Here is a 115343-nt window from a genome sequence, read left to right as displayed (position 1 = left end):
ACAGGGTGAAGGTTTATCACCGCGGCGACAGGGATAATTACCGCAGACATCCCCATGGCATGCCTCCGGGACAACGCAAAAAACACAAAAGGGACAATCATTGGCACCATAACCGGAGTAACGACCGGTATTACGGGCACAGAAACTAAATTGTTCTGACCGGCCCCCGGCCATTTACGCCGGGGGCTTTCTTTTTGGTCTACTTATAACTTAGCACTACTTACAACTTATAACTTACAAATAACACTACCTTTGCATCGTTACACACAAATACTCAATACATCATGAAATTTAGCAGGAAAACCTTCGGAGGCCTTGCCCTCGTTGCATTGTTGGTTGGCGTCTCTGCCTACCGTCCATTCGACGAAGGCATGTTTCCCCTGAGTGAGTTGAATAAAATTGACTTAAATAAGGCGGGACTAAAGATCAGCCAGAAAGAAATTTACAATCCCGACAGCATAAGCCTGATCGATGCATTAGTAAATGTCGGCGGATGTACCGGCTCGTTCATATCGAATGAAGGCTTGATCATTACTAATCATCATTGTGCCTTTAGTGCTGTCCAGCAGGCAAGTTCTCCGGAAAACGACTACCTTGAAAATGGCTTTGTAGCCGGTTCCAAACAAAAGGAAATCTCCGCTAAAGGCCTCACCTGCCGCATCACCGACAGCTATGAAGACGTTTCTGCGCAGGTCCTCGGTGCCGTAACAGGCATCACTGACCCTGCGGCTCGTATACGCATCATCAATGATAAGATGAAGGATATTGCCCGGCAGGCAGAAAGCAGCGATAAAACCATCAGGGCTGAGGTGTCTGAGATGTTTATTGGGAAAACCTATGTATTATTCAGGTACAAAACTATTCAGGACGTAAGGTTGGTTTATGTACCCAGACGCGACATCGGTGAATTCGGAGGTGAAACAGATAACTGGGTATGGCCCAGGCATACCGGCGACTTTGCATTCATGAGGGCCTATGTAGCACCCGACGGAAGTTCAGCTCAATACTCCAAAGACAACGTACCCTACACCCCGAAGAAGTTCTTGAAGGTGAACGCAAATGGCGTAAGTGAAGAAGACTTTGTTTTCATCCTTGGCTATCCCGGCAGGACTTTTAGAAACCGGCCATCTCAATTCATCCGTTACCAGCAGGAATACCTGCTTCCCTACACCGCCAATCTGTATGATTATCAGAACAAAGTACTGGAAGAAACCGGGAAGAAGAACCGTGCTACCGAATTAAAGCTCTCAACAAGGATCAAACGCAATGCAAATGTATTGAAAAACTACCGCGGTAAGCTTAAAGGACTAAAGGGCCTCAACCTTGTTGAGCAAAAAGCTAAAGAGGACGCAGAACTAGCTGCCTTCATCAATTCGGATATTGAACTAAAAAAGAATTATGGTAACCTGATGAGCGACATCGACCAGCTTTATAAAGTGATCTATAGTAGCGTTTACCGCGATATGTGGCTGGCACAGATCTATAGCAGCACCAGCTTATTGAGTGTAGCCCGGCAGATCAATTCTTTTAAAATGAGAATGGCGGCGAAACCTGGGGCCCTGAAAGAAAAATTTTATACCGACAGCGTCAAGTTCCTCTCAGCTAATTTAAAACAGATATACGATAGTTATGACCTGGATGCCGACAGGACAATCTTCACAAAAATGCTATTAGACGCTTCACAGCTTCCCAAAAATCAACGCATCCAGATCGTAGACAAGATGATCACTAAAGGCTTTAGTAACCAGGAACAGATCGACAAATTTATAGGCAGCACCCTGGAATACACCAGACTGAAGGATGAAAATTATGTACTGAACACGCTATTGAAATCGTCCACTACGCTAAGCTCTTATAATGATGCCCTGCTAAACTTCGAAATAGGTTTAAGCAAGCAGATCTTTGAAAGCAAACATGAAAGAGACCGCACTGAAGGCTTATTGAACAAACTAATGGGCGATTATGTAGCGATGAAAGAACTGCATAAGAAACAGCTATTCATTCCGGATGCCAACAGTACCTTAAGGCTAACCTACGGTTATGTGAGAGGCTACTCCCCTTCTGATGCTACTTATATGAAGCCTTTTACCACCATTAAGGGCCTGTTGGAAAAAGGCAGTACCGATAACCCGGATTACCGTTATCCGCCGGTTATTAAGAACCTGTGGCAGGCAAAAGATTTTGGACCCTTCGCAAAGAATGATCTGAACGATGTACCTGTAGCCTTCCTCTACAATATGGACACTACGGGCGGCAACTCGGGCTCCCCAATAATGAACGCCTATGGCGAGCTGGTTGGAGTGAATTTCGACAGGGCTTACGAAGCAACAATTAATGATTATGCCTGGAACGAGAATTATAGCAGGTCTATTGGTGTGGATATCCGGTATGTGTTGTGGGTAGCATCAAAGGTTGATAAAGCAGGGTTTCTGCTAAAAGAAATTGGCATTAAGAATAATTAGATAGTCTAAGCTATTACAAACAAGGCTGTCTTAAGTCTTTTAAGACAGCCTTGTTTTTTAATCTGTTAATTGCTTTTTTTCGGCTTTGAGAAGTGCTGCTTTCCTCTATTTGAGTGGCGTATTCATTAAGCTCGATACGTAGCAAACTAAGCCTTTTCGGATCTCAGCAAAGGAATCACTTTCGAACCGATCAGTTCGATCGAACGCATCAGCTGCTGGTGTGTCAATCCCGCATTATCCATCTGGAAAGTAAACCGGGAAATTCCACCAAGCGACTCGCTGTGTGCCAGCAGTTTCTCGGCCACCCTTTCCGGCCCTCCCACAAGCAAAACGCCTTTCGGCCCGATCAGCTGATCGAACTGTTGCCTGGTAACCGGTGGCCAGCCGCGCTCCCTCCCTAATTTCGTCCACAACTCAGCATAGCCTGGATAGTATTCAGTTATTGCGGCATCATTATCAGTACCTACATATCCGGGCGAATGTAATCCAACCTTCAGTTGGTCTTGCCCAAATCCGGCGCGTGCACCTGCATCTTTATACAGATCAATAAGTGGCCTGAAGCGATGTGTATTTCCGCCGATGATAGCTACCATAAGCGGCAAGCCTAACGCTCCGGCACGGGCGAAGGATTCGGGGGTACCACCTACCCCAAGCCATACGGGTATCTTTTCCTGGTAAGGTCTCGGGTAAACCGGCTGATTATCAAGTGCAGGGCGAAAGCGCCCGGACCAGCTAACAAATTCCTGCTCACGGATTTGCAGTAGAAGCTCAAGCTTTTCCCGGAACAAGGCATCATAATCATTAAGGTTGAAGCCAAAAAGCGGGTAAGCTTCTATTGATGAACCGCGCCCCACAACTATTTCAGCGCGTCCCTTTGAGATCAGGTCCAGCGTAGCGAAGCTTTGAAAGACCCTAACCGGATCAGCTGCGCTCAGGACAGTCACTGCGCTCGTCAAGCGAATCCGGCGGGTTTGCGCAGCCGCTGCAGCAAGGATCACCGCAGTAGCTGAATCCAGAAACTCTTTTTTATGGTGTTCTCCGATTCCAAAAACATCCAGACCGACCTCATCTGCCAACTTGATGCGTTCCAGCAATTGCTCCATAGCTATGACCGGTGTCAAGGTATTTGATCCGTATAATGCCGAAGCGAAGCTATCTATTCCTATTTCCATTCTTACCTGGTTATACGGGCCAAGTTCAGAATTTTTCGCATCACATTAAGCAATCCTTTTGTAATTTCCCCAACGCCTTCTAAACACAATTTTTCTTAAAACAATTTGCGAAACCGATCAGTTGCATTTATATTTGCAACCGTTTAGTTTCATAAAACCACTGAAACATGAGAAGAGATATTTTCCAGGCAGTTGCTGACCCAACCAGACGGGCAATCATTACCCTGATAGCCCTGCAAGCAATGACACCAAATGCCATTGCCGAACAGTTTAATACATCACGACAAGCAGTTTCAAAACATCTACGCATTTTGACAGAGTGCGAACTGGTAAAAGGCGAACAGAAAGGCAGGGAGATTTATTACCGGCTTGAAGTGGAGAGAATGAAAGAAATAGACAAATGGCTGGAACAGTTCCGTAAAATCTGGGAAACTCGTTTCAGTCAACTAGATGAACTATTATCAACAATCAAAAAACCAAAAACATGAAAACAGTACTATTATTTGACTTTGCTGTCGACAAAGAAAACAACACCGTAAATGTAAAAAGAGAATTTGACGCAAACCTTGACCTGGTTTGGAGTGCCTGGACCGAGCCAGAACTCCTCGATCAATGGTGGGCTCCCAAACCCTATCAGACAGTAACTAAATCAATGGATTTCAGAGAAGGCGGAATGTGGTTGTATCATATGCTTAGCCCGGAAGGTCAGAAACATTGGTGTAAAAATGACTACCAAAAAATCGATCCTAAAAAGAGCTACACGGGATTAGACGCATTCTGCGATGAAAACGGAAGCGTTGATCAAACTATGCCAAGGACACTCTGGACGAATAATTTCAGTGAAAGAGACCATAAAACCACAGTAACAATTACAGCAAAATATCAAAGTCTTGCTGATCTTGAAAAGGTAATTGAACTTGGATTCAAGGAAGGCTTTACAATGGCCTTAGGCAACTTAGACGAATTGCTATTGACATTAAACAAATCCTAAGCCAGAAAACATTCCCTTATTTTCGCTATTTTTGCAGCACAAGCCGTTCTATCGCTGTTCGCTTGCGAAGAGAGGAAAGTCCGGGCAACACAGAGCATCCTGCTTCCTAACGGGAAGGGTCCTGTTACGGGATACGGAAAGTGCCACAGAAAATAAACCGCCATGATTCGTTGTGGTAAGGGTGAAAACGCGAGGTAAGAGCTCACGGCTTTGTATGGCGACATGCATCGCGGTAAACCCCAGGAGTTGAAAGACCAAATAAGCTAACGTTTGAGGGTTGCTCGCCCGAGTTAGCGGGTAGGTCGTTAGATCCTGTCAGTGATGGCAGGGCTAGATAAATGATAGAATTTCTGCCTGGCAGGAAACAGAACCCGGCTTACAGGCTTGCAAATTATTATCCCCCCAGGGTTCCCGGGGGGATTTTTTTGAGGGATAATGCATAACCTTGAAGCCCATCGTGGATCAAGCGGAAAAGTTGGAGGTTGTTCTTTTCCTTCGTCATCCTGAACTTGTTTCAGGACCTCTTGCTTAAGCAGGTCCTTTATAGTCCAAGAGTTGCCGAATCCTGAACTTGATTCAGGATCGGCATGACGACCGTTTTAAAAAGTTTGGCACTAATGCGCTTAGCCGCCCCCAACTTTTCTACTTGATCCCCCCCATCGTCCAAAGGATTTACATTGATTTATGAAAAAGCTTTGGCGCACGCGTGTCGCGTGTGCCTAAAAACCACCTACCACCCAAAGAACACAAAAAACTTTCCCTAAAAAATTGAGCTCATGACCTTAATAATTAGCTTTTCAATTAATACTGTATATATTTGTATACAACGTACAAACAATTACATCAGCCCTGCGTTTCCAAGAACATAGCATTATGGCAAAAATTCTTATTGTAGACGACGAACGTGCAATACGCAACACATTAAGGGAAATCCTTGAATATGAAGACTACCTCGTAGAGGATGTAGACAATGGCATCGACGGCCTGGAATTGATAAAGAACAAAGATTTCGATCTGGTTCTTTGTGATATCAAAATGAACAAGATGGACGGTATGGAAGTTCTTGGAGAAGGACTTGCACTTAAACCCGACCTCCCCTTCATTATGATATCCGGCCACGGGACTATCGAAACAGCTGTTGAAGCAAGCAAAAAAGGGGCTTACGATTTTATTTCGAAACCACCTGATCTCAACAGGCTTCTCATCACCGTACGAAACGCTCTCGAGCGTGGAAACCTGGTCACCGAAACCAAAGTTTTAAAACGAAAGGTAAGCAAGGTAAGGGAGATCTTAGGAAACTCACCAGCTATCGGTAAGATCAAAGATACGATCAGCAGAGTTGCCCCTACCGACGCCAGGGTACTTGTTACGGGAGCTAACGGAAGTGGTAAAGAACTTGTAGCCCGCTGGCTGCATGAAAAATCGAACCGCTCGAATGCACCCCTTATTGAGGTGAACTGTGCAGCTATCCCATCTGAGCTTATCGAAAGTGAACTGTTCGGACACGAGAAAGGATCATTTACGTCAGCTGTTAAACAGCGGATAGGTAAATTCGAGCAGGCTACCGGCGGAACGTTGTTCCTGGATGAGATTGGCGACATGAGCCACTCGGCACAGGCGAAAGTTCTGAGAGCCTTACAGGAAAACAAGATCACCCGGGTGGGCGGCGAAAAAGAGATTGAGGTTGATGTGCGCGTTATAGCTGCAACAAACAAAGATCTGCTCAAAGAAATTGAAAATGGCAACTTCCGGATGGACTTGTATCACCGGCTAAGTGTGATCTTGATCCATGTACCGCCTTTAACTGAACGTAAGGATGATATCCCGATCATTGCCCAGAGCTTCTGCGAGGAAATCTGTAATGAATACGGTATGCCCGTAAAGAAGTTCAGTGACGGCGCTATTGAGGCCCTTAAGTCGCTACCCTGGACAGGAAATATTCGGGAGCTGCGTAATATGGTTGAACGACTGATCATTCTTAGTGATAAGGTGATCACAGAAGGTGACGTACGCACCTTTGCTAATCCTTCCGGCCCTGAAACTCCGGTGACATTTAACGGCAGCCCTTCCCACAGTTCTCCTCAGCTGCAAACACCCAACTTCGATCAGTTTGCCAGTTTCCAGGAGTATAAGGACAACGCCGAAAAGGAGTACATTAAATACAAGCTGGAAAAGAATAACTGGAATGTTTCTAAAACTGCAGATGACATTGATATTCAGAGAAGTCATCTTTACAGTAAAATTGAGAAGTATGGTTTAAAACGTACCAGCGAATAAACAAATAAATAAATAAGCTAATAGATATCAATTTTTCTGTCATAAAGAAATGGCTGGATCCTGCAAATTATTGCGATCCGGCCATTCTTATTTAAAGATTTATTTCCTTTGTACATGCTTCAGATTAAAAATGAACTCCACCTGTATTGTCTGAATTATGCCGAAGAACGCATAAGATCTGCAGAACAGGCAATCTTATCTGCGCAGGAAGCCTCAGCTGACGATACAAAAAGCAGTGCTGGCGATAAATACGAAACCACCCGCGAAATGATGCAGCAGGAGATCTCCCGCAACCAGACACAATTACATGAGGCGCGCAAACTTAAACACGCATTAAGCGCTATAAATCCCGATAAAGGCCATGAAATCGTGCAGGCTGGCAGCGTAGTTCTTACCAGCCAGGGCAACTTCTTTATAGCTATCAGCGCCGGACAGGTAAAAATTGCAGACCGTTCCTATTTCGCCGTGTCGCCAATTTCACCAATGGGCAGAGCCCTGATGGGTTCCACCAAAGGAGCCACTGTAATGTTTAACCATAAAGAGTTTACTATTTTAGACGTGATCTGAACTTAATGCAAAGCCCTCCCCCAATCACTCCGCAAACTTCTATCTATACCCTCTCCTTTGCATTGCTTTGTCTAAGCTCCCTTTTGTTTTCAGCCAGTTTCAACATGCTGATCCCCGAGCTACCGGCATACCTCAGCAGCCTGGGCGGTGCAGAACATAAAGGATTGATCATAGCGCTGTTTACGGTTACCGCCGGAATCTCAAGACCTTTCAGCGGTAAACTAACAGACACTATCGGGCGTGTTCCTGTAATGGCCATTGGCTCTATAGTTTGTTTTGTTTGCGGTTTCTTATACCCCATACTTAGTTCTGTGTCGGGCTTTCTTTTCTTAAGATTACTGCACGGTTTTTCAACGGGTTTCAAACCTACAGCTACCTCAGCTTACGTTGCCGATATTATTCCCGTTAACCGCTGGGGAGAAGCATTGGGCATACACGGCTTGTGTTTCAGTACAGGTATGGCCATAGGGCCTGCTATAGGCAGCTTTCTCAGCGAATACTATTCTATAAACGTTCTATTCTATACCTCGTCGGCATTTGCATTACTTTCCATTCTCATAGTGATGAATATGAAAGAAACGGTTAAACAAAAGCAAAAGTTCCGTTTCGCCTTGCTCCGGATATCCCGGAACGAAATTATCGAGAAGCAAGTTCTGCCGGCAGCCATAGTAACCTTACTGTCGTACATGAGTTACGGTGTGATACTGACCCTGGTGCCGGATTGGGGCGAATTTCTAGGAGTTGCCAATAAAGGATTGTTTTTCATGACCTTCACGATCTCGTCCTTATTAATAAGGTTCATTGCCGGCAAACTGTCTGACAAGCACGGAAGAGTGCTGGTGATAAAAACGGCGCTGATTCTGCTTTGTATCTCTATGATACTCGTTGGAATGGCAGATTCGGCATTAAGCCTATTGCTTGCTTCAGCCCTTTACGGGGTTGCTACCGGCATTTTGTCACCCGCCAACAATGCCTGGACCATTGATCTGAGCCGCCCAGATCATCGGGGGAAGGCTATTGCAACCATGTATATCGCACTGGAGGCCGGCATCGGCATTGGGGCATACCTGGCAGGATTGGCATTTCAGGAACATTCTGAAAGGATTCCCTACATCTTTTATGGATCAGCGGGCCTGGCATTCCTGGCCTTTTTATACCTTTTTATACCTAATGTTTCACAACAGCAAGTCGAGAAACTTGATTAATCCTAATTAACCATGATAATTTAACTATGATAAAGAACCATGACTATACCAGATCATTCCGTTTCAAGCTATAGTATCTTTGCAATTATTGTTCTTGGCGGAATGATTGCCAGCTACAGAACCGGAAAGCTCTCGTTATGGGCAAGTTTCATTGGTGGAATCCTAACCTTATGTATTTTTTTAGGCGCAGGTTTTACCGGACTATCTATACTGATCACCTTTTTCGTTTTAGGGACCGGTGCTACATTCTGGAAAAGAAAGAACAAGATTTCGTTGGGACTTGAAGAGGCTAACCAAGGCAAAAGAGATGCCTGGCAGGTGCTGGCTAATGCAGGCTTTGCAGCCATTTTGGGAGTTTCATGCTTGCTATTCCCGGATCATTCAGGTCTTTTTTCAGTAATGATAGCAGCAGCCTTTGCATCCGCAACTTCCGATACCCTGTCGTCCGAATTGGGAAATATTTATGGGCGCCGTTATTACAACATTTTAACGTTAAAAAAAGACTTAAGGGGTTTAAATGGGGTGGTTAGTATGGAGGGAACCCTGTTCGGAACTGTGGGCGCCACCCTTATCGCATCAATATACTGTGCTGGCGCATCAGACTGGACTCCGTTCTTAATTATCATCATTAGCGGTTGTATCGGCAATATTGTTGATTCAATACTTGGTGCCAGTTTAGAAAGACACGGGCAACTCAATAATAATGCAGTTAACTTCATGAATACGGTATCAGGGGCAATGACCGCCTTAATTTTTTGTTAGTCCTTTAATTCATCCAATTTTCAGGGATTTGTTCATGCAGGTTTTAATGTCTAAAAAGGATTTATTAATTTAGGGTTCCTGCTTTCCAGAGGTTCGCGGGAGACTATATAACCCGTTTTATGAAGAAAGACATTCCTGTAAAAGTAGTTGAAGATATAGCGATAGCTGTTGTGTTAGAAAAGGAAACGCCCGAAGCAAAGGTTTGGAATGTTTACCTCATCAATCTGAAAAATGAACCGATAGAAACGGTGCTGGTAACGTCTAAAGGGTATGGCTTAAAGGATGGTGAAGAAGTTAAGACCTCTATCCTGCGACATTCAATTGGAGACGTTGGAGGAAAAGATTACGCTAAAATTGAAGCAATCGATGAGCAGGTTTTTGGCCTCACGAATGAATACTGGTTGAGCTATTATATTGACGGCCATATTTATGATAAGAAATTCATCTTTCTTCCGGAGAGTATAATTGATTCAAACTTTATCCGGATTCCGGTAGTGAATAAGCCAGGGGTGATGATTGCCTAGTCTAATGCCCCCTCGAGGCATTCTTATGATGTCATTTCAGTGTTATCTGGTGGTACCGCTGATGAGTGTGGTCATCCAGAGTGATTTAACGGCTAACGACCATAATTCTTCAGACGGATCGCCCCGGCTAAGCGCATTAATGCCAACTTTTAAAACGGTCGTCATGCCGAACTCATTTCATTTCGGCATCTCTTGGGCTATAAAGGAAATGCTTAAGCAGGAGGTCCTGAAACAAGTTCAGGATGACGAAGCAAGGAAGGCCCCCAACTTTTAAGCTTGATCCCTGAAAACTTTGAAAATCTAAAATTTATCGCTTAAAAAAAGAGAGTGCCTCTTTGGGCACCCTCTTTTGTACTCGGGGCGGGAATCGAACCCGCACTCGCTTTAAGGCGAACAGGATTTTAAGTCCTGCGTGTCTACCAGTTCCACCACCCGAGCAGGTATTGAAAACCTTTTAAAAATTAAATCCCTTCCGTTATGGAAGGGATTCGAGCGAAAGACGAGGTTCGAACTCGCGACCTCAACCTTGGCAAGGTTGCGCTCTACCAACTGAGCTACTTTCGCAAAATCTCTTAGATCTTCGATGATCTTAGAGATTCATTATTACCACCAGTACTCGGGGCGGGAATCGAACCCGCACTCGCTTTAAGGCGAACAGGATTTTAAGTCCTGCGTGTCTACCAGTTCCACCACCCGAGCAAACTTAAAAGAACTCTTTTAAATTTTAAATCCCTTCCTTTAGAGAAGGGATCTGAGCGAAAGACGAGGTTCGAACTCGCGACCTCAACCTTGGCAAGGTTGCGCTCTACCAACTGAGCTACTTTCGCATTTGCTAAGCGTACTGCTATTGCGTTTTGGTGATGCAAATATAGACAGAAAAGCATTCCTGTCAATATATTTGTTATCTTTTTTTTAACTTAAAAATAATTAACTGATTGTCAGCGCATCTAAAATAAGATCTCTTTCATAGCCTTTTGTTAAAGCATACGAAATCAATTTCTGCTTCCTTTTCCAGTCGTCATTTTCTTTAAGCTGGGCGTCTTTTTTGTCTAAGATCTCCTTTAATTTCCTGGCATACTCCTCTCCGTCTATCTGCTTTAATGACTTTTCTATCATTTTCGGAGGCACTCTTTTTTGCTTTAATGCCATTTTGATCTTCAGCTTCCCCCAGCCTTTTATCCTGAACTTACCTAAAGTATAGGCCAGGGCAAAACGTTCCTCATTCAAGAAGTTGTTTTCTATCAGCTCCGCAATCACCTCTTCCACTTCTGATGACAGTAGACCGTATTCGTACAGCTTGTCTCTTAATTCCTGTTGCGATCGTTCCTGGTAGGCACAATAATGTTCTGCCTTAGCCAATGCCGACTTTTTATCAAGAGGAGCTGTATCGGGACGCTTCATCGTAAAATTTATTCGATCTCAAAAATATCGTTCAATATCTAAAAAATCCGAAAAAATTCACTTTAATCCAGTTGTTATTAAATTAGCAAATATTCAGCAGGGTTCTGAACCTTACTTTTCAGGAAATTTAATATCTCCTTTGGGCGGCCCGCCACCTGTATCTGTCTTGACTTTACTCTTAGGTTTTAACCATAATGTTTTGTCCGGTCGTTTTTTGGCCGTCGCCTCAGCTTTTTCGCGCAAGCTGGCAATTTCTTTCAATATGTTATTTCCAGGATAATACAGAGGAATTATCCGATACGTTTTACCATTATCACTGTTTTCTGTTTCTGTTTCTGTTTCGGCCTCAATGTGCCATGCCCCTATCAACTCGGAAGGACTCCAGGCTTTTGAGTTGAATGTTTGTGCTCCTCCAAAACCGTCACTTGCATAGGCATGAATGGACATGCTCAGCATCACTAACCTGCCTTTAATCACTTCATCATCCAAACGGATCACTCCGCCTTCAAAGCTTTCCTTGTATCCGATCTTTATTTCCTTGACGCTGTTATAGCAAAAAACCTCCTTTTTAAAGTCGAAGGCAATGGCTACAAAGCGAAGAACATAATTATGAACATTAACGCTCGGGGCTTGAATGTCCTTTCGGGTGATCGCCGGAAGCTCAATACAGATCTTGTTTTCAGCATCAAGGCAGGTTTGAGGCCTTGCCCGCAGCACCTTAGGTAAAGGTGAATTGTTATTAAACTGGAATCCATTCAGGAAACCCAGATCGGCATCATGCATATCTCTTTCGCCCCGTGCCTTTTGACTGGCCGTGACGCCGTTCCGGACAGCCGAATTCATGCGATTGATCATTCGCCCATCATAACCGCCGTAAGTATAGCCAAATGCATGCCTGATCACTCGGGCCGTAGTGCTGCATAAACCGAACTCCAGGCTGCTTTCCTTGCTTGCCAGGGTTTGTTTGAACTTTTTGGGCTTCATTTGTGCTACTTGCTTATCAAAGTAGCCCCTGTAAACAATGTTGTATACAGAACCGTGAAGAACTCCCTTTTTATCTATTGTTGCCATCGTTTTATTTTTTGTTACGTATATAAATTTTATATATTTGAACATAAAACTAAGTAAGGACCATGTGTCAATCAATGACTTAGGTCACTTATTGTAAAAAAAATCCCACCACAACAATTACAGTATATTTCAAGGTTTAGTAAACGGCCAGGCTCCTGACCAACTTAAGGACGGGTTATCCCCATCTTCAATATATTGCTGCGTATATGCTAGCTAAATAGCTCTAAAAGTCCGCCTATTGCAAATAAAGGCGGACTCACTGCGGTACTTACGAAGATTGTAGGCAGCAATATATAAAACCTGTTCAGGACTTGGCAAGAAGTATTAACGAAGATAGCTCAAAGTTGAATTTTTACTGGGAAGGGCTCTTCCCTGCTTTGCTTGTTGAATTATTTACCGTCATTCCGGAGGCTATTCAATAATGTATAAATCTAGAAAAAACATCCGTGATAAAAAAATATCTTCGATGATGTCCTGGTCCAAATATCCTTCCCTGCAGGTCTAATAAGTGACAGCCTGGCCTACTCTCCATCGCAAATAAATTCAATCGCAAAAACATAGCTTAATATCTAAAAATTTCAGGAAATTTACCCGGCATGTATCACAAAGCATATTCCGTTAAAGAGGTAGAACAAATCATTCAGGCTAAGACTTTTATTAAAGATCCTGCCGGCAGCATCCGTACGCTTGCATACGACAGTCGCAAGCTGAGCGATATGGAAAACACTCTTTTTTTCGCTTTACATGGACGGCGGAATGGTCATGAATTTATAAATGAAGTATATCTGGCCGGGGTTAGGAACTTTGTAATCACAGAAAAAGGCAGTTTGGCCGATAAATATTCGGACGCCAATTTCTATCTTGTTGAGGACAGCTTAAAAGCTTTGCAGAAGCTAACGGCCTGGCATCGCAGTCAATTTAATTACCCGGTGATCGGCATTACCGGAAGCAATGGCAAAACCATTGTTAAAGAGTGGCTATACCTGCTGCTTGCACCCGAAAAGAACATTGTGCGAAGTCCGAAAAGTTATAATTCAAAGATCGGCGTCCCGCTTTCCGTATGGCGAATGACCGAAGAACATTCACTGGCTATTTTTGAAGCGGGTATTTCCCGTAAGGGCGAAATGGAAAGTCTGAAGAACATTATCCAGCCAACCATAGGCATCCTCACTAATATCGGGGAAGCGCATAATGAAGGTTTCGCATCGAGGGAAGAAAAGATAGCCGAAAAACTAGCATTGTTCAGGGATACTGATCTCCTTATTTATTCGCCTAAATACCTGAAAGATTATCCAGGCGAAATTCCTGGAAAAAAGAAATTTACCTGGGGCTGGAACAACAAGAACGCAGATCTGATGCTTTTTGATGATGAAAGTGCCAATACCAGCAGTAAAAACTCTACCATTATCAGGGGCAGATACCTTAATGAGAATGTAGAATGTGCGGTCCCTTTTACGGATGCTGCCTCTATTGAAAACGCTATTTGCTGCTGGGCTACCATACTTGCTCTGGGTTATAAGCAGCCGGATACTGATCTGCAGCTTAATATGCTGCATCCTGTAAGTATGAGGCTGGAGTTGAAAGGCGGTATAAACAATTGTTCAATCATTGACGATTCCTATAGTACAGATATTTCTTCCCTGGCAATCGCCCTTGATTTTTTAAAGCAACAAAATCAGCATCCTAAACGAACACTTATATTATCTGATATTCCGCAAGCCGGACTTGATGCTGAACTGCTTTATCAGCAGGTTGCAGACTTGCTGGATATTAAGGAAGTGGACCGTCTAATTGGTGTTGGGGAAGGGATCAGCAAGTTCCGCGACAAGTTTAGACAGGAGAAGTTCTTCTTCAAAGATACCAGGTCCTTACTGCGGGGTCTGGCAGAGGTAAAATTTGAGGACGAAACTATTCTCCTGAAAGGCGCCAGGTCATTCGAGTTCGAGCAGATCAGCAAGTTGTTAACTCAGAAGGTGCATGACACGGTACTGGAGATTAATCTTAATGCCGTTGAAAACAACTTAAACTATTACAAATCTCAGCTGAAACCCGGCGTCAAACTGATGGTAATGGTTAAAGCTTTCTCTTATGGAAGTGGCAGTTATGAAATAGCTAACTTACTTCAATTCAACAAGGTTGATTACCTCGCGGTAGCTTATGCCGATGAAGGTGTGACTTTGAGAAAGGCTGGAATAAGCTTGCCTATAATGGTGATGAACCCTGACGTTGTAGCTTTTGATACCATGATCGAGCATGCACTGGAGCCCGAGATCTATAGTTCCAGGATATTAAAGGATTTCACTGAAGCGCTAAAAAGAAAAAACCGGGAGAATTATCCGGTTCACCTGAAACTGGATACTGGTATGCACCGCCTGGGATTCTTAGAAAGCGATCTCAAGGCGCTTCTGAATGAGCTAAAAGAAAACACCTGTATTAGGATCGTCAGTGCATTTTCGCACCTGGTAGCCAGCGAAGACCCGGACTCCGACGATTTTACCAGGCATCAAATGAACCTTTTTAATGAAATGACCGGGCAGATAGAGCTGGTTTTAGGGTATTCATTTTTAAGGCATGTATCGAATACCTCTGCTATAAGTCGTTTGCCAGAAGCCCAACTAAACATGGTAAGGTTGGGTATTGGCTTATATGGATTCGATGGCTCTTTTAAAAACAAGAAATCGCCACTTGAAACGGTCACCGTACTAAAAACGGCTATTTCGCAGATCAAAGAGCTTGATCCGGGTGATACGGTTGGGTATAACAGGAAAGGAGTGCTCCCTTCGGGAGGCAGGATCGCTACGGTCAAAATTGGCTATGCCGATGGTTACTCGCGTAAGCTGGGTAATGGTAAGGGGAAGATGTTATTAAACGGGCACCCGGTACCTACCATCGGAAATATCTGTATGGATATGTGCATGCTGGATATCACGGGCGTAGATGCGGCCGAAGGAGATGAAGTGATCGTATTTAATGAGGTGATCCGCGTGGAGGATATTGCATTTCAACTGGAAACTATCCCTTATGAAGTTTTGACTGGCATCTCCGGAAGGGTAAAAAGAGTGTACTACTTTGAATAAATAATATATCTTGCAGGTTAAGTTAACACCACTTAAATATTACTATTTTTGGTCTTTCTTTATTTGCCGATGAACAGAATCTTAAGGTCTTTATTTAACTATTTTATTAAAGGTGTATTAATTGTTGTACCAATTGCAGCTGCCTTTTACCTGATTTTCTGGGCGGTATCTACTGCTGACAGCTCACTAAATCTGAGTCCGTTGTGGACCGACCGCAAAACTGGGCAACCCTTGTATATCCCCGGATTGGGGATACTTACCATTGTTGTCATCCTGATATTCGCAGGCATAGTAGTTACTAACTTCATTACCGAACCTATTAAAATATGGTTCAATAAGTGGCTTAAAAAGCTGCCCCTCTTTAACTTTCTATATTCGTCTATTAAGGATCTTACAGAAGCTTTTGTGGGCGATGAAAAGAAGTTCAGTGAACCTGTTCTGGTGGAGCTGAACGAAAGCGGCTTAAAACAAATAGGTTTTGTTACCAACAAAGATCTTAGTAAAATCGGTTTGCCGGGGCAGGTTGCTGTTTATTTCCCCTTCTCCTATTCATTTGCAGGCCAGCTATATATTGTTAAAACAGAAAAAGTTGAACCACTTAACATGAGTGCCAGCGCCGCCATGAAAATGGTGGTTTCCGGCGGGGTAAGCGGACTAGACTAAAAGTCTGATTTGCTATTGCTGAGGCTGAAAATGATACAAACCTAATTTCTACCTATATGAAAGTACAGCAGTTTGAAAACAAGTATTTAGCCCAATACAGTTATGCTATTCTGAGTGAAAATGAAAAGCAGATCGTATTAATTGACCCTTCACGCGATCCGGAGCCATATTTTCGTTTTGCTGATGACAATGCAGCGGAAATTATTGGTGTGATTGAAACACATCCACATGCGGATTTCGTCAGCAGCCACCTGGAGATACAAAACAGGAAGGGTGCAAAGATCTATGCAAGCAAGTTGACGAAAGCAATTTATGCGTTTTACCCATTCGATGAGGGCGATGTGATTGAATTTGGAAAGATCAGGCTAAGGGCATTAAATACCCCCGGACATTCTCCAGATAGTCTTTCAGTGGTTCTGGAACATCAGGGAATAGATAAAGCGGTTTTTACCGGGGATACGTTATTTGTAGGAGACTGCGGTCGGCCGGATCTTAGGGAGGCTGGAGGTGATCAGGAAGCTTTAAGGGGGCACCTGGCTAAACAGATGTATTTTTCTTTGCGGGGAAAGCTCGCAAGCCTGGCAGATAATGTGGTTGTCTACCCTGCTCATGGTGCAGGATCTTTATGCGGCAAAGCTCTTAGCGAGGCGAGCAGTAGCACTATCGGCGCCGAAAAGAAACATAACTGGTCGCTGCAGGAAATGCAGGAACATCAATTTGTGGAAAAGTTAACTTCTGACCTGCCTTTTATTCCGGCTTATTTTCCTTATAATGTTGACCTGAATAAAAAAGGGGCACCTGGATTTTCTTCAAGCGTTGAAAATGTAAACCGAAAGATCGTAAACACCCAGGCTGAGGCTTCTACGCTGGAAGAAGGGTTATGGATAGTGGATGTTAGGGATGATAAAGATTTCAAAAAAGGACATCTCTCCCACTCGGTCAATATTATGGATGGGGATAAATTTGAGACCTGGCTTGGCAGCATTATCAGACCGGGAGAGAGCTTTTATCTTGCAGCCAGGGACGAAGATCAATTAATGGATATGCTTAAAAGAAGTGCTTCTATTGGTTATGAAGCTATAGTAAAAGAAGCCTTTGTTGTGAATTATGCCGATCAGAAAAATCCACCTTTTGACCTGGAGCACTTCAGGCGCAATCCTCAAAGTTATACCATCGTTGATGTCCGGAATGCGACTGAAGTAAAAGAAAAGAAAATATTTCCTAGCAGTATAGCAATTCCATTAGGCGAATTACGGGAACGGATAAAGGAAATACCTGCTGATAAACCTGTTGCCGTCCATTGTGCTGGCGGATACCGGAGTGCTGCAGCAAGTTCACTGCTTTCAGCAGAATTATTGGGGCGCACCGAGGTTTATGATATCGGGGAAGCGATCAGGAGTTTCAATTAAGGTTTGATTTAAGGTTTTAAAAGGGTTAGGCACACGCGGGCACGCTTGCGCCAGCAGTGTCGCGTGTGCCTCATAAACTATTTCTTTATCTTCGATAAAAGCCAGGAAGTCATCTTATTTCTTTGCTCAGGGACTGTATTATGCCCGGTTTCTTTATATATCACTAATTCTTTTGGAGATGAGATTGAATTGTACGCAGCATGCATTGATGTCGGCGGACAAGTAAGATCATTAAAGCCCCAGCTATAAAAACCCGGTACTTTAACTTGTTTAGCGAAATTTACAACATCATAATACTTACAGGTTTCCAGCTTTTCCGGTTTATTGTTATTTGCAGCATTATTACCGGCAAAAAGGTGCGGCCAGCCGCCAGCACGGTTATGCAAATAACCGGTTACGTCGCATAAGGCAGGATAATAAACTCCCAGAAACTTAACCCTTGAATCTAAAGCCGTGGTGATGATCGACAGTGCGCCGCCCTGGCTTCCTCCGTAAACTGCCAGATTCTCTCCGTCATAAGCAGGCTGTGAAACAAGAAAATCCAGGGCTCTTACACAACCCAGGTAAACCCGTTTATAATAATAATTATCCCTGTTGTCTAAATTGGTTGATGGGTAGGAAAATAACGGACCGGTACTCAGGTTCTTATAAACCTCAGTATCCAGGTTTACCGGAACCCCATGAATCCCTATTTCTAAAGTTATAACTCCGTTTGCAGCGAGAGCAACGTCTCCTTTATACGGCCTTACTCCGGCACCAGGAACCTTTAATACGGCAGGATACTTCCCTTCTTTTTTCGGCACGCTAAGCATTCCATAAATCCTCGATTGATTAATGTTCTGGAAGCTCACCTGGTAAACGTTCACCGCATCCGTAGAATACTCTTTGATAAGCTCCATCTTCGCGTCCACCGGAACCTTAGCTAAGGAGCGCTTAGCGTTTTGCCAAAACAGGTTGAAATCCTGCGGCAATTCAATGGTGGGCTTAATACTTTCAGGTGAAAATGCCGCCGTTATCATACTTTTTACCTCGGCACCATTCACCTGGGCGGTCACTGTATACCTCAGAAAACCTGGTGCGTCCATCGTGTACGATGGTAATACAAAGGAATTCTTTTTAAGGGTAACAGAGTCGGATTTTATCAGTTGCATTTTCTCTGGTCCCACCTGGTATTTAAGCTTCAGGTTGTTAACGGGCTTACCATTGTTAAATACAGTCACTGTAAAGACTGGTTTTTCGCCCGTCTTATAGATCCAATCCTTATGGTCGGCTTTAAAAACGATAGAAAGGCTATCAGTTTTACTATAAGCACTGGTGATACTAAAACTGATGAATAAAATTGAAAGCAGTTTTCGGCAGGGAAAGCTATTGATCTTAAAGAATTGTGTCATAATTTAAAATTGATTGCACTAAGATAGAATCTCAATATTAATTGAGGGAAAAGAATTAAATATTATTTAAAAAATGCATTTCGCAATTTTCGGGTATTTTTTCAATAAAATATTGCCAATTTCAAAAACATTCGTACATTTAGGCGTTCAACTAACCAAATGTAACGATACAAAGCCCTTGTCTTTCAGACAAGGGCTTATTGTTTAGAGCTATTTCAGAGGATTCTTCGTTATACTTAGATCGGATTGGCGCACGCGTGCAGCAAGCTTCCAAATATTATCAAATTGTTAAATCTTGTTAAAAGACTGCTGGTTTGTGGCAAAACCTCTATGTTTGTAGTGGTTTATAATTGGTTAGCAAAAGTCTTCATTCTCCCCGTTTGAAGACTTTTCTTTTACAACATCTCGACGATCTGGATATTATTTCCGCAGGTATCATTGAAAACAGCAATTTTAACAGTTCCCATTTCGGCCGGCTTCATGCTAAATTTCACGTCGAGCGCTAATAGTCGCTCATATTCCTTTTGAACATCATCAACATGGAAAAGAGTGTAGGGAATTCCAGCATCAAGCAGTGCCTTCTGGTAGATTTTGGCCGGCTCGAAATGAATTGGGGATGGCTCCAACAGAACTTCCGTTCCATCCTGTTCTTCTTTGCTCACAACCGTTAACCACCTGTTATCGCCTAGTGGAAGGTCAATTTTTTTGACAAAACCTAAAATCTTCGAATAAAATGTTAATGCTTTTTCCTGATCTAAAACAGGGATGCTTACTACTTTTACTTTCATATTTGAATCTTCTTGAATAATAACGAAGTTCCATCTTAAGCATGAAAGTCACTTTGTTAAAATTGCTCTTTTTGAAATTCACTTGGCGTACGTCCAAACCTGCGTTTAAACAAAGTACTGAATGAACTCGGACTTTCAAATCCAATAGAATAACAAGTTTCGGTTACAGACATCCCTTTCTTCAGATACTCTTTCGACTTTCCAATCCTGATGTCGGTCAGGTATTGTATGGGTGTCTGTCCATAGTATTTTTTGAACAGTCGTAATAAGTGGAATTTGGAGGTAAAGCCGGTGTCGGAAAGCATGTCGAGGTTCAGTTCTTTATCTAAATTACTAATGATGTAATTCCGCGTACGAATAACGGTTTCGATCTGCTTGCTATTTGAATAACAAGTATTTTTTATCCGGTTAATTTCGTGCAGATAAAAGCTCACTCCTTTCAATTATTATCTCATCACTATCTCTTGGATTTGATCCAAGACCATACTTTTTTTCCAGCAGTTAATACTATCACCACAAGTAAGCCGGCAATTGTACCAAGCGCAAACTCCTTGATTGTGGTTGGAACTTCCGTAAAGACATGATGAAAATAGTCGATATTATGGACAAAGATACCGCCTGAAACGAGTAATAAAGCGATAGTTCCAACTATGGCCAGGATCCTGATAATTACGGGTAGCGACTTAACCAGCAGAGTTCCCAGCATTGATAAAAAACCCTTTTCATTGGAATATTTGATAAGCCTGAAACCTGCATCATCCATTCTCACAATAAGCGCCACTATGCCATATACACCTATAGTAGCCAATAAGGCTACAGCTATAACGGTGAGGATCTGAGTGGTGAGCGCTTGTTCAGTAACGCTTCCTAAGGCGATAATTACAATTTCTACCGACAAGATGAAGTCAGTAGTAATTGCTGATTTTATTTTTGCTTTTTCCGCGGCAGTCCCATCTTGTTCTACCTCTTCAATTACCTCATGCCCCTCTTTCGAACGATGAAAAAAATATTCAATTATTTTTTCGACGCCCTCATATGCAAGATATAATCCTCCAAGGATTAAAACAATATTAATGGCTGCCGGAAAGAATGCATTCAGCAATAACGCAATGGGAACAATGATCACTTTATTCAGCAGAGAACCCTTCGTAATAGCCCATAATACAGGAAGTTCCCTCGAAGAGAGAAAGCCGGTGGCTTTTTCCGCGTTTACCGCTAAATCGTCTCCCAGAATGCCCGCCGTTTTGCGAGTTGCTATTTTCGCTGCCACCGAAACGTCGTCCATCAATGCAGCTATATCATCTAAAATTGCAAAAATACCTGATGCCATATGTTATTAGGGATGGTACTGTCCGGATAGCACCATAATTTGGGCCAATAATACAGAAAGGAATCGAATAAAGAACCATCAGAGTGATAAAAGCCCGCTTAGTTTTGAGTTAAGATGGACTTAAATGTGCATACAATCGCGATTACGTATTTTTACTGCTTCCCGGGTTTAAATACGTGTTTTTAAAAAAAATTCATCCACTTGTCTTATCTTGTTGTTAATATAAGAATTACTCTATCTTAAAGACGATATACTAAACCAGAAAGACAGACATCTTGGTAGAAGAGCCATTGTACCAGGTGCTTAGTAAGCTAAATACGGGTCGGAATAAGTTCCGGCCTTTATTACTTTTATGAACGATGGTAATCCGGCATCTTCTCTGTCAAATATTTCCAGTATCGTTTAGGCATATGTTTCATTTGTAAGCGCAGATTTTTGCGGGCTTCTATATTTACCGCGCCGAAATAGCGACACCAGAGGTTCTGAAAATGTTCTTCGCGTTCGTCGCAGAGCTCTGCTTTTATTTGCGCTGAGCCGAGCTTATCGCTGAATTGGACCTCCACGGTATTCAGCATTTCTAAATCATAATAGATACCGTACTTTCGCTTCAGATCATAAATCAACCAGCGCTGGTCTGCATAGCGGTTTTTAAAATGATCGCTAATAAGAGGTAAAACATCACATTGTGGTTCGATAACAGCATAATACAATGGATCATACAAATCATCTTTTGTAAGTTTAAAGCGTACAAAAGCTTCCATTCGGTGCGCTTCCTTTCTAACCCGCCGGGCAGCCTCCCATACTTCCCACACTAGGCGGTTGGCTAAATCCTGCTCTACATTTACGCCACTGCTGAATGCATAGCGAACAAAACGCAGCATGATATCTTCGGAATAGTCAATTTCCGACAAAAACGTTAAGTTTATATTCTTTAGTGCAGTTGATGATAATCGTTGCTGTAAGCCTTTTAGTACGCGCTTTGCTTTTCGATCTTCTGTCGTCACTTCATGCCTTGTTCCGAAAAGAAATGCTGCAGCTTGTTCTCCTTTAGCAAAAACCACATCATCCAACTTATATTCATAGATATCAAAGACTGCTGTCAGCCATCCTTCATAGGTTCCGTCGTAAACAACTGATGTCATCTGCTTAAAATTAAAACAGGGTTAACTGCGGAGAAAAATCACTTTTGTATTTACTATTCTGCAAATTCTGAATCCGTTCTTTGATCTGAATTGCAGTATAATCTTTATGTGCTGAAAAAGGATTACTTACACTTAAGAAATATTTTGCCCGGTTGTAGACGATGCCCATTTGCTTTAAGTCTTCGGGCTTAAGCGTTTTGAACTTACGGGCAGCCACAATTTTTTTAGCACCTAAGAATCCGATTCCGGGGACACGGTTTATGAGTTCTATGTCAGCTATGTTTATATCTAGCGGAAATTGATGTAAATTCCTCAATGCCCAGCTTAGCTTTGGATCGATATCAAGTTCGAGGTTAGGTTGATCAAAGCCTACTAATTCATTGACATGAAAACCATAATAGCGCACAAGCCAGTCAGCCTGATAGAGCCTGTTTTCCCGGATCATCGGAACCGGGGTGCCAATTGCTGGAAGCCGGCCATCATAACTTATCGGCACATAACCTGAATAATATACCCGTTTAAGTTTCATTTGCTGATAGAAGTAGTCAGCCATTCCGAGGATTTCCAGGTCACTTTCTTTGGTCGCACCGATCACCATCTGGGTACTTTGACCTGCTGGTGCAAAAACCGGTGCCCTTTTATTCAATTTCGTTTCCTCCTTATGACCGGCAATTTCATTTTTAAGATACTCCATTGGTTTGATCACATCCTGATGATTTTTATCAGGTGCCAGGAGCTTTAAACTCTGCTCGGTTGGCATTTCTACGTTCACACTTAAACGGTCTGCATAGAGTCCAGCTTCTTTAATTAATTCCTCACTAGCGCCCGGAATAGCTTTTAAATGGATATAACCATTGAAGTTTTGCTCTTTGCGTAGTTTTTTGACGATTTTAACCAGTCGCTCCATGGTATAATCGGGGCTGTAGAAAATTCCTGAACTTAGAAATAATCCTTCAATGTAATTCCTGCGGTAAAAACTAATGGTGAGATCAACAACCTCGTCTACGGTAAAGGCAGCGCGTTTTACGTCATTACTTTTACGGCTTACACAGTAAGCACAATCAAAAATACAATGGTTAGTTAATAAGATCTTGAGCAGGGCTACGCATCGCCCATCTTCGGTAAAGGAATGACAGATGCCGTTTGCTTTAGAATCTCCAAGTCCTTTATTTTTATTCTCACGATTGCCTTGTCCCGAAGAGCAGGAAACATCATATTTTGCCGCTCCAGCCAATATCTCAAGCTTCTGCGTCACGCGGTCATTCACCATATCTTCCCCATTTACCCCGCAAAAATACTAATTATTTTAGCAATTCAAAACTCGTTAGCGTACTAAACTTTCAATTCTTAATTATTTTCTTGCTGATCACCTCGCCGCTATACTTAACAATATTAAGAAGATATGTCCCCGGGATTAAAGATGAAACATTTATCTCCAAAATATTTCCTGATTTTATAACCGGCAGATTATAAACAGTTCCTCTCATATCCGATAAATAGATCCGGCTTAATAACATCTTATTCACCTCAATAGAAATTTTATTCTCTGCAGGGTTGGGATAAACAACTAATCCAGGATCTGTATCAGTAATCGTTTTTCTGGTTTCGCCAGATTCAGGAGCTAAACTTAAAACAGTGGTACTTCCATCCGGATACGACCAAGTGAAAATCTCAGCTGGACCGATAGTAGTTTTATCACAACGCATTTTTGAAGTGCCATTATTTGAACTTACATACTTACCGTTGTTCCCCTTAAGAGCGATCGAGTTATAACCCAAAAACACAACGGTGAATTTTTCCCAGCTGCCGACAGTGGTTTTATCACAGAGCATGTCAGAAAGGCCATCTTTTGAACATACATATCTCCCGTTGGAGCCCTTTATGGAAACAAGGCCGGTTCCTGCGTCTTCAAGTGTAAAATGTTGCCAGGTTCCCAAAGTAGTGAAGGTGGCGGTCATTGGTGGTGAAGTGGATGTCAGTGTTCTATCTGCAGTAACATATTTTTCATTGTTCGCTTTTAAAACAACTACCTGTCCAAGCGGGGGCTGCCTTTTGGCTTTCACTTGTGCCTCATACAAGGATGCTGGCGTTAATCCGGGAGTATTGGGGTTTTCCCATTCACCATTGGGCCGTACAGGGGTGGGAAAATTAGGCACTCCGGGGTTGATATACTGGATGCCTATACCATAATTTTTTGCCGAAACCCAAGGCGATTGCAAAACAGTATTATTCACCTTACAGTTCCAGAAAACTATATTCGCTCCAATCCAGCCATGACCTGTGCCATAGTTAGCATTATCCTGCACACTCAGTTCACCATCTGTATCAATCATATCGTATAAATAGCCTGTGCTCCAGCGATGGTGAGGGCCAGCAGCTTCGTAAGTAACCCTGGCTTTACAATTGGTAAATACATGCGGACCGCAATTTTGATTCCCGGAAACAAAATCATGCCTGCCATCTGTGGTTTCCAGGTTTTTAAATAAGCATAGATGAGCCTGTCCGGTATTAAAAGAATATCTTCTGCTTCCTGTTATATTTGATTGCGCATTGATGCATTTACTGTCTATTACGGTCACGCACTTAGCTAAATAATCTACAGTAACTGCAGAAAAACCAAAATATTGAGCTGTAATATTTTTTACCCATGCATTTTCGGTCCTTTGTATATACACGGCGTGCCATCCATGTTGTTCATCGTAGGTATAATGAGCTGGGTTATTGGGATCACCCCAGGATTTAAGTACAGCCGGACGGTAAGCAGATTGCAGGTACATATCTTCGATCCCAATCTCTTTAATCCTGTTTGACGTAAATTTATAGATCTGCCCTCCTCCATAATTGGTTTCCATTGCCATTACTATCGGATTTTCAATAGTAATTTTGTTGCCCTCAATCTTTTCAATTTTTCGTTCGAATGACAGATGGTATTCTGCTGTTGTCCATTGCAGGGTGCTCCCATCGGGATTGGGCGGGATCTGATCCATTTTTAAATCGTGTATCCAATTGGCTGTCGCTGGCCGGTACACTATAATATCATCTCCAACATTATAGTTTGAGGCGTCGGCAACGGTAAATGTAGTAGCTCCTACCGGAACGTAAGCATCAGTTATATTTACCCGGGTTCCTGCCACTTCCGTTCTCGAGGAGGTGCCATCGCCTATTTCAATAAAACGATGCTGAGAATTTAAGTCGGTATCTATTAGAACCGTTCCGGATGTAGAATTACCTTCACCTCGTAAAACAATGCCGCTAACTTTTATCTGAATTTTTCCGTTAATACGATAAGTACCTGCTTTAAATAAGATAGCTCCACGGAAGCCGTCAGCTCCAATTGGCATATTGCTGACTTCAGTGATTGCGTCTTTTACGAGTTGAGTAGCGTCTGCATTTGCCCCCGGAGAAGTTATCGTTTTAACAACCCTTACTGCAGGAATAGGTATATCTCCGCGATGGTAGCCCACCCTACTAAAATCAGGGATGATATTTCCCTTTGCATCAGGAACGTAGGTTAGCTTTCCGTCATCATCAATCTTAACAAATTTCGATTGCCAGGGCGTTTGTGCTAAAGAAAAGTTATAAAGCAGAAGCAATAGCCCCAGGGATATTAATGGTAAGCTTAATTTCATACAGTTTATCAATTGGTTAATAATTAATTTATGATCAGGACAAGGCTCTATAGGAACGCTCGTTTATCCTGTTTCCAAACTTAGTAGGGTTGAAAAATATTAAGGGGCGAAAAATTCAAGATTATATGGGGAATAATTAAAACAACAACCCCCACCCATCAAAACTGAGGCAAAAATTAATTTATTCATATTTTTAAATTACTAATAGTTTTAGTAATAGATTTGTATTCTCAAGAATTAGGAAGAAGATTATGCGAGCCGATAAACAAAATATCATCAATCAACTGCGGAAAAAAATTCTGCTTCTTGAGGGTTTTAAACCAGTTAATACAGATGGAAATCGTGTTTCAGGTCTCAAGGCAATTGAAGCTGCATTTCCAAACCAAACCTTCCCTACAGGAACTATCCACGAATTTGTAGCAGCCGGAGAACAATCCTCTGCTTGCCTGGGATTTATGAGCGCTCTCTTAGGCTCATTAGTAAAAGATAATGGAATTTGCTTATGGATCAGTACCTCCAGGCAAGTTTTCCCCCCATCACTATTGTCAACAGGGCTGGCACCTGACCGTATACTAGTTATCGATGTAAACCGGGAAAAGGATGTACTCTGGGCAACAGAAGAAGCTTTGAAATGCGAAGGATTAACTACATTTGTAATCCAATAAATAAATTCGGGCACCGCAAAAATTTGGCTGATTTCAGATACATAAAAAAATATCATAGTTTCCTTAGGTTCAAAAAGGATTTTACCCGGTATGGAGTAAGTACTGCGAAAAGTTATGAAATTGTGCTGCACTGGCTTAAAAGTAAGCTTTCCAGGAACCAGTTCCTTATTCTCTCTGGTATTCTTGTTGGCATAACCGCTGGTCTGGCAGGAGTTATTCTGAAATCACTTGTTTCTTACATCCATCATCTCATTACCCGAGAGGTCCATTTTGAATACCAGATACTCTTTTATATAGTGTTTCCTTTTCTAGGGATAACCCTTACAACCTTGCTGGTAGTCGTTTTCTTTAAAGGACAAGACAGAAAAGGTATTCCTGCGATCTTGTATGAGATAGCACAGAATTCAAGCCTGGTATCTAAGGTAAAGATGTATTCACAGATCATTCAGAGTGCAGTAACAGTTGGCCTTGGCGGATCGGCAGGACTGGAAAGTCCGATAGCCGTTACGGGGTCTGCTATCGGATCGAATTATGCACAGCGTTACGGCTTGCCTTACAAGGACCGCACTCTATTATTGGCCGCAGGAGCCACTGCCGGAATTGCCTCCGCTTTTAATGCCCCGATAGCCGGTATGATGTTCGCATTTGAAATATTGCTTACCGGAGTGGTCTTTACGGATTTCATTCCCCTGGTAATAGCTGCTGTCTGCGGTAGCCTCTTGTCAAGGATAATCCTGCAGGAAGACATCCTTTTTCATTTTACTGCCCGTACAGCGTTCAATTATTATAACGTTCCATTTTATATCATGCTCGGAGTTGCCTGTGGGTTCTATGCCCGCTATTTCGTAGTTGTAACCCATTCAGTCGAACGATTTTTCAAGAAGCTTACTATTTCAAAAATGCAGAAGGCGATGCTTGGCGGCATGTTACTTTCCATATTCTGCGTTTTGCTGCCTCCTCTTTTCGGAGAAGGCTATCAAACAATAAAGGACATTACTAACGGGCAAGGAGAAAAAATCATTGCGAACAGCTTTTTCCGGTATTTTGAATACGAACCCGTGATGATGCTGGGATTTCTGGGGTTAACTTGTCTGGCTAAAGCATTTGCCACCTCTATAACTATTCAATCTGGAGGAAATGGCGGAAACTTCGCTCCGTCTCTTTTTGCCGGAGGCACACTTGGCTGCTTTTTTGCCACACTATGCAACCTTCTGGGCTTCGAAAATGTTCCCTTCGTAAATCTGGTGATCGTAGGCATGGCTGGTGTTATGAGCGGCGTTTTGTACGCTCCGCTCACCGCAATATTTCTGATTGCAGAGTCCAGCGCCGGATATGACCTTTTCATTCCCCTGATGATCGTTTCGGTGATCTCCTACCTGATGGCCAGAGCCTTTTCGCCAGTCTCACCTGATCTGCAGGAACTTACTGAAGAGGGAAAGATATTCACACGCGAACACGATAAAAATCTACTATCACTGCTCAACACAGAAGATCTTATAGAAAAGGATGTACAAAAAATCTTAGTCACAGCAACGTTTGATGAGCTGCTCAACCTGGTCAAAAACGGAAAGAAGAACCATATAGCAGTTGTTGACGGCGATATGGTGTTTCAGGGAATTATTACTCTTGATGATCTCAGGCCTTACATGTTCAGCTCTGGTACCAGTATAAGTATAGCTAAGCTCCTGCGGGTGCCAAGCGCTGTGGTATTTGCTGACAGTAATGTAAATCACATTGTTAAGAAGTTTGATGAGTCGGATTTGTGGCGTCTGCCAGTGGTGGATAAAGACGGACGCTTCACTGGTTTTATTTCAAAATCAACCATACTTGATCGATATCGCCAGCTGCTACAGGAATATTCCCAGACCTGATTTTCAAAACATATTGTTCTGTCGGCTCAGTGAAGTCGCTCTAAGCTTGATGTTATTACATAATAGTTTTGTAAGTTTAAGAGAAAATTCAGGTCAAACAGTACCATATATAAAACCATGAAAACTACAGCTCATCACGATGCACGAATAGCAAATATGACATTTGCCTCGGTATACCCTATGTATGTCCAAAAAGTAGAGAAGAAAGGAAGAACAAAAGAAGAACTTCATGAAGTGATTGAGTGGCTAACCGGTTTTGATAAAAAGAAACAACAGGAACTTATTGAGGAAAAAGTAACTTTTGAAGTTTTTTTTCAGAGAGCCACACTGCATCCGAATGCTCATCTTATTACCGGTCTGATCTGCGGCTATCGTATCGAAGAAATTGAAAATCCCTTAACACAGCAATTAAGGTATTTAGACAAGTTGGTGGACGAGCTTGCCAAGGGGCGAAAGATGGAGAAGATCTTAAGATAAAAGAGAGATAGAGTCGATCAACATTCGCTCAAACTCATTGGAATATTAATAGCTAAACCACCTTCCGAAGTTTCTTTATAATGTGCATGCATGTCCTGAGCTGTGTCCCACATTGTTTTAACCACTTTATCCAGACTTACCCGGGCTTGAGTTGGATCTGATGCCAAGGCTAGCTGACTAGCCGTTATTGCCTTGATCGCTCCCATAGTATTACGCTCAATACAGGGGATCTGAACGAGTCCTCCAACAGGGTCGCATGTTAAACCGAGATGGTGTTCCATCGCTATTTCGGCAGCCATTAAACATTGCTGAACTGAGCCGCCACTTATTTCGGTTAATCCTGCTGCAGCCATCGCGGAAGAAACACCGATCTCTGCCTGGCAGCCACCCATGGCAGCCGAAATAGTTGCTCCTTTTTTAAAAATACTACCTATCTCACCAGCTGTTAATAAAAAACGAATGACATCATCATCCACAGCGTTGTGAAAAAGCACGGCGTAAAGTAAAACTGCCGGGATCACCCCCGCCGAACCGTTTGTAGGTGCTGTTACGACGCGGCCAAAAGCAGCATTTTCTTCATTTATGGCAAGCGCGAAACAGCTTACCCATGCAATTATGTCCTGAAATTCTTTATTGCCGGTGGTTATTTTTTTCGCCCAGTCCTCATAACTGCTGTGGTGTTTTCCACCTAAAAATCTGGCGCTCATATTTGCTGCTCTCCGTACAACATGAAGTCCTCCTGGCAGTACACCTTCCGTTGTACAACCCCGGTATATACATGTTTTCATCACCTGCCAGATATGCAGCAGATCCATCCTCACCTCCTCCTCACATCTCCATTGTCTTTCATTTTCCAGCACTACATCTGAAATCGTTCCTTCCTTTTTTTCACACCATTCAAGCAAGTCAGCGGCCGTAGATACCGGATATGGCGGCACTTTAGGCATATCTTCCACCTTCTCATCGTTCTCCTGCACCACAAAACCACCTCCAATGGAAAAATATGTCCTTTCAATGATAAGCTTATCTGTTTCAAACGCCTCAAATTTCAACCCGTTTGAATGAAATGGAAGCACCTCCCCTAAATGAAATAAAATGGATTCTTTCTCATCGCAAACAAGCTGCTGTTGACCTTTAAGAGATAAGCTTTTTTCAGTTCTTACTCTTTTCAGGATTTCCGGGATCTTATCTGGATCAATCTGTACAGGATCATAGCCAGATAAACCTAAAAGAAGTGCTATATCTGTCCCATGTCCTATTCCCGTTTTCGCGAGTGATCCATAGAGATGCACACGGAGGCTACTCACTTTATGTAAAAGCTGATTTTGCTCAAGTTCATTTAGAAAATACAAAGCTGCCTTCCACGGTCCCAGGGTATGCGAACTCGAGGGCCCGACCCCTATCTTAAATATATCGAATATCGAAATGTACTCGTATGCCATCCCTTTACTTATTGGATTCTGATATAGAATTACTATTACTGTGGTTACCAGTGAAAGGCATAAAGCTTTACATCAGGTAAATTGTTTCGCCATTTTTCAACCGGCTTTCAAAGGCACTGTCTATAAATTTACAAATTGCCAGGGTTTCATCTTTTTCTACGGGTGAGACTCCACTGTCAAAAAAAGTCACTATTTCTTTTAACAAGGGCGCATAGCCCTGATATGCTCCCAGCGTTATCGTTTTGTTCTCTGTAAATACGGTGCCGCCAAAACCATCAACTCCTTTTCTGGTTCCCCTAAGCGTTCCAATTCTGCCATCAGACCATTTCCCTACATACATATCAAAATCGTTTGTATGAGTTGTCTGCACGCTGATACAATTGATCCCTAAAAGTGAAAAAAGCATCTCAACTCCATGGATACCATACCAATACAGATCTTTATGAGATGGTTCTAAATGAGCGGGGCTAAACACATCAGCTCCTAAAACAGTCTTCTTTTCTATATTCTGTAAACCCTTGATATATCTTAGAGAACTCGTGGAGAAAACGGGAGTTTGATATCGTTCAGCAAAAGAAAAGATCGTCGAGGCATCGTTATAAGAATTAGCAATTGGTTTATCAATAAACAATGGTTTTCCAGCCCTCAGAATAGTTTCGGCTTGGCTCAAGTGTAAATTACCATCATTCGTTTCCAGCAAGACCGCATCTACACTTTGAAGTAGTTCCTCTAAACTTTGCACAACCCTAACCCCTAACTTTTCGATTTCTTCAGTGAAAAGGGGGATACGTTTCCGGTTAAGTGGGATACCAGGACTTCCGAAAGGATAAGCGGCGATAACACGGTAACCCTTATAACTGTCATTGGAGTGGTTTGCATTTAATTCTTTAGTAAACGCTATCGAATGAGAAGAATCGAGACCTACGATCCCTATTCTTTTTCCTGAAGATCCTAACGAGAAAGCCTTAGATCCATAAAGTATGGACGTGAGACCTAGAATGCTTGTTGATGTTAAAAACTTTCTTCTACTTACATTCATTACCGAGAAATCTAAGACAAGCTAGTGTCAGTGCCTGCATTGAATTTAAAAACGCTTTTTCGTCTAAATCAAACTTAGCGTTATGCAATCCATATTGAACCTCTGTAAGCGGGTTTTTTATGCCTACTAAAAAGAATAAGGATGGATACTTGTGTGAGTAATATGCAAAATCTTCTGCCGCCATCCATTCCGGAACGTTTCTAAAGCAATCCGGAGAAAAATAGTCCAGCATTAATGCTATAAACTGTTGGCTTAAGCTAACATCGTTTATTAAAACGGGATACCCGTTCCTGATTTCCAACTGTGCTTCTGCTCCCAACATTTCAGTTGTTTTAAAAACAATTTCTTCTACCTGCTGAAGTGCTTGTTTTCGCCAGGATTCATCCATTGTCCTAAAGGTTCCTTCTAACCATACATCGTCTGGTATAACATTGGCAGCGCCATTGCCGACAATCTTACCGAAAGTTAATACACTGGGAATGGAGGGATCTGCTTTTCTGCTGACCACTTGTTGCAGAGTAGAAAGCAATTGAGCTGTGATCATTATTGGGTCGATCGCCCTGTTGGGTTCGGCCGCATGACCGCCACGGCCCTTAATTTTGAGGTATATCTCGTCACTGGAAGCCATAAAACGACCGGGACATAAACCGATCTCGCCTGTTAGCAATCGCGGACTAACATGCAGGCCCAGTACCGCTGTTATATTTCCACCCAGTTTTTCCAGGCATCCTGAATCCAGCACAGCTCTCGCTCCGCCAGGGATCTTCTCTTCCGCAGGTTGAAAGAGCAACAATATTTTGCCCGAAAAGGAATTCTTTAATGTTTTGAGAATGGAGGCAACACCTAACAAGTTTGCAGTATGGAAATCGTGTCCGCAGGCATGCATCACACCTTCATTCCGGGAACGAAATCCGGATTGAATCTCTTCAAGAATAGGAAGTGCATCGATGTCGGCCCTTAAAACAACAGTTTTATCACTAACCTCCTTACCGCCTTCTATTACTCCCACAACTCCCGTACCGGCTACCTCTTCCCAGGCTATCTCCAATATATCAAGCTGTTTCCTGACAAACGCAGATGTCTCATACTCATGAAAAGACAGCTCCGGATGCTTATGAAGGTGACGCCTGTAAGCGACCACTTTCTCATATAAGTCCTGTGTTAGTTGAATAATCTCCTGGCTCGTTAACATGACAACATGCTTTAAAAATATCTGATATAAAAATACAACACTGCTATAGTAATAATTGACCACCACAGCGTTGGGTTTTTTAACCCTTTATAGGTTTCATTATAACTTAGCACACCATCATTTTTCCCATAACTAACAACCAGACCATCTAGTTGCGAATCTGGCGTAGGCTTATAAAATAAACTTACTCCGGCACACACCAGCATACATGTCCAGAACACGATTCCGGTGCGGTTAAAAAATGGCATATCCGGAAAAGCAAACTCCATCAACAAAGACAAAGGTATGGTTAAGATCCCGGCGGCAAAGGCACCTTGTGATTTGGTTCTTTTCCAGAAAACACCCATTAAAAACATGGTAGCGATGCCGGGCGTAAACAGACCATACAAGTTCATCAAATAAAGAAAGACCGGTTTATCCGAATAGCTTAATAATAATACTGCGCTACATATCCCAAAAAATATGATAACAACGCCCGCTTTTTTTCCAAATAATATGGCCTGCCTGTCTGATGCTTTTTTGTTAATGTACTGAGTATAAACATCTACGGTAAGGATGGTAGTACAAGAGTTTATGGCTCCTGAAATATGCGACATAATTGCAGAAATTAATCCCGCCATCACTAAACCTATTAAGCCATTAGGGAGCAAGGTTTTTACCAATGTGGAAAATAGCAGATCCGGCTGTTCCAATGGAGGTAAAAAGGCCGGTGCAACCAAGGCAGGGATAGTAATGATCAGTGGAACAAAAAACTTAAGATAGTCTCCAAAAATGACACCCATACGGCCGTGCCATTCGTTTTTGGCCGCCAACACACGTTGCACGATAAATTGATTTGTTGCACAGTAAAACACGCTGATACACAATAAGCCGCCAAGATACATGGTCCATGGAAAATCAGGATCGCTGGCAGGATAGAACATCTTCCAGTTTTTTGATGATTCGACGATCGACTCGAATCCTCCGGCCCTGTCGATCGTGGCAAAAGTCAAAACCGCGCCACCCAAAACCAGGATGGTCAGCTGTACCATTTCCGTCCATATCACTGCTTTCAGCCCCCCTAAAATAGTGTATAAGCCAGTCAGCAGCGCCATTCCAATGATGCTATAGAAGATTGGAATTTCAAAAAGTGCATGCAGGGTTAATCCTCCCAGATACAAAACCGCACCTATCTCTACAAAAATATAGGTGAACAAGATCAGAATGGCGTACAGTACCCGGGTGGAGGTGCCGAAGCGTTTCTCTAGGTATTCAGGAACAGTATAGAAACCGTTCCTGATGTAAAAGGGTAGAAAAACCCATAATAGCGCATTGAATCCGATCAGTATCGCTCCCCATTCAAGGGTAATGGCAACAAAGCCCCTGCTGTAAGCAGCACCCATAGCCCCTACCAGATGGTGGCTGCTGATATTGGCAGCGATAATACTGCCGCCGATCATCCACCAGGGTAGCTTGTCACCAGCCAGAAAATAATCCCTTTTCGAGTTGGAGCTTTGCCTGGACGCATATAATCCAAGGGCGACAATACCGACAATGTAAATGCCGAAAATTGCAATGTCAATGAATTCTAACTTCATCAGTTTTGTGTGTTTCTAGATTAATTTCTGAATCTTTGATATAATTGCTGCCATCAACAACTCTAATCCACCCTTCTCAAACGGAGTTTGCCAGACGGCATAGATATCCTTCCCATAAAGATCAGCAGGAGGCAAATAACCCTGGTAACCATTGGCGATATTAACGAAAGCAATAAACCGATCCTTGAAATGAAGCCTTATATATTCTTGACATACAGAATATACTTCGTTAGACTGTGCGATAATAAACGCATCGCCATATTGCCAGATCCATATAGGCAGGCTCGCGTGCGTCCTGTCGCCAATCGATTTACGGGTATTAAGCTTTCGCCACAAACGATCCTTCATTACCCGGTCCCGGCAGGCATTAAAATCGTCCTCAATCTCCTCAACAGAAGCAAGTTGTTTGTAAGGGATCTTTACTTCAAACTTAAGCTGTCTGAAAAACGAGCTTGCGACGATCTTATTTTCTTCAAAAATAGCCAGTGGCGCTCCCGACTGTAAAGCGGTATCGAATGTCCATTGCCGATCGTATGGGGAAGCATTTTCTAAGGTCGACAGAACTGCATAAGCTAGCTTACGGCCATTTGCATCTACAACCCCAGGCTCTTTAACGTACTGTTTTTTGGGTGCAAGATCACCCGATGCCCCTTGTAAGAACAGGCAGGGAACGTTTAGCTGAGATTTGATCGTTTCGCGCATAGCACCCACATAATCTGGAGAGATCAGGGTGTTTTCATGTGCAAACGTCGTGGGGTGACAGGCATAGTTGCAGATCAATGCTTTTAGTTGACCGTTGCCATCGTTCAATTTACCCACCAGCAACGTATTATCCGCTTTCGAGGAAGGATCATAACCAATTAAAAACTGCCCGTCCAAGTCCAGATCTCTTTTAGCCGCCAGATCACAGCAGCCGTATTCCCAGGAAAGGAAACCGTCAGTCAAATTTTGCCTGGCTTTTTTGATACTTTGTATAGCTGTATCTTTTAAGAATTCCAGGTATGGGATAATCAGATCGCCACCAACCTGCTCTTTGTCGTTAGAACATATACTCGGCCCCGCATGAGTGTGCGAGAGACAAAACAATAGCTGCTTTTCACTAAGCCCACACTCATGGAGAATTGTGGTACGCAGAGTTAGCTCGTCGGTATTGTTTTTCCACCAGCCAAGATCAGCGGCTATAATAACCCCTAACTCCCCGTCTGCACTTTCAGTGAGCAAACAAGACATATATAAGGGCTTATGAACGCCAGACGCTACATCCGATTTTGACGCACCCCAATTACGGACATGTATGCCTTTTGGTGGTGTAATATCTGCCTCAATAAGTTGGAATTTCAACCTGGCAGCGGCATGGGGTTCAGCCGGTGGTAAATTACTATTCATTAATATGATCTAATTAGGGTCTAAGTAAAGACAGTCCTCCGTCCATTAGAAAAGAGGACCCTGTGACGTGCTGGCATTGAGCAGATGTAAGCCAGGCAACCTGTACAGCCACATCTTCTGCTTCCATGATCTGTGCTAAAGGAACTTTGTTTTGGGCTACAGATCTTTGTTCAGGCAATTCGGCCCATACCGATTTACTTAAACCGGCGTTGACATACCCGGGGGCGATTTCATTTACCCGGATACCGAATTGTGCATATTCAAGGGCCATTGTCTGATTGATCATTCGTACTGCAGCTTTAGATACGCTATAGGCAGGAAGGCTCTGATGAACAGCATGAGCGGCCCAACTTCCGAGAAATATGATAGAACCTTTAACAGACTTACGCACCATGCTCTTTGCAGCAAAATTGGCAAAATAGAAGGCGCCATCCAGGTTTACACGCATTTCGAGCGACCATTCTTCGGCTGTTAAGGTCTGAAAATTTTTTATTGTAACCCGTGCTGCGTTAGCAATACAATAATCTATTTTCCCATACTTTTCTTCAACGTATTGCATCCAGCTTTCTACCTGCTTATGATCAGAAACATCCAGCTGTTTATATTCAGCGTTCGACTGATACTTTTCGAGATGAAGTAACTTGTTTCGGGCTGCATCTCCGGGCAGCAAATCTCCTAAAATGACGATAGCGCCAGCTTCCAGATAATTGGATGCAATAGCAAGACCGATATCGCCTAAAGCACCACTAATTACAACTACCTTATCTTTAAACTCCTGCATCTAATAAAAATCGATTTTACCAATCACCTACACTACCATCTTTGTAAAATGTTCTTTGCAGTACTTCCTGCTGAAACGGATGTTTCTTCACCTCCTCTTCATTAATCTCTATACCTAAACCAGGGCGGCCATTAGGCAGGACAATCCGGCCTTCTTTCTGAACGGTGAAACCTTCTGAAACCACGTCTTCCCGCCACTCTACGTCTTTATGAACACTTTCACAAATGATATAAGAAGGTGTAGCAAAACCTAGTTCTATGGAAGCGGCGGTACTCACCGGTCCCTGAGGGTTGTGAGGCGCAACCGAAACCCGGTAGGCATCTGCCAGTGCAGAAATCTTCCTTGCTTCGCTCAAGCCACCGCAGTGTGTGATATCCGGTTGAATTACACTCACAGCCCTTTTTTCTAATAGTTCCCGGAAAGCATGCACACCAACGAGACGCTCACCCGAAGCTATCGGTGTTTGCACAGCTCTTTGAATCAGAGCTATGTCTTCCATCGTCTCCGGCCAGCAGGGCTCTTCAAAAAAGTACAGGCCATAGGGTTCTAAAGCTTTAGCGAACAACATTCCCATCCTTGGACTAGGACGGGCGTGGCAATCTACCATAATGTCAATATCGTCGCCCACAGCTTCTCTCATGGCACGCACACATGCCTCAGCATATTTTACCGGCCGCAGCCCCTCCAGCGGCATTGTCTCTGGTACAGCCATAGACTTGAACGCGGTAAAACCCTCTTCAACAGCTTTTTGAGCCAGCTCACCAAAGCGGGAAGCGTCACCGGGTGCAGTTTCATAAAAATCTTCCATCTTACCGCCTCCAAGATGACAGTATAAACGGATATAGTCCCTTACCCTGCCTCCCCAGAGTTCATGACATGGAACTCCATGAACTTTACCTGCAATATCCCAAAGTGCAATATCGATACCGCTGATCGCGGTTCCTCTCACAATCCCATTGCCATGCCAGAAATGTTGGCGATACATCATCTGCCAGAGGTATTCTATTCTTCTGGGGTCTTCTCCCACTAACAACTGCGAAATATCTTTGATGGCACCAACCACACTCTGAGTATGCCACTCTAAGGTTGCCTCTCCCCAGCCCCATAAACCTGGCTGGTCGGTAAGTACTTTTACAAAAATCCAATTTCTCATACGGGCATTACACACGTACGTTTCAATTGCCGTAATCTTCATATACCCGATTATATTTGTTTTAAAACCAGCTCAGTTACCTCTAAAGTCTTTGTTATATCTTCAGCTGTATGCGCAAAAGATATGCTTCCCTGTTTTATAGGAGCAGGGAATTTATAAATACCGTGCTTTATCAATTCCTTACGATAACGGGAGTCAAAATCAAAATCGTGATTCACCAAAATATCATGGTAATCAACAGGCTCATGATCCATGAAATATACACAAAAGGCAGAGCCCTGTCTTGCTATATATACCGGTCTGTCTAATTTAGAAAATATTTTTTGATATCCCTGCTCTAAAGCTACCCCCAGATTTTCCACGTGCTCATATACCTTATGAAGCGGGGACCTTAGCTTTTCGAGCGTAGCTATAGCTGCAGCTGTGGTAAGCGGAAAAGCGTTATATGTTCCTGCAATCAGTACCCTGTTTTCTTTTTCGGGATGAATAAAATAGTCCATATATTTCTTCTTACCCGCGATAACGCCTAGTGGATAACCGTTCGCTACCGCCTTTCCAAAAGTAGAAAGATCCGGGATGACACCGCAAATAGACTGGTAGCCCCCCAAAGCATGCCTGAAACCTGTTTTAACTTCATCAAAAACTAACAAACAACCATTTTTATCTGCAAGATCCCTCAAACCTTGCAGGTAACCCGCCTGGGGCTTCACAATGCCAATATTTTGTAGCAAAGGCTCCAGCAAGATACAAGCGACATCATATTTTTCAAGCACAAAAGCAATGCTTTCCAGGTCATTATAGTTAACTACATGGATCAGATCTTTATGCGCAGATGGCACGCCCGCACTTAATGAATCGAAAGGATATTCTCCGGGACTGACATGAGGGCCAACATCTTCCAGGCTACTGATCACATTACAGGCAACGTCGTTATGCCAGCCATTATAACCGCCTTGCATAACAATGATATGATTACGCTTGGTGACCGCTCTGGATAACCTGATCGCATGATAAGTAGCTTCCGAACCTGTAGTCGTAATTTGTATACTTTCTGCCCCCGGCACGCTTTCGCAGAACATCTTAGCAAAAACTCCTTCTAAAAGTGTGGGACCAGCCCCCATTAATACTTGCCGTTCCTGAATTGTGTTCTGCACAGCCTGGTTGATGTCCTGATCATTGTGACCAAAAAAAGAAGCCGCGAAACCAGCCTGATAATCGATATACTCGTTTCCATCGGCGTCAACTACGCGGCTACCCTGCCCTTTCACAAAGCAAATGTTGGGGTCGGTTTTTCTGTTTAATGACACAACCCCTCCTGGTATCCATTGCTGGTTGCTCTCCAAAATTTCTGCAGACTTTAAGTTCTCTTGCATAGAATGTTATTCGTTGTTATATTATATTACGTAAATCATGAGGGAGACAGCTATAATCAGATCGCTGACCCCATCGAATAATGTATACTAAATTACATTTTTTATGTATACATTTACATTAAATTTTTATTTTTTTTATGAGAATTCTTTTGACTGGTTTGAACTTTCCGGAAGGCCCATGCTTCGACAGAAATGGAGACATCTGGCTTGTTGAAAAAGAAGCAGGGAACCTGATTCTGATCAGCAATTCCATAAGTCGCAGATACAAGGTTGATGGAGCTCCAAACGGGATAGCGATTGACCAAAATAACCTTATCTGGTTCTGCGATTCCCGGCAGAACAGCATAAGGACATTTGATCCCCTGTTAAATCTTAACACCACTATTGTCAACCAGATCGAGGGAAAATCGCTGAAAATGCCCAACGACCTTGCTTTTGACAAACTGGGCAATCTGCTTTTTACTTGCCCGGGAGACAGCCTGGATGACAATACAGGATACATATGCTGCTTAGGTCAGGACAGATCACTAGCAAAGATCTACGCGGGAATGCGTTACCCTAATGGATTAGCTTTCAACACTGACCAATCGAAGTTATTTGTAGCAGAAACAGGAACCCATAAAATATGGCAGTTTGATTGGGATACGGAAGAAAAAAAATTAAGCAACCAGATATTATTTGCAGAGACCGGTGGTCCGGTTGGGCCCGATGGTATTGCATTTGACGACGAGGAGAATCTCTATGTGGCCGTTTATGGCTCAGGACAAATTAAAATTTGGAACCCGGCTGGCCTGCAACAACCACCTATAGACGCCATTGGCGAAAATCCTACCAACTGTGCAATAGACCCATCAGGTTTAAAAGGCATAATCATTACAGAAGCGCGAAAAGGATTTCTTGTACAGCAGCCATTAACAAAAAAAGGGATCGTGTAAGATCCCTTTTTTTGTTAATGATGAAATGGAGTTAAACTAACTCCAGGGCTTCCTGCTCTCCCCTGTCTAACTGTCTCACCAAAGATGAGTAAGCAAGCTCCCAGTCACCGGTGGCTAAACCCTCAACTATCGCCCGATGCTCTTTATTAGTATCCTGGTAATCTTCCATCTGATCCATTGCAGCACCTAACCTCATGTGAAACAGCGGAATATTACTGTTCTTATACATCTGTATCAGCCTTGAATTACCAGAACCCTCAATCATTTTCTCGTGAAACTTAACATCGGCTTCGCAGGCTCCGCCGTAATATCCCTTCGCTGCCATATCAGAAAAATCATCACAGATCAACTCCAGTTCCTTAACAACCGCTTTGTCTTTCTTTGCAAAAAGAATTTTTAACGCACCTATTTCAAGTATCTCCCGCAACTCCCTGATCTCCTTAATATCATCAATCGTCATGCTTTTCACAAAACAGCCGCCTTTACCTCCAAACTCAACCAGGCTCTCTCCGGCCAATCTCATAAAAGCTTCTCTCACAGCCACCCTGCTAACAGATAACTTTTCGGCCCAAAAATTTTCTACTAAACGTGCGCCGCCAGCCAGTTGGCTGGAAAGTATCTTTTTCCTTACCTCTAAATACACCTTATGAGCCAACGAATCTTCTTTCATTTTGCATACATTTATCGCCAAAATTAAGAATACAATCTGATATACAAAAACTACTTACCTATATTGTCTAAAAGGTGACAATACATACCGGCCAGCCTCTCCTTCCCAGGATACAGAATGCTTATCTTTTAAGATATTTTCATTTGTTGAATGTCCTTTTTTCAGATCTTTAATAGTCCAAAATCCCGCCTTCAAACCCAAACAGATAATCTCGTATTTGCCTTCAGCCGGAATATTGAGTTCAATATCTTCGTCAAGAAAAACATCAGGCTTTGCAAGCACAATAACTTTATCTGCAATCTTTAATATAAAATAACCGGTCTTTTCCTCTATTATCACAGGCAGCTCCGCAGCTCCCTTTTCTGTCATCTGAAATATTGTTGCAAATTCAGTGAGTTTAGTATCAGCTTTGGGAGAGACCATTATACGGGAACCTTTTGCTTCTGGCCAGGGAGACTTTACAGTGTAATAATCTTCAAACACTTTAGTAGACGAATCGCCAGAAAACACTTCAAATGTCCTTTCAGACACTTTAGGTTTGATCATATTAACATAAGTCAATGCTTCTTTTCCCTCCATTGCACTGCTTAGAATGAATTTATCCTTCACATACTCAGGTTTTGTAAGGGTATTGATCTGCCAGTATTTCTTCATAGCGGCTTCATGCGAGGTTATACGATCAAGTAGTACTACAACAGCCGGAACGTCGTCCCTTTTAAGGTTCAGAAATAACATACTTTTGGTGTAAGCCGTCACTTTCTCCGAATAAGCCGCCGTGAGATCTACATTAAAGTAACTGAAAGACGGACGAAGAAGATCTGAACCCGTAGCTGAAGCTCTAACATATCCGGTTTGGAACCAATTGTCTGTCAGTACCTCTTTTACTGCCCGCGGAAAGCGCTGACTGAACCGGGTACCGCCATCATTCGTTTTTGTCCTGAATAATAAGGGCTCGGCGGGATCCCTTACCAATACCATGCTATGTGATATGGAACGTTTATTGAAATTAAAATCATAAGGAGATCCATAGGAAAGATAAAGGCCGAGATCCCCAACCTGGATTCCCCGATGATAAATCTGCAAAGCGCCTGCATCTGCATGCTGGTGGTTCCCGAAATGAAAGCCTCCTCCTTTGAACTCTACAATAACATTTCCGCTGGACTTATCCTCGTCCCAACCGGTCCGGGCGATCATACTATTTAAAACAGGACCAAAGTCTTTTGTTTGCGGCAACTGGCTGAGGTTAAAGTCGGGCTGAAGAGCAGGATCATCCAGAAGCAGGAATAAGACCGGATTATCTTTTAATCCCCCCTGCTTTACAAATTCCCCTTTGATCAATCTATTCCCCGAATATGCGTAGCATAAAAGCATCGTTTGAGGATTTTTCCAATAGAAATTTCCGCTGGCGTTATATTTCACATTAAACATATCGCCGTCTCTCAGCATCTTCCCATCGGGCGTGCGCATATAGAGCCAGTAATCTGGTAGATTTTTAATGTTGTCATCAAAAACAGCGTATCCCAACATCCTGTAGTATAGCCAGGCAGCATGCATTTCCCAGCCAAACCTGTAGCCTCCGTAGTCTATTCCCTGATTATGTCTTGGCGACTGGTATTCAAATTCCCGCATGGGCACTAATTGTTCCAGAACAGAATAGGACGTATATTTATAAGGCTCCGGATCTTCATCATAAATAGCAATACTCATGGCTAAAAGATCCCTGCAGATCTGCGATTCATTTCCATGACCGTTCACGATACTTTCCAGGCCATAAAACGGCGGCCAACCAACTTCCAGGTCCCGCGCCAGGCGCATTAGATCGGTTCTAAGCTGCCGGCGACTATCTGGATTCATTAGCGGGTAACACCAGTCATAAACCAGGGAGGCCGTATACATAGCACGTCCAACCTCTCTTGTAATGTCACCATAGGAAATATTACCAAACTCCAGAACAGAGAGATATTCCAAGGTAAGGCGTACAGCAGCTTCACCTGCAGTTTTCTCATTGGTCATGAGGTAATAAAAAGCTTTCGCTTCGATGATCTTTTCCAACGCTTCATTGTAAAAGATTTCCTTTTCAGGATTAAAACTAAAATCGGGCTCTGCGTTTGCGCGGTTTTTTATTTCAGCCCATGCTTCAGCATGAGAAGTATCTTTGAGACGCTCTCTGATGACCGGTAAAGATTCTTTATTGAGCCACAAGCGCGGATGTCCAGCCGGCGGAATTACTTTAGGCTTATAGTTTTCGGCTTCAACAGGAGCTTTAGGTGCCACATAGGGTCTTATAAATAAACGTTGCAGAACCAGATTCTCGGGAAGCCAGATCTTAAGGAGCTGCTTTGCGTATTTCAATTCGAATTTACCAAGTTCCTGGCGCCCACCTTTATAAACATCATATACGATGCGATAGGTTGGCCTGAAATCGCCATTGATGAGTTTTGCCCGCAAGGTTAACTTGCCCGACTGGTCTTCTTTTTTCAGCCGGGCAAGGTCAACAGGTGTGGTTTCTGCTTCTAAAATATACAATCCCGGCTTGCCTGCGTTGATAGAAACTTCAAGGTCGGGTATCTTGATTGAATCGAGATTGGACCTTAAGACTCCTTCCTTAAGATAAACTCCTGGTTTTCCATCAAACACGGTATTTACTATTTTTCGGTTGGGCTTAAATTTCGCGAACGCGATTTCCTTGCGGTCAATGATGCTGTCCTGCCCTGATGAACTTTGAAAGGCAAGCAGCAAAGTCAAGAAAGCTAGGAAAGTCTTAGGACTCTTAGAAACTGAAATGGTCATAATTTAAATTACACGGGAAATAATTATTTAAGCGCTAATCTTTTAATGCTTATTTTCATTTCTTTCGTGGTATTATTCACGCTATTTACAAAGATGTAAGCACTATATTTTCCATCTGCGGTTTGCACCCAGATACCTCCTTCGGCTTTCATGTTAATAGCAAAGTTAGGTGCATCAACATAATCTTTAGCAAACAGGTCGGCATCGTCTACGAAAACGCCATATTGCAACCTGGCCAGTTGCTGATCGCGCACCGTAAAGGCTTTTACTATTTTTGAATTATTAGTAAGCCCCGCAGGCAATGTGAAAGATGGCATATACATAGGATCTGCGGCCGGTGCAACCAGCGAATGCGCATAAGTTACATTGGTAAGCGCCCTGTATAAATATATCAGGTCGATTTTACCAGGATTAGCCGCTGCAAAGGCAGCATCGTATGTTTTCATATCGGCGATAGAGATGAAACAATTCGCGGCATCTTTAGCTATCAAATCCAACTGCATATCCATTTTCCTGATCTCATAAGCATCCGTCTGATATACCACCGATTCTCCGTTGCTGGCCTTAGCCGAAAACTTAAAACTTACGGTTTTGCCTCTGGCTTCCTCCGGAATTTTATAGTAATACCGCAGGGTAGTCGCAGAAACATCGGTATTAAATACAACCTCCGTTACCTTATCAGTTGTAACTGAAGGCTCTCCTATGGCTACACCAATATCAGCACCTGAACTGTTGGTAGTATATGTCTTATTGTCCATGTAAGTACCCGCAGCTCCCGCGATACTTGCTTCTACCGACATTGAAACCAGCTTTCCTTTTTCCGGAATAATACCCGACGCGTAAGCAAACTCAATAGTTCCCCCTACAATATTAGGACCGAGAGATCTCTTTATTAAGTCATTCTGGAGATCTTGTGATGCCGTAGGTATTTGAAATTCCTCGTCTTTGCATGCCGTTAATAGTGAAATACACACCAGGAACAGCAAATATTTTTTTAATTTTTTCATCATTTTGGTGGTTTTAGTTAAATGCGGCTTGATCTACTGTTTAACCGTTAAAAACACTTTATATGTCTTTCTGACTTTTCTATTTCCTGAGACTACAGTCCATTCTTTCGGCACGGATAAATCAGAGAAATCCACTTTTCCAACTATTTTCGGATCCAGGACAGCATCTGTAACCAGACTAAACTGAGGATAAAGGTTTTTTAAGTCTGTTCCATACCAGACCTCCACATTGATTGTCTGTGCTGTAGTGTCGATAGTTGCCACTTTACTTCTGACCGTTTGAAAATCGGCTCCTAACAATTCAAAGCTACTGACATAACAATCCGACCTACTAGTGATCAGCAGTCCATCCCCATCAACAGGGAAATCTTTTTTACAGGAAAGAATGCCGAGTATACAGAGCGCAACAAAGGCTATTTGAAGTGATATTATTTTTTTCATCAGAATATTCGTTTAAAATTAAAGACTATCTCCATGGGATGTTCTGGCTAAGATTTTTATTCCTCACCCGTTCTGTTTCAGGAATCTGGTAGATATAGCATCTTTGATAAGTTAGTTCAGGGGCATTGAAAAAGAATCTTTCCCAATTATTGCCATACGTATCCTGGAACCACTTTCCATCGCCATATGCAGGGCCGAACACACGTTCCAATGCACGCCATCTTCTTAAGTCAAAAGTGCGCTGCCCCTCGCCAAACAATTCCACAATCCGCTCTTGCTCAATGGCGTTAAAGAAATCAATTGGCGATCCGGTTTTGCTTGCTGCAAGCGGAGGAAGATTTCCTCTGTGCCTTACTTTGTTCACCAGTTCGATTGCATCAGGCAGCGGCCCATAAACCTCGTTTGAAGCTTCTGCATACATTAGATACACATCCGCCAAGCGCATTAAAGGCCAGTTGTAATCGCCGGAACTTCTATTTTGTCCGCCATAGTTACGAACGAACTTCCTTTCCTCAATCCCTGAAAGATTAGTGGTATTATCATTAAACGTGGTATAAGAGGTCCCATCTATAGTCACTCTAGCTCCCCATGACTTATAAATAAATGGCACAAAACCTGTTACTTCGGTAGTGCCTATACCCATAATTTTTTCGTAATCCCAAAGAAGCGTTGCTTTCATCCGGTAATCCCGGTTCCTGTATGACTCTGGGTTGACCGCTGAATTCGGCGTTGTGCGGGCAGCAGGGTTTGTTGCTGGGTTCATTTGGATCATTTTTGGTAGAAAATCCCCGGTGATAGTCGACTGATACCTGTCAGCAATTTCATACCGGGCAACCACCTGGTTCTGAGAAAGCCCTACCGATACACCTGTCCACACCCGCATGTATTCCTCACTCTGGTTACTTGCATTACCTCCATGGGTAAGCACCATTATCATTTCACTGCCTGGCTCTAGATTTCCTGTTGATGGAATAAACAGATAATAATAGTTGGGAAGGACGTCAGCTTTACCCATCTCCCCCCATTCTCCGGGCTCACCATTTCTAAATAACGTTAGTCCGAAATCATTAATGACTTTTTTAAAATCGGCTGCAGCTCCTTCAAATGCTGAAGTGGCTTCAGTTTGCGATTGCACGAACCCTTCAAGCTCCGGCCAGCCATGTTTCTTCCAGGAGCCCCAAAACAATTGAAGTTTACCCCTGAACGATAATGCAGCCGGTTTTCCTGCCCGCCCCTTTGCCTCGGCTACGTTCGGAAGCTTCTCATACGCATAAGTAAAATCCGCATAAATAGAATCTTTTACTCTGGCAATTGGCATCCTGGAAAGAGTATCAACCTCTATGGGTTCTTTAGCTATTTTATAGATGTAAGGAACGTCACCCCATAGAGAGATCAATCTGAAATACGCGATTCCTCTTAAAAGTTTTGCTTCCCCGATGATAGCTTCGAGATTCTTTTTTGAAGCATCGGTTTTAGCGTTAGGCAGCAACCTATTGCTTACGTTTTCAATTACATAATTTGAATTTACAATTGAGCCGTAAAGGGCTCTGTACAAGGCCGAGGCGCCACCTCCATAATTGCTTGGATTGTTCACTGCTATACTAATGGGCGCAGCTCCAACATTATAAACTTTCAAAAAGTCACCGTGCCCATCAAAATGATAATCCCTGTCAAAGCAGGGTCTGAAAACTGAGTAGTTACCCATCAGGGCAGCTAAAGCATCTCCCTCAGTTAACCAAAAAGTGCTGGTGCTAGGATATGCCGTTGGATTTCGCTCAAGCAGATCTTTTCGGCAACCTGCGGAGACAACCGTTAGCAAGGATAGAATTATGTATATTATTTTCTTCATGACGATCTTTCTTTAAAATTCAACATTAAGCCCAAAGACAATACTCTTAGTGATGGGATAAGAATCATTGGCATAGGTACTCTTCTCAGGGTCAAGTCCTTTAAATTTAGTAATGGTCAGCAAATTATCTCCGGACACATACCCTCTGATCTTACTCAAACCGACTTTTTGAAAGAGAGTATTTTTAAAGGTATAGCCTACCTGTACATTTTTTAACCTTACGTAAGACAGGTCCTGCAACCAGTGGGTGCTCAGATAATTATTGGTACTTGTTGACCCTAAGGTACTGGGCAGTAATCGCGGATATTCTGCATCCCGGTTATCTAAATTCCAGGTTTCGTATAATTGTTCATTAGTAACTGCCTGGTTTGCCGTACCCAAAAAGGTGCTGTTCACTCTATTCATCCAAAACTCTTTTCTGCCGTAAGCTCCCTGAAACATAAATGCCAGATCAAAGGCTTTCCACGAGGCTGAAGCCCTTAAAGCATAGTTAGATGTAGGCCGCCCTAGTTGATACTTAGAATAAGCGACCCGGTCATTAATATCGATTTTTCCATCGCCATTTACATCCTCCAGCAAAATATCTCCAGGGGCAGCGCCTTGAGGAGCAGCTTTATAGACATCCTCCCATGTTTGTGCAATACCTATCGATTTGAAGGCATAAACAAAATTATAAGGCATATCTACAAAGACAGAACCATTCGCAAGGGGCTCATTCCAGGACAATAACCTATTTCTGTTAGTAGAGTAATTCATATTAACCATATATCGTACTTCTCCTACACGATCATTCCAGGTTAGATTGGTTTCTATCCCCCTGTTCCTCATATCACCAATATTCCTTCGCGGAGGCGTATAAGCACCCAATAAGTGAATTGACAGATCCGAAGGTCTGTTCATACCTTTGGTTAACCTTTCATAATAATCCAGTTCAAGTAATAATTTATCACTGAACATGGACAAGTCCATACCCGTATTGAAAACATTAGTTTTTTCCCAGGAAAGATTATAATTAATAAACTTTTTATTGGTCAAACCTATCACCGGAGCTGCCCCCAGAAAATAGTGACTAGGCGTTAACCATTCCTGCTGTTCATATGGCCCCACCCCGGCATTGTTACCTAATGCTCCATAGCTAACCCTGAGTTTAGCAGAGTTCACCGCTATTTTCTCCAATAAAGGTTTAATAAATGATTCTTCAGAAAGTCGCCAGCCAACAGCCCCCGATGGAAAATACCCATACCTGTCTCCGTATAAGAACCTGGATGAGGCATCAGCTCTGAATGTTCCCCCAATAAGATATTTTCCTTTATAGGAGTAGTTTAAGCGACCGATATAAGATCGAAGACCTTCAGTTTCAGAGTTACCTCCGGTAGTCTGAACCTCATTCAATGCCCCATCAATTTCAGTCATATTCGGAGTTAGCCTGCTTGCTCGGCTCGCCGAAAGCGATCTGTCTTTCCAATACTCCTCGCTGTAAGCTGCCATAGCTGCAATACTATGATCCTTTGCAACAGTCACATCATAATTCAGCCGGGTAGTGAACTGTGTTTTAATCCCTTCCCTGTCTACGTTATAAATAGGCTCATTTGTCCCTACATAAATCCTTGGACCCCAATCCTCTGTTTGAAAGTTATAAGCCCGGGTTGGCATATCAGCCCTCCAGTCAAATCTGTTATTATAGTTTAATGTATAATCGATGTGTGCTACCAGGCCCTTTACCGGTTTCCAGTCTAAATAGCCGTTCAGATATGCCTGCTTCTGGTTCATATTATTCCTGTTTCTAACCATATAATCAGCATAAACATTGGTGGCTTGTGAGCTTTCGTTGTAAGCCATTGCACCGCCGTAGTATCCTGTAACAGGGTCGAAAGGCAAAATACCGGCAGGTGCCGAGAAAAGGTCTAATCCACTCGTACTGTTAGCCGTCATACCTTCGCTGTAGTTATACTTTAAGTCGGACCAGTTACCCGAAAATTTCACTCCCGAGCTGATGGATTCGATGATCTTTGTATCGAAATTAAAAGTGGCGTTATACCGTTTAAAGTCGTTCTCAATTTGAATTCCTGTTTCATCCAGGGCACCAAAAGACAAGTAATAATTATTATTCTGACTTCCGCCACTTACGGAGATATTGTAATTTTTGGAAACCCCATCTCTTAAGATCACATCCCACCAATCGGTACTGGGATACTTTTTAGGATCAATGAGACTTTGAGATAGCCATTGATCAATTGTACCGTTTTTAAAAGCAAAAGCAGATGGCAATGTGGTAGCAGATTGCCCAACCTGTGTTGCTGTTAATGCCTTTGCATAATTATTAACAAATTCCACATTTGCAGTAGGCCGTATAACTGACAGGTTACTTTGAAAACTAATACTTGGTTTCGTATTCCGCTTACCCGTTTTAGTAGTGATCAAAATAACTCCATTAGCCGCCCGGGTACCGTAAATTGCGGCAGAGGCCGCATCTTTTAACACCGAAACGCTTTCAATATCATTCACATTGATACGGTTCAGGCTCACATCAGGCATGTTATCTACAACGATCAGTGGGCTGGAACCATTTACTGTCCCTAAACCACGTATCATCAATTCCGCAGCATTATTTCCCGCCATACCGGAGTTCTGATTAACAGCCAGCCCCGGTAAAAGACCCTGCAAAGCTGAAGAGGCATTAGACAGCCCCCTGCTGGTAATATTCTCATCAAACTTCGCCGTAGAGATAGAACCTAATACATCCGCTTTTTTCTGTGTTCCATATCCCACTACCACCACTTCATTAAGCCCACTGGTTTGCGTTGCCAGCACAACATTGGATACATCTTTTGCCAGGATCACCTTCGTAGCAAAACCGATCATCCGGAATTGGATACGGTCATCATCTGCAGCTGATTTTAATTGAAACTTTCCTTCAGCATCAGTAGCAGTGGTCTGATTAGTTTTCAAATTTCTAACCACAACACCTGGAAGAGGTCCGCCCTGGTCATCCCTAACATACCCGGTAATGGTTTCCTGTGAAGAACTGACCGCACCCGAAAAGCCAGATCCCTGCGAAGGTATACGACTAAGTTCTCCCGCAAATTTTTTAAGGGTAGTTACCTCAGAGTAGCCGGAGCCCGGGTAAATTAAGCAAAGCAGTAGAAGATGCCTACACCTCAGCATGCTGCTTCCTTTTAGAAAAATAGATCTCATAGTGCTCTTTTAAGTTAAAAAATGAAAAATTGTAGTGGATGGATTGCATTTCCAAGACCAAATTGTATACATAAACACACAGGTATTGAATACTTTTAGATGAAATTAGGAAGTATTTTTTAAAAAACAAAATATTTCGACAAAAAATTATTCAGGAAGGCTCAATTTATGTATACAATTTTTAACTTTTTTTGTATATATATTTATTTTAGTTATTTTAGACAAAGAAATTAAAGGAAACGCATTGCATGAAGCATCAGATTGTCCTACTCCTATATATATATAGTATAATTACTTTGCTTTCGTCTTGCAATAAGGGCAATGACACCATATTATACACCATCGATCTGGGTAATTCCAAAATTTCCCTAAGCCAGGTGGCTCATAAATTAAACATTCCGTGGGATTTGCAGTATGACAAAACAAATAATTGCATTATTTTCTCTGAAATTACAGGAAACATAAAAAAATTAGACCTAAAAACGAAAAAAATTAGCTTACTAAAGCAAATACCGGATATTTTCCATCAACGAACCACCGGCTTACTAGGAATGACACTTTTTCAACCTCACCAACAAACACAGTATCTTTTTATATCTTTCACGACAAAGCATAACGGAAACATTTATTCGAACCTTTATAGGTATGTATACACAAAGAACACTGAATTAAAAGAACCAAAGCTTCTTTTACGAATCCCGGGAAACACCGGGCACAACGGATCGAGGATAATTATAGGAACCGACAATAAAGTATACTGGGCTACCGGTGATGCGGCATCTGACAACTATGCGCAGGACTCTACAGCATTAAATGGAAAAATATTGAGAATTAACATTGATGGCAGTATCCCGGCTGATAACCCCATTGCAGGTAGTTATGTGTATGCCTGGGGATTTCGCAATATACAAGGCTTAACTCAAGCTGGAAATAATAATATATACACTTCCGAACACGGCGATGCAGTTGAAGACGAAATAAATCTCATCAGCCCATTACACAATTACGGATGGCCATTAATAGAAGGCAGGAATCCTCCGAAAAGCAACTTAGCCTTATCTAACCAAAGAACTTTCAGCCCCCCCATAAGGTCATGGACACCAGTCATAGCACCCGCAGGACTTGCGTACTATGGCGGCAGCCGGATACCTGAGTGGAGGAATAGCCTCCTGCTAACTACATTAAAAAGCCAGTCTTTACGTATATTGAAACTATCTGAAGACGGCCGTAAAGTGACAGATGAATCTATATTATTTAAAGATCAATTAGGAAGGCTACGGTCTGTGATTACAGCTCCTAACGGTGACATCTATTTTTGCACCAGTAACCGGGACTGGAACCCTCAGAAAGGATTCCCGAAACCGGATGATGACAAAATATACAGATTAAGAAAAACAGATGAAGTAACTGGCAGCATTATCCGACCGGTAAAAGCAGAACAGAAGGAAGCAGAACAAAATATCAGTAATTACCCGATTTCCGGAAAAGCGTTGTATGAATCATATTGTTCTTCTTGTCACAAGCCAGACGGGAAAGGTATACCCGGCACATTTCCGTCTTTAGAAAATTCAACAACCGTTAAGGGAGAAAAAAAAGTGTTAGCAGATATTATTCTCAACGGATTAAAAGACAAAGCTATAAAGGGAGTTAAGTATGATACTCCTATGCCTGCATTCAATTTTCTAAAAGACGAAGAAGCAACAGCTATATTCAACTATATAAGAACAAATTTCAATAACCAAAGCACAACGATTAGTATTAACGAATTTAAGCAAACCCGAAAAAATTAATGGAAACACCAGGTAAAAGTAACAAAGGCTTTCTTCACAACATACTCGCCATCCTTGGACCAGGGATAATTACAGCTGCATTAATTTTCGGCCCCAGTAAAATGACCATTACCTCCAAGATGGGTGCAGATTTTGGATTCAGCCTAATCTGGATAATAGTTATTGCTATATTTTTCATGTCTGTATATGCAAACATGTCCGCAAGGATTGGCATGGCCACCGACGATACATTGCTCACCTTAATCCGGAAAAAATATGGTAAGAGTGTATCAGTCATCATCGGGATCGGCATTTTTTTAGTAGCCACCTCCTTTCAGGCAGGCAATGCAACAGGGATAGCCGTATCTATTTCTGAACCCACGAACACTGATCCGAAAATATGGATTGTACTTTTTAATCTTATTGGCATCTCCCTGCTATTCTTTCGTTCTTTCTATATAGTTTTCGAAAAGTTGATGCTGGCACTCATCATCATCATGTTGTTCGCATTTCTAACAACAGTTATCCTGGTACCTCCTTCCTTTCAAAAATTGGGTGAAGGGTTTCTTCCTCGTTTCCCTGATGGATCATTAGGTTTGATCGTTGCTTTCACAGCTTCCTGCTTTTCCATTGTTGGGGCCTTTTATCAAAGTTACCTGGTACAAACCCGCAAGAAGCTATCGCAAGGACACACAACCAAAGAGACCATTATGGGTAGCCAGGTGGGAATAATCCTATTAGGTATCATGAGTGCCGCAGTGCTGATATGTGCTGCCAACACACTTCATCCTGAGCATATCAAGGTTAACTCTGCTTCCGAAATGGGCAAAGCATTAGAACCTCTGTTAGGCTCAAGTGCTACCAATCTATTTTTCATTGGCCTGTTTAGTGCTTCTTTCTCTTCCTTAATTGGCAATGCAGTATTGGGCGGTTCTCTATTGGGCGACACTTTTCAATATGGTAATAACCTTAATCACAAGATGGTCAAGTTATTCATTTCATTGGTGATGATCTTCGGCACTATCATCGCGATCGTCTTTGGAAAGCTACCCCTGGAGCTAATTGTTTTTGCTCAAAGCGTTACCATTTTTCTCGTTCCTTTTATAGGAATCACCATGTTTATGATTGCAAATGATAAAGAAATTATGAAAGAACATGTAAATAAGCCCATTACCAAAGTTTTTGGATTTTTAGGCCTATCAGTTTTAATAGCTTTAGCTATCAGCAACCTCCTCACATTAATAAATTAAAGTAAAAATGGAATTAAATTTAAAAGAGTTTGAAGAAAGCATTTTAGAGCCTTCTGCTAGTCTGATTAAAGACATAAAGAGTATTGAAGGCGACATCATGTTCCTCGGCATTGGCGGCAAAATGGGCCCCAGTATGGCTAAATTAGCCGTTAAAGCAATACGCCTGGCAGGCATTAAAAAGAGAGTAATTGGCGTATCAAGGTTTTCTTCCGGGAGCCTTAGATTAGAATTGGAAAACGAAGGTATCGAAACGATTGCCTGCGATCTTTTAGATGAAGAAGCACTTAAAAACTTGCCACAAGTCCCGAACATCATTTATCTGGCAGGCCATAAATTCGGCACTACCGGAAATGAAGATTTTACGTGGGCAATGAATGCCTTCTTGCCAGGTTTGGTGTCCTCACATTTTAAAAATTCCAGAATTGTAGCCTTCTCCTCCGGAAATGTACTTCCTTTCGTACCGGTCCAGGAGGGCGGTGTATCTGAAGAATACAGTCCAGAACCTGTTGGCGAATATGCACAATCCTGCCTGGGGCGGGAAAGGATCTTTGAATACTTTTCGAAAAAAAATAAAACGCCTATCCTCATTTACCGGCTCAATTATGCGGTAGATTTCAGGTATGGAGTTTTGGTTGAAATCGCCAAATCCGTGAAAGAAGACAGACCAATAGATTTGACGACACAAAACGTCAATGTGATCTGGCAAGGGGATGCTAACGAGATTGCATTAAGATCTTTGTTGCATTGCAGCTCTCCCGCTAAAATATTAAATGTAACAGGACCAGAAATACTATCAACAAGGTGGCTTGCAGAACAATTTGGAGAGCTTCTCGGAAAAAAACCAGAATTTATCAATACCGGCGCAGGAACAGCCTTATTAAATAACGCCTCAGAGTGCCACAGACTTTTTGGTTACCCGCGTACTACTATTCGTGAAGCAATTGAGCACACCGCTACCTGGATTTCCAACGGTGGTGAACTATGGAGCAAAGACACCCATTTTCAAGAGAGAGGAGGAAAATTCTAGTGAGCAGCTTATCCAGACTATCCCAAACATTAAAAGACCATTTAATGCAGGGAACCGTTATTCCGGCCCATCCTTTGGCCTTAAATGAAGACAGAAGCCTCGATGAGTATCATCAAAGGCTGTTAACGCAATATTATATCGCTGCCGGCGCTGGTGGCATCGCAGTTGCAGTACACTCCACCCAGTTTGAAATCAGGGATCCGGAGGTAAACCTATTTGAAAAAGTACTTCAATTAGCCAGTGAAGAAGTCGAAAAGGCCAATTTAACCAGACCCTTTATAAAAATCTGCGGCATCTGCGGGCCTACCGCTCAGGCCGTCAACGAAGCTTCCATTGCCATAAAACATGGTTACCATGCTGGATTATTAAGCATGGGTGGTTTAAGGGACTGGACTGAAGATCAAATCTTAGAACGCACACGCCGTGTTGCAGAGATCATGCCCGTATTCGGTTTTTACCTGCAACCTTCTGTTGGCGGAAGGATTTTCTCTTACGATTTCTGGTCAAAGTTTGTCGAAATCGATAATGTAGTTGCCATTAAATGTGCTTCTTTTAACAGGTATCAAACCCTGGATGTCATGCGGGCACTGGCTAATTCGAGCAGGAAACATGAAGTGGCGATGTACACTGGTAACGATGACAACATCGTAAATGATCTTATGACCATCTACCGATTTCCAACAGAGGAAGGCGAAATAGAGATAGAATTTAAAGGTGGCCTGCTAGGGCACTGGGCCGTCTGGACACGAAAGGCCGTTGAATTGTTAGACCAGGTTAAAACATATAAGCAGGAGCCCAGCGCCGAACTTGCCAATCAACTCTTAAGTCACGCCATTGCTGTCACGGATAGTAACGCTGCATTATTTGATCCCTCTCACAATTTTCACGGCTGCATCTCCGGTATACATGAAGTACTTCGCAAACAGGGGCTGTTAAAAGGCATCTGGTGTATTAGCCCGAAAGAGTCGCTGTCACCAGGGCAAAAAGAGGAAATTGACAGGATCTACCAAGAGTACCCAAACCTGACTGACGATGAGTTTGTAAGCACTTTCTTATCTGAGAAATTAAATTTAATATCCAACCCGCAATAAACAACAAATGAACAGAAGAAATCTTTTAAAGGGCTTAACCTTAAGCCTGGGCGCAACCGTAATCAGCAGCGATCTGCTGGCTAAGGTCGGCGAAAACACGTACAGCTATAGAACCCCTAAAAATCCTCTTCTAAAGCCCCTGGACAAGGCCGTTACAGCTATCACACTCGGCGCCGGAAACCGGGGCATGGTTTACGGAGACTTTGCAAAAAACTCTCCTAACGAACTTAAAATAGTCGGAGTTGCAGAACCTATCGCATTCCGCAACGAGCGATACAGCAAGATCCACTCTATCCCCAAAAAAAACAGGTTTAATACCTGGGAGGATGTTTTCAAACGACCTAAGTTTGCTGATGCTATCATCATATCTACACCAGATTACATGCACTACGAGCCTTGTATGAAAGCCCTGGAGCTGGGCTATGATATCCTCTTGGAAAAACCGATTGCCCCTACTGAAAAAGAATGCCGAGATATATTGGCTTTAGCTAAAAAGAATAAGAGAATCGTAGCAGTGTGTCACGTGTTGAGATATGCCCCCTATTTCATTAAGATGAAAGAACTGATAGCAAATGGAGCTATCGGAGAAGTTGTCAGTGTACAGCATTTCGAACCTGTAGAACATATTCATATGGCACATTCTTATGTTCGCGGAAACTGGCATAACTCAAAGAAAACAACACCTATCATCCTTGCGAAATCATGTCATGATCTCGATATCATCAAGTGGGTGATCAATAAGCCTTGTGAAAAGATCGTTGCCATGGGTGATGTAAAATGGTTTCGCAAAGAAAATGCACCCGCAGGAAGCAGTGACAGATGCGTAACTTGTGCAGTAGAACGAGAGTGTCCGTACTCTGCGGTGAAAGAATATGCCGAGCGACAAACACATTTCCTTTCAGTTCTGGATGTACCTGACAACATCCCTAACAGAAAAGAATACATCCTGAACAAGCTAAAGACCAGCGACTATGGCCGGTGTGTATACAGGATGGACAATGACCAGCCTGACCATTATATCAGCAGCATACAATTCGCAGATAGCGTAACCGCCAATTTCTCTATGGAGGCATTTACCTCATACCATGGGCGTCGCACAAGGGTCATGGGCTCTATGGGAGACCTGGTAGGTGACATGACCGAACTCGTTCACCACGACTTCAGAACCAGGAAGGAAACAAAATTTGTACCGGAGGCTCAGGATGTAAAAGGTTATGAAGACCATGGGCATGGAGGCGGCGACTGGCTGCTGGTCAGAGATTTTGTAAATGCTGTGAGTCAGCAAAATCCCGCATTGCTCACCTCCACGGTAGACGATTCAATTGAAAGCCATATCATGGGATTTATGGCTGAAGAAAGCAGGAAGCAAGGTAAAATAATGGACATCAAGATGTGATGTCTGTTGATCGTTGATTGCAACGTTCTTATGTGCACAAAAGGCGCTTGGGGCCTTTGTGCACCATAAGAGTTAAACCTAACCCATCCTTCTTATTGAACCATAATCTTAATCGCGCTTTTTAGCCCCTCACCCTGCAAAAAAAGCACATACTGACCGGCAACGGGTTTTCTACCCAAATTGAGTTTGTGAACAGTAGCATCATTAACTAAATTTATAAATTCACTGTGTACGATCTTCCCACCCATTTCTACCAGGCTCACTTTTACTTGTTTACCTGTGTAATTTTTGAAAACAACATTCAAACTGTTATCGTTAAGCGGGATTGGGTATGCGACCACCGAGACCGGGGATGCTAACTGAAACCTTAATAACTGCGTGCCTAATGTGCTTACCATGCCATTCATATCTATTTGTTTAAGGCGATAATAGTTCGGTCCATTTAAAGGCGCTTGGTCAAGGAGCTGATAATCGAGAACTGCAGAGCTTGTTCCCCCGCCAGGGATAGTTCCAATCATATCAAAATGAAGGCCATCACCAGACCTCTCCACTTCGAAATAGCTATTTTGTTGTTCGCCGTTCGTTTGCCATTCTATTTTGGCATGGTTAACGAGGGCTTTTACAGTGAATTTCTTCAGGATCACCGGCAAAACAGCTTCTATTTGTAGGGTGCCTGTGGCATCCGCTGCTGTATAATTTAGATTATCCAGTTTGGCTACGACTGAATAAGTTCCTGCATCAACAGGGGGAGTTGTTAAACCACTATACGTAATAGTTATCCCTGAAAGGTTTGCAGGACTCGTTTCGGCAGTCACAAACTTTGCAGATCCATCGAATGTCTGCATCAGGTTTCTTAAGCTTATTGTGGCGGGAGCTTTATCGATAGTTAAATCAGCACCCTTATACGTTATCTCATAATTATCTCCTGAAGTAATTGTGTTTTGTTTTATCGCATAGGTACCTGCATCTTCACCCGCTTCACGGCTTAGTGAACCCGTGATTTTATCTGATCCTACCAATGACTTATCCGGCAAAGAATAAGTTAGTTCGGGATCTGCCTCGCCATATACTTTGCTCAAAGCATTAGCCGTAATTACTATTGGTTTTGGTACAATAGAGCCTGCATTAAGAATATCGTCATATGATTGGCGGTAGCTGTAATTACCAGCTGAGGCGCCTGCGGTACGAATCAATCCCTGATCAAACATCAGCGTGAGATTAGATCCTACGTTCGGGGTAAGAAAATATGCATAGACATATTCAAATTTTGGGTAAACATCGTCCCCAGGCAGCACACCCGTAAAAACGAAGTTTGAAACGTTATGTAAGTAAACAAAATCACTTCCATCGTATGTTTTAACGAGGGGATTATCCGGATTAGGAGCTAAAGAAAGAGGTTTCCTCGCAATCGAAATAGTCATAGTTTTGGTTATGGGATCATAGGTCTCATCTCCTGCAGAAGTAATTGTCAGAGTGGTCGCTCCTGCATTTTTGATGTGAATCTTGCCATCAACGATGGTAACTCTGCCATTATTAGCTGGCAAGCTATACTGGATGTTTCCTGAAGTAGAAGTAACTTTAGGCAGATCAATAGGTCCTGAACCGTAAGTGCCATATACATAATATGTACTACCAACAGGAGTTCCCGGAAGGGTCATGATTTGTTTCTTTTTAGGATACTCGTAGGCCCCCATATCCACCCTCGAATCAAAAACCCTGGTGTGTCCATTGAAATCCAGCATGCCCGCCTGTGCCAAATAATCTGCCGTGTTAGTTAGAGGATCGCCGGTACTGATAGCAGGACTATTCATTTGAAGGCGTAGACCATCGTCAGCCGTACCCCAGATTCCGTCTTCGCCTTCCAAATTTGCGGTATTCACAAAAAGAGGATCAGTATTTAGAACATTCCCGCCTGCCCCTGTCCGGCAGATCGAATACCGCAGTTCGAACACAGAGGAGTTGTATCTTGATATTCCTTCCTCTGCTTCTCCCCAGAGTATAGAATTGTAAATACTTACATAGGATGAACCAACTAAGGTTACCGCCCCTCTCCCGCCATTTCCAAAAAAAGTACAATTGACAATAAGGGTCTTAGACCGGCTTTGTGCGGAGATACCCGGACCATAAGGCGCATTGTTGTTTACAAAAATACAATTACTTAGCTGCACATCTGCATCATCGGTATTCAGCATAGCTCCGCCGTTATTAACGGCTGCGTTATTTTGAAATATGCAATTTGAAAAAATTGCCTTACTGGTTGATTTGTTATACACTCCGGCGCCATTAGATGCCGAATTATCTTTAAATAAGCAGTTCCTCACTAATGGAGAAGCGCCATCGTTTATCATTGCTATACTGCTTTGGGTACCGGTGAAAGTCAAGCCATCAAGAATAGTGGCCTGAGTAACGGCACTACTATTAATAAAAATATCCGCGCCATTGGCTTTAAGAACAGTGAAATTAGTTTTATCGCGATTGCTGAAATCCGGGATTCCGGAATCAGGGAAGCCTCCGTAAATTTCCAGGTTTTTCGTTAAACTGAAACTGCCATTTATCGCAGGCATATAAGTGCCTTCGGCTATCCAAATCTGATCCCCGGCCGCAGAAAGGTCAATAACAGTTTGAAGGTTTCCCGACGCCTTATCCCAACTGCTGCCATCGCCAGTACCTTTATCTTTGACGTAACGGACAGTTCCGGAGATGGCATTGCCGGTAAAAGCTAATAAGGCAGTCAGAATAAAAAAGCTTAAGCGAAGAAATAGCATAGGAGCAACATTATTAAGTATGTTGCAAAACTATTTCCCCTGGCTACTCATATATGTCCAAAAAGCATTCATTTATGCTCATGATAAGACGTCGCTGTTTAAAGCTTTAATATCTGTGGGCGGTACCCGGTATACGGTTTTGAATGTTCTGCTAAAGTTCGCCTGGCTGGCAAATCCAAGCATCAGGGCCACTTGTTTTACCTGCATGCCGCCCTGTAGCTGGTCGAAGGCAAAGCGCATTTGCACCTCGCGGAAATAGTCGAATGCAGAGCGGCCCATTTGGCGCAAGAATTGGCGACGAAGCGTTGCGACCGTCATATTGCCAACTTCTGCGAGCTTCTGCAAGCCGGGGAACCCTTTTCTAAAATGCAGATCGATATACTTTTTAACTTCCTCAATACCGTCAAAGTCTTCAGATGCGCCCGGCATATTCAAAACTGAATCAGGGTCGGCAACGATGGTAAAGAAATCTGCAATGAGGGTAAATGAAAGCTTACGTACGATCAGGTTATATACGGGAGATCTTTTTGCGGTATTTAAGAATTTATTAAGCTCATCATAAGTGTCTTTATAAAAGCTATCGCTGAAATAGGCCATACCAGCTATTTCCTTGGAGATCACCTTCATAAACGAAGCTTCCTTGTCTACCGCACTAAGGTCCACACCCCTGCTTAACCAATCCCTGGTAAAGCAGAATATAAACGCTTTAACTTCTGAATCTTTATCAAATGCCGTGTCGTAATCAAACTCATTGTTGTAGAAGCTACAGATCCGCGGTAGCGACATGGTTTTAGATTGCAGCGGATCACTGCTATTTGGTGTCTTGTTTACTGAGCCTTTTATTAATTGGTACGATAAGCAGTAATATTCGATATCCCTGTCGCCCATGAGGATGATCTTGGTATCCTTTAAGGCTTTCATATCCACGACGAACAAGTAGCAGCCATCATCCACTTTTTCATACTGGAAGCCGGTCAACAGCTCAGTTGAATCTGCCCGGAGTTTATGGTTCTCCCGATCATGGCTCACAAAGGGAAGAGTGTCTGCAATGGAAATGAATTTTTCGGGATAAGACATTGTCCATTTAACAGCTGCTTCTTCTTTCATTTTTTAAGTTCTCTAAATTGAGGATAAAACCGGTGTAATATTAGCATTTGAGCATTGTAAAATTAGTATTTATATTGAAGTTAGTGAGATCTGTACTATTTTGAACAATTAAAAAGTTTAAGCATTTGTGAGGTGGCAGAAAACTCCCATCCAAAATCATTTTAATAAAATTCCCTGTACCGCTCTTTCAGCAAGTTCATCATGTAAACATTATTTGCCCACTGATCGGAAATAGGATTTTGTGAGTAAGGTAAGTGTACCATATACGGATAAGGTCCGAACTCTGGTGTGATGGTTACTAAGGCATCGGGCTCCGCGCGCTTACGTTCAATTACTTTATCCCACCAGTTCAAATGATGCTGCAAGGCCTCATTCCATTCAGGCGCTGCCGGATCAGGAACCTGAGGCCCTTCAGGATAGCCAACGCGGGCATGAATATGCTCCGTACGCGCAATCGCCAGGTCCATCGCGTCCTGCTGATCACCTAAAAAAGATTCCGCCACATTTACCCAGTGTGATGCATCGAGGGTAATGCGCAGATCAGCAATCCGGCTGAGGTAGTCAAAAGTAATGTGGGCAGCAAAAGTAAACTTGTTACGGTGCGTTTCATGAAATACCTCCACGCCGGATAGGCGGGAATGATGAGCAGCATGCTCTATCAATTTCTTATTCTGCTCAAAAGAAAAATAATCTTTCCCGGTTTGGGAGTCAATCTTTAGTGCCTGATAAGGACGCACCATCTCAAGCCAGGCTGCGTAGTTATCAAAGTGCCTGGAGAAGTCTGCATCATAAGTTCCATAATGTTGAGGGATAACTTCCAGATCATATTTTTGGAAGGTGTTCCAGGCTCCATCGAGTTCCCCGATGGCTACGTCATTTGGAATACCGTACTCCACTCCATCATAACCTTCATCCCGTACTTTTTGGCAAAACAGATCCCAGCTAATATCCTCGCTTCCCCATCTGGGGCAAAAGAATTTAAATCTCATGTATCTTTGTCAATCTCAAAATCAATTACTTCACCTTCAGCGTAATCTCATCTTCTTTTTGAAGGAAATCTCTGTCTGAAGATAAACCTTTTGCGTTGGGAGATATAACCGAGTCATTGGGCACAGTCTGTAACGGCGTGATACAAGACAAGTTCTTTTCCCGGAATGGTTTATTATAGCTGAGATTGTAAGCCGATATCATAGACCAGCGGGGCTTATCAGAAGTATTGGCTTCAGACATATGCAAGGTATTGCTATGGAAAAACAACAGATCGCCTGGTTCAAGCTCGACATATACACGCTCAAAGCGACCAAGAGCCTCATTGACAAAATCCATATCGGCACCCTGTTGTTCACCTGCGAAATTATGTTCCAATCGTCCGATCTTATGAGAACCTTTCAACACCTGCAGGCATCCATTCTTTACCGTAGCTTCGGTAAGGGCAAGCATCACGCTGATCATGGCATCCGGAAACAAGAAACCGTTCTTATACCAGTACCCGTAATCCTGGTGCCATTCCCATGCCCCGCCTACCTGCGGCTCTTTTTGCATCAGTTTGGAGTGAAAATGACAGACCTCTCCTTCGCCCAGTAATTCCTGTACGGACTGAACCAAAGCCTCACTGCGTGTTAACAGGCCATAGGCGTCATCGCCCGGTGTAAACCAAAGCGTCAGTTTGGTCCGTTTTCCGGATTGATCATTAAAGTCAAATGCTTTGTTTTTTAGTACGTCGTCGCCAGTGGCAATGCCATAAAGGTGACTTACTTCCTCTTCTGTTAAGAAGTTCTTGATAATAAGATATCCATCTTTGTCGTACGCCGCTTTCTGTTCAGCGCTTAATTTCAGGTTGTTCATAGTATGAGTTTTCTAAGTAAATATTTATAGAGATAAGAGTTTGGAAATAAGACTTTACAGATCAGGCGCCGATTGCCTTTAATGTGTCGTCCACAAATCGTTTCGCACGAGGAATATCCTCCTCGTCTAAATGCTCAATGATAAGCGGAATATTGGGGTGCTTCTTAGATAGCAATTTAAGATACAACTCATAGTTCAGCACTCCTAAGCCTGCCGCCGGAAGTTCTACATCTCCAGCTCCACGGAAGGTATGCGATTCTACAGCGTCGATTGCCGCGTGTTTTTCTTCACTGCTTTCTGCCTGTTTAATATCCTTTGCATGGGCAATCTTTATTTTATCCTGGAGGGCGTTGAAGATCCGGTAAAGTTCTGCATCCACATTCTTTATATTGACGCCGTTGAAGTAATTGGTTGGATCCATCAACAGTCCTAAACCCGGGTGGTCAACCTCTCTGAACAATCGTAGTAACTGATCGACACTGCCTATAACATTGTTTACGTAATTTTCAACGAGGAATACAGCATCATGCTTATAAGCGTATTCAGCAAGTTCTTCAAGCACCTGCTTAATTTCCTGGAAAGCTTCCTCCGTGGCATTTCTCTCATGGAAAACCCAATCACTGCTTGGTTCGTACGTTCCGGTTTCGCTAATTACGTAAGGAGTGCCAAACTCGCGTGCGAACTTCAACAGCGTTTTTACATACTCTATATTCTTGCGTTTCTTTTCCGGATCGGGAGAAATGAGATTTGTATAACCCGAAATTGCGACTATTTCAATGTTGGCATCACGAAAAGCATTACGTATAGTACGGGCTTTTTCAACGGTAAGCGTTTCTGGTAAAGTATGCGGGTCGTTCAGGTCGAAGTCCTTAAAACTCAGATCAAGCTGAATACAATTAAATCCATCTTTTTTTACTTTGCTGATCGTTTCTTCTAAAGTGTATGGATAATATCCATTGAAAATTCCTACTGATATCATTCGGCTTATTATTTAAGGGTTTTAAGTGTTTCGGTTAGTTTGACGGTTCTCTCTTCTTTGATGGATAAGTAAAGCGCATCAATGGTCGCCATGGTATGCAAGTTGTCACGACCGTTTATTTCAGGCAGGGTATCATTTTCCACTGCGCAGAGTAGTGAAGCCATTGTTCCTTCAAAAGCATCAGGGAACCAAACGGTGTCCCAGCTCGGTTCGATCCATTGATCCGGGAATTTTCTGGTCGTAAATTTTATGGTACTTAAACCTTTTTCAGGGAATTTAGGCCAGCCGATCTCACCCATTGCCATTCCTTCCACTCCCTCTACACGCCATCTGATATACATATCCTTCTGGCATCCATCACCCTGCCAGGCCCAAACATCGTCCAGACTCGTTGCCATCAGTCCGTCGGCATATTGAAAAGTGTATTGGGTAATACCATCAAGGTGGGGGAACTTGGTTCTTGGGTCAGGCCGTGTTATCGCCGTTACTTTTTCAGGATCTCCAAACAAATACCGGAATGTATCAATATGATGGATGCCCATATTTAACATCTCGAGACGGTTGTATTTTGTGAGAAATTCCTGCCAATGCGGAATTGCCCGCATATCAATAGTTGCCAAAACTATTTCGCCGAAATAATTATGATCAAGCAGGGTTTTCAAAGCACGTATGGATTGGTCGTACCGCATGTTGCTGTTAACTGCGAGTTTTATTCCAGCCTGCTCGCATAAAAGCACAATCTCGTTGGCTTCTTCCAAATTCATAGCCAAAGGCTTCTGGCAGAGTATTCCCTTAATGTGATCGTTTTCTTTAACTGCTTCCCGTACTATTTCTAATTGAACATCAGGAGGAACGGCAATGTCAAGGATCTCTATTTCTTTATCCTTTATTAATTGCTGCCAGGATTCATAGACGTTGGGGATATTAAACTCTGTTGCAACTTCCACTGCCCGGGACCTGTTTTGAGAGGCTATTCCATAAGAGTTGAAGCCTGCATTCCGGTAAGCCACCTGATGGCAGCCACGTATAATTGCTCCGGCACCGATCGTACCGATTCGCCAATCCTTTCGCAGAGGCATTTTCGCCGTTAGATTCAGATCTAATGTAAATTCATTCATTAGTTAGTTAGGAAATGGTTTAATTGTTAGTTAAATTATTGAGCACAACAAACCCTCAATGAGTTTAATGCCCTGCAAATTGTTCGGCCTTCTCAACCTTTAAGTCAGAGTCTGGTTTACGAGCTCTTCCCTGGATTTCATGGTGTTGAAGGATTATGTTTATTTAAGTTTGGTTTCGTTGTATAACAAAACTACTGAGACAGGGAAAGTGAACTTTATAGGATATTTACATGATATTGTAAGATACTATCTAACAATAGGGAATGTTATTGGGAGTAGATGTTTGCGCAGGTGCTGACGGAAAAAATAGACAAGATTCAAGAGAGCTTTCTTTTATGCTGAAGCTCTCCTGAATGAAACGACCTTCCCGGAAACTCGGTCATCTATTTTTTCAAGAAGGTGTGCCATGTCGAATGGTTTCAAAATATAGTCATCTGCATTAAAGTCAGTTTTTGCTTTATGAATGCTTTCATGAGCTGAAATTATAAAAACAGGAATATGGGTCGTCAGGGGATTAGATTTAAGTTTGCTACAGATTTCTAAACCGTTATAGTAACCCAGTTGAATATCCAGCAGGATCAGATCAGGAACAAAATCGAAGATCGCACCCGACAGATTATCCGGCGAAAGCAGCGTTTTTACATCATACCCTTCCATTGTCAAAATCAACGAATACATCTCCAACACATCCGGATCATCATCAATCGCTAAAATTCGTTTGCTCATTGTTATTTAAATATTTAGCTTTTAACATTAATGGTTGATAATGGTTTGGAAAAAAATGTATAGATTTCAGTACGAATTCACAAAAACATTGTGAGGGATAGTATTATCTCGCATCTGGCACGATTTTGCCTTATGTGAATGTATAGATAGACAATATGAAAATTAACAACTACTCCATTACAAATACCGTAACCTTAAGCGACTCATCCAAAACTTTGACAGAAGCTTTTGATAAGCAGCTTTTAGACATCTTACAAACTGAGCTTACCAAAATAAAGGCTAGTAATGAAGGCCCTGACAAGCAACTTGCTGCTTAAGATCTTGTCCGGCAGTGGTGCTGCCTTAAACGATCTTAATAGAAATTTTATCAATTAAAGAGATGATCAACAATAAGGCAATCCTTGAAAAAGCAAATGCAGCTGTGAGCGCTGGCGATAATGAGAGCTTTCTGTCTTTCTGTACCGACGATGTAGAATGGACTTTTGTAGGCGAACAGACCCTGCGAGGCAAACAAGCAATCCGTGAATATATGGCTACTGCCTACTCGGAGCCACCAAAGTTTATAGTTGAGAAATTAATCGCCGAAGATGACTTTGTTACCGCACTCGGAAAAATCAGTTTGAAAGATCAAAATGGAACAATGGTTGACTACTCCTACTGCGACGTCTGGCGCTTTCTGGACGGTAAGATGTGTGAGTTAAAAGCTTTTGTCATTGAGATGTAAACGGGCAAGTAAAAACTGTTAAGCGTTTGTATTTAATATTATTCTCCTGTCACCTCAGGCCAATACGTAGTCGTTCAATGTGACAAGGTTATTCATGGCGTCTCCCATGGTGTTATTAAAGTAAACGTATACAGTCTTTCCTTCCTCCATCCAATCTCTAATGTAATATGAATATTCTGATAGGAAATCATCCTGGTAACTTCCCCTATAACCACCCTGGGGGCCATGAAACCTTAAATAAACAAAGTCAGTTGACTGTTCCATTAACGGCGTAGCCGATGAAGGCATGTCATGGATTACAATTCCAATGTTGTATAGGTTTAATAAGTCGTAGGTGTGATCGTTATACCATGATTTATTCCTAAACTCAACAGCTATATTCCATGATCCGTTATTAGCAGAAATAAGTTCATTAAATAATTTTTCCAGTTCCCGGATATTATCTGAAGCGAATTTTGGAGGGAACTGCACAAGCAGGCAGCCCTTCTTCTCACCTACTTCATTAATTATATCAATAAATCTTTGTATGTGATCTGGTTTATATTGTAGCTCTTTTGCGTGACTTATATCCTGAAAGAGTTTGAATGTGAACCTGAAGTTTTCTGTAGTTTCATTCGCCCACCGCTGCATGGTTTTGGCCTGCGGGATCTTATAGAAAGAGCTGTTAACTTCGATGCTATTAAAAATCGAAGAATAGAAGCATAGCCTGCTTTTGTCCTGGAATTCTTTAGGGTATGCCAGTTTATTTGGAACCGGCAATACCAATCCACTTGCACCTGAATAGAATAATCCTTCTTTCATATAAAAATTATAAAAGCCAAAAAGCGCACATCTGTTTGATCTTTGACGAAAATCGGATTTAGTGCCACCAAAAATCTATTTTCAACTTAATCAGACTTCATATTATCCCCATCCTTAAAATGCAATCTTCTAAAAATCAATCCAGACATAATGGTTAAAAAACCCACCACTAAAAAAGTGTACCTGAACGCATTATGGATTTCATTATCGATAAGCTTCACGTCACCCTGAAATATCTTCAGCACTATCAGACCGAAGGCAACTCCGAACCCGATTGCCAGCTGTTGATTTACCGAAACCAGGGAATTTCCGCTGCTGGTATGGTACTGCCGTAGATCAGCAATAGAGATGGTGTTCATGGCTGTAAACTGAATGGAGTTGAAAAAACCCAAGACGGCGATGATGGGCATATACCAGTAAATTGACGTGTGCACAGGGGGTATGGCCATACTGCAAATCAACAGGCCAATAACGAATGTATTGGTCATTAGTGTGGCCCGGTAGCCAAATCTGTTCAGGATCCTGATCACTGCAGATTTTCCAAACATTGCTGTGATAGCCATAGGTGCGACGATCCAGCCGGATGTAACTGCTGACCGGCCGTAAGCGATCTGGATCATCATGGGAAGTAAGAGTGGGATAGCGCTAATCCCCAATCTGGTAGCGAGGTTGCCTAAAATACCTACTCTGAAGGTTCTGACCTTAAACAGGTTTAATGGAAAAATTGGATTCTCGTCGGTCGAAGCATGACGGTAATAAAAATAGAACATTAAAAATCCGGCTAAGAGCACCAGCAACACTGGTGTTACATGCACGGTATTCCCAAATAACTCTAAGCCAATGGACAACAGCAGGGAGGCGGCGGCGAAGATCAGAAATCCCTTCAGGTCGAAGTCTATAATCGGCGACTTATAATCAGGCATAAATCTCAGGCTTAATGCAACGCCAAGCAAGGCTATCGGAATGTTGATCAGAAAAATCCAATGCCAGGATAAATAGTCGACCATATAACCACCAACCAGTGGCCCAAGGACGGGACCAATCAGAGCAGGAATGATGGCGAAGTTCATTGCCTTCAGCAATTCTTGTTTTGGGAAGGTTCTGATCAGGGCTAATTTTCCAACCGGGGTCATTAAACTACCTCCTACCCCTTGTACCATTCTTGCAATAACTAATTGCGTCAGATTTTGCGACAGCGAACAAAAAAGTGACCCAGCTCCGAAGAGTACCAGTGCAAAAATAAACACCCTCTTCGTTCCGAACTTATCGGCAAGGAAACCACTCACGGGCATGAAAACAGCAAGGGTAAGCACATAGCTGATAATAGCATTCTGCATATCCAAAGGCGATTCATTCAGATCTCTGGCAATGGCAGGCAAAGAAGTGTTCAGAATAGTCGAGTCCAGCATCTGCATGAATATGGCAGTGGCAAGAATAATGGGAAGCAGTTTTTTCGTCGATCCGGGAGTTTGCGCTGATTCCTTCAAGTCCATATCAAATAAGTTTCAATTTTAACGCATTCGCCTGCAAAAGGTGTTCCTGAGCCTTAGCTTGATTTCAAGTGAACTTTGCTAACGCTCAGGTCCTTGTCCCTGGCTAATCGATGATGAAACTTAATCTCTGACTAACTCTGTTCGATCTCTTTCAAGCTGCTCATCTTCTTGTAAGCAAGGAAACCCTTAATATCTTCAAAGTGTTCCCGAACGCGTTTATTACCAAATTCGAATACTTTCTGAGCTAGTCCGTCTAAGAAATCCCGGTCGTGCGATACCAGGATCAAGGTGCCATCGAAGTCCTGTAAGGCCTCTTTAATAATGTCTTTGGTCTTCATATCCAAATGGTTTGTCGGCTCATCCAGGATCAATACGTTTACTGGTTCCAGCAAGAGTTTGATCATAGCTAAGCGGGTTTTCTCACCGCCAGAAAGCACTTTAACTTTCTTGGTAGTGTCGTCGCCACTGAACATAAAGGCACCCAATAGGTCTTTGATCTTTATAGTTCCATCGCTTAAGGGAATCTGGTCAATCGTCTCAAATACGGTCAAATTTTCATCCAGCAAAGCCGCCTGGTTCTGGGCGAAATAACCGATCTTGGCATTATGACCAACCTTTAAGCCTCCCTCAAAATCAATCTCGCCCATAATGGCTTTGATCATAGTCGACTTACCTTCACCATTTTTACCTACGAAAGCTACTTTTTCACCCCGCTCAATCACCATGGAAGCTTTCTCAAACACTACATGATCGCCGTAAGCTTTAGTTAGTTCTTCTACGATGACCGGGTATTGACCTGAACGGGGCGATGGTGGGAATTTCAACCGTAGTGCCGACGTGTCCACTTCATCAATCTCGATTACTTCGAGTTTCTCAAGCATTTTTACCCGCGACTGCACTTGCAGCGTTTTCGAGTAGGTGCCTCTGAAACGATCTATAAACTCCTGGTTGTCGGCGATGAAGCGTTGTTGCTCTTCGTAGGCTTTTAACTGATGTACCCGGCGCTCGGCACGCAATTGAAGGTAGTGCGTGTACTTGGCTTTGTAATCGTATATCCGGCCCATCGTGACCTCAATTGTACGATTCGTAATATTATCTACGAAGGTACGGTCGTGCGAAATCACCATCACTGCCTTCGCAGAATTAATTAAAAAGTCTTCTAACCATTGGATACTTTCAATATCCATATGGTTAGTAGGCTCATCGAGCAGTATCAGGTCAGGTTTCTTCAATAGGATCTTGGCCAGCTCGATCCGCATACGCCAGCCGCCCGAGAACTCAGAAGTCTGGCGGGTGAAGTCTTCCCGCCTGAAGCCTAAGCCTTTTAACACTTTTTCTATTTCAGCGTCGTAATTAACTTCTTCTACCGAATAGAACTTTTCACTAAGCTCCGAGACACGCTCAATTAACTTCATGTAATCGTCGCTTTCATAATCGGTTCTGACGGTGAGTTGTTCATTGAGCTCATCCAGTTCCTTTTGCATTCCATGCATCTCCTGAAAAGCTTTTGAGGTTTCTTCAAAAACCGTAACATTGTCCTGCGTAAGTAAATGTTGGGGGAGATAAGCAATCACTGCATCCTTTGGACCGGTTACATTACCAGAAGTAGGCTTGGCTGCACCGGCAATGATCTTTAAAATGGTAGATTTTCCTGCACCATTTTTACCCATCAGGGCTATTTTATCATTCTCGTTGATTGAAAAGGTTACATCACTAAACAGGGTGGTTCCGCCAAAGGAAACAGAGATATTATTTACATTAATCACAAAAGGAGGATATTAAAATGAGCGGCAAAGATAGGGATTTTGGGGCAAGTAAGGAATACCGTTAACACCGGACCATAAATATCCAGCCAGGATAGTGATGCATAGTGATTTGTTCAGGATATACTAAAATTTAAAAATTTCAGTCAACTCTATTATATGTTTTCCGCCTGGCAGATCATGTGGTGCTTTAGCGAGTTTTTCGGCAAGCACGGCAGTGGGCAACGGCCGGAATTTTCTGAGTAAACCTACACCGTTCAGCAGTTTTATCAAGCTCGCTGATATGCGCTCACCTAATCTGTCGGAGTTTTTCCGCAATAGCAGTCCGGGCCTGAAAATAACACATTGCTCAAAGGCAAGCCTAGACATTCCTTCCTCCAATTCGCCCTTTAATTTGGAGTAAAATACCCGGCTGCTAGCGGACGCGCCATAAGCAGATAATAAAACAACTTTTGGAACTCCATTTCTCCTGGCAATTTCCGCAAATTGCAAGGGGATGTCCAGATCGATATGCCGCTGCTTCTCTTTAGATCCGGCAGCTTTAAGCGTGGTTCCCAGGCAGGAAAACAATACGTTTCCATTGATCTGCCCCGACACGTCTTCCAATTGATCGAAATCAGTGAGCACCTCCGATAATTTGGGGTGAGTTATTCCACTGGAACGACGTACAAATATCACCACATCTGTATAGTAAGGGTCTTGCAGCAGGATGTTTACCAGATCTTTGCCAGTAGCCCCTGTTGCTCCTATGAGCAGCGCTTTCATATCTTTTTATTTTTAAAATTACTTAAATTAATCCACAAAGCACTTTCATCCTACCCATTTGAGTTCCAGCTGTCGAAGGATTTATTGGTGGATCCAGCAGCACTTACACTGTTGACTGGTAGCAATTACGTTAAATTTAACTAATCACATTATGTTTCAATTATCGGCGCTGCAATTAGCTTGTTCTGTTGATGTAATGTCGAAGTACAGCGGCGTGGGTAAGCAAGCAAAAAGCCCCTCTGTATCGCTACAGAGGGGCTTTTGTTTCTAGGGTTCTTCGACCCAGTACCCAGCGCCGGAATCGAACCGGCACAGTTTCCTATCGGTGTTTGAGACCGACGCGTCTACCAGTTCCGCCAGCTGGGCATTTGTTGTTTAGCGGGATGCAAATCTATTTAAACTCTCGCGAATTCGCAACAAATATTTCTGTCTATAATATAGATCTTTGATTTCCAGCAAGAATGATTCTCTTTCCGCCGGATTTTGCTCCTTATCGTACTTCTCAGTGAAGAATTTCAGTTCGGTTAACAGCTCGGCCTCTATGCCGGCAACCTGCTTTTCTGTTTCTTCCAGGGCCTTTTCATCTGCATCAAACTCCAATTCCATCAAGGCTTCGTTCACTTCCATCATTTCCATCAGGAAAGCTTGTGGGAGCTGATATTTGTCACCTTCAGCAATCTGGTTATTGCTTTGTAAAATATACTCCAGTCTTTTTTGAGCGTTGGATAAAACCTGGTAAGCTTTATTGTTTATGGTTGACAGCTCCAGGATCTCTTGTTGCTTCTCCGGTGTATCATTCACATAAAAATCGGGATGAAACTCTTTGCTAAGGGCATAGAACTTCCGCTTAATGGCTGCTTCATCCGGATTAAAGGTTTCAGGGATACCGTAGAACTCGAAGTAATTCATCCTACTTAATAATGTACTTAAAGATATCGTTACCCAACACAAATACCATCAGTGCCACAAGAATGAAAAAACCAACAATCTGGGCTTTTTCCATAAACTTATCGCCAAGAGGCTTTCCTTTGATGATTTCAATGATAAGGAAAGTTGCATGACCACCGTCTAAGGCAGGAATAGGAAGCAGGTTCATTAAAGCCAGGGCCATGGAAAGCAAGCCTACAAGGCTCCAGAACTTCAGCCAGTTCACTTCACTGCCGAACATGTTTGCGATGCCCACAGGTCCTGTAAATGCTTTTTGTGCTTTTACTTCACCGGTGATCACTTTGCCTAAGCCGCGTGCATTGTCCATGAAAGATCCCCAGGCCTTGGATGCGCCTACAGGAAGAGCCTCAAAGAAGCCGTATTGCTGACTTTCAAGTGGTAGATCTTTCGTATCTATAGCAAAGCCAATCTGGCCATCCGTATCAACAAGCGTGCTTAATTGTAGTGTATCATTAGCACGTAATACGGTTACCTGCGCATTTTTGCCTTTAACACTTTGCAAACCTGCTTTCAACTCATCTAAAAACTTTACCGGTTTTGAATTAATACCTATGATCTTATCGCCTGCTTTAATCCCCGCTTTCTCAGCATTTCCGCCTTTTACTACTTCAGCTACGCCAGTCTGCATCCGTGGTGTTACAAACTCTCCTAGTCCAAAGTCTGACACCTTTTCGAGAATATCACCGGGAACAGTGATAAACTTTGTTTCATTATTACGCAGTACAGTAAGCTCGCTATTTCCAAGCAATACTTTAGAGCTGGTGATCTCTTCAAATCGTTTAATAGGCTTTCCATTCACAGCAACCACCCTGTCTCCAGCCTGGATGCCTATTTCTTTACCAATTTTTCCAGGAACAACACCATTAACCAACTTGTCGTTGGAAATGAAGTTCTCTCCCACCTTAAAGGTGATCATCCAGAATATGAATATACCGAGGACAATATTTACGGCGATACCTCCAAGCATCACGATCAAACGCTGCCATGCTGGTTTTGATCTAAATTCCCAGGGTTGCGGCGGGCCTGATAACTGCTCGGTATCCATCGATTCATCGATCATCCCGGCAATTTTAACGTAGCCGCCGAGAGGCAGCCAGCCTATACCATATTCGCAATCTTTATATCTGAAACTGAAAAGTTTAAATCCCCAGGCATCGAAAAACAAGTAAAATTTTTCAACCTTTATTCCAAAAGCGCGGGCTGCAACAAAGTGCCCTAATTCGTGTAGTACAATTAATATTGATAATCCCAGCAAAAGCTGGCCGGCCATAACCAATCCGTCCATTTGATATTTTTAAGTTTGTTGTTTGGGTCTCTATTTCAAATCTGTCACCAGTTCTTTAGCATATATCCTGCTCTCCTTATCTGTTTCCAAATAATCATCTAAGCTTGGCTGGCTAATATAAGCGATTTTATCCATACAGGATTCAATCACCTCACTCATCTCTAAAAATCCAATCCTGTCTTTCAAAAACTCTGCCACCACCAGTTCGTTAGCTGCATTTATCACACATGGCATATTTCCGCCTTTTTTAAGTGCCATAAACGCCAGATCCAGGTTTCGGAAGGTACTTTTGTCAGCCTGCTCAAAGCTAAGCTCAGAGTACTTCAAGAAATCAAAACGGGGAAACCTGCTTTTTATTCTTTCAGGATAACTTAGGGCGTACTGAATAGGAAGCTTCATATCTGGCAAGCCCATCTGTGCTTTCATTGATCCGTCTTTAAACTGAACAATTGAATGAACTATGGATTGAGGATGAACAATAACATCGATCTGTTCAGCTTCGAGGTTGAAGAGCCACTTCGCTTCTATCACTTCCAAACCTTTGTTCATCAAGGTTGCTGAATCAATGGTGATCTTAGCTCCCATAACCCAGTTCGGGTGCTTTAATGCTTCAGCCTTGGTAACTGACTTTAGGAAGGATTGATCCCTTCCCCTGAATGGACCACCAGAAGCTGTAAGATAGATCTTTTCAATATCAGTAATATCTTCTCCTGTAAGGCATTGAAAGATCGCTGAATGCTCAGAATCTACCGGCAGTATATTTACGTTATGCTGCTTTGCTAGTGCTGTTACAAGGTCGCCAGCTACTACAAGTGTTTCTTTGTTGGCCAGGGCAATATGTTTTCCTGCCCTGATAGCAGAAATTGTAGGTTCCAAACCACAAAAACCAACTAAGGCGGTGAGCACTATGTCGATTGACGAAAGCTGAACCACCTCGCATAGAGCTGCATTACCAGCGAATACCTGGATATTGGTTTGAGAAAGGGCAGATTTTACTTCTGCATATTTAGTTTCATCTCCTATAACGACGCATTCAGGCTCAAACTCCAGCGCCTGCTGGATCAGGACTCCGGCATTCTGATTAACGGTTAATACCGATGCTTTAAAGAGCTGAGGGTTGTCTCGGATAACATCCAAGGCTTGTGTACCTATACTTCCACTGGATCCTAATATTGCAATGTGCTTCAAGCGTTTGTGTTTATTCGTTCTTAGAGATTTTATAATTAACCCCCCCTGGATAATATTATTCAATAATATAATTTGACAGCTGATCGGCAATCTTTCTGTCGTTTGATAAACGAGGCACTTTATTTTGTCCTCCCAGTTTACCCTCCGACTTCATATAATTTTTAAAGCTGTCGGCTTTCAAAGACCTGATTACCAGAGGTTGAAGTATCTTCCCCTCTATCAGGTCGTAATAATAGATATTTTTTTTCTGCAGCAGGGCATCTACCTTCAAGCGGAATTGTTCCATGTCGTCAGGTTTCCTTGAAAACTCTACAAACCACTCGTGGTAAGGCAAGTCCATACCTCCCGGATTTACCTGCGGTGCCACTGTAAATTCGGTTATTTCAACGCCGCTTTCCTTAGCTGCCGTCAACAGGGCATACTCTACCTCTTCTCCAATTACATGCTCTCCAAATGCTGATATATAATGTTTTATGCGCCCTGACACTATGATCTTATACGGATTCTTTGAAACAAATTTCACCGTATCGCCGATGCTATATCCCCATAAACCAGCATTGGTATTTAAGATAATAGCGTAATTCTTTCCAAGCTCAACCTCCTTTAATGAGAGCCGCGTGGGCTTTTCGTTGAAGTATTCTTCTGAAGGGATAAACTCATAGAATATTCCGGAGTTGACTAACAATAACAAGCCACTATCTTGTTGAGAATCCTGGTAAGCAATAAAACCTTCAGAAGCGGGATAGGTCTCAATGGCGTCTATTTTTTTACCTATGGATTCCTCCATTCTGGCCCTGTAAGGCTCGAAATTTACCCCTCCGTACACAAACAGGCTAAAATTTTTAAAAATATCTTTGATCTTCTTACCTCCGCTTTTTTCGGACAGACGATCAAAATACATTTGCACCCATGGCGGTATTCCAGAGATGAGTCGCATATCTTCACGGATAGTTTCTTCAACTATCGCCTCTACTTTTTCCTCCCAGTCTTCAATACAATTGGTCTCATAAGAAGGTAAGCGATTCTTTTGCAGATATTGGGGAACGTGATGAGCCGTAATACCTGACAATCTGCCCGTAGGCACTTTATACTTTGTATCCAGTACCGGACTGCCCTGCAGGAAGATCATCTTCCCGTCAACAAAATCGGCTTTGCCCGTTTCGTAAATATAAGTTAACAAGGCATTTCTTGCCGCCTTGATATGCTCGGGCATGGATTCTTTTGATATGGGAATATACTTAACGCCGGATGTTGTACCAGATGTTTTTGCAAAGTAAGCAGGTACGCCGGGCCAAAGTACATTCTCCTCCCCTTTTACCATTCGTTCAATATAAAGCTTAAGATCCTCATAATCGCGAACAGGTACTACTTTCTTGAAATCTTCATAGGAACGTATCTCTGAAAATTTATGGTCTCTTCCAAATGCCGTCCCTCTGGCAGTCTTAATAAGATCTCTAAGTACCTGCTGCTGTACTTCAACTGCCTTGAATTTCCACTTATTGATCTGCTTAACAGCGAAGTAGGCAAATGGCTTACTTAAAGCCGATTTCAATCCCATAGTAGTAAGTTATGAGTTGTAAGTTTTAAGTTGTAAGTCATGGTTGACAATCTGATAACAAGTGGTATTTATAAGTTTTGATGAATACGACTAGATAATATTATCTAAGATGTCCGGATCCTGATCTCCCTCGTACTCATTCATCATCCGGCGGTAGGCAACAGCCAAAGCCACACTGGATAAAGGAATAACTAAAAGAGAGTTTATAAGGTTTATTATTCCTGCACTTATAAAGTCTACCTGTACATTCACAAAGAAAAAGGAAAGTAACTGAAATATAGCAAGGAAAGCCAATAAAAGCAGGATTTTGGTAAAATTACCCCTGGTGATCGCCAGGCTGAAACGAATCGACTTAAACGGTGACGAATCGCGGTCTATTATGAAAAAAGGAAAAAATGAAATCCGTATCCAGGTGAGTATGATCCCAAGAACCCCTATTGAGTAAGCTACCTGCAACACCAGGTCGCGCCTGTTTTCGTTTACAAAATAATATAAGGGAAAGAATAAGATCATGATGACAATGAACACCAAAAATATGCAGCCGGCGAAGTACAGGGTTGCAATTAAGAATTTGATGATCTGCCTGGTGGTTGGAATGGAGTCCTTTACAAAAACTTCGTGATCATTCTCATCTAAAACCCGCAATACAAATCTGAACAGGGTAAGCTGGAAGCCAAAGTAAGCCAGGATAAAAAACAAGAACATGAAGACTTTAACACCAAAGTTAAAGTCATCAAGAAGGTAAGCAAAGAAACCAGACAAATTGAAAATAAGAAACATTATTAAACACAAGCCCAATATCTTAAGATACTGTTTTTTAAGTGTATTCCAGGCCAACCTGATAACATCGTTAACCGCAAACGTACTGTCCTTTAAAAAATCGATCATGAGTGTTTAAGAATAATTCTTTTAATGAAGTCCTGCATAAATCCTAATCCATAGGCAACGAGTTGCACAAAAGCAGCCATTACACTAAGAAAAGCAACTTTCAGTGATTTGTTTACCTCCCATGAATGAAAGAAAAGTAACACTATATAGATCACCAGAAGAATATTACACAAGCCCTTCATAGGAAGGCTAAAAATATTAAGAATTAGCGTAAATAACAGGAATAAAGTAAAGAATGCCGGAAAAAAGTGAACCAACTTGAGTTGACTGGGAAAAAACTTATATATATTAATCCTCGCCCTTCCAAAAAAATGAAGTTGCTTATAAAACTGCATAAAACTGGTGCGCCTTTTATGAAAAACAATAGCATCGGGAATTAGACCGGTCTTAAATCCCAGAGAGTGGATCCGGATGCTGAATTCAATGTCTTCACCCAATCGCGTTAATATGAAGCCGCCTGTTTTTTCCCAAACCTTCCTGGAAATACCCATATTGAAGCTTCTCGGATGAAATTGCCCGCCAATATTGCGCTTGCTGCCTCTGATCCCTCCTGTGGTAAAAGGTGAAGTCATGGCATAACTTATGGCCTTTTGGACAGGTGTAAAACTTCCATGCGCGGCATCGGGACCTCCATAGGCGTCCAGAGGCTCGGTGTAGAGGTGATTGCGTACATTTTCAAGGTAATTGGCAGGAATAAGGCAGTCGGAATCGAATACAATGAAATAATCACCCCTGGCCCTGGCGAAGGCATAGTTCCGGGTAAAGCCCTGTCCTTCGTTCTCTTTTACATAGTACTTTAAATCCAGCTGATTCTGGTATTTCAGGACAACATCTTTAGCCGGCACTTTCGATCCATCTTCAATAACCAATACCTCGAACTGCAAATATGTCTGGTGTGTGAGCGAATGCAAAAGCTCATCAATTTCCTGTGGCCGATTATAAAGGGGAATGATTATCGAGAAGAACATGAATTTTAGCGGATTTAATTCTTTAAATCACCTTTTCTACCAGGTATGTATTCCTCTCAGATGCGTTCCTGGATACTAGTTCAGCCACAAAACCAGTAAGGAATAGCTGAAATCCAACAATGATCGCCACAAGGGCAATATAAAAAAGAGGCTGATCGGTGGCATCCCTGAACCTTTCACTATTTGCAATGTGCACCAGTTTCTCAACTATCAACCAAATGGTGATGATCAACCCTGCCATGAAGCTCAGCACTCCCATGGTTCCGAAAAAATGCATCGGGCGTTTTCCGAACTTCCCAACAAAAAATATGGAAAGCAGATCCAGGAAACCATTAATAAAACGACTTAATCCGAACTTGGTGGTTCCATATTTTCGTGGGCGATGCTCTACAACCTGCTCTCCTATCCTGCGAAAGCCTGCCCATTTTGCCAATACAGGAATATAACGATGCATTTCACCATAGACTTCTATGCTTTTCACCACGTCTTTGCGATAAGCTTTTAAGCCGCAGTTGAAGTCGTGAAGATTATTTATACCCGACATTTTGCGGGTTGCCGAATTAAATAGTTTGGTCGGGACCGTTTTGCTGATGGGGTCATGGCGTTTTTTCTTCCAGCCCGATATAAGATCGTATTTTTCTTGTGTGATCCTTCTGTACAACTCCGGGATCTCATCAGGGCTATCCTGAAGGTCGGCATCCATGGTAATCACCACATTGCCTTCAGCTGCATCGAAACCAACATTCAGTGCGGCTGACTTCCCGTAGTTCCTGCGAAACTTGATCCCTCGTACCTTAGAGTTTTGAGCTCTGAGCCGTTCTATTACCTCCCAGGAACCATCATCGCTCCCATCGTCCACTAGAATAATCTCATAACTAAAATTATTCTCATCCATTACCCTGGTATTCCATTCTATCAGCTCAGGTAAGGATTCGGCTTCATTAAAAAGGGGGATGACTACGGATATATCCATATTTAAGTATCAGGAACTTCGATTTTATTGTAACAATTTAAATAAAACAGGCAAATAGTATGATTAATATTCATCCGTTTCAGCAAACACTGGTGGATCTTTTTTGAAGATCGCAGCAAAAATAAGGGAAGCAACAAAAAGTATGATGATGGCGAACACCACACTCTGAAAGATCTTTCCGGCTGTTTGCGTTTGCTCTTCAGCGAGCTGATCGCGCATTTCTTCTATTTTCTCATCAATCTGTTCTGTCGGAATATCTTGTTTACTGGCAAAGCGTTCTGTAACATTTACTATATTTTCTTTTACCGCTTTGTTGATATTCGGATCAACAGCCTTTGCAAACACATAGTTTCCAGCAGAATAGATAAGGTATGCAGAGATGAAAAGCACGAATATGCCGCTGGTTGCTTCGCGAAAACTCCAATAGCCACCTACCTGTTTCCTTAGGTTCAGGCAAAAATAAACCGCCAGGATAATTGGCAAAATAAAAGAAAGTACAATTGGTGACCCTATCACCATTGCCATCGAGTTAGTGTTTGCAATCAAATACAGGGCTGCTATACCAATCACCAATGATATCACACCGAATACCAGGCCATACAAAGCCGCTTTCTTTTGCATCTGCCTCTGCCCTAACTTCATGTTAATTCTGGTTGAAAGCTGTTAAAAGTCCATAAACCGAGCCTTCAAACGATGCATCGCTACTGTTTTTCCTGAACGCATCCATTTCTTCTTCTGAAGGATCCGGCTGATTGAAAAAAGCCATTACTGGATAAAACAGGTCTTTCAGTTCAGAAGATTCAGGCAATTCTTTTGACACCCGCGCTATCTCTTCCACACTGCTTTCCATCAGGATCTGGTTAGCGATCATATCTTCGTAAATACGGTGCTCATCCTGGAACTCATCCTCATCTACCAGTAAAAACTCTTTCAGGAAGTCTTCCAGCTCCGGCTCTATGTCTTCGTCCTGGCATTCGCGCAGGTAAAGCAGAACATTTAACAGTTCGGTACCCCGATCAAGTGTTTCCTCTTCAATGTCTTCCCACTCTTCTGATTCCAGGTAGTCTTCTTCTAATTTTTTCACATCCTCTACAAAGAAATTAATCATCAGAAGGTCGAAAAACACTTCTCGTAAAGATTCAAACGCCGGCGTATCATCAAAAGCTTCATCAAGCAAAGCCACCTTATCCATGAAATCACTTTCAGAATTGAACACGGTGTTGATACGTCCTTTGAATTCTGATACAGCTTCTCCGCCAAATTGCTGAAGGGCAGCTGACAATGCTTTTTCTACCTGTTTGTCCATTTCTATATGTTGTTAAATAATTGGTTATTGTTTCCCGTGATCAGCACCTTACCTTTGAGTACAGCGCCCATAAACGGCGAATTCGAAGCCTTTGAACGGTTATTATCGGGACTAAACACCCACTCCTGCTCAGTATCAAACAGTACAAAATCTGCCGGTTCACCTTCTTCAAAAGCAGGGACTGGCAAATTTAATATATTTCTTGGCCGTATGGCCAGCTTCTCTACAATTTCCTCAGCACTTAAACCTGCCGCGATAGCCAATGGAAGAACGGTCTGCAGACCGATTATACCGAATGAGGCAATCTCAAATTCAACTTCTTTAAACTCAATTTCATGAGGAGTGTGTTGCGATACTATAGCATCGATCGTTCCGTCGCGAAGACCGGCAATTAATGCTTCCTGATCGGCCCTGGTACGCAGGGGTGGTTTAACTTTATAATTGCTGTCGAAATCTTCCAGTTTTTCTTCAGTCAGCACCAGGTGATGTGCCGCGACATCGCAGGTCACTTTTAAGCCTTTTTTCTTGGCTTCACGGATAAGTGAAACACTGCCAGCAGCAGAAATTGTGCTGAAATGTATCGGCGATTCATTATACTCCGCCAGATAAAGGTCCCTTGAAATATGAACTTCTTCGGCTAGAGAAGGAATTCCTTTCATCCCAAGATAAGTGCTTACCTGGCCTTCATTCATCTTACCTGCGCCAGCGATCGATTTGTCCTCCGGGTATGAAAAGATCAGGCCGTCAAACCCACGGGCGTAAAGAAGTGCCCGGCTCATAAGTCCTGAGTCTGTAACGGGTTTTGTTCCGTCCGAAAAAGCCACAGCTCCGGCAAGTCTCATATCGTACAATTCAGCCAGATCAATTCCTTCACGATTCTTACTAATACAACCAACTGGCAATACCTTAACCAGTGAATCTTTAGTTCTGTTAACGATATAAGAAACTTCAGACTTTGAATGTACTGGCGGGTAGGTTGAGGGTTGCACTGCAACTCCGGTATAGCCGCCTGCTGCCGCTGCTGCCACCCCGCTTATCAAGTCCTCCCTGGTTTCAAATCCCGGCTCACCAAAATTGGCGTTGAGATCAAAAAATCCCGGAGACAAATATTTTCCTTCCGCATCAATCAACACTAAATCTTCGTCTGCGGCATTTATTGTTCCGGATATCTCTGTGATTATTCCGTTTTTTATCAATACATCCGCCTTTTTTCCATTGTACTCAGATTGGGGATGAAGTATTGTTGCTGAGCGAAAAAGTATCGATTTCATTAATAGTTAAGTTTTTCTTTACCTGGCTTGTAAAATCTTATTATGAGAATTTCGGCTGCCAGGAAAATCAGGGCCAAAATTAGACAAAGTTTCCACAACTGCACACCATTATTTACTGCTTTTATTGCTGCATTGAGCGACTCTTTTCCGGGACTGAAAATTTCTTTTTTCTTATGGGGTATTTTTTCTTTTAGTTCAGACTCCGTAGCATAAGTGAGATCGGATTCAGAGCGATTATCGTTAAATGCATAGGTGGCCAGCAAGCTGTCGCCTTTAATCAAACTATAAATACCCTGATCCCTTATCTGATCTGAGATAAAAACGTTACTACCAGTTTCCGTTTGCCGAAGGTTGGGGATGACCTCAAAATCACCTTTTTTGAGGCGGAGGGTTTGGTTGGGGGATAAGGTAATTTTCGGGGACTCAAGCAGCTGATCTTTGCCAATGGTATAAAACAAACGATTGTCGCGTAAGCTTAAAAAGGCAGCCTGATACATTACAGGAACAAAAACTGAATGGCGAACGAAATTTCCGGATTCCTCATCTAGGGGAACCGCCGATAAGAACACTCTGCCCTTACCTGCCCGGTATTCACTGATAAATGTTCTTCGTCCAGGAAGTTCAAGTATGCTTTGCCGGTTGGTCCTGCTCAGATTACTGTACCGGACATACTTATTTGCTACCGGCAAATCGAGGTTCTTCGGCAGTTCTTCAAAGACGTTCCTAAATATTGGATGCTGCACGTTAAGGGAACTCACTTTCACGGGCTGGCTTATTACCGCTTCAGGATTGTCGGTAGCCAAAACAGTTGTTAGAGTACTCAACCCGGAGAGCCCCCCGCTAAGGGACGGGAACACCATCAGGCTTCCTCCGCTCCTGACATAGCTGTTCAGGGATTGTGCCAGGCCAGTGGACATATCAGCGGTATTGTCAAGGATGATAAGTGGATAGCTCCCCAGCGAAGAATAATTTATATTTCCGGAGCTGACATTCACCACATTAAAAAATGGATCTGCCTGGTAAACTGCATCCAGGTATCGGTTTGGCTGACTTTCATGAATGGCTAAGATCTGTATCTGCCGGTCTACATGAAAGGTGAAGAAAAAACGATCATCGAAGATCACGGGATAATCCGTAATTGACACTTCAGCATTCTTCCAGCCATAACTCAGGCCACTGAAAGAAAGCGTGTCCCTGCTAGTAGATCTTGCTTCAACACTGATACTACCGATAGCTTTTTGCTGGCCATCAATAATAAGCTTATAGGGTATATTCTCGGCTTTCTTATCTGAATTATTTTTAAGCTGCAAAACCATTTTCTCGATCTCACCCAACCTGTGCACGGGCGAAGGAAACCATACGGAATCCACCGAGATGTTTGCCTGCGGATTGGCACTGAGACGTACAAGGCGCAGGTTAATCGTGCTGTCTATAGCCGTTATTGACTCTTCCATCATGTTCTTCTGAAAATCAGAAACGACATAAACCGACTTCTCCAAGCCATGTTCTGATGAAAATGCCTCTTGCTGACGTGTTAAAACCTCTGCAAGGGTACGGTTCACACCGCTGATCTTTACCTCGTCAACAGCACTGAGAAATTCATCATAATTCAACAAACGCTGGTGCCTGCCTTCAAAATCATTGCTTAAAAGCTGAAACCTGTCGTTTAATCCATAGGAAGCTGCGATTTCTTTAGCCCGCCGCTTAGCCTCGTCCAGGAGCGAACCTTCGCTGTTAATCGCCTCCATACTGTAAGAATTGTCAATATAGATACCTATGATCTGCTGCTGGAAACCGCCTGCACCTTGTTCTGAAGGTATGTAAGGTTTGGCAAAAGCTAAAACAAGAAATACGATTGCCAGGATCCGGGCTGTTAGAAGCAACAGATCTCTGAGCTTTCGTGCAGAAGAGGTTTGCTGCTGAATATCTTTAAGAAAACTAACATTACTAAAATGTACTTTCTTAAACTTCCTGAAATTAAATAGGTGAATTACGACCGGGATAATCACCGCAGACAACGCAAACAGAAAAGCAGGAAAGAGAAATCTCATTAAGATTCAAAAATAGTACTTTGATTGACAATATTGATTAATGAACGACATAAAGCAAAAAAGGATATTGTTTGACCGTATAATTTTTTTACAAAAAAACCTAAAGACCGGGTTACCTTTTCTCGCCGCAGGTATAAAGGTTATCAAATCATATTAAGACATAATTATGAAAAATCTATTTAAATTTGGATTCCTTGCTTTCGCAATCTCTTTATCAGTTGCAGCTTGTAATTCAGGAAAAACTGAAAATGACACTACTGATTCTTTAGCAAATTCTATCGACTCTACAGCTGATGTTACAGCTGAAGCTTTAGAAAGCCAGGCTGACACTGTTGATTCTGCTGCTAATGCAAGTGTTGATTCGTTGAAAAATTAATTAAACAAATACATTTTGAAAAAGGCTGTTTCTATTAGAGACAGCCTTTTTTTGTTTAGAGGAACTTCTAAGGACAGACAAAAGCGGATCAAGCGGAAAGTTGTGGGCATTATTTCTTCGTCATCCTGAACATGTTTCAGGACCTCTTGCCTAAACAGGGCATCATGCACATAGTTCAAGAGATGCCGAAATAACTTGAAATAAATTCGGCATGACGATAGGCGTTAACATGCTTAGTCCCCCAACTTTTACGCTTGATGCACAAAAGCTTAAATAACGACATTGCGCGTGCGCTAACAAGGGTATGCGTATGCTAATAAGTTATTTTATAACCGAGTTTTTTTGCTTTATATTTTAATTTTTTATTACATTTGCGGCCTAGCTTTTAGACTATGATAGTATTGAAAGCCCGTTACGTTCAATAAGGGCACCCTCCTTCCTAATTTAAATTAAGCGCAGATATATACTCTGCTGTTTTTCACATTTATCATTATTTATTTTATGTTATCATCCAGATCATTCTTACTGGGTAAACTATCTGATTTTTATTCAGCCATTAAACTTTCCCTGCGTGGAGAGGAAATCGATTATACGCAGGTGAGCATTCGCCGGGCCGTGATCTTACTTGCAATTCCTATGATGCTCGAAATGTCTATGGAATCTGTTTTTGCCCTGGTAGACCTTTATTTCGTTGGACATTTACACAATAGCAGTGCAGCCATTCAAACGGTCGGCCTTACGGAATCTGTTCTCACTGTGATCTATTCGCTTGCTATCGGTTTAAGTATGGCAGCAACCGCTGTTGTTGCCCGTCGGATTGGGGAAAAAGATCCGGTTGCAGCCGCAAAAGCCGGGATGCAATGTATACTTATTGCGATAATCGTTAATGTTATCATCAGTATTCTGGGAATTGTATACGCCACCAAAATATTAAAACTGATGGGTGCATCAAACGATGTTGCTCAGCAGGGCACTTTATTCATGCAGATCATGCTGGGAGGCAGTATCATTATCATGCTGTTGTTTCTAATCAACGGTATCTTCAGAGGGGCCGGAAACGCCGTTATCGCCATGAAGAGTTTGTGGCTTGCTAACCTGGCTAATATCATCTTATGCCCTATCTTAATTAATGGTTTTGGGCCTGTACCTGCCTTTGGTCTTACCGGTGCGGCCATTGCAACCACCATTGGACGTGGTTTAGGTGTTTGTTACCAGCTGTATCATCTATTCTACGCAAAAAGTGCCTTCAGAATGCACTTCCAGTACCTGTGGCCTGATTGGCTACAGATTAAGGCGCTCCTTAAGATAGCAGCACCCGGTATCTTTCAGTTCGTAATTGCTTCATGCAGCTGGATCTTTCTTGCACAGCTTGTTGCCACTACCGGTGGCGACACAGGATCTGCCGGGTATCAGACAGCCTTACGTATCATGATGTTTTTTATGCTGCCCGCATGGGGATTGAGCAATGCTGTGTCTACATTGGTTGGACAAAACCTCGGAGCAAAACAAGTGGATAGAGCAGAGCAATCGGTATTTAAAACTGCAAAATATATTGTAGTTTTTATGGCGCTGGTTACCTTGTTCACTTTCGTGGCTGCGCCTTATTTCATTTCGTTCTTTACAAATGATTTCGATGTGCAAAGAGTTGCCAGCACTGCACTCAAAATTATGAGTGTAGCCTTTATAATTTATGGTATTGGCATGGTCCTGATCAATACTTTTAACGGTGCCGGAGATACCTGGACGCCTACGAAGATTAATTTCTTTGGATTTTGGTTATTTCAGATCCCCCTGGCCTATTTCCTGGCTAAGTATCTTGAGATGGGGCCCCTAGGTGTTTTCATTGCCATTCCGGTTGCGGAAACAGCTATCGCCATTGCCGGATATATTTTGTTTAAAAAAGGCAAATGGAAGAGGATTCAAGTGTGAATTAGAAAACCTAAGCAGCTCTCTATTGTTCTATCGTAAAACGAAGTATTATGGCAAAATTTAAATTTGGCGATAAAGTACAAACGAATGATGGCAGGGAGGCTATAGTTCAGGAAGACCAGGAAGATGGTTCTCCGGATGTTAAGATCATGATCGAAGGCGATGACTTCGCGCATGTGTTCACAGAAGATAAACTTGAAAAGATCCTCAATGAGGAATAGTTTTTATTAAGAGAATAATCCCTGTTAAACGGGAGTATTCTCTTAATATATCCCAATTTTTACGTAGAAATTTAAACAGCTTCATTAAATTGCGGGTCGAAACACCACTTTAGCCTAATGAAGTTTAGATTTTTCGCCTGCAGCCTGCTGCTTTTTTCATTGTCTGCACAAAGCCAGACCTCTCCACAGTTTTCCTCATCAGAAATCAAGAACCGTCTTCAGAGGCTCAGTATTACGGGCAGCGTATTATATATTGCGGCTCATCCCGACGATGAAAACACCCGCCTGTTATCCTACCTGGTAGGTGAAAGAAAACTCCGAACCGGTTACTTGTCTTTAACCCGTGGTGATGGAGGGCAGAACCTTATCGGTTCTGAGCAGGCCGAGCAATTGGGCTTGATAAGGACTCAGGAGCTCCTGGCCGCCCGCAAAATTGATGGTGCAGAACAATTTTTCAGCAGGGCCAATGACTTTGGTTTTTCTAAAACGTCCGACGAAACCTTCAACATCTGGAATAAAGAACGCATATTGAGCGATGTGGTATGGGTGATCCGGAAGTTCCAGCCGGATGTGATCATCACCCGTTTCCCCGGCGATTCACGCGCGGGACATGGCCATCATGCTGCCTCTTCTATCCTGGCTCAGGAGGCTTTTCTTGCAGCTGCAGATCCCCTGCGCTTTCCTGATCAACTGAGACAGGTGAAAGTATGGCAAACAAAAAGAATTTTTTGGAACACTTATAACTTCGGCACTAATAATACCACCAGCGAAGATCAGTTAAAAATAAATGTAGGAAAATATAACGCCCTTTTGGGGAAAAGCTACGGAGAAATAGCTTCGGAAAGCCGCTCGCAACATAAATCGCAGGGTTTTGGAGTAGCCCGCCAGCGCGGCGAATCTTATGAGTATTTTAAACTGCTGAAAGGTCCGGCAGTAAGTGAAGACATTTTAGACGGGGTGGCTATTAACTGGACCAGGATACCTGGAGCTGCCGCTATCCAGGAACTGTCAGATAGGGTCAGCAGGGACTATGATATCGAAAACCCCTGGAAATCGACACCTGCGCTGCTTGATCTTTATACGCTGGTTACTAAGCTGGAAGACTCGGCTCTTAAAAAAGACAAGCTGAAGGACCTTAAAGAGCTAATTCTTTGTACCTCAGGCATCTGGTTTGAAGCGTATTCAACCGATCCCTCCTATGCGGTGGGTGAAAACATTAAGGTAAAGATCCAGGCAATCTCGCATTATGGATTAAATCCTTCCATTCGGATCACGGGAAACGATAATATTCGGGGGGAATCCTTAATCCTGGCAGAAAATCATTTAAACAATTTAGAAACAGAGCTTAAAGCAAGTAGTTTAACTCAGCCCTATTGGCTTGAACAAAGTCATCCGGCTGGCGAGTATGTAATAAATGACCGCTCCAAAATTGGGTTTGCTGAAAATCCTGATCCGCTTTCAGTTTGTTTCGAGCTGACTATCCTGGGCAGAACCATTTCATTTCAGCGACCGGTGGTCTATAAGTTTACAGACCCTATACGGGGCGAGGTATATCGCAACCTGGAAATCACTCCTCCGGTCATTGCCAATCTGCAACAATCACAATTAATCTTTACAGATAATAAACCACAGCGCCTTAGTGTAAAGCTTAAAGCGTTAAAAAATAATAGCCAGGGCAATCTTAAATTGGGCTTGCCGGAAGGTTGGAAGGCTGTGCCCTCTTCAATCCCTTTTGAATTAAAAGACAAATCGGATGAACAAACCCTCGAATTTCAAATTGAGCCAAAGGTTTCTGCAGCAAACGCTAAGCTAAAGGCGGAAGTTCATCTTAATGGTGACGTTTATTCCAAATCACTCAAAACAATTCAGTACGATCATATTCCCGCCATTACTTACTTTCCGGAAGCAGAAATGAACCTTGTTAAACTCGACCTGAGAACAGCAGGTAAAAAGATCGCCTACATTCCGGGCGCGGGGGATCTGATTCCAGAAGCGCTAAGGCAGGTGGGTTATGAGGTCACACTTTTGAATGAGAACCAGGTGTTAAATTCAGACTTAAGCCGTTTCGACGCTATTATAACGGGAGTACGCCTCTACAACGTTCAGCCACGCATGAAGTTCATGAACAACAAACTCTTGAAGTACGTTGAAGATGGGGGCGTTCTGTTGGTCCAGTACAATGTAAGTCAACCCCTGGTGATCAAAGACATAGGACCCTACCCTTTTACCATCAGCCGCGACCGGACCACCGAGGAAGACACGAAAGTGAATATCCTTAACCCTAACCACCGCCTGTTTAACTATCCGAACAAGATCACCGAAAGCGACTTCAGCGGATGGATACAAGAGCGTGGCATTTATTATCTTTCGGACACCGATGCTAAATATGAAAGCCTGCTGGCCATGAAGGATCAGGGTGAACCTGAAACAAAAGGAGCCCTTGTTGTAGGCAATTACGGTAAAGGAAGGTTTGTTTATACCGGGCTTGCATTTTTCAGGCAATTACCTGCCGGAGTACCAGGCGCTTACCGGTTGTTTGTTAACTTAATATCTAAATAAAAGATCATTGCTGGCCTCTGCGGGGCCAGCATAAACCATTTAAAACTTGAAACCTAAATGAGCAACAAAGAAGGCTTACCACCATTCATAAAATCCTGGAAACAGTTCTACCTGTTGATCGTCGTCTGGCTGGTATTTTTGATCCTGATTTTCTCACTCATCACCTCCATCTACTCATGAGCACCATTGACTGGATCGTATTAGCAGCCACCCTGCTCCTTATTGTTGTATATGGTATCTGGAAAAGCCGGGGCACCCGCGATATGGACGGCTATTTCCTGGGCAATCAATCCCTTCCCTGGTTTCATGTAGGACTCTCCGTAATGGCGACCCAGGCAAGTGCCATCACTTTTTTATCGGCTCCGGGCCAGGCTTTTTCAGACGGCATGCGCTTTGTACAGTTCTACTTTGGGCTTCCCCTGGCCATGATCGTGCTTTGCATCACCTTTGTTCCAATTTTTCATAAGCTGAAAGTATATACCGCCTATGAATTCCTCGAGCAACGTTTTGACTTAAAAACAAGGGCATTTACTGCTTTTCTGTTTCTGATACAACGCGGCTTATCTACGGGAATATCTATTTATGCTCCTGCTATTATCCTTAGTACCATTCTCAATATTAACAGCACCTACACCACCTTATTTATGGGAGGCCTGGTGATCGTTTATACGGTTTATGGCGGCACCAAAGCAGTGTCATACACCCAGCTTCTTCAAATGAGCATTATCTTTTCAGGCCTCTTCTTCGCAGGATTTGTAGTAGTAAGCCTCTTGCCAGAAAATGTTGGTTTCGGAGATGCGCTCCATATTGCCGGAAGCATGGACAGAATGAATGTCATCGACTGGAATTTCGACTGGGACAACCGATATAATGTATGGAGCGGAATTATCGGTGGTTTTTTCCTGCAGCTATCTTACTTCGGTACAGACCAGTCGCAGGTAGGCAGATACTTAACCGGAAGTTCCGTCAATCAAAGTCGCCTGGGTTTGATCATGAATGCCCTGATCAAAATCCCTATGCAGTTTTTTATCCTGCTAATTGGAGTTCTGGTATTTAGTTTCTACCAATACAACCAGCCCCCGGTCTTTTTTAACCAGTACGAAGTTAACCAGATTCAAAAATCGAACTACGCTGATGATTATAAACAGGTCGAAAGTGAATATAAAGAAAAATTCGAAGTAAGGAAATCAAAGGTTCTTGCTTTGGAGAAAGACATCGAAAGCCCGTCGTTAAAAGCCGAACTGAAAGCGGCCGACCAGGAGTTGAAAGCAGTGCGCGGGAAAGCGCTGGACTTAATGGAAAAGAATAACCCTCAGGCAAACACCAACGATACAAACTATGTTTTCCTGAGCTTCGTAACCCAATACCTGCCCAAAGGGCTGGTTGGACTGTTGATTGCAATTATCTTTCTGGCTTCTATGGGATCTATTGCCAGTGCGTTCAATTCGCTTGCTTCCACAACAGCCGTGGATATATACAAACGGCTGATAAACAAAAACGCTTCGGAGCAAAGCTATATGTCATTCTCAAGGGCAAGCACCGTGGTTTGGGGAATTGTAAGTATTGTAATGGCACTATACGCCGGAAAAATGGGCAACCTGATTGAAGCCGTTAATATCCTGGGGTCTCTTTTTTATGGTACCATTCTGGGTATATTCGTGGTTGCCTTCTATGTAAAACGTATTGGTGGAAATGCAGTATTTTATGCCGCCGTACTGGCCGAGATAATGATCTGTGCAGTGTATTACTTTGAAGTGATGGCCTACCTCTGGTTAAACGTGCTGGGTTGCGTACTGGTAGTGGTATTCGGACTTTTGTTTGAAGAACTAAACCGGAATAGAAATTTGCCCGGCATTAGAGAAGTGCCAGGCAAATAATTAAATCATTTATTTAGCTGAAGCTATCAGCTTTTTATTTAAAGCGACATAATCGGGATTCTTTTGGGCTTCCGCTTTTTTCATTGAGCTTTCCGCTGAAGCTATTGCACCTTTTTTATCACCTAATTTCAACTGGATCTTAGCTTTAAGGTGTTCCAGCCAATAAGCATCCGGCTGAGCCTTTACTGCCTCGCTTGCCCATGTCAGAGCTTGTTTAAGATCTTTACCATTATCAAAGTAATATGTTGCAGCCTGAGCATAAGGTTTCTTATCGCCTTTCATTCCCTCTGCAATAGAGGCCATTACTTTTGAATCGATATCGGCCTTTACTGTAAAGCCTACAGACACGTTGTCCCAAAGTAATTGTACATCCACCGAATTCTGTGTTTGATTAGCAAACAACATGGTAAAGGTTTCAATACTGAAAGGAATTTCCTGAGGTTTAGCGGTAAAGCGTAACAAATCTTCAGAATCATTATAGCCCATCGCACCCCAGCCTTTTAAATTCTTACTCAGGATAAAAGTCCATTCATTAGCACCGGGAATACTGAACAATGAATACTCTCCTGCAGGAACCGTTTTTCCATTGATACTCACCTCTTCCCCAAACTTAATTTTTGTGGAGGCATTAGCTCCGGTTCTCCACACCGCACCATAAGGTACCAGTTGTCCGAATATTTCCCGACCCTTTACACTTGGACGTGAATAAGTGATAGAAATGTTTGACAAGGCAAAATCCTGGTTAATGGTTTGGGTAGGACTTGCTGCCGGCAATTTAACCTGCGAAATAGCTGTAGACGCCAACAAAGCGAATGCTGCTATTAAACCTAATTTAGTACTCGGTTTCATTTGAAAAGATTTAAGAGTTTGAATAATCAATTTTTCTCCAATATTACATACAAAAGCCTCTTAGAGAAAAGTTTTTAATAAACTGTGTCAATAATATTACGAACGGTCTTTATCTTTCAGTTAATCTTTGGCTTTCCGGGTTCTGAATTCCAGTTGAATTATCCGTTGTTCAAACTGCATTCGCAAGTCGTTGATGAAATCTGCATGGCTTTTCTGAAGCGCCAGTTCCTGGTAAAGCGCCGACATCTTAAGATTTTCTATCTCCCCAATAAGATTTGCCTTCTTCTTTTTTAGAAAACTAAGCAATGCTGCCGGACTTGCCAGGGTTTCTGCCCTGAAACGTTCGTGTTGCATGGCATTTCCACTTAAAATATGTTCATGCAAGCTATTTAGCTCTTCCAGATCTCCTTTCTTATAAAGCTTGTTCAGTTCAACGGTGAGAGCAGTGGCTCTTTGAGTGGTATCCTCATCGGCATTTGTTAGCTTGTCTGGATGCACCTGCACAATAGCCTCCTTGTATAAGCGTTTCAGTTCCCGCTGATCTGATGCGTTTGAACCTTTGCTATCTCTGAGCGCTGGCCTGGTTGGCTTCAACCCTACAGGCTCCCGGTAATTCTTGCCCCTTTTCTTTTGCTCGAGGCGCCTATTTTTCTTGTCAAGTTTTAGGCCTTTATACTTCTCCGTGAGCTCCTTTATCCGCTTTATCTGGACATATAAAGCAGACCTGATTTCTGATTCGAATGCATTTATTTCATACTCAAGCATCGAGAGCTCTTTTTCTAGAAGTTCGGTCTCTAGTTCCAGAGCTTTAAGCTCATCGTCCGTAGCGGATATTTTGCTTATCGAATGTGTCATGCTGAAAACTCAAAATTAAGCATAATAACCTACTCTCATTCAAATTCCGTTACTTTGCATAATAATACAGAATCCCAAAATGGTGTGGCCAGAAAAATTAAAGCTTAGTAAACAGATTCAGAAGTCGATAACAGATTTAGGCTTTTTAACCCCTACGGAAATGCAATACAATACCTTGTCGCGTATCAGCGGTGGCCAGGATGTGATAGGCATTGGCCCCGAAGGAAGCGGAAAAACGACAGCCTATGTACTCGGAATCCTATCAAAGCTGAAATATGGCGTTGAAGAAGCACCAAGAGCACTTGTTTTGGTACCCGACAAAGATGCTGTACTGGCTGTAACTGAGCTTTTCCAGCGTCTTAATAAGAACGCAACGATACGAGTAGTGTCATTGTATAATACTCCCGGAACGGAAAGCCAGATGGATGCACTGGCCGACGGAGCTGATATTGTGGTTGCAAGTCCGGACAGGGCCCGTGCTATTTACCTGAAACTAGGGTTAAACCTGAATAAGATACAGGTGATGGTGGTTGATGATGCCCACCAGATCGTAAAACAGGGATTACAACTTCCTGTTGTTGAACTGGCTAACAGTATTCAACGCTGCCAGCACCTGATATTTTCTGAAGTTCTGCATGAGCGGCTTGAATTGATGATCGATCCTTTTATGCGCGATCCTGCAGTTATTGAGGTAGATGAATTGCCGGATGCCGATGTAGAAATATATGAACAGGTGCTCTACCAGGTACCGAACTTCCGCACCAAACTGAATTTGTTAAAACTGCTGCTATCAGATGCTGAAACTTTTCCAAAGGCTGTAGTATTTGTCAATACACGCTTAACCGCCGAAAAAGTTTATCAGCAACTAAACGTGGTTATACGAGGAGAAGTTGCGCTATTAAATCCTATATTTTTTGAATCGACCGGTTTTAAGAGCATTGACGATTTCAGGCAGGACGAAAGCATGCGGGTGCTGGTGATAGCCAATGAAGCCGGCGGTACCGCGGCATTACACGATATCCCGTTTTTGATACATTTCGACATCCCTGAAGAAAAGGAAACCTTTGTAAGCCGTATTGTTAAAAACGACGAGGCGGATGAAGATACTATTGCCATCACTTTCTGCACGGATCTGGAACTGAGCGAAGTGAGGAAGATAGAGCAGGTCATAGGACAAAGATTACCGCTTGCCGAACTTCCTGAAGATCTGATCATAGAGAAAGAGGTCGGCGATAAGGATACCAGTAAAAAGTCCAAAGCAAAGCCAGTTGACCCAGAGGCCCCAGGCGCAGCATTTCACGAGAAAAAAGCGAGCAATAACAAAAATTACAACTTCAGTTCAGGGTATAAGGCGAAGTTGAATAAAAAGAAAAAACACTCTTAAGATAATTTATCCTGATGAAAGAGCCTTTCGACATAGAACTGGGAGATGTGATTTACGCCATATTTCCCGAAGAGAACGACGTTTTTACCGTATTCAAAGATGGTGTGGAGTATATGAAAATTCAGAAAGATACCGACGCTGAATGGTTAAGACTCGACCCGGAAACAGACATCCCCCTTTTCGACTTGAACGAAGAGGCAAACAGAATAGGTAAACAGATCTCAGAATATAAGGAACCAGAGGACGAGGAAGACGACCAGGAAGAGGAACACTAGAAATAAATCGCCGTTTGAAATAATTCCTAAATCGAATTGTTATGAACTCTGTAAAAAAACCTTTTTTCAACGGAGAAGTAATCCTTGAAAAGTTTCCCGGAAAAGGCGGCTGGACCTATGCAAGAGTCCCCGGCGGACCTTTCGGAGAAAAAAGAGCTTTCGGCTGGCAGAAAGCCGGCGGTTTTATTGATGATTTTGAGCTGAAAGACAGTAAAATTTGGCCAATGAAGGAAGGCTCTGTGTTCCTCCCGGTAAAAGCAGAGATTAGGAAGAATATTAAAAAAGAGGCGGGAGATCTTGTAACAATCACGCTGTTCTCCGAAGAGCTGCCTGTGATAGATGCCAACGATTTCCTTCTATGCCTGGAAGACGATCCAGAGGCGCTTAAAAACTTCCTGAAACTCTCCAAAAAGGAGCAAAAGCAGTATACCGATTGGATAGTGTCGGCAAGATCTGAATCTTTAAAGGTCGAACGCATTGCTGCAGCACTTGAGCGTCTGGCCTCGGGTTCAGGAAAACTTTTGTAATTACTGTTTGTCAACAGTATATTCCTGCAAAGAGGTTTCCAGCCGCGAGGATGCTGAAGAACTGGTAATGAACGCGCTGCTAAAAATCTGGTAGCACAAACACCGTCTTTCGGAAGTACACCAATTCGATGATTATCTGTTCGGGATCTTGCGTCAGGAAACTGTTGCACGATCCCGTAAACAAGTGCTGGAAACAGAGAATATTGACGAAGTCTCCTTAAGTGATCTGTCCAATTGCTGGATCAGAAGTCTCGCCATATATAAAAGGGCGCGCGTTATGTGTTAACGACGCGCCACTTCATTCATTCGCACAGATCAGGTGCGGTAAACCAGACGGATGTTTTCTAGTACCAGATAAGAAAGCTGCGTATCCTTATGTACCTGCCTGCGCAGCTTCTTTAGTCGTGGCGACAGGAACTGCGTCTTTGCCTTGCCGAACAGCTCGTTATATCCTTCAATCAGGGAAGACAATTCAGACAGTAGCTGCTCATATTGAAAAAAGGCAGTCTCAAGTTCTCTGAGATAGACAGCACACAGTAATTTATCTGCCTCCTGATCTGTTTTTTTGTTTAATAATCTTTCCATTCGAAGCAGGGCATCCACCAGATGCTGATGCTTCGAGGTACTGATGCCCTGCATAATATTTGTTACTAATTAGCCCAATCAGGCTTCTCTGAAAATTCAAGAATGATCCTGTCGATCACTACCGGATTACCGGCAACCATTGAGGTACTACCCCTGGTAACAGTTGCCCGTCTTCTGAGTGATTCTATATCCAGATAGAAATCACTGCGATAGCTTCCCTGCTCAGTGTCATAAGCGGCAACTTTGGTATTTACATCTTTGAAGGTTACCGTGTGCCATATCCCCTGATCATTAAAAACCGGAGAAGCATCCAGAACAGTGGTTCCTTTACTCATCAATTTAACTTTAAAACCATCATTTGCGGCATCGAAGGCAGTAAATTCACTGTAATCTTTATAGAGATCTGAATTCCAGAACCCCGGACCTGTTTTACTACCAGCAACAACGACAGTAATATTTTTCAAAAGTTTGTATCTATCAGCATCATCTCCTCCCAGCTTTGTTCCACGGAAAAAATTAAAGCTTGTATTATAGACAGCTGTCGGTCTGTTGGCTAATGTTGTTGTAAGGGCCGGCACGCTCCAAAAATAATTTCTTCCTGGGGTAAGGAAACCTTCATCTTCATCAGTAGCCTCAGCCACTTTTACCCTGTTGTGACTTGCATTAGCGAAGGTCCAACCATTGGCGCTTTGACTGAACGGAAACAAATCAGCCGCATTTGGAAATTGTTTAGTCGCATTGGTCATGACCTTTCGTGGATAAATATTACTGGTAGTGATCTGGACATAGTGATTAGGCTCAGCTCCGGAGAAATCATCGACGATCACAAAAGATTCGGAACTTTTTACATCAGCCGCATTACGAATATTCAAAAACACCTCATTGCCAGATATCCGAACAATACCTGTCAATCCTCCTGTCAGAGCCGGATAGTCTGTATTCTCAAAGGCTGCGCCACTGGCAACAACTGATTTAATGCTTCCGTTGTCAATTCCGTAAGATAACGTGCCTGCATATCTTCCGCTTCCTGTGAACATGCCGCCACCGATAGATACCAGGGTACCATTCCATGTTACTTTATTGGTATTAATTTCCTCGATAGTAGTTGCTCTCGGAGTTACCGTACCTGTACCTGTTTTTTTAGCGTTGGCAACCGGGATATTCTGCAACATAACTTCACCGTTCACCTGTGCCAATGTTTTCTTAGAGATATCTATCTCCACTTCATCGCCAAGGGCAAAGGTGTGTGCAGCATCAAAATTGATAAGGATACCTTGCTTGTCGGTAGCTTCCTGCAATACCAGTGTCTTACTATCGATGTTCTTTGCAGATGCATCAGATATAACAATTCCCTTAATTTTTTTACCATCCGGAACGTCGACTGACGCAGCGGTGCTTAATTTTTTGAGCTCGTCAATACTGATGCTCAGCACCTGTACCGGCTCTGGTTTCGGCTCCGGATCTCCAGAATCGTTCTTTTTACAACTTACTATGGTTGACACCCATAGCATAAACAGAAATAGATAATTTACTTTGTTGAACATTTTCATTTTTATCGTTTTATTTTATTGACTGAACATTAATTAGTGCGGCGCAATGTAGCGCGCAGGTTGGGGGTAATGGTCACTTCTGCATATGCAGTATTGCTGTTCTTAATCCGGCGTGTGGCAGACTGCAAAAAACCCCTGACAAATATTGTGTAAACTGCGTGGTTTTTTGCCGGAACAGCGGTGCTTACTAACACCTCTTCGCTTCCTGACCTGCATATCTTCAGCAGAAGGTTGCCTTTGTTGTTCGCCAGATTCAGATCAACCTCAGCGTACTTGCTATGCATCCCGAAATTGAGGGATTGAGGTAGTTCTGCAGCTACCGGAGTTGCGGACGCGCCAAACAAATACGCTTTTAAGGGACCCAGGTCGGGCGAAAGGTTGATGATCTGAAGTCTTACTTTTCCGGCTGTCCCTTTGGTCTCGACAGGTACATCTACAAATGCGTAAGCGTCATCGGCTACCGGACTTTCTGCCAGGTACAGCGTTGTAAAGGTATCCGGTTGAATATTCAGGCTGGTATCGGTCAGAAATACCCTATCCACAGAAGTAAAAGTAAACCTGTTGTTTCCTTTCAAGGGTAGCCAGAACAGGTCACCGATATTTCCTATTTGTTCATTGATCAACTGGCTAGCAGTCACCGAAAAAGGGAACTGCCTGATATCGCCATCAGCCGCAAAGTGAGGCTGACGTTTACCCTTAACCGTGTCATTGATCATAATAAAGTTGTCGCGTGATAATGCAGCATTCTGCATCAATACTTCGGAGGCATTGAAGAAATTGATATACCCCACCTGGCTATCGCCTGCCGTTACATCTGTTTTTTTACAGCCTGCGAGCAATCCCAGGGCGATAATGGCTGCCGGCAAAATTTGTCTGGTCATTTTCATTGATTGGTGGTCTTTACAATTACAGCTTTGTTATTGGCGGTCATATAGATCATACCTTCTTCATCATAATTCAGCATCAGGTCGGCCGTATTCATAGTATACCCGTTGCGCTTTAGCTTACCCGGTGCGTAGCGCTTACCGGCTTGATCCCTGAAGTTTACCTGGCCAAAAGCCGGGTATTGACTGTAAAACTTATTGTTTGGATAATTATCAAGGCGCTGGTGGTATAGTATCAGGATGTTTTCTCCGTCCATCGGCATATTCCCAAACAGAGACGGCACTCCTGAACCGTCTGTTATACCCGTGAGGATATCAAATGAGCCGGAAATATAGGGTGTTTCATTTCCGCTAACAGTGCGGACGTATCCGGGCGAGAACTGATACAACTGTACCTGGTCGAGCAGATCCAATTGAATAATATCGGATGAACCGGATCTGCAATAAAGGATATCTTCCTCCGGTGATATAGCTAATACAGATAGCCCGTTTGCATCTACGCCAGGAATAAGTCCGTTTACGTAGTCGCTGGAGTAGCTGGAATTGGTTTGCGGGTTCCAGATCACCGGTAGGTAACGCACACCGAGATGAAACAGGTATTTAAGCCTGCCATCGCTATCAATACGTGCCAGTGCATACTCAGAAATAGTTAAATAGATCTTCCCCTCATCACCGGGATACAATCCACTGATATTCATCAGCTTTGAAGTGTTCAAACTCCCTTGAAAAGGAGTATAGACATCCGTGGTGCGACGATTTGCCTCAGTGGGAAAAAGTGTACGATTGAGGGTAGTGAGCGTGCCGCTCTGCAGATCGTAACAGCACAAACGATAAATCTCATTAGAAGCGTTATCAGCACTGCCATCAGTTGTAATTGCGGCAAAATACAGGTAACGTTCCCTGGCATCTACGCCGCCCGCACTAAAAGTGCTGATCTGGAAAGCGCCAAAGCTATCAGACAATGTGCTTGCATCCATTACAACACTCAGGTTTCCATTCTTAGAGATCTTGTATATCTTTTTATCAGACCGCCAGGAGTAGATGCTTCCCTTGCCGTTCTGGCAATATAGATAAACAGTGCCCGCAGCCCTTGCATCAGCATGCTTAACCAATTGCAGAGCTGATGGAAGAATGCCGCTTGAACTGCTCTCAATGATCTGGATGCTGGTACCCTTAACCAGTGATCCACCGGAAATAAGGGTTACCACCTTATCTTTACCAAGCCCCATTTGGCTGGTAATGATCACCTTCACCCTGTCAATAACATCATAGACTGTCCCGCTCGATTCACTTGTTTTGTACTCGATCTTTTCGGCACTTATAATCTTAGCATCCGCATTACCTATTTTGATTCGTAAATCTGCCTGTGGGTTCAGCCTGCCATCGATTGTCAGCGTGTCACCCACGCCGTAAACCGGCTGATAGTTCAGCAATATCTCCGGTTGGGCATCCAGCTTACCGTAATAGTTTTCGGCCTTCTTGCAGGCACTGAGCAATACCAGCCCGGCAAACCAGCTGATTAGCCAGATTACTTTGTTTGTTTTTAGCATCAGTTTCATGGTAAGGTTAAAAAGAATAAGAAAGGTTAAAAAAGATGTACCTGCCCGGCCTGAACCTTGAAGAAATGTTATCTCCTTCACGAACAGATGAGCCGGTACGCTCACCCTCGGGAATCTCACGAACAGGCTCGTATTTATTAGTAAAATTGTAATCTTCAGCAATGCGATACTCCTGATCTAACAAATTCTGAATACTTAATTTAGCCTGCAGACTCTTAACGATACGCTGCGATATGGCGATGTCAAGCATATGCTTTTGCAATTCCATAAGGCTTCCTCTGTATTCAGGACCGATAATGTTGGGGTTTTCCCGGTAACCACGGCCTGCAGCATAAATATTAGTACCGCTGGTGTTATAAATGGCTGAAATACGAGTTCCCCAGGCGGCGTTGTCGTAATACAGTCCTGTGTTGATGATGTAGGGCGCCTGGCCCTGCAGCGGTCGTTTATGAGTCATAAAGGAAAGAGAACCAGAGCTTGTGGTATCATTCACCGTTTCGCTCCGGATAATAGTAACATTGGCGATCACCGACAAATCCCGGAACAGCTTGCCTGGCAGGAAATCCAGCTTTTTATTCATCTCCACTTCTAAGCCCTTAATCGTTGCCGAAGCTGCGTTTTGGTAGGATACAGACGGGAAAAGCGTAAGTATCCTGCTTGACGTATTAATACGTTCGATGGGGTCCTCTAGTTGTTTGTAGAACACACCCACGCTGATCACCTCTCCCTTAGTGTTCTTTCGCGGATAAAACTCCGCGCGAAAATCATAGTTGTTCACCGTAGCTGATTTCAGGTCGGGATTACCACTTACCTGTAAGTTGTTTTCAAAGTCAAGCTCCGAATAAGGCGCTACCTCTCTGAATTCAGTGCGGTTAACGGTTTTACCATACGCTGCCCGCAGCACCCAGCTGGTATCAGGTCGCCAGGATACGTTTAGCGAGGGAAGCCAGGTATTCATTGGGTTGTCTATAAATACTGGAATGTTGATACCGGGGCTAGTGGGTTTAGGAATAGCTGCACCGATCTTCTGACGGTTGTGTTCAAAGCGTAAACCTCCGTAGGCTTCGATCCTGCGGTTAAGCGGAGTAAGCATTAAAGCCATATAGCCACTGTTGTTCTGCTCGGTACCGGTGTAGGTATCACTGCCACTGGTACGGTCGTGTACACGAATACCCGCATAATCATCACGCAGATATTCTTCGCTCCAAACACCGGCAATATCCTGCTCCCGGTAACGGTTCAGCCTTGGCACGATGTAATGGTTGGTGCCTGGATTTATCCGTGTATTCTCCGGATTGTCTATATCCCCTTCGTGTACGGTAAATAAACGGCGGTACAGACGGCGCTCCTTCCAATGATGAAAGGTGCCGGCTTTAATGGCCAGCCATGGCTTCCATTTAAAAGTGTAGTCTGCGGAGCCGTTATAATTACCTTCGGTGTTGCGCATCCACAAGCGGGAGATCATGCCCAGCTTAGAAGCTATCGGATCATCACTGTCTGTAAATTCGAGGTTTTGACCACGGGCCCGCCACTGCAGGCTGGTATCTCCGATGGCAATACCAGAGCCAGGGACTGTAAACCTGATTACCCGCTGATCGGGCGTTTCCAACCGGCTGTAGGTATACCCACCGTTCCACTGGAATTTACTTCTGCCATGGTCAAAATAATGTGTTCCGCCTAAATTGCCGGCATACAGGAACCGCTGCGTGAAGGAGAGGATATTATCCTTATTGTAAACATCTGTATTAGAATTTGGAATATGGTGTGTGGGGTGGCTTACACGAACTATTACACCATCCTGCCCCTGTTGCAGGAAAAAGTTCTTAAAAGATAAAGTACTGCTGTCCCTTAAAGTGTAAGTAAAATTCTGAAGCAGATTCAGCTGAGCCGTTTGTATATTCCGGTTATCGTTACTGGCCCGGTCGGTTGATGTGGCATTCGCTTCATTGATCCCTTCCTGACGGGTAACATCCGTTTGCAGCGCTTCGTTCTTGTAGCTCAAGGAGGTAAGCGACGACAAAGTTCTTCCCCATAATTTAAAGGCATTATAATAATTTGCCGTTACCTGCAGATTAGGCAGTGCCCTGGTCTTCTGGTAGCTCAACGTAGGATTAAAGGCTTTGGCATACTGCGATGGCGTTAGTTGAGCCAGGTTCAGGTCTCCATATTCCGGCACTGAGGAGGGTAGTTTCCTGGTTCCATCGTCGATGCCCAGAAAATCCAGCTTACCTCCTTTGTAAGTTAAGAAATTACTGTTAAACGTGGTTCCGATACGGTAGCCTGTTTGCAGTTCGATATCGAAGTGCTTTACCGTTTTGGCATCTTTGGTATAGATCTTCACTACACCACCCGTGGCATCCGCCAGGTTTTCGGGAGCCGGTGATTTAAACACCATGATACGGTCGATGATACGGCTGGGGACCAGGTCGAGCGCAAAGGCCCTGGTGTAAACCTCTGTGCTGGGCGCCACGTTGTCGTTCAGGTAAGTCAGATTATAACGCTGGTTCAGTCCCCTTACAATCACAAAGCGGTCGTCCGCCACTGTAACCCCCGACACACGCTGAACCGCTTCGGCTGCGTTCCTGTCGGCAGATTTAGTGATCTGCTCGGAGGAGATAGCTGACACCACCATGGAGGCCTGCTTCACCTCCTCCAGCACCTGTATTTCAGTGGAGTGCGCTACCGGAGCCCGGCTCTTTCTTATTGAGCTTATCACTACCTCCTTTAAATTATTAGAGCCCTGTAGTTTTATATCATACGTTGTTTCCTTTCCGGTCCTTATGAGTACCGGAAGTTTTACAGAAGTAAAACCGATAAAAGAAACCTGGAGGGTATATTTTCCTGCCGGTATGTTTGTAAAGCGGTAATAACCTTCGCCGTCCGACTGTACGCCCTTGTTCAGCTCCAGGATACGAACCGAGGCACCCGGCAGGGGCTGCGAGCTTTCAAATTCAACTATGCGGCCTTTAATGGTGCCGGGGTCGCCACCGGCCTGTACGTTTGGGGATTCTGGTTTTTCCTTCGGCATGATCACCACCTTATCCTCAACAAGCTTGTATTCGTAGCCTGTTCCTCTTAATAATTGATGAAGAACTTCAGATAACTCCCGGTTGCTGAATTTGATCACCGGCGCTTTTTTAGCTGCAAGCCCCTTGTCATCGTAGGCAAACCGGATCTTTGTTCTTTCCTGCAGCATCTTCACAGCTACATTAAGCCGTTCACCATTGAATGCTATCGTAACCCTGGTTTGAAGCTGATATCGTGCCGCGGCTGCTTTGCCCGTTACAGACAGAAGTAGTATTAAAATGGTGATCGTTCTGGTAAATTTTGTTCGGCATTTGACGAAAAAAATAGAGGACTTATAGAATTCGGTCATTTTATATTTGTGCTGTTTATTTTATTATCACCCGGTTTCCTTTGCGTTCGTACTGCATGCGTTTAATGGAACTGATGATTTCCAGCACCGTATCAGCTTTATCTTTTCTGTTGAAACTTAAAGAGTAACTACCCTGCAGGACATGCTCGTCGTCAGATTGTAATTGAATGCCGTAATACAGTTCCATTACATCCGAGAGCTCCTGGAAGGAGGCGGATTCGAGTTCAACGCTGCCCGACATCCAGGATGGATTCGATTCTGAATGCTTTATCAGGGCTAGCTTCTTCCCGTTGATGAGATTGGCTTCAAGACCTGCATTTTTTGTTAAAGTTGCCAATTCTGAGCCACCAGCGCTAACACGCACCTTCCCTGTCATCACTTTTATCTGGTAAAGGCCGCTGCGTTTTAATGTACGTATGTTGAAGCTTGTTCCAAGTACCGTTGTTGTGATCTTCCCTGAGCTGATGCGGAAAGGCCGGTCTGCGTCTTTCGCCACCGAGAAGAACGCTTCTCCTTTAAGTAGTCTAACCTGCCTTGCGGTATCAGCGAATGCGGCAGGATAGTTGAATACGGCACCAGAGTTCAGGTAAATCTCTGATCCGTCTGCAAGCTTAATGTTTTTGGTTTCACCGGCAGGTACAGTAATGGTTCGATAGGCTATCTGCTGCTCGCGGTAACCATGCTGTGTCTTATAAAAAAACAACAGCCCCGCCGATACCATAAGAATGATGGCTGCTGCTGCCTGCCAGTACATCTGGCGACTCTCAGCTGCAAAAATTCCGGTGCTTGTCTGAATGTTTTCCCAAAGGTTTTGTTTAACCCTTCGCTTCACAAAGGGATTTCTGAACCGGGCTTCTGCCTTATCCAACTGATTGTACCAGTCGTTGATATGCTCCCGGTCGTCGGCGGTGACACTGCCAGAAAGGTAATTTCTGAGCAACCTGAATAAATTTCTGTCCATGAGTAAAAATGTATCTCACTCGTATGGCAAGAAAAATCTTCATTTGTCCCGGCCTAATATGCGATTTAATGGAATCTTAATATTGTTAACGTTTTATTAACACAACAAGAATGGGCAACCAAAGGTCATATTTGGCTATCAGAGATTCCCGGAGACGCCCAATACCTAAAGAAAGCTGGTTCTTTACTGTCTTCTCGGCAATAGATAATTTTACAGAGATCTCGGCAATTGAAAGCCCTTCCTTGCAGGAGAGCTGAAGAATTTCTTTCATCCGGTCGGGAAGGCTGTCAATCTCTTCATCAAGTATCTTTTCCAGTTCACGTGTTTCTAGCGGCAGGTGTGGAAGAACAGACAAATTAACGTCGTTTTGAAATTCCTCCGTATCGGCAAAAGAATACCTCGACGAGGCTACATAGTAGTTGATGATCTTATACTTGAGCGATGCAAAAAGGTAGGATTCAAAAGAACGCCTGAGATTTATCTTAGCAGCATTATTCCAGATATAAATAAAAAGAGTCTGGACAATATCTTTGGCTTCTTCTTCAGAGCCTGTTTTCTTCCAGACGAGCTTATAAGCTTCTTCCCAATATGAATCAAATAACCTCCGAAAAGCGGAGTGATCGCCTTGCTTTACTAACGAAAATAATTCCTCATCTATCTTTTCTGACACGTTTGCCATCTGATCCCTTTATCTGATGCAAGGCTAAGTCTTTTTAAAACTATCTTACCGCACAAAAATACACGATTTAGATTAAGAGAATATTAACTTATATTAAACAGCTGCCAAATTGAATTTAGCGAATCTTTCGGGACAACCTATTAATATGATTATTTGCCGGTATGTGTTCCTAGTATTTATATGTATCGATCGCTGAAAATATGCGGGAGGAAGAATTGTCTTACTGCGTAAAGTTTTGCCTGGACTATAATCCGGTTTGCGAAGTCTTCAAAGAAGAACAAATAAATAAACCATTCTCTTTCTCTACTGTTCATGTCTGCAGACCCGCAGCTGGAAATATTTCTAATGGGGTACAAACCGGATAAAGGAGTTAGCCTTTTTAAAATCTACCGACACCCAAAATTTCTGACAATGTTTGCAAACGACAAAGACCTAGACTTACTGTCCCGGGAAGAACTGATCGGGGAAGTTAAAAAATTAAGGGATGCTATCAGAAAACACCGCGATAGTACCGGACATGAGCTTTGCTGGCATCATCCCATACTTTGGTCACTTTTGCCTGAAAAAACACCAGGCGAAATTACAGTTCCCGAATGGTCAGAATTTATGGAAGGGTGTATACGCTACCGTAGATCGCTGGATGAACAACTTCCAGGTGCAGCCCGTACCGGGGCTGCTTTTGTTAACCAGAACGCTGTTCCTGGTGTAAGTGGCAATCCCATTATCAAACATAAATATACTTCAGATCCTACTGTGGTAGTATATAACGATAAAGTTTACTTATATACGGGACACGACGAGGCCGGACCTGATCAGGAAGAATACATAATGAACAAATGGCTGTGCTTCTCATCTGCAGATCTGAAAAACTGGGAGGAGCATCCCTCTCCCTTAAAAGCAGTAGACTTTAAATGGGCTTCAGGTGGTGCTTTTGCCTCAAAAGTAATTGAGCGGGCGGGAAAATTTTACTGGTACGTATCGGTAAAGCATGCAGAAATAAAGGGCACCGCCATCGGCGTCGCAATTTCTTCCCATCCTGAAAGGGGGTATACTGATGCATTAGGTGCAGCTTTGATCACAAGCAAGGATGTCCCTCCTACCGATAATGAAAAAGCTAATCTTGATCCCTCGGTTCTGATCGATGATGATGGAACTGCCTATATTTTCTGGGGTAACGGAAAATGTTATTATGCCCGGCTTGGCGATGACCTGATCAGCATAGACAGTGAAATCAAACAAGTTGATTTGCCAGGATTTGAGGAAGGATCTCATATCCATAAGCGAAATGACTGGTATTACCTGTCGTACGGATATGGCATGCCTGAGAAAGTAGCTTATGCTATGAGCCGCAGCATACACGGTCCCTGGGAATTCAAAGGCATTTTAAATGAAATTGCCGGCAATTGCCTAACAAACCGCCCATGTATCATCGACATTAAAGGCAAGTCCTTCATTTTCTATCACAATGGCGGTTTAACAAATGGCGGAAGCCATCGAAGATCTGTTTGCCTTGACGGCTTATTCTATAATAGTGACAATACCATAAAGCGAATAATTATGACATCGGAAGGGACGGCGCTTTAGAGTAGGACCGCTAGCTTGACCTCAAGCTAAGTCGAAAGAGTGACCGGAGATACATCCTTTAACTTTCGGTTATTAACCAGAATTTTTACTTTTGCCATGAACGATGAAAGATCAGTGCCTGTTTATATTAGTTTTCATTACTTCCTTAAGCCTGATAATAGCCTCCTTTTCGTCAATGGAACAGGTGGAAAAAGTGCGTGCGGATGATTATAGCACGTATATTCATCCCGGTCCAGCTAATACGCAGGCAGCATCGAGCCTGAGCCAGATTATTGATGAACTCCCCTTTTTAACATTTCATTTTGTCTTTTCTTCGAATTATGCAGACGCTGTCAGCTTTATAAAGCTTGTAGCAAATGAATACTGCTTTGACACAATCCCTATCTTTCTTTTCTGCAGACAAATCATTATTTGAATTCTTTGTTGTTAATATATTAATTATTAACAGGTTCTAAATGCTATGCTGATCTGATGTTAATTCCGGTTATCAGTCAATTACTATTATTTCTTTCTTTTTTTCGGCTCGTACTCAGAATGCTCTAAAAACATTGTATGAAAAATATTAATTTAAATTCATTTAAAGATTTTTTCGCCTCTAAATCCGCAGGAGGTATCATCCTAATTATTTGTGTGGTAATCAGTTTGATTATTGCCAATTCTCCTTTCGGGGATTCTTTTTCCTCCATTCTAAAACTACCTCTTGGTGGAAAGGTCGGAAATATTGATCTCGAATATCCCGTGCTGATGTGGATAAACGACGGTTTAATGGCCGTATTTTTTCTTTTAGTAGGACTGGAAATTAAACGGGAGCTGGTTGAGGGCGAGCTTGCTTCTCCAAAACAGGCGGCACTACCCGTATTTGCGGCCATTGGAGGAATGTTTGTTCCTGCTCTGGTTTTTGCGCTTTTCAATAATAATACTTCTACTGCCAATGGATGGGGAATTCCAATGGCTACTGATATCGCCTTTGCTATCGCGCTCTTATCAATTTTGGGAAATAAGGTGCCGACATCTCTAAAAGTCTTTCTAACCGCTCTTGCTATTGTAGATGATCTTGGGGCCATTTTAGTAATTGCGTTATTCTATTCATCTGAAATACATTATAACTATCTGGTGTATGCGGGGGCAGTGTTGATCGTTCTAATTCTTTTGAACCGGTTAAATGTGACAAATATCTTTTTCTACCTTATTCCCGGGCTTTTTATGTGGTATTTTATTCATCACTCGGGTATTCATGCAACTATTGCCGGTGTTTTAACTGCCCTGACAATCCCGACAACGCCCGACAGTAAAACCTCACCACTGGAGAACCTTGAACACCATTTAACCAAGCCCGTGAACTTCCTGATCATGCCACTTTTTGCTTTAGCTAACACAAACATCGCACTGAATATAGAGATGTTTGGTGGATTATTTACGAATATGGGAATGGGAATCCTTTTAGGATTGTTTCTGGGTAAGCCTGTAGGGATTTTCATAATGTCATGGGTAGCGGTTAAAACCGGACTTGGAAGCATGCCTGAGGGTAGTCGATGGAGCCAGATCTGGGGGCTAGGGATTTTGGCAGGGATAGGCTTTACGATGTCTATATTCATTGCTATGCTATCCTATGAAAGCATAGCACACCAAACCGAAGCTAAATTCGTTATTTTAGTCACTTCCGTGCTCGCGGGGGCTGTTGGCTTTTCCGTGTTGAAATGGATCTACAAACTTAAACAATAAGATGAAGCCATTTTTAGGCAAATCTCCTCTTTGTTGTCGAGCAGTTTAATTTAAATGAAGATAAAGGAGATGAACCGATAAACTATTTATATATACTCCAGGGGGATTTTCTTACCTAGAATAAAAACAACAAACGGACAGATCGAAGACAATTTCGTTTTCTGCACAATTATTGTCCATATTGTCTTTTACCAAAACGATTTATTATGAAAGAGTCATTCAAAAACATAATTATCCCTGTTAATTTTTCTGAATCCGCAGCTAATGCATTGAAAACAGGGATTGCGATGTGCAAAAGACATGGTGCTGTGCTGCATCTCCTGCATATAAAAGAAAACAGCCATCTAGTTTTTCCACCTGGCAAAAACCCAAGAATTCTTGAAATGGTATTGGAGGCAGAGGTCGCCACCCTTAACAGGTTAGAATCACAAGCTAATATGATAATGGCCCAGAATAACATCGTGTGCTTTTACCACACCGCAGAAGGACCGTATTATCAAACCATTCCCTCGAAAGCAAAGGACCTGTATTGTGATTTGATCATCATTGAGAAAAATCATTCAGGCAGTGGTTTTAGTCTTTTAAAAACAAACAGTATTTATAAAGTTCTGGAACATTCAGGCTGTGCCATACTCACAGTTCCACATGAGCGGGCATACCTCGACTTCAAAAATGTGTTAATTCCCGTAAGACCTTTACGTGCCGGACTTGAAAAACTTGGCATTACTTTGCCGATCATCAAAAAAAATAACTCTAGTGTTTTATTGTTTAGCACTCAAAATCCGGAGATGAAAAAAGAAGAGAGACAAACTGTCGATACCCTGATGAAAAAGGCAGATCAACTCATGTCGAAAGATGATGTTCAGGTAGAAAAGGAACTGAATGTAGCTCGGGATATGGCCAGGGAAGTGGTTAGAAAGGCTGTAGAGAAAAAGTCGGATCTTATCGTGATCACAGCAACGCTCAAAAAAGGGTTAAAAGCATTTTTTACGCGTGATTATACTCAAAAGGTGATCGAGGATTCGCCGGTTCCGGTATTAAGCGTAAAAATCGCTTAAATTCAGCTGCATGGAAAAAATCTGGTTTTCTTAATTTCAATTAATCTAAACCATGGGTTTCCTGTTGCGTAAAGCGCATACGAGGTGTTTACCTTTGCCTACCTTTCGGTCTGCCGCCGCTTTTGCCTCCCGATGCTGATTTCCCGGTTTTTCTGGAAGGCCCCGAAGCCGACGCACCGGAAGAATGCCGCTCTCCTCCCCTTTTGCTTCTGTGCTGATCTTTTGAAGCAGTGCCGTGTAAACCGCCACTAAAGCGTTTATCCGGATTGTTCCTATGTTTAGGTTCATTTTTGTTATCACCTTTGAAAACCTCGTTCTTTGTTTTCTTTACTTTATGATGATCAGAACTAGAATCCTTTACAGCTCTGAGGATTTCGGAGCGCTCCTCTTCGGTTAGTTCCCGCCATTCGCCTATAGGCAGCCCCTTTAGGCTGACATTCATTATCCGGGTTCGTTCGAGCTTTACTACTTCATAGTCAAAATGCTCACACATTCTCCGGATCTGCCGGTTCAAACCCTGCATCAGAATGATCTTAAAAACAAAAGTACTTTCTTTCGACACCCTGCATTTACGGGTCATTACTCCGAGGATAGGAACTCCCGATGACATCGATTCAATAAACTGCTCTGTTATGGGTTTATCAACCGTTACCAGGTATTCTTTTTCATGCTTATTACCGGCACGTAATATCTTATTGACGATATCACCATTATTCGTCAGAAAGATCAGGCCCTGAGAGTCTTTATCCAGACGTCCAATAGGAAAGATCCTGTCGCTGTGGTTTACATAGTCGACTATATTATCCCTTACGCCGGCTTCAGTGGTGGTTGTTATACCAACAGGCTTGTTGAATGCGATCAGTATAAAATCCTCCTCGTCCCGTGGTTCGATGTTATTCCCGTTCACCATAACTCTGTCGCCTGGAAATACCTGATCCCCGATTTTAGCCCTTTTACCATTGATAAAGACATTGCCTCGCTCTATATAGCGGTCAGCCTCCCGCCTTGAGCATATACCACTCTCACTTATGTATTTATTTAGCCGTATAGAATTGTTTTCAGACATGTATCTTTCTCTTAGGAGCAAATCTTTGCCGTAAAATTAGTTAAATATTTAAGGCGTGAAATATTATCTACTTTTGCAGCTAAAATATAAAAATGGAGACTCAGAACAAGACTAACCATATTCGCTTTTATTACCCACACCATTTTGTGTTTTATCCTGTTGTTATCGTACTCACGGCCGTAAGTGCCTGGCTAAGTTTTGAGCATCCGGATAAGAGGATCGAATTTCTGCTCCTAGCCGCTGTGTTCTTTATCCTGGGCTGGCTATCGTTTATGCTTCGTCAACATTATGCGCTGAACAATCAGAACCGGATTGTTCGCCTGGAAATGCGCCTGAGATACTATCAGCTTACAGGCAAAAAACTGGAAAATATTGAAAACCAGCTTTCCTTCGGACAACTAGCCGCTTTACGTTTTGCTTCAAATGAAGAGCTGGAAGGATTAGTTCAAAGAAGCATAGCGGAAGATTTGAATCCTGCTCAGATAAAGGATGCTATAAAAAACTGGGTTCCTGACTATATGAGGGTTTAGGTGACGGGGTTTGAAAAGTATTTTATCGGTTCGAAGAACCTACAAAAGGCTACAAGATGACGTATCTCAAAGAGTGTGAAGTTATAACCTTATCCGTTTTCATATCGGAGGTAAAGATATCGGCAGACGGAAATTTACCATGACGGAAGAAATTCTATGGCAGACCTTTGAACTTGTAACAAATGCCCTGGAAAAATGATCAAACTCTAAACTTATCATTTAAATACATCATCATGAATCCCAGTCCAATTAATATCCTGGTTTTTAAAACTAATATCTGTACCAAAGCCGATTGCAGTATAGTGAAAGAGCGGTTTGACACCATCACGTCCATCATAGAATGGAACATAGATACCGAAGATATCGACCGGGTATTGAGAATTGTGACACAATTGCCAGAACAGGATATTATCACAATCCTAAATAAACTAGGATACGCGTGTAGCGAACTTGAATAAAATAACACTAATAAGATCATGGACAATAATCAACATATCGCTCCTGCCTTTTCCTCTTACCAAAAACTCTTAGTCGCTTTACTTTCTTTGCTTCAATTTACAGTGATTCTGGACTTCATGGTACTTTCTCCTCTCGGGGACGTGCTGATGAAATCACTTAGTATAAGCCCTTCTGGCTTCGGATTGGTAGTATCTTCCTATGCCTTTAGTGCCGGTGCTTCCGGAATTTTAGCTGCAGGTTTTGCCGACAAGTTCGACCGTAAAAAACTGCTGTTATTCTTTTACAGCGGCTTCATACTCGGAACTTTATTCTGCGCTCTGGCCAACTCCTACCACATGCTTTTAGCTGCCAGGGTGGTCACCGGGCTCTTCGGCGGTGTTATAGGTTCCATTTCACTGGCCATCGTAACCGACCTCTTTGCAATTAATCAGCGGGGAAGAGTGATGGGTTTCATACAAATGGCATTTGCTGCAAGCCAGGTTATGGGTATTCCAATCGGGATCTACCTCGCCAATTTATGGGGATGGCATTCGTCATTTTTAATGATAGTAATACTGGCAATTTTCATTTTCGTGGTTATCCTGTTTAAGGTTAAACCCATCGACGGGCATCTTTCTATTAAGTCTGAGAAGAGTGCAATGCTTCACTTTATGCACACCTTGTCAAACAGATCATATCTTACGGCTTTTACTGCTACAGCACTATTGTCGGTAGGTGGATTTATGCTGATGCCTTTCGGCAGTGCGTATTTAATTAACAACATTAAGATCACTGCAGGGCAATTACCATTGGTCTTTATGTTCACAGGGATCGCTTCGATCATTATCATGCCCATAATTGGGAAACTGAGCGACCGTATAGATAAGTTTAAATTGTTTACCGGGGGATCTGTACTGGCGATCATCATGATTGTGATCTATACCAATTTATCTGCTACTCCTTTATGGGAGATCGTTGTGATCAATATGATCCTTTTTATGGGAATTATGAGCCGCATGATTCCAGCCACAACTCTCACTACCAGCGTACCGGAGATGAAGGACCGCGGCGCTTTTATGAGTATTAATTCTTCACTTCAGCAAATGGCTGGCGGTATAGCCGCAGTTTGTGCGGGCTTACTGGTAAGCCAGAAAACTCCTTCGAGCCCGCTCGAGCATTATGATATTCTGGGCATCGTGGTATCTGTGGTGATTGTTCTCTGCATATTCTTCGTTTACCAGGTAAGTCAGATCGTTAATAAAAAGGTGAATCAGAATTACCAGGTTTCTGAGGTTTAGTGAAGGTAAGGATTTACGCTTCTCATCCATAAATAAAGAAGTGTTTTTTTTACGGGAGCGTAGGGGTATATCTAAAAACGAATGTCATACCGGTAAAGATATTTTACTCAAATGATAGTAACATTCAGATTACACCAATATCTAAGGCATGTACACGCTAAACAGATACAATATCCAAACTTTGCAATGAACACAATTAGACTTTTTATCACACTCGCGCTGGGCCTGCTTCTGCAACAGGAAACCTTTGCTCAAAAGAAGGTGACTATCAGCGGTTACCTGAAAGACGCTTCCAATGGTGAAATACTCCCCGGAGCTGCCATTATCGTTAAAAACACTATAATTAAAGCATCATCTAACAATTACGGCTTTTATTCAATAAGCCTTAACCCTGGAAGCTACACGCTGAGCTATTCATATGTGGGTTATGAAACTCAGGAAAAACTCGTCAGGATAACAAAGGACACGGTGATCAGTGTACAGCTCGGCTCTGCATCCAAACAAATGAACGAAGTTGTAGTTAGCTCATCGCGTAAAGGCAGCGACAACGTGCGCAAACCCATCACCGTTACGGCACTTTCCGTCAATCAGATCAAACAACTTCCGCCGATGCTTGGAGAACCAGATGTGATCAAGTCTTTCCAATTAATGCCAGGCGTTAGTACTGTAGGTGAAGGCGCTTCGGGATTTAATGTGCGTGGTGGTGGCGTAGATCAAAATCTCGTATTATTGGATGAAGCACCACTATACTTCACCTCTCACCTTTTCAACTTGTTTTCAGTTACCAATCCGGACGCCATGAGGGATGCATCCTTGTACAAATCCGATATGCCCGCGCGTTTTGGAGGCCGGCTATCCTCTGTTTTGGATACCAGGATGAAGGATGGCAACAATAAAAAATGGAGCGGAACTGGCGGACTCGGTTTAATTGCCAGCCGCTTCACCGTCGAAGGCCCTATTGAAAAAGATAAAAGCTCGGTGATCGTGAGTGGCAGAAGATCTTATACCGATTTGTTCACCAAACAATCCTCAGACCGCGATATCAGGGACAATTCGATCTATTTTTATGACCTGAGTGCAAAACTGAACTTTACGCTGTCAGAGAAAGACCGACTGTATTTATCAGGTTATTTTGGAAAAGATGATATGAGTATTGCGAAAAGCTTTGGAATGCAATGGGGAAACGGAACAGGTACAGTACGCTGGAATCATGTATTTAATCCGAAGCTCTTTTCAAATACCAGTTTTATTTATTCGGATTACAAATATGAACTGGGTGTGATGAATGACCCTGCTACAAGTTTTACCTGGAAAGCGGGAATCATAGATTATTCCCTGAAAAACAGCTACAACTGGTATATAAATTCAAAAAGTACGGTTTACTTCGGACTAGACGCTGCCTTACATGAATTCAGTCCGGGAACGGCTGAGCCTGGCAGTGAGGTATCCATTTTTAACCCCATTAAAATGAAAGCGGAACGGGCTGCCGAATACAACCTTTATGCTGATCATGAACTGGCTTTGTCTGATGCTTTCAGTGTAGAATACGGCCTGCGCTACTCTTTGTTTCAGAGCCTTGCCAGCGGTAACACCACGGTATACGATTATGAAGGGGAAACTGGCTTAGAGAAAAAGCCTGTCAATCCAAAGAATTTCGACGACTGGAATACCATAAAAATGTACCATAATTTGCAACCAAGACTGTCGTTGAAGCTGCAGACGAGCGAAAACTCCTCGGTGAAGGCTTCATACAGCCGCACTGCGCAAAACCTCCATTTAATTTCCAATACCATTTCCTCAAGTCCCCTGGATATATGGGCACCGAGCTCATACAATGTGAAGCCGGAGCTTGCGGACCAGGTTTCGGCCGGCTATTTCAGAAACTTTAAGAACAATAAATACGAAGTTTCGGCAGAACTTTATTACCGGAAACTGCAGAACCAGCTGGATTTTATCAATAACGCGCAAACCTTGCTTAATGATAATCTTCCGGGAGTAATGGTATTTGGTAAGGGCCGCGCTTATGGTGCCGAATTCCTGGTGCGCAAAAACGAGGGACGCTTTAACGGCTGGCTAAGCTACACCCTCAGCAGGGCTGAACGAAAGACAGAATTGTTCAAAGATTATTACCCGGTAAGGCATGACAAGACACATGTTGTTTCATTGGTTGGAATTTATCAACTGAAACCTCGCATTACGCTTTCAGGAACCTATAACTTCGCGTCGGGCACTCCTACCACCATGCCCGACAGCAAGTTCGAGTTTGAAGGTATACCGGTTCAGTATAGCTCAGAAGAAGTCCGTAACAATTATCGCATACCCTCTTTCCACCGCCTGGACCTGTCGGCTACGTTTAAACGGAAAGTCATTCCCGGAAGGAAGTTTACCAGCGAATGGGTAGTATCCTTATACAATGCTACTAATCGTAAAAATCCATTCTCTGTATATATGCGTCAGAACGAAGATAACAGTGCCAATCTGGAAGCTGTACGTTTTTCTGTATTTGGCACTGTAATACCTTCTGTTACCTGGAACTTTAAATTTTAACTATCATGAAATACTTTAAAATATTCAATCTCCTTATTGCGTCTGCCCTTCTGTTAACGCTTGCATCCTGTGAAGATGTAATTGATGTAGATCTTGAAAAAGGCAAAAAAACCCTGGTAGTGGAAGGCTGGCTGACCAACCGGCCGCAAAACCACTATGTAAAGCTTTATTATACCGGTGCGCTTTCTGACAATTCGGGTTTCAGCAATTTAACAAATGCTAAACTTATCCTCAGCGATGATCAAAACAACCAGGAAATCTTGCAGGAAGTGAGTCCCGGAAAATATGAGATCGCTACTACCAGGGCTGTTGAGCGCAGAGTTTATACTTTGACAATTGAGTCGTCTGAGGGTAAGTACCAGGCCCTTGCTCCTGTTAAAAGACAATCAGGAAAGCCGGACTCCCTGACTTTCAAATATGAAGAGGAGTCTGTGATGTATGAAAAAGCAGGCTACTATCCACTCTTTCACGGCCAGGAAATCGAGGGTAAAGGCGATTTTATGCAGATCCGCTTGTACAAAAATGGCGTATATCTTAACAAGAAAAACGACTTCAACCTGTCTGACGATGAGCTTGTGGATGGTAATTATATCGGAGATACAGAACTAGCGGTGAACGATCCTTTTCAAAAGAGCGATGTGGTTAAAGTAGAAATCTGGTCATTAACAGAAGAGGCGTATCTTTTCTGGACGGATATCAGAACCCAGTTGCAGAATGGCCAGCTGTTTGCCACACCTTTTAGTAATGCCAGAACCAATGTTAAAAAAACCAGCGAAGGCGCTCTTGACGTTGTTGGCTATTTTGGAGCTTCTTTAGTGGAGTCTATTGAAAGGACAGTAGAGTAATCTTGTAAAACTGCGCCAAATCCGCTTATCCTAAATGGTGAGCGGATTTTGCTATTTTTGCGAAACCATTTTTTCTTATGAGACAACGTCCATTCAGGTTCAGCTTATTTACTACGATACTGCTTGTGTTACTCCTGGCTTGCATCCTGATTTATTTAACTGGTACAACCTATATCTATAAAGCACTGCTTCACCGGCAGGCAGATATCGACGATATTAATATCTTTCCTACACGTGAAGTTAAACAGGGAAAGAACAATGTAGCATGGCCTCGCGCTACGAAATACAACAAAGCACCCCTTTCGGATACCTTGCGAAAAACTCTCTTAGAAACGGAGTCAGTAGCTTTTCTGATCATAAAAAATGACTCTCTCGTTCACGAAGAATATTGGGATGGATATACGGATTCTACCCTATCTAATCCCTTTTCCATTACAAAAAGCATTGTAAGTCTTCTTGTCGGAGCAGCAATTAAAGACGGGCATATCAGATCTGTTAATCAGCCTGTGTCTGATTTCTTACCCGAATTTAAGGAGTCCGAGAAATCGAAGATTACCATCAAACACCTTTTGCAAATGACTTCAGGGCTTGATTTCATGGAAAGCTACAGCAGTCCTTTCAATTATACTACAGAAGCATATTATGGCACTGATCTTAAGGGACTTGTTGGAAAACTGAAGGTCATTGAAACGCCGGGAACTGTAAGTCGCTATAAAAGTGGAGACACGCAGGTCCTCGGAATGCTTTTATCGCAGGCAACAGGCAGGACTTTAAGTGATTATGCTTCTGAAAAATTATGGGAGAAATTAGGCGTAGAAAGCGCTGCAGAATGGAGCCTCGATCACGTAGAGGGGGTTGAAAAAGCGTATTGCTGCTTTTATACCAATGCACGTGATCTTGCTAAAATTGGGAAGCTGGTATTACAAAACGGAAAGTATAACGGGGAACAGCTGATTGACTCAGCCTATATGCAAGCCTCATTTGTTCCTGTGGGTTTACCTGATCAGCGTGGCAATTTAACAGACTATTATGGTTATAGCTGGTGGTTAA

At 42.8% G+C, this 115343-nt stretch carries 98 protein-coding genes, 5 tRNA genes and 1 other RNA gene (2 of these 104 cut by a window edge); 42 read left to right on the top strand and 62 right to left on the bottom strand.

Annotated features, from left to right (window positions below):
• On the top strand, positions 1 to 149 hold the end of the coding sequence (locus tag J3P37_RS15025) for a hypothetical protein (protein ID WP_256012167.1). Its footprint begins 229 nt before the window's first position; 149 of the gene's 378 nt are visible here — the last part of the coding sequence; the start codon falls outside the window, past its left edge; it ends in the stop codon at positions 147 to 149.
• 135 nt (positions 150 to 284) lie between these two features.
• Positions 285 to 2462 (top strand): S46 family peptidase, encoded by a 2178-nt coding sequence (locus tag J3P37_RS15020; protein ID WP_256012166.1) that lies wholly within the window; start codon positions 285 to 287, stop codon positions 2460 to 2462.
• 146 nt (positions 2463 to 2608) lie between these two features.
• Here the strand turns inward: J3P37_RS15020 and J3P37_RS15015 are convergent, their stop codons facing one another.
• Complete coding sequence (locus J3P37_RS15015; protein WP_256012165.1) at positions 2609 to 3634, bottom strand: LLM class flavin-dependent oxidoreductase; 1026 nt, start codon at positions 3632 to 3634, stop codon at positions 2609 to 2611.
• Positions 3635 to 3801: 167 nt separating this feature from the next.
• Between J3P37_RS15015 and J3P37_RS15010 the strand changes: the two genes are divergently transcribed.
• From J3P37_RS15010 to J3P37_RS14975, 8 genes are all read left to right on the top strand, one after another.
• Positions 3802 to 4122 (top strand): ArsR/SmtB family transcription factor, encoded by a 321-nt coding sequence (locus J3P37_RS15010; protein ID WP_256012164.1) that lies wholly within the window; start codon positions 3802 to 3804, stop codon positions 4120 to 4122.
• On the top strand, positions 4119 to 4625 hold the full coding sequence (locus tag J3P37_RS15005) for an SRPBCC family protein (protein WP_256012163.1): 507 nt from the start codon (positions 4119 to 4121) through the stop codon (positions 4623 to 4625). Before J3P37_RS15010 ends, J3P37_RS15005 begins: the two co-directional genes overlap by 4 nt.
• 35 nt (positions 4626 to 4660) lie before the next feature.
• An RNA gene (rnpB, locus tag J3P37_RS15000) (RNase P RNA component class A) lies at positions 4661 to 5018 on the top strand.
• Positions 5019 to 5498: 480 nt separating this feature from the next.
• The gene (locus J3P37_RS14995) at positions 5499 to 6902 is read left to right on the top strand and encodes a sigma-54-dependent transcriptional regulator (protein ID WP_256012162.1); all 1404 of its coding nucleotides are present in this window, start codon (positions 5499 to 5501) and stop codon (positions 6900 to 6902) included.
• A 114-nt stretch (positions 6903 to 7016) separates the two neighbouring features.
• On the top strand, positions 7017 to 7469 hold the full coding sequence (locus tag J3P37_RS14990; protein WP_256012161.1) for a GreA/GreB family elongation factor: 453 nt from the start codon (positions 7017 to 7019) through the stop codon (positions 7467 to 7469).
• Between the two features lie 5 nt (positions 7470 to 7474).
• Positions 7475 to 8674 (top strand): MFS transporter, encoded by a 1200-nt coding sequence (locus J3P37_RS14985; protein WP_256012160.1) that lies wholly within the window; start codon positions 7475 to 7477, stop codon positions 8672 to 8674.
• 39 nt (positions 8675 to 8713) lie between these two features.
• Entirely contained in the window at positions 8714 to 9436 is a 723-nt protein-coding gene (locus J3P37_RS14980; protein ID WP_256012159.1) for a DUF92 domain-containing protein, read from the top strand.
• Positions 9437 to 9555: 119 nt separating this feature from the next.
• Complete coding sequence (locus tag J3P37_RS14975) at positions 9556 to 9960, top strand: hypothetical protein (protein WP_256012158.1); 405 nt, start codon at positions 9556 to 9558, stop codon at positions 9958 to 9960.
• 42 nt (positions 9961 to 10002) lie between these two features.
• Here J3P37_RS14975 and J3P37_RS14970 read toward each other — a convergent pair whose 3' ends face one another.
• The 7 genes from J3P37_RS14970 to J3P37_RS14940 all read right to left on the bottom strand — a co-directional run bounded on the left by J3P37_RS14970 (position 10003) and on the right by J3P37_RS14940 (position 12432).
• Positions 10003 to 10125: a hypothetical protein gene (locus J3P37_RS14970; protein ID WP_256012157.1), complete on the bottom strand. Its 123-nt coding sequence runs from the start codon at positions 10123 to 10125 to the stop codon at positions 10003 to 10005.
• A 187-nt stretch (positions 10126 to 10312) separates the two neighbouring features.
• A tRNA-Leu gene (locus J3P37_RS14965) sits at positions 10313 to 10398 on the bottom strand.
• A gap of 53 nt (positions 10399 to 10451) precedes the next feature.
• Positions 10452 to 10524, bottom strand: a tRNA-Gly gene (locus J3P37_RS14960).
• A gap of 49 nt (positions 10525 to 10573) precedes the next feature.
• Positions 10574 to 10659: transfer RNA gene (locus J3P37_RS14955), tRNA-Leu, on the bottom strand.
• A 55-nt stretch (positions 10660 to 10714) separates the two neighbouring features.
• Positions 10715 to 10787, bottom strand: a tRNA-Gly gene (locus J3P37_RS14950).
• 100 nt (positions 10788 to 10887) lie between these two features.
• A complete protein-coding gene (locus J3P37_RS14945; RefSeq protein ID WP_256012156.1) occupies positions 10888 to 11361 on the bottom strand; it encodes a regulatory protein RecX in 474 nt (157 codons plus the stop codon).
• Between the two features lie 111 nt (positions 11362 to 11472).
• Entirely contained in the window at positions 11473 to 12432 is a 960-nt protein-coding gene (locus tag J3P37_RS14940; protein WP_256012155.1) for a hypothetical protein, read from the bottom strand.
• 596 nt (positions 12433 to 13028) lie between these two features.
• Here J3P37_RS14940 and J3P37_RS14935 point away from each other — a divergent pair.
• The 3 genes from J3P37_RS14935 (at position 13029) to J3P37_RS14925 (ending at position 17581) form a co-directional block, all read left to right on the top strand.
• A complete protein-coding gene (locus J3P37_RS14935) occupies positions 13029 to 15509 on the top strand; it encodes a bifunctional UDP-N-acetylmuramoyl-tripeptide:D-alanyl-D-alanine ligase/alanine racemase (RefSeq protein WP_256012154.1) in 2481 nt (826 codons plus the stop codon).
• A gap of 69 nt (positions 15510 to 15578) precedes the next feature.
• The gene (locus tag J3P37_RS14930; protein WP_256012153.1) at positions 15579 to 16172 is read left to right on the top strand and encodes a DUF502 domain-containing protein; all 594 of its coding nucleotides are present in this window, start codon (positions 15579 to 15581) and stop codon (positions 16170 to 16172) included.
• Between the two features lie 56 nt (positions 16173 to 16228).
• Complete coding sequence (locus tag J3P37_RS14925) at positions 16229 to 17581, top strand: MBL fold metallo-hydrolase (RefSeq protein WP_256012152.1); 1353 nt, start codon at positions 16229 to 16231, stop codon at positions 17579 to 17581.
• A gap of 77 nt (positions 17582 to 17658) precedes the next feature.
• Here the strand turns inward: J3P37_RS14925 and J3P37_RS14920 are convergent, their stop codons facing one another.
• From J3P37_RS14920 to J3P37_RS14890, 7 genes are all read right to left on the bottom strand, one after another.
• Entirely contained in the window at positions 17659 to 18972 is a 1314-nt protein-coding gene (locus J3P37_RS14920; RefSeq protein WP_256012151.1) for an acetylxylan esterase, read from the bottom strand.
• A gap of 395 nt (positions 18973 to 19367) precedes the next feature.
• A complete protein-coding gene (locus J3P37_RS14915) occupies positions 19368 to 19760 on the bottom strand; it encodes a VOC family protein (RefSeq protein ID WP_256012150.1) in 393 nt (130 codons plus the stop codon).
• 56 nt (positions 19761 to 19816) lie between these two features.
• Complete coding sequence (locus tag J3P37_RS14910; protein ID WP_256012149.1) at positions 19817 to 20194, bottom strand: helix-turn-helix domain-containing protein; 378 nt, start codon at positions 20192 to 20194, stop codon at positions 19817 to 19819.
• A gap of 23 nt (positions 20195 to 20217) precedes the next feature.
• Positions 20218 to 21090: a DUF808 domain-containing protein gene (locus J3P37_RS14905; RefSeq protein WP_256012148.1), complete on the bottom strand. Its 873-nt coding sequence runs from the start codon at positions 21088 to 21090 to the stop codon at positions 20218 to 20220.
• Positions 21091 to 21440: 350 nt separating this feature from the next.
• A complete protein-coding gene (locus tag J3P37_RS14900; RefSeq protein ID WP_256012147.1) occupies positions 21441 to 22232 on the bottom strand; it encodes a TIGR03915 family putative DNA repair protein in 792 nt (263 codons plus the stop codon).
• 10 nt (positions 22233 to 22242) lie between these two features.
• Positions 22243 to 23499 carry a putative DNA modification/repair radical SAM protein gene (locus J3P37_RS14895; protein ID WP_439648966.1) on the bottom strand — a complete coding sequence of 419 codons (1257 nt, stop codon included), beginning with the start codon at positions 23497 to 23499 and terminating at the stop codon, positions 22243 to 22245.
• Between the two features lie 73 nt (positions 23500 to 23572).
• On the bottom strand, positions 23573 to 25861 hold the full coding sequence (locus J3P37_RS14890) for a T9SS type A sorting domain-containing protein (protein WP_256012145.1): 2289 nt from the start codon (positions 25859 to 25861) through the stop codon (positions 23573 to 23575).
• A gap of 251 nt (positions 25862 to 26112) precedes the next feature.
• Between J3P37_RS14890 and J3P37_RS14885 the strand changes: the two genes are divergently transcribed.
• From J3P37_RS14885 to J3P37_RS14875, 3 genes are all read left to right on the top strand, one after another.
• Positions 26113 to 26526 carry an ImuA family protein gene (locus J3P37_RS14885; protein WP_256012144.1) on the top strand — a complete coding sequence of 138 codons (414 nt, stop codon included), beginning with the start codon at positions 26113 to 26115 and terminating at the stop codon, positions 26524 to 26526.
• Entirely contained in the window at positions 26493 to 28397 is a 1905-nt protein-coding gene (locus J3P37_RS14880) for a chloride channel protein (protein ID WP_256012143.1), read from the top strand. Before J3P37_RS14885 ends, J3P37_RS14880 begins: the two co-directional genes overlap by 34 nt.
• A 117-nt stretch (positions 28398 to 28514) precedes the next feature.
• Positions 28515 to 28874: a DUF2200 domain-containing protein gene (locus J3P37_RS14875; protein WP_256012142.1), complete on the top strand. Its 360-nt coding sequence runs from the start codon at positions 28515 to 28517 to the stop codon at positions 28872 to 28874.
• Positions 28875 to 28891: 17 nt separating this feature from the next.
• Here J3P37_RS14875 and J3P37_RS14870 read toward each other — a convergent pair whose 3' ends face one another.
• The 8 genes from J3P37_RS14870 to J3P37_RS14835 form a co-directional block, all read right to left on the bottom strand.
• The gene (locus J3P37_RS14870) at positions 28892 to 30316 is read right to left on the bottom strand and encodes an L-serine ammonia-lyase (protein ID WP_256012141.1); all 1425 of its coding nucleotides are present in this window, start codon (positions 30314 to 30316) and stop codon (positions 28892 to 28894) included.
• Positions 30317 to 30383: 67 nt separating this feature from the next.
• Positions 30384 to 31355, bottom strand: a complete 972-nt coding sequence (locus tag J3P37_RS14865; protein WP_256012140.1) for a Gfo/Idh/MocA family oxidoreductase — start codon at positions 31353 to 31355, stop codon at positions 30384 to 30386.
• On the bottom strand, positions 31342 to 32547 hold the full coding sequence (locus J3P37_RS14860) for a M20 metallopeptidase family protein (protein WP_256012139.1): 1206 nt from the start codon (positions 32545 to 32547) through the stop codon (positions 31342 to 31344). The genes J3P37_RS14865 and J3P37_RS14860 overlap by 14 nt, the downstream gene beginning before the upstream one ends.
• An 11-nt stretch (positions 32548 to 32558) precedes the next feature.
• Positions 32559 to 34124 carry an SLC5 family protein gene (locus J3P37_RS14855; protein ID WP_256012138.1) on the bottom strand — a complete coding sequence of 522 codons (1566 nt, stop codon included), beginning with the start codon at positions 34122 to 34124 and terminating at the stop codon, positions 32559 to 32561.
• Between the two features lie 15 nt (positions 34125 to 34139).
• Positions 34140 to 35510 carry a hypothetical protein gene (locus J3P37_RS14850; protein ID WP_256012137.1) on the bottom strand — a complete coding sequence of 457 codons (1371 nt, stop codon included), beginning with the start codon at positions 35508 to 35510 and terminating at the stop codon, positions 34140 to 34142.
• Positions 35511 to 35523: 13 nt separating this feature from the next.
• Positions 35524 to 36291 (bottom strand): SDR family NAD(P)-dependent oxidoreductase, encoded by a 768-nt coding sequence (locus tag J3P37_RS14845; RefSeq protein ID WP_256012136.1) that lies wholly within the window; start codon positions 36289 to 36291, stop codon positions 35524 to 35526.
• 16 nt (positions 36292 to 36307) lie between these two features.
• Positions 36308 to 37486: a galactonate dehydratase gene (gene dgoD / locus J3P37_RS14840; protein WP_256012135.1), complete on the bottom strand. Its 1179-nt coding sequence runs from the start codon at positions 37484 to 37486 to the stop codon at positions 36308 to 36310.
• Between the two features lie 8 nt (positions 37487 to 37494).
• Positions 37495 to 38817: an aspartate aminotransferase family protein gene (locus J3P37_RS14835; protein WP_256012134.1), complete on the bottom strand. Its 1323-nt coding sequence runs from the start codon at positions 38815 to 38817 to the stop codon at positions 37495 to 37497.
• A gap of 137 nt (positions 38818 to 38954) precedes the next feature.
• On the opposite strand from J3P37_RS14835, the gene J3P37_RS14830 reads away from it, so the two are divergent.
• Positions 38955 to 39752 (top strand): SMP-30/gluconolactonase/LRE family protein, encoded by a 798-nt coding sequence (locus tag J3P37_RS14830; RefSeq protein ID WP_256012133.1) that lies wholly within the window; start codon positions 38955 to 38957, stop codon positions 39750 to 39752.
• A 31-nt stretch (positions 39753 to 39783) separates the two neighbouring features.
• Here the strand turns inward: J3P37_RS14830 and J3P37_RS14825 are convergent, their stop codons facing one another.
• Genes J3P37_RS14825 through J3P37_RS14800 form a run of 6 tightly spaced genes read right to left on the bottom strand, consistent with a single transcriptional unit; the run spans position 39784 to position 49704 of the window.
• Positions 39784 to 40422, bottom strand: coding sequence for a GntR family transcriptional regulator (locus tag J3P37_RS14825; protein ID WP_256012132.1), 639 nt, complete (start codon positions 40420 to 40422; stop codon positions 39784 to 39786).
• Between the two features lie 54 nt (positions 40423 to 40476).
• Positions 40477 to 43212: a DUF4962 domain-containing protein gene (locus J3P37_RS14820; RefSeq protein WP_256012131.1), complete on the bottom strand. Its 2736-nt coding sequence runs from the start codon at positions 43210 to 43212 to the stop codon at positions 40477 to 40479.
• Between the two features lie 23 nt (positions 43213 to 43235).
• Entirely contained in the window at positions 43236 to 44222 is a 987-nt protein-coding gene (locus J3P37_RS14815; protein ID WP_256012130.1) for a DUF4466 family protein, read from the bottom strand.
• 30 nt (positions 44223 to 44252) lie between these two features.
• Complete coding sequence (locus J3P37_RS14810) at positions 44253 to 44660, bottom strand: SGBP N-terminal domain-containing protein (protein ID WP_256012129.1); 408 nt, start codon at positions 44658 to 44660, stop codon at positions 44253 to 44255.
• 25 nt (positions 44661 to 44685) lie between these two features.
• Entirely contained in the window at positions 44686 to 46509 is a 1824-nt protein-coding gene (locus tag J3P37_RS14805; RefSeq protein ID WP_256012128.1) for a RagB/SusD family nutrient uptake outer membrane protein, read from the bottom strand.
• A 12-nt stretch (positions 46510 to 46521) separates the two neighbouring features.
• The gene (locus tag J3P37_RS14800) at positions 46522 to 49704 is read right to left on the bottom strand and encodes a SusC/RagA family TonB-linked outer membrane protein (protein ID WP_256012127.1); all 3183 of its coding nucleotides are present in this window, start codon (positions 49702 to 49704) and stop codon (positions 46522 to 46524) included.
• A gap of 248 nt (positions 49705 to 49952) precedes the next feature.
• Here J3P37_RS14800 and J3P37_RS14795 point away from each other — a divergent pair, with 248 nt between their 5' ends.
• From J3P37_RS14795 to J3P37_RS14775, 5 genes are read left to right on the top strand one after another with little or no spacing between them, the layout of a single operon-like run.
• Positions 49953 to 51494 carry a PQQ-dependent sugar dehydrogenase gene (locus J3P37_RS14795; RefSeq protein ID WP_256012126.1) on the top strand — a complete coding sequence of 514 codons (1542 nt, stop codon included), beginning with the start codon at positions 49953 to 49955 and terminating at the stop codon, positions 51492 to 51494.
• The gene (locus J3P37_RS14790) at positions 51494 to 52723 is read left to right on the top strand and encodes an Nramp family divalent metal transporter (protein WP_256012125.1); all 1230 of its coding nucleotides are present in this window, start codon (positions 51494 to 51496) and stop codon (positions 52721 to 52723) included. Before J3P37_RS14795 ends, J3P37_RS14790 begins: the two co-directional genes overlap by 1 nt.
• A 7-nt stretch (positions 52724 to 52730) precedes the next feature.
• A complete protein-coding gene (locus J3P37_RS14785; RefSeq protein ID WP_256012124.1) occupies positions 52731 to 53750 on the top strand; it encodes an NAD-dependent epimerase/dehydratase family protein in 1020 nt (339 codons plus the stop codon).
• 44 nt (positions 53751 to 53794) lie between these two features.
• Complete coding sequence (locus J3P37_RS14780; RefSeq protein WP_256012123.1) at positions 53795 to 54841, top strand: dihydrodipicolinate synthase family protein; 1047 nt, start codon at positions 53795 to 53797, stop codon at positions 54839 to 54841.
• A 7-nt stretch (positions 54842 to 54848) separates the two neighbouring features.
• A complete protein-coding gene (locus tag J3P37_RS14775; RefSeq protein WP_256012122.1) occupies positions 54849 to 56237 on the top strand; it encodes a Gfo/Idh/MocA family protein in 1389 nt (462 codons plus the stop codon).
• Positions 56238 to 56329: 92 nt separating this feature from the next.
• On the opposite strand, the gene J3P37_RS14770 is transcribed toward J3P37_RS14775, so the two are convergent.
• From J3P37_RS14770 to J3P37_RS14740, 7 genes are all read right to left on the bottom strand, one after another.
• Positions 56330 to 59002 carry an MBG domain-containing protein gene (locus tag J3P37_RS14770; protein WP_256012121.1) on the bottom strand — a complete coding sequence of 891 codons (2673 nt, stop codon included), beginning with the start codon at positions 59000 to 59002 and terminating at the stop codon, positions 56330 to 56332.
• Positions 59003 to 59080: 78 nt separating this feature from the next.
• A complete protein-coding gene (locus tag J3P37_RS14765) occupies positions 59081 to 60109 on the bottom strand; it encodes a helix-turn-helix domain-containing protein (protein ID WP_256012120.1) in 1029 nt (342 codons plus the stop codon).
• A gap of 161 nt (positions 60110 to 60270) precedes the next feature.
• Positions 60271 to 61098 carry a sugar phosphate isomerase/epimerase gene (locus J3P37_RS14760; protein ID WP_256012119.1) on the bottom strand — a complete coding sequence of 276 codons (828 nt, stop codon included), beginning with the start codon at positions 61096 to 61098 and terminating at the stop codon, positions 60271 to 60273.
• A gap of 25 nt (positions 61099 to 61123) precedes the next feature.
• Positions 61124 to 61954, bottom strand: coding sequence for a phytanoyl-CoA dioxygenase family protein (locus J3P37_RS14755; RefSeq protein ID WP_256012118.1), 831 nt, complete (start codon positions 61952 to 61954; stop codon positions 61124 to 61126).
• Positions 61955 to 62015: 61 nt separating this feature from the next.
• The gene (locus tag J3P37_RS14750) at positions 62016 to 62933 is read right to left on the bottom strand and encodes a sugar phosphate isomerase/epimerase family protein (RefSeq protein ID WP_256012117.1); all 918 of its coding nucleotides are present in this window, start codon (positions 62931 to 62933) and stop codon (positions 62016 to 62018) included.
• Between the two features lie 8 nt (positions 62934 to 62941).
• Positions 62942 to 64051 (bottom strand): Gfo/Idh/MocA family protein, encoded by a 1110-nt coding sequence (locus tag J3P37_RS14745; protein ID WP_256012116.1) that lies wholly within the window; start codon positions 64049 to 64051, stop codon positions 62942 to 62944.
• 333 nt (positions 64052 to 64384) lie between these two features.
• Positions 64385 to 64777, bottom strand: a complete 393-nt coding sequence (locus J3P37_RS14740; RefSeq protein ID WP_256012115.1) for a response regulator — start codon at positions 64775 to 64777, stop codon at positions 64385 to 64387.
• A 155-nt stretch (positions 64778 to 64932) separates the two neighbouring features.
• Between J3P37_RS14740 and J3P37_RS14735 the strand changes: the two genes are divergently transcribed.
• Positions 64933 to 65094, top strand: coding sequence for a hypothetical protein (locus J3P37_RS14735; RefSeq protein WP_256012114.1), 162 nt, complete (start codon positions 64933 to 64935; stop codon positions 65092 to 65094).
• Between the two features lie 62 nt (positions 65095 to 65156).
• Entirely contained in the window at positions 65157 to 65501 is a 345-nt protein-coding gene (locus J3P37_RS14730) for a nuclear transport factor 2 family protein (protein ID WP_256012113.1), read from the top strand.
• 54 nt (positions 65502 to 65555) lie between these two features.
• Here J3P37_RS14730 and J3P37_RS14725 read toward each other — a convergent pair whose 3' ends face one another.
• The 16 genes from J3P37_RS14725 to J3P37_RS14650 form a co-directional block, all read right to left on the bottom strand.
• Entirely contained in the window at positions 65556 to 66302 is a 747-nt protein-coding gene (locus J3P37_RS14725) for a DUF72 domain-containing protein (protein WP_256012112.1), read from the bottom strand.
• Positions 66303 to 66388: 86 nt separating this feature from the next.
• On the bottom strand, positions 66389 to 67795 hold the full coding sequence (locus tag J3P37_RS14720) for an MFS transporter (RefSeq protein ID WP_256012111.1): 1407 nt from the start codon (positions 67793 to 67795) through the stop codon (positions 66389 to 66391).
• Positions 67796 to 67926: 131 nt separating this feature from the next.
• Positions 67927 to 69561 (bottom strand): ABC-F family ATP-binding cassette domain-containing protein, encoded by a 1635-nt coding sequence (locus J3P37_RS14715; RefSeq protein WP_256012110.1) that lies wholly within the window; start codon positions 69559 to 69561, stop codon positions 67927 to 67929.
• Positions 69562 to 69684: 123 nt separating this feature from the next.
• The gene (locus J3P37_RS14710; protein WP_256012109.1) at positions 69685 to 70323 is read right to left on the bottom strand and encodes an NAD(P)H-binding protein; all 639 of its coding nucleotides are present in this window, start codon (positions 70321 to 70323) and stop codon (positions 69685 to 69687) included.
• Positions 70324 to 70609: 286 nt separating this feature from the next.
• Positions 70610 to 70689, bottom strand: a tRNA-Leu gene (locus J3P37_RS14705).
• Positions 70690 to 70698: 9 nt separating this feature from the next.
• Complete coding sequence (hscB, locus tag J3P37_RS14700) at positions 70699 to 71232, bottom strand: Fe-S protein assembly co-chaperone HscB (protein WP_256012108.1); 534 nt, start codon at positions 71230 to 71232, stop codon at positions 70699 to 70701.
• A gap of 1 nt (position 71233) precedes the next feature.
• Entirely contained in the window at positions 71234 to 72556 is a 1323-nt protein-coding gene (rseP, locus tag J3P37_RS14695) for an RIP metalloprotease RseP (protein WP_256012107.1), read from the bottom strand.
• A 30-nt stretch (positions 72557 to 72586) separates the two neighbouring features.
• The gene (locus tag J3P37_RS14690) at positions 72587 to 73744 is read right to left on the bottom strand and encodes a 1-deoxy-D-xylulose-5-phosphate reductoisomerase (RefSeq protein WP_256012106.1); all 1158 of its coding nucleotides are present in this window, start codon (positions 73742 to 73744) and stop codon (positions 72587 to 72589) included.
• A 55-nt stretch (positions 73745 to 73799) separates the two neighbouring features.
• Positions 73800 to 75302, bottom strand: coding sequence for a GH3 auxin-responsive promoter family protein (locus J3P37_RS14685; RefSeq protein ID WP_256012105.1), 1503 nt, complete (start codon positions 75300 to 75302; stop codon positions 73800 to 73802).
• Between the two features lie 90 nt (positions 75303 to 75392).
• Positions 75393 to 76190 (bottom strand): hypothetical protein, encoded by a 798-nt coding sequence (locus J3P37_RS14680; protein ID WP_256012104.1) that lies wholly within the window; start codon positions 76188 to 76190, stop codon positions 75393 to 75395.
• Complete coding sequence (locus tag J3P37_RS14675) at positions 76187 to 77158, bottom strand: glycosyltransferase family 2 protein (protein WP_256012103.1); 972 nt, start codon at positions 77156 to 77158, stop codon at positions 76187 to 76189. The genes J3P37_RS14680 and J3P37_RS14675 overlap by 4 nt, the downstream gene beginning before the upstream one ends.
• Positions 77159 to 77180: 22 nt before the next feature.
• Complete coding sequence (locus J3P37_RS14670) at positions 77181 to 78131, bottom strand: glycosyltransferase family 2 protein (RefSeq protein WP_256012102.1); 951 nt, start codon at positions 78129 to 78131, stop codon at positions 77181 to 77183.
• Between the two features lie 63 nt (positions 78132 to 78194).
• Positions 78195 to 78773 carry a DUF4199 domain-containing protein gene (locus J3P37_RS14665; RefSeq protein ID WP_256012101.1) on the bottom strand — a complete coding sequence of 193 codons (579 nt, stop codon included), beginning with the start codon at positions 78771 to 78773 and terminating at the stop codon, positions 78195 to 78197.
• 1 nt (position 78774) lies between these two features.
• Entirely contained in the window at positions 78775 to 79437 is a 663-nt protein-coding gene (locus tag J3P37_RS14660; protein ID WP_256012100.1) for a hypothetical protein, read from the bottom strand.
• Positions 79438 to 79439: 2 nt separating this feature from the next.
• Positions 79440 to 80708, bottom strand: coding sequence for a dihydroorotase (locus J3P37_RS14655; protein ID WP_256012099.1), 1269 nt, complete (start codon positions 80706 to 80708; stop codon positions 79440 to 79442).
• Complete coding sequence (locus J3P37_RS14650) at positions 80708 to 82759, bottom strand: BatA domain-containing protein (RefSeq protein ID WP_256012098.1); 2052 nt, start codon at positions 82757 to 82759, stop codon at positions 80708 to 80710. Before J3P37_RS14650 ends, J3P37_RS14655 begins: the two co-directional genes overlap by 1 nt.
• 166 nt (positions 82760 to 82925) lie before the next feature.
• On the opposite strand from J3P37_RS14650, the gene J3P37_RS14645 reads away from it, so the two are divergent.
• From J3P37_RS14645 to J3P37_RS14620, 6 genes are all read left to right on the top strand, one after another.
• On the top strand, positions 82926 to 83135 hold the full coding sequence (locus J3P37_RS14645) for a hypothetical protein (RefSeq protein ID WP_256012097.1): 210 nt from the start codon (positions 82926 to 82928) through the stop codon (positions 83133 to 83135).
• Positions 83136 to 83636: 501 nt separating this feature from the next.
• Positions 83637 to 85064 (top strand): MATE family efflux transporter, encoded by a 1428-nt coding sequence (locus tag J3P37_RS14640; protein WP_256012096.1) that lies wholly within the window; start codon positions 83637 to 83639, stop codon positions 85062 to 85064.
• 50 nt (positions 85065 to 85114) lie between these two features.
• Positions 85115 to 85285: a hypothetical protein gene (locus J3P37_RS14635; RefSeq protein ID WP_256012095.1), complete on the top strand. Its 171-nt coding sequence runs from the start codon at positions 85115 to 85117 to the stop codon at positions 85283 to 85285.
• 117 nt (positions 85286 to 85402) lie between these two features.
• Positions 85403 to 87844, top strand: a complete 2442-nt coding sequence (locus tag J3P37_RS14630; protein WP_256012094.1) for a PIG-L family deacetylase — start codon at positions 85403 to 85405, stop codon at positions 87842 to 87844.
• Positions 87845 to 87901: 57 nt separating this feature from the next.
• Positions 87902 to 88024, top strand: a complete 123-nt coding sequence (locus J3P37_RS14625; RefSeq protein ID WP_256012093.1) for a hypothetical protein — start codon at positions 87902 to 87904, stop codon at positions 88022 to 88024.
• Positions 88021 to 89721, top strand: a complete 1701-nt coding sequence (locus J3P37_RS14620) for a sodium:solute symporter family protein (RefSeq protein WP_256012092.1) — start codon at positions 88021 to 88023, stop codon at positions 89719 to 89721. The genes J3P37_RS14625 and J3P37_RS14620 overlap by 4 nt, the downstream gene beginning before the upstream one ends.
• A gap of 9 nt (positions 89722 to 89730) precedes the next feature.
• On the opposite strand, the gene J3P37_RS14615 is transcribed toward J3P37_RS14620, so the two are convergent.
• Both J3P37_RS14615 and J3P37_RS14610 read right to left on the bottom strand, forming a co-directional pair.
• Positions 89731 to 90570, bottom strand: coding sequence for a DUF2911 domain-containing protein (locus J3P37_RS14615; protein ID WP_256012091.1), 840 nt, complete (start codon positions 90568 to 90570; stop codon positions 89731 to 89733).
• Positions 90571 to 90690: 120 nt separating this feature from the next.
• Positions 90691 to 91425, bottom strand: a complete 735-nt coding sequence (locus J3P37_RS14610; protein WP_256012090.1) for a hypothetical protein — start codon at positions 91423 to 91425, stop codon at positions 90691 to 90693.
• A 160-nt stretch (positions 91426 to 91585) separates the two neighbouring features.
• On the opposite strand from J3P37_RS14610, the gene J3P37_RS14605 reads away from it, so the two are divergent.
• From J3P37_RS14605 to J3P37_RS14595, 3 genes are read left to right on the top strand one after another with little or no spacing between them, the layout of a single operon-like run.
• Positions 91586 to 92809 (top strand): DEAD/DEAH box helicase, encoded by a 1224-nt coding sequence (locus tag J3P37_RS14605; RefSeq protein ID WP_305121169.1) that lies wholly within the window; start codon positions 91586 to 91588, stop codon positions 92807 to 92809.
• 14 nt (positions 92810 to 92823) lie between these two features.
• A complete protein-coding gene (locus tag J3P37_RS14600) occupies positions 92824 to 93084 on the top strand; it encodes a hypothetical protein (protein ID WP_256012089.1) in 261 nt (86 codons plus the stop codon).
• Positions 93085 to 93125: 41 nt separating this feature from the next.
• Positions 93126 to 93611: a YdeI/OmpD-associated family protein gene (locus J3P37_RS14595; RefSeq protein WP_256012088.1), complete on the top strand. Its 486-nt coding sequence runs from the start codon at positions 93126 to 93128 to the stop codon at positions 93609 to 93611.
• Between the two features lie 315 nt (positions 93612 to 93926).
• Here the strand turns inward: J3P37_RS14595 and J3P37_RS14590 are convergent, their stop codons facing one another.
• The 7 genes from J3P37_RS14590 to J3P37_RS14560 form a co-directional block, all read right to left on the bottom strand.
• Entirely contained in the window at positions 93927 to 94250 is a 324-nt protein-coding gene (locus J3P37_RS14590; RefSeq protein WP_256012087.1) for a hypothetical protein, read from the bottom strand.
• A gap of 11 nt (positions 94251 to 94261) precedes the next feature.
• A complete protein-coding gene (locus J3P37_RS14585; protein ID WP_256012086.1) occupies positions 94262 to 95740 on the bottom strand; it encodes a DUF5689 domain-containing protein in 1479 nt (492 codons plus the stop codon).
• A 35-nt stretch (positions 95741 to 95775) separates the two neighbouring features.
• On the bottom strand, positions 95776 to 96627 hold the full coding sequence (locus J3P37_RS14580) for a hypothetical protein (RefSeq protein WP_256012085.1): 852 nt from the start codon (positions 96625 to 96627) through the stop codon (positions 95776 to 95778).
• Between the two features lie 2 nt (positions 96628 to 96629).
• Positions 96630 to 98189: a hypothetical protein gene (locus J3P37_RS14575; RefSeq protein WP_256012084.1), complete on the bottom strand. Its 1560-nt coding sequence runs from the start codon at positions 98187 to 98189 to the stop codon at positions 96630 to 96632.
• A 7-nt stretch (positions 98190 to 98196) separates the two neighbouring features.
• Entirely contained in the window at positions 98197 to 101565 is a 3369-nt protein-coding gene (locus J3P37_RS14570) for a TonB-dependent receptor (protein ID WP_256012083.1), read from the bottom strand.
• 16 nt (positions 101566 to 101581) lie between these two features.
• Positions 101582 to 102526, bottom strand: a complete 945-nt coding sequence (locus tag J3P37_RS14565) for a FecR family protein (RefSeq protein ID WP_256012082.1) — start codon at positions 102524 to 102526, stop codon at positions 101582 to 101584.
• A gap of 85 nt (positions 102527 to 102611) precedes the next feature.
• Positions 102612 to 103205 (bottom strand): RNA polymerase sigma factor, encoded by a 594-nt coding sequence (locus tag J3P37_RS14560; RefSeq protein WP_256012081.1) that lies wholly within the window; start codon positions 103203 to 103205, stop codon positions 102612 to 102614.
• A 411-nt stretch (positions 103206 to 103616) separates the two neighbouring features.
• Between J3P37_RS14560 and J3P37_RS14555 the strand changes: the two genes are divergently transcribed.
• The 3 genes from J3P37_RS14555 (at position 103617) to J3P37_RS14545 (ending at position 107569) form a co-directional block, all read left to right on the top strand.
• Positions 103617 to 104789, top strand: a complete 1173-nt coding sequence (locus J3P37_RS14555; RefSeq protein WP_256012080.1) for a glycoside hydrolase family 43 protein — start codon at positions 103617 to 103619, stop codon at positions 104787 to 104789.
• Between the two features lie 552 nt (positions 104790 to 105341).
• The gene (gene nhaA / locus J3P37_RS14550; protein ID WP_256012079.1) at positions 105342 to 106511 is read left to right on the top strand and encodes a Na+/H+ antiporter NhaA; all 1170 of its coding nucleotides are present in this window, start codon (positions 105342 to 105344) and stop codon (positions 106509 to 106511) included.
• A 206-nt stretch (positions 106512 to 106717) separates the two neighbouring features.
• On the top strand, positions 106718 to 107569 hold the full coding sequence (locus tag J3P37_RS14545; RefSeq protein WP_256012078.1) for a universal stress protein: 852 nt from the start codon (positions 106718 to 106720) through the stop codon (positions 107567 to 107569).
• Between the two features lie 88 nt (positions 107570 to 107657).
• Here J3P37_RS14545 and rluF read toward each other — a convergent pair whose 3' ends face one another.
• On the bottom strand, positions 107658 to 108635 hold the full coding sequence (rluF, locus tag J3P37_RS14540; protein ID WP_256012077.1) for a 23S rRNA pseudouridine(2604) synthase RluF: 978 nt from the start codon (positions 108633 to 108635) through the stop codon (positions 107658 to 107660).
• 92 nt (positions 108636 to 108727) lie between these two features.
• Between rluF and J3P37_RS14535 the strand changes: the two genes are divergently transcribed.
• From J3P37_RS14535 to J3P37_RS14510, 6 genes are all read left to right on the top strand, one after another.
• Positions 108728 to 109165 (top strand): DUF6526 family protein, encoded by a 438-nt coding sequence (locus tag J3P37_RS14535; RefSeq protein ID WP_256012076.1) that lies wholly within the window; start codon positions 108728 to 108730, stop codon positions 109163 to 109165.
• 182 nt (positions 109166 to 109347) lie between these two features.
• Positions 109348 to 109623 carry a hypothetical protein gene (locus tag J3P37_RS14530; RefSeq protein WP_256012075.1) on the top strand — a complete coding sequence of 92 codons (276 nt, stop codon included), beginning with the start codon at positions 109348 to 109350 and terminating at the stop codon, positions 109621 to 109623.
• A gap of 18 nt (positions 109624 to 109641) precedes the next feature.
• Positions 109642 to 110901: an MFS transporter gene (locus tag J3P37_RS14525; protein WP_256012074.1), complete on the top strand. Its 1260-nt coding sequence runs from the start codon at positions 109642 to 109644 to the stop codon at positions 110899 to 110901.
• Positions 110902 to 111087: 186 nt separating this feature from the next.
• Positions 111088 to 113448 (top strand): TonB-dependent receptor, encoded by a 2361-nt coding sequence (locus J3P37_RS14520; protein ID WP_256012073.1) that lies wholly within the window; start codon positions 111088 to 111090, stop codon positions 113446 to 113448.
• A 5-nt stretch (positions 113449 to 113453) separates the two neighbouring features.
• Entirely contained in the window at positions 113454 to 114293 is an 840-nt protein-coding gene (locus J3P37_RS14515; protein ID WP_256012072.1) for a DUF4249 domain-containing protein, read from the top strand.
• A 77-nt stretch (positions 114294 to 114370) separates the two neighbouring features.
• A protein-coding gene (locus tag J3P37_RS14510; RefSeq protein ID WP_256012071.1) for a serine hydrolase domain-containing protein crosses the window boundary here: on the top strand, positions 114371 to 115343 show its 5' portion. Its footprint extends 188 nt past the window's final position; the window shows 973 of its 1161 coding nt (coding positions 1-973); it begins with the start codon at positions 114371 to 114373; the stop codon falls past the right edge of the window.

Source organism: Desertivirga xinjiangensis (assembly GCF_024436435.1).
In the GTDB taxonomy this organism is placed as follows: Bacteria; Bacteroidota; Bacteroidia; order Sphingobacteriales; family Sphingobacteriaceae; genus Desertivirga; species Desertivirga xinjiangensis.
This window is presented reverse-complemented; position numbering and strand designations above follow the sequence as displayed.

What these genes read in the sequence shown, in the direction of transcription:
- J3P37_RS14790 (WP_256012125.1), top strand. Translation starts at nt 51,494, where the DNA reads ATGGAAACACCAGGTAAAAGTAACAAAGGCTTTCTTCACAACATACTC.
- J3P37_RS14730 (WP_256012113.1), top strand. Translation starts at nt 65,157, where the DNA reads ATGATCAACAATAAGGCAATCCTTGAAAAAGCAAATGCAGCTGTGAGC.
- J3P37_RS14560 (WP_256012081.1), bottom strand. Translation starts at nt 103,205, where the DNA reads ATGGCAAACGTGTCAGAAAAGATAGATGAGGAATTATTTTCGTTAGTA.
- J3P37_RS14935 (WP_256012154.1), top strand. Translation starts at nt 13,029, where the DNA reads ATGTATCACAAAGCATATTCCGTTAAAGAGGTAGAACAAATCATTCAG.
- J3P37_RS14735 (WP_256012114.1), top strand. Translation starts at nt 64,933, where the DNA reads ATGAAAATTAACAACTACTCCATTACAAATACCGTAACCTTAAGCGAC.
- J3P37_RS14545 (WP_256012078.1), top strand. Translation starts at nt 106,718, where the DNA reads ATGAAAGAGTCATTCAAAAACATAATTATCCCTGTTAATTTTTCTGAA.
- J3P37_RS14555 (WP_256012080.1), top strand. Translation starts at nt 103,617, where the DNA reads ATGTTTGCAAACGACAAAGACCTAGACTTACTGTCCCGGGAAGAACTG.
- J3P37_RS14570 (WP_256012083.1), bottom strand. Translation starts at nt 101,565, where the DNA reads ATGACCGAATTCTATAAGTCCTCTATTTTTTTCGTCAAATGCCGAACA.
- dgoD (WP_256012135.1), bottom strand. Translation starts at nt 37,486, where the DNA reads ATGAAGATTACGGCAATTGAAACGTACGTGTGTAATGCCCGTATGAGA.
- J3P37_RS14575 (WP_256012084.1), bottom strand. Translation starts at nt 98,189, where the DNA reads ATGAAACTGATGCTAAAAACAAACAAAGTAATCTGGCTAATCAGCTGG.
- J3P37_RS14825 (WP_256012132.1), bottom strand. Translation starts at nt 40,422, where the DNA reads ATGAAAGAAGATTCGTTGGCTCATAAGGTGTATTTAGAGGTAAGGAAA.
- J3P37_RS14515 (WP_256012072.1), top strand. Translation starts at nt 113,454, where the DNA reads ATGAAATACTTTAAAATATTCAATCTCCTTATTGCGTCTGCCCTTCTG.
- J3P37_RS14610 (WP_256012090.1), bottom strand. Translation starts at nt 91,425, where the DNA reads ATGACACATTCGATAAGCAAAATATCCGCTACGGACGATGAGCTTAAA.
- J3P37_RS14915 (WP_256012150.1), bottom strand. Translation starts at nt 19,760, where the DNA reads ATGAAAGTAAAAGTAGTAAGCATCCCTGTTTTAGATCAGGAAAAAGCA.
- J3P37_RS14645 (WP_256012097.1), top strand. Translation starts at nt 82,926, where the DNA reads ATGAAAAATCTATTTAAATTTGGATTCCTTGCTTTCGCAATCTCTTTA.
- nhaA (WP_256012079.1), top strand. Translation starts at nt 105,342, where the DNA reads ATGAAAAATATTAATTTAAATTCATTTAAAGATTTTTTCGCCTCTAAA.
- J3P37_RS15015 (WP_256012165.1), bottom strand. Translation starts at nt 3,634, where the DNA reads ATGGAAATAGGAATAGATAGCTTCGCTTCGGCATTATACGGATCAAAT.
- J3P37_RS14655 (WP_256012099.1), bottom strand. Translation starts at nt 80,708, where the DNA reads ATGAAATCGATACTTTTTCGCTCAGCAACAATACTTCATCCCCAATCT.
- J3P37_RS14740 (WP_256012115.1), bottom strand. Translation starts at nt 64,777, where the DNA reads ATGAGCAAACGAATTTTAGCGATTGATGATGATCCGGATGTGTTGGAG.
- J3P37_RS14985 (WP_256012160.1), top strand. Translation starts at nt 7,475, where the DNA reads ATGCAAAGCCCTCCCCCAATCACTCCGCAAACTTCTATCTATACCCTC.
- J3P37_RS14855 (WP_256012138.1), bottom strand. Translation starts at nt 34,124, where the DNA reads ATGAAGTTAGAATTCATTGACATTGCAATTTTCGGCATTTACATTGTC.
- J3P37_RS14775 (WP_256012122.1), top strand. Translation starts at nt 54,849, where the DNA reads ATGAACAGAAGAAATCTTTTAAAGGGCTTAACCTTAAGCCTGGGCGCA.
- J3P37_RS14675 (WP_256012103.1), bottom strand. Translation starts at nt 77,158, where the DNA reads ATGTTCTTCTCGATAATCATTCCCCTTTATAATCGGCCACAGGAAATT.
- J3P37_RS14845 (WP_256012136.1), bottom strand. Translation starts at nt 36,291, where the DNA reads ATGCAGGAGTTTAAAGATAAGGTAGTTGTAATTAGTGGTGCTTTAGGC.
- J3P37_RS14920 (WP_256012151.1), bottom strand. Translation starts at nt 18,972, where the DNA reads ATGACACAATTCTTTAAGATCAATAGCTTTCCCTGCCGAAAACTGCTT.
- hscB (WP_256012108.1), bottom strand. Translation starts at nt 71,232, where the DNA reads ATGAATTACTTCGAGTTCTACGGTATCCCTGAAACCTTTAATCCGGAT.
- J3P37_RS14815 (WP_256012130.1), bottom strand. Translation starts at nt 44,222, where the DNA reads ATGATGAAAAAATTAAAAAAATATTTGCTGTTCCTGGTGTGTATTTCA.
- J3P37_RS14940 (WP_256012155.1), bottom strand. Translation starts at nt 12,432, where the DNA reads ATGGCAACAATAGATAAAAAGGGAGTTCTTCACGGTTCTGTATACAAC.
- J3P37_RS14710 (WP_256012109.1), bottom strand. Translation starts at nt 70,323, where the DNA reads ATGAAAGCGCTGCTCATAGGAGCAACAGGGGCTACTGGCAAAGATCTG.
- J3P37_RS14760 (WP_256012119.1), bottom strand. Translation starts at nt 61,098, where the DNA reads ATGAGATTTAAATTCTTTTGCCCCAGATGGGGAAGCGAGGATATTAGC.
- J3P37_RS14770 (WP_256012121.1), bottom strand. Translation starts at nt 59,002, where the DNA reads ATGCTATTTCTTCGCTTAAGCTTTTTTATTCTGACTGCCTTATTAGCT.
- J3P37_RS15020 (WP_256012166.1), top strand. Translation starts at nt 285, where the DNA reads ATGAAATTTAGCAGGAAAACCTTCGGAGGCCTTGCCCTCGTTGCATTG.
- J3P37_RS14900 (WP_256012147.1), bottom strand. Translation starts at nt 22,232, where the DNA reads ATGACATCAGTTGTTTACGACGGAACCTATGAAGGATGGCTGACAGCA.
- J3P37_RS14970 (WP_256012157.1), bottom strand. Translation starts at nt 10,125, where the DNA reads ATGACGACCGTTTTAAAAGTTGGCATTAATGCGCTTAGCCGGGGCGAT.
- J3P37_RS14650 (WP_256012098.1), bottom strand. Translation starts at nt 82,759, where the DNA reads ATGAGATTTCTCTTTCCTGCTTTTCTGTTTGCGTTGTCTGCGGTGATT.
- J3P37_RS14530 (WP_256012075.1), top strand. Translation starts at nt 109,348, where the DNA reads ATGCCCTGGAAAAATGATCAAACTCTAAACTTATCATTTAAATACATC.
- J3P37_RS14865 (WP_256012140.1), bottom strand. Translation starts at nt 31,355, where the DNA reads ATGAATGTAAGTAGAAGAAAGTTTTTAACATCAACAAGCATTCTAGGT.
- J3P37_RS14990 (WP_256012161.1), top strand. Translation starts at nt 7,017, where the DNA reads ATGCTTCAGATTAAAAATGAACTCCACCTGTATTGTCTGAATTATGCC.
- J3P37_RS14975 (WP_256012158.1), top strand. Translation starts at nt 9,556, where the DNA reads ATGAAGAAAGACATTCCTGTAAAAGTAGTTGAAGATATAGCGATAGCT.
- J3P37_RS14885 (WP_256012144.1), top strand. Translation starts at nt 26,113, where the DNA reads ATGCGAGCCGATAAACAAAATATCATCAATCAACTGCGGAAAAAAATT.
- J3P37_RS14945 (WP_256012156.1), bottom strand. Translation starts at nt 11,361, where the DNA reads ATGAAGCGTCCCGATACAGCTCCTCTTGATAAAAAGTCGGCATTGGCT.
- J3P37_RS14605 (WP_305121169.1), top strand. Translation starts at nt 91,586, where the DNA reads ATGCAATACAATACCTTGTCGCGTATCAGCGGTGGCCAGGATGTGATA.
- J3P37_RS14765 (WP_256012120.1), bottom strand. Translation starts at nt 60,109, where the DNA reads ATGAAAGAAGAAGCAGCTGTTAAATGGACAATGTCTTATCCCGAAAAA.
- J3P37_RS15010 (WP_256012164.1), top strand. Translation starts at nt 3,802, where the DNA reads ATGAGAAGAGATATTTTCCAGGCAGTTGCTGACCCAACCAGACGGGCA.
- J3P37_RS14660 (WP_256012100.1), bottom strand. Translation starts at nt 79,437, where the DNA reads ATGGACAAACAGGTAGAAAAAGCATTGTCAGCTGCCCTTCAGCAATTT.
- J3P37_RS14535 (WP_256012076.1), top strand. Translation starts at nt 108,728, where the DNA reads ATGGAGACTCAGAACAAGACTAACCATATTCGCTTTTATTACCCACAC.
- J3P37_RS14835 (WP_256012134.1), bottom strand. Translation starts at nt 38,817, where the DNA reads ATGCAAGAGAACTTAAAGTCTGCAGAAATTTTGGAGAGCAACCAGCAA.
- J3P37_RS14750 (WP_256012117.1), bottom strand. Translation starts at nt 62,933, where the DNA reads ATGATATCAGTAGGAATTTTCAATGGATATTATCCATACACTTTAGAA.
- J3P37_RS14890 (WP_256012145.1), bottom strand. Translation starts at nt 25,861, where the DNA reads ATGAAATTAAGCTTACCATTAATATCCCTGGGGCTATTGCTTCTGCTT.
- J3P37_RS14810 (WP_256012129.1), bottom strand. Translation starts at nt 44,660, where the DNA reads ATGAAAAAAATAATATCACTTCAAATAGCCTTTGTTGCGCTCTGTATA.
- rseP (WP_256012107.1), bottom strand. Translation starts at nt 72,556, where the DNA reads ATGGACGGATTGGTTATGGCCGGCCAGCTTTTGCTGGGATTATCAATA.
- J3P37_RS14860 (WP_256012139.1), bottom strand. Translation starts at nt 32,547, where the DNA reads ATGTTAACGAGCCAGGAGATTATTCAACTAACACAGGACTTATATGAG.
- J3P37_RS14620 (WP_256012092.1), top strand. Translation starts at nt 88,021, where the DNA reads ATGAGCACCATTGACTGGATCGTATTAGCAGCCACCCTGCTCCTTATT.
- J3P37_RS14905 (WP_256012148.1), bottom strand. Translation starts at nt 21,090, where the DNA reads ATGGCATCAGGTATTTTTGCAATTTTAGATGATATAGCTGCATTGATG.
- J3P37_RS14725 (WP_256012112.1), bottom strand. Translation starts at nt 66,302, where the DNA reads ATGAAAGAAGGATTATTCTATTCAGGTGCAAGTGGATTGGTATTGCCG.
- J3P37_RS14665 (WP_256012101.1), bottom strand. Translation starts at nt 78,773, where the DNA reads ATGAAGTTAGGGCAGAGGCAGATGCAAAAGAAAGCGGCTTTGTATGGC.
- rluF (WP_256012077.1), bottom strand. Translation starts at nt 108,635, where the DNA reads ATGTCTGAAAACAATTCTATACGGCTAAATAAATACATAAGTGAGAGT.
- J3P37_RS14820 (WP_256012131.1), bottom strand. Translation starts at nt 43,212, where the DNA reads ATGACCATTTCAGTTTCTAAGAGTCCTAAGACTTTCCTAGCTTTCTTG.
- J3P37_RS14630 (WP_256012094.1), top strand. Translation starts at nt 85,403, where the DNA reads ATGAAGTTTAGATTTTTCGCCTGCAGCCTGCTGCTTTTTTCATTGTCT.
- J3P37_RS14755 (WP_256012118.1), bottom strand. Translation starts at nt 61,954, where the DNA reads ATGAACAACCTGAAATTAAGCGCTGAACAGAAAGCGGCGTACGACAAA.
- J3P37_RS14795 (WP_256012126.1), top strand. Translation starts at nt 49,953, where the DNA reads ATGAAGCATCAGATTGTCCTACTCCTATATATATATAGTATAATTACT.
- J3P37_RS14800 (WP_256012127.1), bottom strand. Translation starts at nt 49,704, where the DNA reads ATGAGATCTATTTTTCTAAAAGGAAGCAGCATGCTGAGGTGTAGGCAT.
- J3P37_RS14805 (WP_256012128.1), bottom strand. Translation starts at nt 46,509, where the DNA reads ATGAAGAAAATAATATACATAATTCTATCCTTGCTAACGGTTGTCTCC.
- J3P37_RS14980 (WP_256012159.1), top strand. Translation starts at nt 8,714, where the DNA reads ATGACTATACCAGATCATTCCGTTTCAAGCTATAGTATCTTTGCAATT.
- J3P37_RS15005 (WP_256012163.1), top strand. Translation starts at nt 4,119, where the DNA reads ATGAAAACAGTACTATTATTTGACTTTGCTGTCGACAAAGAAAACAAC.
- J3P37_RS14635 (WP_256012095.1), top strand. Translation starts at nt 85,115, where the DNA reads ATGGCAAAATTTAAATTTGGCGATAAAGTACAAACGAATGATGGCAGG.
- J3P37_RS14875 (WP_256012142.1), top strand. Translation starts at nt 28,515, where the DNA reads ATGAAAACTACAGCTCATCACGATGCACGAATAGCAAATATGACATTT.
- J3P37_RS14925 (WP_256012152.1), top strand. Translation starts at nt 16,229, where the DNA reads ATGAAAGTACAGCAGTTTGAAAACAAGTATTTAGCCCAATACAGTTAT.
- J3P37_RS14640 (WP_256012096.1), top strand. Translation starts at nt 83,637, where the DNA reads ATGTTATCATCCAGATCATTCTTACTGGGTAAACTATCTGATTTTTAT.
- J3P37_RS14830 (WP_256012133.1), top strand. Translation starts at nt 38,955, where the DNA reads ATGAGAATTCTTTTGACTGGTTTGAACTTTCCGGAAGGCCCATGCTTC.
- J3P37_RS14525 (WP_256012074.1), top strand. Translation starts at nt 109,642, where the DNA reads ATGGACAATAATCAACATATCGCTCCTGCCTTTTCCTCTTACCAAAAA.
- J3P37_RS14680 (WP_256012104.1), bottom strand. Translation starts at nt 76,190, where the DNA reads ATGATCGATTTTTTAAAGGACAGTACGTTTGCGGTTAACGATGTTATC.
- J3P37_RS14600 (WP_256012089.1), top strand. Translation starts at nt 92,824, where the DNA reads ATGAAAGAGCCTTTCGACATAGAACTGGGAGATGTGATTTACGCCATA.
- J3P37_RS14520 (WP_256012073.1), top strand. Translation starts at nt 111,088, where the DNA reads ATGAACACAATTAGACTTTTTATCACACTCGCGCTGGGCCTGCTTCTG.
- J3P37_RS14580 (WP_256012085.1), bottom strand. Translation starts at nt 96,627, where the DNA reads ATGACCAGACAAATTTTGCCGGCAGCCATTATCGCCCTGGGATTGCTC.
- J3P37_RS14625 (WP_256012093.1), top strand. Translation starts at nt 87,902, where the DNA reads ATGAGCAACAAAGAAGGCTTACCACCATTCATAAAATCCTGGAAACAG.
- J3P37_RS14785 (WP_256012124.1), top strand. Translation starts at nt 52,731, where the DNA reads ATGGAATTAAATTTAAAAGAGTTTGAAGAAAGCATTTTAGAGCCTTCT.
- J3P37_RS14585 (WP_256012086.1), bottom strand. Translation starts at nt 95,740, where the DNA reads ATGTTCAACAAAGTAAATTATCTATTTCTGTTTATGCTATGGGTGTCA.
- J3P37_RS14615 (WP_256012091.1), bottom strand. Translation starts at nt 90,570, where the DNA reads ATGAAACCGAGTACTAAATTAGGTTTAATAGCAGCATTCGCTTTGTTG.
- J3P37_RS14670 (WP_256012102.1), bottom strand. Translation starts at nt 78,131, where the DNA reads ATGGATATATCCGTAGTCATCCCCCTTTTTAATGAAGCCGAATCCTTA.
- J3P37_RS14720 (WP_256012111.1), bottom strand. Translation starts at nt 67,795, where the DNA reads ATGGACTTGAAGGAATCAGCGCAAACTCCCGGATCGACGAAAAAACTG.
- J3P37_RS14685 (WP_256012105.1), bottom strand. Translation starts at nt 75,302, where the DNA reads ATGGGATTGAAATCGGCTTTAAGTAAGCCATTTGCCTACTTCGCTGTT.
- J3P37_RS14565 (WP_256012082.1), bottom strand. Translation starts at nt 102,526, where the DNA reads ATGGACAGAAATTTATTCAGGTTGCTCAGAAATTACCTTTCTGGCAGT.
- J3P37_RS14870 (WP_256012141.1), bottom strand. Translation starts at nt 30,316, where the DNA reads ATGGCATACGAGTACATTTCGATATTCGATATATTTAAGATAGGGGTC.
- J3P37_RS14780 (WP_256012123.1), top strand. Translation starts at nt 53,795, where the DNA reads ATGCAGGGAACCGTTATTCCGGCCCATCCTTTGGCCTTAAATGAAGAC.
- J3P37_RS14995 (WP_256012162.1), top strand. Translation starts at nt 5,499, where the DNA reads ATGGCAAAAATTCTTATTGTAGACGACGAACGTGCAATACGCAACACA.
- J3P37_RS14745 (WP_256012116.1), bottom strand. Translation starts at nt 64,051, where the DNA reads ATGAATGAATTTACATTAGATCTGAATCTAACGGCGAAAATGCCTCTG.
- J3P37_RS14595 (WP_256012088.1), top strand. Translation starts at nt 93,126, where the DNA reads ATGAACTCTGTAAAAAAACCTTTTTTCAACGGAGAAGTAATCCTTGAA.
- J3P37_RS14930 (WP_256012153.1), top strand. Translation starts at nt 15,579, where the DNA reads ATGAACAGAATCTTAAGGTCTTTATTTAACTATTTTATTAAAGGTGTA.
- J3P37_RS14590 (WP_256012087.1), bottom strand. Translation starts at nt 94,250, where the DNA reads ATGCAGGGCATCAGTACCTCGAAGCATCAGCATCTGGTGGATGCCCTG.
- J3P37_RS14880 (WP_256012143.1), top strand. Translation starts at nt 26,493, where the DNA reads ATGCGAAGGATTAACTACATTTGTAATCCAATAAATAAATTCGGGCAC.
- J3P37_RS14850 (WP_256012137.1), bottom strand. Translation starts at nt 35,510, where the DNA reads ATGAATAGTAATTTACCACCGGCTGAACCCCATGCCGCTGCCAGGTTG.